We start from the raw sequence: 115343 nt of genomic DNA on the forward strand, positions 1-115343 counted from the left end.
CTTTATATGAATATTGCTTATTGATGTAGAAATCTACAGCTTTTAACTTTGTTTCAAGTGTGTGTTTTGACATGAAAAACTGCACCTCCAATTATTAGTTTTTGTCTAACAATTGGGGTGCAGTTCACTTTCTTCATAAAGATTACATATTAAAAACACCTAAAGATATTTTAGGTGTTTCTGAAAGTTTTATATTCATCTTTTCTCTAAGTAAAAGCTCAATAGTTATATGGCTTTCTTACTCTTTGAAGCCCCTTGTTTTTTTCTCCACATATTTTCCATTTGTTCAAGAGTTCTACCTTTTGTTTCAGGAACAAATTTCCAGACAAATAAAGCAGAAAGTACACTCATTAAACCGTAAAAACCATATGTTAATCCTCCGCTATATTCCATCATCACGGGATATGTAGAGGAAATAAAATAGTTAGCCGCCCACTGAGCAGCTACGGCAATAGCCACAGCACGACCTCTAATTTTATTAGGAAAAATCTCTGAAATGAGCACCCAACAAATTGGTCCCCATGACATCATGAAGGAAGCTGTATAAATAATGATAAATACAAGCGTCCCTATACCAATGATGTTTGAAAAAGCCATGCTTGCTACACCGAACATTCCAATGGCCATTCCGATAGACCCTGTTATTAATAAAGGTTTTCTTCCCAAACGATCAACCGTCAAAATTGCAATTACTGTAAAAATAACGTTTACTAATCCCATAATAATGGTTTGCAGCATAGAAGAACCTTTAGCTGCTCCCATGCTTTCAAAAATACGCGGAGCATAATATAGAGCTACATTGATTCCTACAAACTGTTGGAATACAGAAAGCAGTATACCTACAACGATAACTAATTTTCCATATGCCAATAATTTTTCAGACGAAACATTGGTAGAAATTGTTTGTTTAATATCTTCTAAAATTGATTTCGCTTCTGAAGGTCCATTAATTTTAGTTAGTATGGCTAAAGCTTTTTGATCTTGATTCTGTATAGCTAAGTAGCGAGGCGTTTCAGGAACTAAAAACAAGAGTGCTGCAAAGAGTAAAGCTGGAATAGCTCCTGAAGCAAACATGTATCTCCAACCTACATCATTAATCCATTCTAAGGTTTCCCCATTTGCAATACCCCAATTCACGAAGTAAACGACTAACATTCCAAAAATAATCATAAATTGATTGAACGATACCAACCTGCCGCGAATATCTGCCGGTGCAATTTCTCCTATATAGATGGGACAAATGGCTGATGCTAAGCCAACACCAATCCCACCTATAATGCGGTAGAAGTTAAAAGCTAGTAACAATGAGAGTGTCGGTTCCCCTTTTGTGAAAAATAAAAACTCAGGATAAGAAGCGCCTAACGCTGAGACTATAAAAAGAATAGCTGCTAGTATAAGTGATTGTTTGCGTCCTAGTTTCGTCGCAAAATAACCAGATACCAATCCTCCAATAATACACCCTATTAAAGCACTTGATACAGTAACACCGTGTGCTAAAGATCCTAACCCTAAGCTGTCAATAAGATACACCTTTAATGATTCTTCAGCTCCAGATATTACAGCTGTATCATATCCAAACAGTAACCCTCCGATAGCGGCAACTAAGGTAATAGAAAAAATATATAATGAGTTTCGATTTTGTTTCATGCGTTGTTAAAAGCAGTTAGTTAAGAGTAACAGTAGAAGTTCTATTTCTAACTGAGTTCGCACTTATTTGAATGCGTTTTCAAATCCTTGGAACACAAAAGAAATTTTCGTCGTCTATTCGACTAACTGCTCTTATCCTCCCCTCCAATGTACGTATTTTTCTAGTGAATCAAATCTTACTACAGCATTTTCTATACTTCCTTTTGTGTCAGGTATATCGATATACAACCATAATCAATTGATACAAGCTACTTTCATATGAAGCTCCTTTTTAAAGTAAGGTTGCATATTTTGCAACCTATTATTTCCTTTTAAATTCGCCTAGCTTTTTACTTAAGTCGTTTGTTTGAAGGTAGACTTCTTTATATAATTCATAAAGCTGTTTATAGACTTGTACATGTTCCGCGTTAGGATAATATGTTTTCGAAGAGGTAATAAATACGTTTGCACACTCTTCCAATGAGTTATACCAGCCACAGCCATAAGCTGCTAGCATGGCTGCTCCTAACGCTGGGCCTTGTTCAGTAGACAACTTTACGATTTTTGCATTAAAAACGTCTGCTTGGATTTGAAGCCAATGGTCATTTTTTGCTCCTCCGCCAATTGATACAATAGACGTAATTTCCTTTCCGCTTTCTCGAAAGATTTCAATTGATTCACTTAATGAAAACGTAATACCTTCAATAACTGCTCGCGTAAAGTCTCTCTTTTTATGAGAGGCGTCCATTCCTATAAAACTTCCGCGAATCGTAGCATCTGCATGCGGTGTACGTTCCCCAACTAAGTAAGGGGTAAATAAAAGGCCGTTTGAGCCGATTGGTACATTTTTTAGATCAGCCAACAATTCTTCAAACGTGTCGTTTTCTGCAAAATTTTCCTTAAACCAGCTTAAACTGTGACCCGCAGATAGCGTAACGCCCATCGTATAAAAGGCATTTTCTTTTCCATGATTAAAATAATGGACTTTTCCATTAAAGTCTCTATCGCTTCGTTCCTCATAAGAAAGAACAACACCCGATGTCCCAATGCTACATAGTGTTTCCCCTGGCGATAAAATGCCGGCGCCAATTGCTCCGCAAGCATTATCAGCTCCACCTGCAAATACTTTTGTTGAAGCAGCTAATCCCGTTTTTTGAGAGAACGATTCACTAATATTGCCTATGCATTCACTAGATTCGACTAGTGGCGGACAAAGGTTAATATTAACTCCTACTAATTGACAAAGCTCACCATCCCATTTTTTCTTGCTGATGTTTAATAATAATGTACCGGCAGCATCTGAATATTCACTATGAATAAAGCCAGTCATCTTAAAACGCAAATAGTCTTTGGGAAGCATAAATACAGCTGTTTTTTCAAATATCTCCGGTTCATACTCTTTTACCCACAATAACTTAGGAAGAGTAAATCCTTCTAAAGCCTGGTTTTTTGTTATTTCTAAAAGACGTTTTTCTCCAATCACTTTATAGAGATGATGACATTGTTCTGTTGTTCTTGTGTCATTCCACAAAATGGCGTTACGTAATAGGTTATGGTTTTTATCCAGCAGCACAAGGCCGTGCATCTGTCCAGAATAACTAATTCCTTCTATATCTTCGGGTTTTATATTAGCGTTAGCAATTAATTCATTTAAAGCACTAGCCGTCTGCTGAACCCATTCTTCTGGATTCTGTTCGCTATACCCTGTTTTTTCATGAAGGAGGGGATAATTTTTAGAAACCACAGCGCAAATCTCGCCTTTTGTATCAACTAAAACCGTTTTTACGGCACTTGTTCCTAGATCAATTCCAATTACATATTTCATCTTGATACCTCCGCGTTTATAAACGAGAGTAGAATTGTTTCTACTCTCGTTTGTCCTTTAAACTTCCAAAATATATTGATTTAAAATGGCCTTTAATCGTTCTTGTCTTCCTGATTTATTCACAATCTTCGGATTTTTAAGTGCGTACTGCTCCAGTGTATGGAAGTTAGCTTTTCCTTCCACAATCTCAAGCCCAATTCCCTCTTTAAAACTGCTGTAGCGCTCGTTGATAACATTTTCGAAAACACGATCTTCTACTAATTTATGTGCTACTTTCAATCCTCGAGCAAACGCATCCATTCCTGCTACATGAGCATAAAGTAAATCGTCTTGTTCAAAAGAACCTCTGCGTACTTTGGCATCAAAGTTTAATCCTCCGCTGCCCAGCCCTCCATTTTGCAGGATTTCATACATTGCTAGCGTTGTAGAATATAAATCCGTTGGGAATTCATCTGTATCCCAGCCTAAAAGAGGGTCACCTTGGTTTGCATCCACTGATCCTAATAAGCCTTGTACTCTAGCTACTCGTAATTCGTGTTCAAATGTATGCCCAGCTAACGTTGCATGGTTAGCTTCCAGATTAAGTTTGAAGTATTTATCTAATCCGTATTGTCTTAAAAATGAAATAGTTGTTGCTGCATCGGTATCATACTGATGTGTCGTAGGCTCTTTAGGTTTAGGTTCAATTAAAAACTGTCCCGTATATCCAATTTCGGTTGCGTAATCTACAGCCATATACATAAATCTAGCTAAGTTATCTAACTCTAACTGTAAATTTGTGTTAAGCAATGTTTCATATCCCTCACGGCCGCCCCAGAATACATAATTTTCCGCACCTAGTTCTTTTGCTGTTTCAAGCCCCTTTTTTACTTGAGCCGCCGCATAAGCAAATACATCTGCATTACAAGAAGTAGCTGCACCATGAACGAACCGGGGATTTGTAAACATATTCGCTGTGTTCCATAATAACTTTACGTTACTTGTTTGCATGTATTCTTTAATCATAGTGACGATAACATCAAGATTTTTATTTGTTTCTTGCAACGTACTGCCCTCAGGAGCAATGTCCCGATCATGAAATGCGAAGAATGGAACATTTAATGTTTCAAAAAGTTGAAAAGCTGCCTCAACTCTAGCTTTTGCTAAATCCATTCCATCATATCTATCCCAAGATCTTTGCATAGTAGCTGCACCAAAAGGATCCGTACCATCTGCTGTAAACGTGTGCCAGTAAGCAACAGAAAAACGCAGCTGATCTTTCATCGTTTTACCGCCTACTACTTCTTCAGGATTATAGTATTTAAAAGCTAAAGGATTTTTAGAATCTTTACCTTCGTATAAAACTTTGTTTACGCTTTCAAAATAATTAATTTTATTAGTACTAGTTTGGACCATTTGTCATTTCCCCCTTTGATTTAAGTAAACAAGTTTATCCATTAACTATCTTAATTCAGTTAGTTTGTTTATCCAATAAACTAACTTTATTTCATCATATACAAAATAAATATTTATTTCAATGTTTTTTTTAGAAAATTTAGTTATAATATTAGATATGATACTTTTGAATATCTAATTCAAGCTTCAAAAAAACACCAACTTAGTTCGATAGATAAACAAAGGAGTGGTTATTATTCAAATTGCAGATCAAGCTTTAGTAAAAAAAATGAATCAAAAATTAATATTAGATGAAATTTTAAAGAACTCCCCTATCTCTAGGGCAACTCTCTCTGAGATTACAGGATTAAACAAGTCTACTGTCTCCTCTCAAGTAAATACACTGCTTGAAAAAGATTTTATTTTTGAAATTGGGGCAGGGCAATCTAGAGGCGGCAGAAGACCTGTAATGCTTGTTTTTAATAAGAATGCAGGCTACTCGATCGGTATCGATATAGGAGTCGACTATCTTAACGGAATTCTAACCGACTTAGAAGGAAATATTATTCTTGAGAAGACTTCTGACTTGTCTAGTTCTTCTGCTAGTGAAGTAAAAGAGATTTTATTTGCACTTATTGATGGTTTTGTAACCCATATGCCAGAGTCCCCTTATGGTCTAGTGGGAATAGGAATTTGTGTTCCAGGTCTTGTAGATCGTCATCAGCAAATTATTTTTATGCCTAACTTAAATTGGAATATCAAAGATTTGCAGTTTTTAATTGAGAGTGAGTTTAATGTTCCGGTTTTTGTTGAAAATGAAGCTAATGCAGGAGCATACGGTGAAAAAGTATTTGGTATGACAAAAAACTATGAAAACATCGTTTACATCAGTATTAATGTCGGAATTGGAACCGGACTTGTTATTAACAACGAATTGTATAAAGGTGTTCAGGGTTTTTCTGGGGAAATGGGTCATATGACGATAGATTTTAATGGGCCCAAATGTAGCTGTGGAAATCGAGGCTGTTGGGAATTATATGCTTCTGAAAAAGCGTTACTGGCTTCGCTCTCTAAAGAAGAAAAGAATATTTCTCGAAAAGAGATTGTGGAACGCGCAAATAAAAATGATGTAGAAATGTTAAATGCACTTCAAAACTTTGGCTTTTATATCGGAATTGGATTAACTAATATTCTTAATACATTTGATGTAGAGGCTGTTATCTTGAGAAATCATATAATTGAATCTCATCCCATTGTTTTAAATACGATTAAAAACGAAGTTTCTTCTAGAGTCCATTCTTATTTAGACAATAAATGTGAACTATTGCCTTCTTCGTTAGGAAAAAATGCACCTGCTTTAGGAGCTGTTTCCATTGTTATTGATTCTTTCTTAAGTGTTAGTCCTATAAGTTAATTGAGTCAACGTAAAGGTTAGTAAACTATATCGTGTTTGACTTTAAGAATAAAGCAGCTATTTTCGATTACTAGATTTTCTATCAAGGGGAAAGAATTACCTTATTTTGATAAGAGTATTATTTCTGTCCCCACCCTCACCTCTTTCATCTCAAACAGCCAGTCACCTATCATAACGGCAACTGGCTGTTTATATGTTATTGGTAACCTGCTCTTTTCTGAAATACGGAGAGCCTTGACTTTTGGGTTAGTTTACCTACTTTTTAAATTATGAAGCATGTGTTGTCAAGGTAGTTATGACTTCCTTATATTCCTCTAGCTCTTTGCTCTGTGCAAGAGTGTTGATTTTCTCTAGCGATAAAAGAGAGCTCTGAATAATAAATGTGCGAGGCTCCGTATCATTTTGCAGTAATTCATCAGATATAAACGTCACAAATTCCAGACCCTTCTTTTGTTCCTCTTCATTTATTAGTTTGTTTTCAATCACCCGTTTTAACTTTGCGGTTACGCGCGTAAGCTCAGTCGAAAAATGACTTTCTGTTTTCTCATTAAATACCGCAGAGTAAACGGAAGGATCAAATAACTGTTCTTTTTGTTCTGCTACTTCGATTACGATTTCCTCTATACGCTTCATACAATAACGGACAATTTGTTCAATAGGCAATGGATAGTTTAGTGCTTTATTCATTTTAAATATATTGTTAAGCATTCCTTCTAGCAGCACAGCTCCATCAAATAAATAAGGAGAAGTCTTAGAGGGGAAAATCTCCTGAAAGCGTTCATATATCCAGTTGAATGTTGCTGCTTTTAACTCCTCTATATATTGAAATGTTTTGACCTCATTTAAAACGAGTGTACTTTCAATCATTTCAGGAATTTTGTTTTGCTCTGCAAAGCTCAGCATAAAAATTATCTGCTCTTCAAATAGCTTCTGATTATCTCCTTTATATTTAATGGCTACTTTTTCTCTTTGTAGAATAAGTGATTCTTGCAAAGACGAAAGTAATGAGAGAAACAGTTCGCTTTTAGATGAAAAATATTTATAAAATGTTCCTTTTGAAATACCGCTTCTTTCTAATATATCTTGTACCGAAGTGTCTACGTATCCTTTTTCCATAAAAAGCTGGTGCGTATGCCCTAAAATATCGAGCTGTTTTTGATTCATTGCTGTTGCTCCTCTGTTTAACTTTTTATTTAGTATAACCTATCTCTCTTTTCCTACGTAAATTTTATCCTTTTTCCTTGATAAACAAGTAAAAACAATTATATACTATTAGTACATTTTTATACTAAGTGTATAAAAATGTACTAATAGTATAGGTTAATTACTCGTAAAAAAAGCTATATCCGGCTACAACTATATGTAGAAAGGAATGTTTTTGTGAAAAACCTAGATAAAACCGTAGAAGATAAGGAAGTTTTAGACTTATTTAGTGGTAAGAGCCGCGAAAATCCATTTGTGTTATTTTCGAAAATGCGGAAGATGGGAGCTGTTATTCCTATCCCTTCTCCGATGGAAGAAATAAAAACGCAGGCGTGGGTTGTGACTCGTATGGAAGAGGCTATGCAAGTTCTAAAAGGTCATCATCATTTTACGGTAGACCAAAGTTCTATTAACACACCTCATGATACACGAAAACATAAAGCTGATGAGTCTGATCCCCCTACATTTTTTGGCGGACAATCGATGCTTTCTGTTGATGATCCAGATCACCGGCGCCTACGCAAGCTTGTATCAAAAGCATTTACTCCAAGATATATGGAAAGCTTACGTCCGCGTGTACAAGAAATAGCCGATGAGTTACTCGATGAAGTACAGGACAAAGGAAAAATGGATCTTGTTAAAGACTACGCCTATCCGTTACCCATCAACGTTATTTCTGACATGCTCGGTGTTCCGAAAGAAGATAAAGAAAAAATTCACGGTTGGTCTGCTGCTATTGCAAAAGGACTGAGCCTAGGGAGAAGAGATCCTGGGGTGGATAAACAAATAAAAGCTTTTGGAACGTATACCATGCAGCTAGTAGATGCTAAGCGTAAGCATCCTGCCGACGACTTAACAAGTCAGTTAGTCGCGATTGAAGAAGAAGGAGATCGCTTGAGTGAAGGGGAATTGCTTGCAATGATTACGTTATTAATTTTTGCGGGTCATGAGACTACCTCAAATTTAATTGCGACCGGATCTTTAATGTTATTTGATCATCCTGAACAGCTGGAAAAAATTAAAGCCGATCCTGCTTTAGTAACTTCAGCTGTTGAAGAATTGCTTCGTTTTAACGGGCCAGCCACTATTTCAGGACCTCGTTATGCTACCAAAGATCTTGAATTGGGCGGTCAGCAGATTAAAAAAGGCGACATGGTAATTCCTGTCTTAAAGTCAGCGAATCGTGATGAGCAGCAGTTTATAGATTCAGAGGAACTTGATATTACGCGTACTATCAAGAGGCACTTGGCCTTTGGTCATGGTATTCATATGTGCTTAGGAGCTCCGCTGGCTCGTATAGAAGCAGATATTGCTTTTTCTACCTTACTAAGACGTATGCCTAATCTGCGCCTTTCCATTCCTCGGGAAGAAGTAAACTTACATTTTACACTAAGCTCACAAGGAGTAACTTCCTTACCCGTTATCTTTTAAAATATCTAAAAAGTACAATTCGATAAAATAATTATTGATCTAGCAAGTGACAGCTGCTTAGCTATGTAGCTGGTAGATTTTGAACCTATACCTACCTATTCTAAAGGAGGAATAAGATCATATGAACAAAGAAGTCATTCCCGTTACAGAAATTCCAAAATTCCAATCACGTGCAGAAGAGTTTTTCCCTATCCAATGGTATAAAGAAATGCTGAACAACCACCCTGTTTATTTTCATGAAGAAACAAACACATGGAATGTATTCCAATACGACCATGTTAAACAAGTCTTGAGCAACTACGAATTTTTTTCAAGCGATGGACAAAGAACCACTATTTTTGTTGGAGATAATAGTAAGAAAAAAAGCACATCTCCAATTACCAATCTTACAAACTTAGATCCTCCTGACCACCGGAAAGCACGATCTTTGCTTGCTGTAGCCTTTACTCCTCGCAGTTTAAAGAACTGGGAACCGCGAATCAAGCAAATTGCAGCAGACCTTGTAGAAGCGATACAAAAGAATTCCACTATTAATATTGTTGACGATTTATCTTCTCCTTTTCCTAGTTTAGTTATAGCAGATCTATTCGGCGTACCGGTAAAAGACCGATATCAGTTCAAAAAATGGGTAGATATTCTGTTTCAGCCTTATGACCAAGAAAGATTAGAAGAGATCGAACAAGAAAAGCAACGTGCAGGAGCTGAATATTTTCAATACCTCTACCCGATTGTCATTGAAAAGCGCTCCAACCTTTCTGATGATATTATCTCAGACTTAATTCAAGCCGAAGTTGATGGTGAAACATTCACAGATGAAGAAATTGTACACGCTACCATGCTGCTTTTAGGTGCAGGAGTTGAAACCACAAGTCACGCCATTGCAAATATGTTTTATTCTTTTTTATATGACGACAAGTCGTTATACAGTGAGCTGAGAAACAATAGAGAATTGGCTCCAAAAGCAGTAGAAGAAATGCTTCGATATCGGTTTCACATCTCCAGGCGAGATCGGACGGTTAAACAAGATAACGATTTATTAGGCGTTAAGCTAAAAAAAGGAGATGTTGTTATTGCGTGGATGAGCGCATGTAATATGGATGAGAATATGTTTGAAAACCCTTTTTCTGTAGACATTCACCGCCAAACTAATAAAAAACACTTAACGTTTGGGAACGGCCCTCATTTTTGTTTGGGCGCCCCTCTTGCCCGACTTGAGATGACAATTATCTTAGAAGCATTTTTAGAGGCCTTTTCTCATATCGAACCATTTGAAGATTTTGAATTAGAACCGTATTTAACAGCTTCAGCTACAGGTCAATCTTTAACATACTTGCCCATGACGGTGTACAGATAAAATCTATGTGCATGACAAAGTAGAGAAACATGAAAGAAGTCTATCTTCTCTCATGTTTCTCTTTTCCTTTATTATCTCGTTTAATTATTTATGTACCAAGTTTAGGAGGCCTTTAATATGATTTAAAGCAGACAGTGCCGAAATTTAAGTGACGATGAGCTGGTTAACGAAATATCAGCTATTGCCTTCTCTGCCTTAATACATCTTCTATAAAATAGTGATAGAAATAATTAATAAGAGCAGTGCCAATCGAGATGACAAAAAGTTGAAAACGCGTCATGTTGACCATTTTGTATACCTTTAGTTTTTCTGCCAGACTCGTCAAAGGATAAGCAAATAGATAGTCAAATAGGACGTTAATTAAAAAATATTTTTTGAAATTCCCATAGGTCAGCTTGAATACCCAAAAATTAGCTACAAAAAATGGTCCAAAGATAAAAGATATATCACTTGCAAGTTTAGGAAAAAGAGGTTTCCTCACTTTCCACCAAGTAAAGCTTTTAGATAGCTCACTGATAAAAGCAATAACCAATGAACTAAACGTTAAAACAGGTAGGTATCTTTTAAAGACAAACTTATCAACTTTTACTATAGACAGCCAAGGCAATAAAAGTACTGCCAAAAGCGTTAACTTTCCTTTCATCATGTACCCAACTCCTGCCGTTACGAAAATGTAAGCTAGATCATATCCTCTTTAGTTTGTGTAATAGGCTCTTTTTTATGTGTTTATTACACTGCGTTAGTTCTTTTATTCGCCTTTTATTACAAGATTTTTTACTTTCAGGAAATTATTGATTCTCATATTCTGCATGTGCATGGAGAAAATACGGAGGTGAATGTTTAAAAGGAGGAAATAAAAATGACTACAGTACGTGAAGTTATGACTAAAGATGTGAAAGCTTGTGCACCGCACGACCCAGTAACAGCAGCTGCAAAATTAATGCGTGATATTAATTGTGGTTCTGTGCCGGTGTGTCAAGAAAATCGAGTAATGGGAATGATCACAGACCGTGATATCGTATTAAACTGCGTGGCGGATGGAAAAGATTGCAGCACTGTGCATTGCCATGATTGTATGACTAAAGATGTAATTACTTGTTCTCCGGATACGGATATTCATGAATGTGCGCGTATGATGGCAGATCATCAAATTCGCCGTATTATTGTAGTGGAGAATAATAATATGGTTGGAATCTGTGCAATCGGCGACCTTGCGACAGTGAACGTATATGTTGATGAAGCCGGTGCAGCATTAAGCGAAATTTCTAATCAAGTTCATTAAAACTTTTTAGCATATAAATCCTTAATGCTTGTACAAAATAATCCTGTCTGCAAGGAGGTGCTAATATGCCAAATTTAAACGATAACAAATTTAAAAAGATTCAGTCTGAGAGTCAAAAGCAAGGAAAGTCTCAAGAAGAATATGCGGCTGAGCTTGACGCTAATCGTGCAAAAAGCCAAAAGAAAAAGTAACAATAAAAAAAGGATTACAATCGGCAGAGGCTCGTTTGTAATCCTTTTTGTCATCCCGTTTTGTTACAGGCTGCGATCAGTTATAAATGTATAGTGAGTATATGCTTCATACTTCTCACCTGGCTTTAATACACAAGAAGGAAAATGCTGATGATGAATAGCGTCCGGTAAACCTTGTGTTTCTAGGCAAACACCGAGGTATTTCTCTGAGTGAACTCCTCTAATTTCGAATTCTTCGTCTAGATGATTTCCCGTATAGAGAACAACTGAAGGCTGATCCGTTTTGACTTCTATTTTGCGGCCGCTTGCAGGATCAAATAATGACATCTGATTTTCAGCTTCTGCTTCTAAAAGAAATGGATGATCGTACCCTTTACCCACTAATATGTTTTGCGGATGTGTGGATTCCACACCTTCCTTGAGACTATGTCCTTCTTTAAAATCAAATGGGGTACCTGTGACATTTAGCGTTTCTCCAGTAGGTAAAAGATCATCATTCAACTCTAAGAATTCGTTACTTTTCATCTTCAAAACATGATCCAAGACCGTTTCTTTTAGATTTCCGCTTAAATTGAAATACGTATGATTTGTTAGATTGATAAGAGTGTCTTGATCTGTTGTTCCTTCATAAGAAATATGGAACTCATTTTTATTCGTTAATGTATACGTAACTTTCACTTCAAGGTTGCCGGGATACCCTTCTTCTCCGTCTTTACTTACATATGTAAATTCAACACCTACGTGATCACTTGCATCAATTGTTTTGGCATTCCATATTTTGTGACTAAATCCTTCTGATCCGCCATGCAAATGGTTGTTTCCTTCATTTTTCTCTAGACGATAGGTTTCATTATTAAGCTCAAACGATGCTCCACCTATACGCCCTGCTACGCGTCCGACCACAGCTCCGAAATAAGGAGAATACTTTTGGTATTCTTCTATTGAATCAAATCCCAATACAACACTTTCAATCTTCCCTTCAGAATCCGGCATTTCAATATTTGATATCACACATCCATAGTCAAGGCAGGTGATTTTAAGCCCTTCATCATTTAATAAGGTATAAGCATGTACAGCTTGATTGTTTAGTTCGCCAAATTTCTCTGAGTTCACTTTCACTTTTAATCAGTCCAATCCTCTTTTTATTCGTAAATTGCTTAACGGACCCTACATGTTATAAACATCGGATATGTTCATATAGTTCCCTCTGCAATCCTTCCTGAATCTTCATTATTCTCATTTTATTGTAATCGTGTACATTTCTTAATTCAAGCTTGAATGATAAAGGCTGGCCACTGTGTGTCATTGCTATTTCTTTAGTATTCCTAAGTATTCTTCCCAAGGTCCTACATCTTCTCTATATCGTTCTGCCATTACTCGAACAATTTGCGCAATATGGGTTAAATCATGAGCAACCCAAGTCGAGAGCAGCTCTCTGACTTTCACTTCCCCAAACTCCGGGTGTTCTCCTCTCACTTCCAGATGTTTTTCGTGCTTAACTAGCAGCTTTAGTTGATGTAAATTTTGTATTCTTATCTTTTTGAATTCAAGAATCTTCTCTTCAATAGAACTAGCAGATTCCTTGTTTAAATGGGCATAGCGGTCAAACGGAGGAAAAGCTCCCTCTTTTCCTTTTTGAAGGATAAATTCTAGCCTTGGTATCCAATTGTTTTTTTCTGCTTCTATTAAATGTTCTATGACTTCGGGGGTATTCCAGGTTCCTTCTCCTTCATTGCATTGCAGCCACCCTGGAGATAGACCAGACAAAAGTTTTTCAAGCGTTTGTGGCGTATGCTCAAGTATTTCAAACGCTTCTTTTAAATTAAAATTCATATCAATTCCCCTTTCTCAACGTAATGATGCTGAGCTGTCAGTTATGTAAATTCTTTAGAGATTATAGTCAATTTTACCATAATTCGCTTCTATTAAAGGAGCCAACTATTTTTCTAATTCCTTTTATGATGACTTAAAACAAAATAAGAACACATGTTTGGTTTTTCTCTAGAAATATGATAAAATATATATAGGCTAAAACGCAGTGAGTATCAGTCTGAATAGGCACTGCTCATTCGTAAAATAGATTTGCTAGCAACTTTTTCATCTTGAGCTTTTCGTGTGAATTGGAGTGAGACAACAGTGAGTAAAAATCAAAAGCGATGGACAAAAGAAGAAGATAGATTTCTTATCCAACATTATGGTGCTATGATGCTTCAAGAGATGGGTAAGCATTTACATAGAAGCAAGGAATCGGTTAATAAACGACTTACTCGATTAAATCTTCGTGCTTCGGATACAGCTTTACGTAAAAAATGGACGCTTGAACAAGATGCGTTTTTGCAGGAGAACATTGATATCATGAATAACCGTGAAATGGCACATTCCTTAGGCAGAAGTCCTTCTTCTATTGCTACGCGCATAAAAGTCTTGGGGTTAACTCGAAAAACATCGATGCGAAGATGGACGGTACAAGAAGACGAATATTTGCTAAAGTATTACGGAGTAAAACCACTTTCACATATATCAGCTAAATTACAGCGAAGTGTGCAAGCGCTAGAATCGAGGTTGAACCGTTTAGAAGTGTATGGAGCCAAAGCGCACGTAGGACACATTACAGCGTGTGAACTAGCAGCCTGCCTTGAAGTAGATGTTCATACAATTTACAAGTGGATTCATAAAGAGAATCTACCGTATAAAATGATCATCGCCAAGACCAGAAAATTTATGGGAATTGACATTCAATCTTTTTGGAAGTGGGCTGAACAAAGTAAATCGTGCCTTAACTTTTTTAAGATACCTAAAAATACGCTTATTCCAGAACCAGCGTGGGTGAATGAACAAAGAAAACTAGACTATGTAAAGCGACCTAAATACGAGCATAAAAAGTGGACAGCAGAAGAAGATGCGAGATTGTGGCGTATGTTTTATCAGGAAAAGCGCAATCAGCGAGAAATTGGGCAGCTGCTCGGGCGTTCAAGAAATAGCGTGCAGCGACGCTTAGAGCGTTTGCGTAAAAAGAAACTAGCGAGTTAAACGATAAAAAGCTTGGAATAAGCTATGCTTATTCCAAGCTTTTTTATTGATATGGCCTTTTGTTAAGCTTTAACTGCTTTTTCCCAATCTGCTGCAAATTTTTCCATTCCTTGGTCAGTTAACGGATGTTTTGCTAATTGCTCAATAACAGCGTATGGAATTGTGGCAATATGAGCTCCTGCAAGTGCTACACGCGTTACATGATCCGGATGTCTTACAGATGCCGCAATAATTTGAGAGTCGATGTTTTGAACGCGGAATAACTCAGCAATTTTAGATACCAGCTGTACTCCGTCTTCTGAAATATCATCAAGACGTCCTAAAAATGGAGAAACATATGTTGCTCCAGCACGAGCTGCTAAAAGCGCTTGGTTTACTGTAAAGATCAGGGTTACATTTGTTTTTACGCCTTTTTTTGCAAGGTAGCGCGTCGCTTCCAAGCCAGCCAATGTCATAGGCAGCTTAATCGTAATATTTTTATCTCCGTCGTTAATTTTAATCAGTTCTTCAGCTTGAGCAATCATGTCTTCAGCAGAAAGTGCGTCAGGTGTTACCTCAGCGGAAACGGATTCAACTTCCGGTACCATTTGAAGGATTTCTTCGATGCGGTCTTCAAATCTTACGCCTTCTTTTGCTACTAAAGATGGATTGGTTGTCACACCAGCTAGAACACCTACTTTGTATGCTTTCTTAATATCCTCAAGGTTTGCTGTATCAATAAAAAATTTCATCTCACTATTCCTCCTTATTGTTGTACATCAATCTGCATTTCAGCGTACGCGAACTATAGCCTAGCCAATTTGCTGCAGCACATATAGGTTTTCTATAGAAGCGTTTTCAATCTCTTTTGCAGTTAATACCTTTAGTTTTTCTAAAAATTGTATAGCGTCCACTCGGTCTTCAATGTCTTCTTCTGTACGAATATTCTCCGTTTTAATCTGATGGATACATTCGTTGATGACTTCTTTGTACGCATTCGTTTGGATAAACCATTCTGCTAACAGCGTTTTTGTTGCTTCTCTTTCTTCTTCACTTTTAACTGCAAACAAACTCTCTGTTTCCGTTTCACTCAGCATAAGGCTGCTAAAATCGTGATTCATACAAATCCAAAAATAACCTTTTTGACTATCGTAATACTTTCCTTCTCTTAAAAGAAAATACTTGATTCCAAATTTAATTTTATGAGATTGGTTCTCTGAACTCGGCATATGAATTTCTTTTATTTCTACGCTTTCTGATACATCCAGATATGTTTCTAAACCGTACTTTGTATTCACTACTTTTGCATCCAATATGTCCATCATCATTCTCCTTTTCTCAAATTCTATTTATTTTTATAAAAAACAGAGGTCTGATTTTATGTAATAACGAATCCAATTTTGTGGACGTTTTTCTTAACCAACCGACATGTTTTACTGTTTACGCTTTCATTATATATCAGATTATTCGAAAAATCATCAAAAACAATCAAATTCATTCAAAAAAAGTCATAAAAACTTAAAAAAATAGTCAAAAAAGGTCATTATTCATTAAAAATAGATGAACTTTTATGTTGATTGCGTGCTTCAGTGCTTCTTAAGGTAATTACCTTTTCCAAAAAAACGACTTTTATTACATACCCTCTCTGGAAAAATATACTCATTCGTTTCACCGTTTTTTCACTTTAACATGATATCCTGTAGTATACTTTTGTTTCACGTGCTAATTCCCATGAATTTTTGCTATTTAAGGTTTTTCATTTTTATTAGTGGGAAAGTTACATAAATACAACACGTTATAGGGGGACTTTAACATGGATAAAAGAATTGAAACATTAAAAGAAAAACTGCCTAATAATCATAAGGAAGTTGCTGTTCTGACCTCTCATATTTTTGATGCGCTTGATAAATTAACAACTGAACATCGCAGATATGTTGATATTTCGGCAGCAGCCAAAATAAAGCCGAATCCGGATGAAGAGAAAGCTTTTTTTGATACCATTTATCAAGTGAAAACACTCATTATGTCAGAGCTTGAAAAAACTGTTGAAGATATTGAGCATAAAGGTGATAAAAACTGGCATAAGAACTATAAAGACGGAATCGAGTGATAGGTAAATAAGACGTTTAAAAGCCTGTGCTTTTTGGAGCACAGGCTTTTTCCCATGAAATTCTCTACATTCTACTGGCTCGATTTGGAGAGCTCTTGGAATTCAATCATTGAAGATTTAATACCGTTACTTTTTCACGAGTCATGGATTCAATACTTTTACGAATACCTTGAGCGCCCATACCGGATCCTTTTACGCCGATAAAAGGAAAATGATCAGGGCCGCGTTCTGTACGGCCGTTGATTTGAACGGAGCCGACTTCAATTTTATTTGCAATTGAGAAAGCTTTATTAATATCTTTTGTAAAAACGCTTGCTTGTAAGCCAAATTCTGATTCGTTTGCTATATCAACGGCTTCTTGATCCGAAGCGACGCGGATAATTGGTAACACAGGACCAAATGGTTCTTCCCATGCCACGCGCATAGTATCATTCACCTCATCTAAAAGCGTAGGATAGATAAGGTTTCCTTCACGCTTATTTCCAGTCACAACTGCTGCACCTTTTCCTAGTGCATCTGCAATTAAAATTTGAATAAAGTCCGCTGCCTTACTATCAATTAATGGAACGATTGTACATCCATCTTCAGGAGAACCAACTGATAGTTTATGTACTTCTTCTTTCAAAATATTTACGAGCTTGTTTGCCACTTTTTCATGCACAAGTACACGTTTAATGGCTGTACAGCGCTGGCCGGAATAAGAAAATGCTCCGCTTATAATATGTTTTGCTGCTTCCTGTAAATCTGCATCTTCACATACAATACCCGGGTCTTTTCCTCCAAGTTCTAGTACAAGAGGAATCATACCTGCCTTTTTAGCTAATTGAGTACCCGTATTTGTTCCTCCGGTAAACGAAATCATGTTAATGCCTTTATGTTCAACCAAGTAATCACCAATTACAGATCCGCGGCCCGTTACGACGTTTACAAGTCCTTGTGGAATACCTGCTTGATCAAGAGCTTCAATCATCTTAATACCGCTGATCGCTCCTTGCGTTGCGGGTTTGAAGATAACTGCATTTCCTGAAATAAGCGCAGGCGCCAGTTTAGCAGCTGACAGATTTACCGGATAATTAAATGGAGGAATCGCGAGGACAACTCCTAAAGGTACACGTTCAACAATGGCCACTTTAGACTTAGAGCCTCCAGGAAAACTATCTCCTTTCATACTTTCTCCGTTCATATGAAGGGATTCTTCAACTGTATAACGAATGAAATCTGCTGTGCGCACGACTTCATTCCTTGCATCTTTTAAGCTTTTTCCAACTTCTTTCATAATAATTTCGGCAATTTCACTCTGCATTTTTACCAGCTCATCTGCCCACTTATATAAATATTTGGCACGGTCTTGCAGAGAAGTTTCCGCCCACCCCTTCTGAGCTTTCTGTGCGGCATATACTGCTTCATCGACTTCATCTTTTGTGATAGCCTGCACTTTTCCAATCACATCATGACGATATGGAGAAACAATATCAATTGTCTGCCCTGATTTGCTTTCTTTCCACTCACCGTTAAGATAAAAAGAATAAGTTGATACATTTAATACCGTTGTTGTCATAAAAAGTCCCCCTTGATAAAAGTGAAATTTATTATCTGAATTTTCAGTCTTTTTAACGAATGAAAACTCTGTGAATATCTGAGCAAAAAAGAATTCTAGATGTATCCATTTCTATACCTTTTTATATCGCTTGTAACTTTCTTAAACTTGCTGCCTTTAAAGCAACAGCTTTTCTCTTTTCGACTCAAAACCAAAGCATCATATAATTTAATGAATATTTTGTATTTTTAATATATATAAATTTCTTTCATTCGTACAATACAAATAAGTTATCTCAATGATTAATAATTTTAATAATTTATATCCCCCCATACGAAAAAATTTTATGGATTCCTATTTTTTTAGGGGAAATGGGAGTTTTAAGCTCTCTTGATTATATTTATTTCTAGGAAGATATTTAAGAGATGTACTACTCTTTTTGTTCTATGTGTTGAGAAAATAAAATAAGGGTATAAAATAAATATAGGAAAATGAAGATGAAAGTAGAATATATATTCTAAAGGGAGGGATTTATTGTGATTGTTACTTTAGGTTTTGTGGCATCAATTATTGCGTTGTTTATGCTTTTTACTAACCGGACGTCCAATATCCCGGAAGAAATAATCCATGAAACAACAAATGTCAATAAAGAAGAGCAGTATATGTATTATATATAAAGCGTCTTAACAGACGCTTTTTTGTTGCACTTTTTACAAAGTCTATAGCGATTAGAAACGGCCCTCACCTATCATTTATCTTTATTTGTCAGTGCCTGATAGCCATAAATAGTTAAACAGAAACCAATAAATGAAAAAAAGATATGTTTTGGTTTAAAGTTGACTAACTTAAATAAGTCCAACTTTTGATACAAGTAACTTAGCGGAAAAGCAAATAGTGAATCCATAAGTAAATTAACCAGAAAAAATCGTTTGAAGCGGCCAAACGTAAAATGAAAGATCCACAGTGTCCCGACCAAAAAGGGACCAAAAATAAAACTGCTATCGTTTAAAATTTTCCCTTTCCACCCTCCTTTTACACTCCACCACTTGTAAGGAATAGCTAATGAACACATTCCAATTACTAACGATGAGGCAAAAAGAGAAGCGGGAAAATAGGTCCTAATTGATTTTTTTGGCATAAAAACAAGGGAAATCCATGGAAGAAGCAATTGAAGAATTCTAATGACATTGGGCATATTAGTAAATTCTCCTTTCTTATGTTAACATGCCTAAATGTAGTGGTATTATGCCTATATCCTAAAAATAGGATGAGCTCTATTACTCCTAGAGTTATTTACAACCGGTGGAACAATCATGATCAAGACAGTGCACGGATTCCAGCAAAACGGTTAAGAGTTAATTCTTTTTAAGTAAAAATATCTGAATTCAAAATACGACAGACTTCGACACTATCTATTTGTTACTATATTTTTTAGGTTATATTTTTAGATTTGAAGCGTTTTTACATAAAAAATTCAATAATTTAAGCCTTTAAAATGACGTGGCAAGTGGAGGAAACTTAATGTGTTTCAAATGTAGACTACTGCTGATAAAGATAGAATTTATACGAAAAATGATGATGATGATTGCCCTAGAAGAAGGGTTTACAAGTAGTAATACGATTAAAATCAGTCAGGATCTAGATGTATTGTTAAATCGGTTTGAAGCTACTTGTTGAAAAATGTTCGTTGATAACAGAAAAAGGATCTTTTAATAAGATCCTTTTTTGCTGTTGGTAGATAACTATTTGTTCCCAAAAAAATGAAAGCTGATGTTATTTAGTAGTACATCTTGATCGCTCGTTCATACTCTATCTAATCATTCTGTGCTTCAAAAAAATCCCACATCATTTGTGAGGCATTAGGACCTTTTGAATCAGTATCCGAGCCATTATCATTTCCTCCAGACCATGCATGCCCCATCCCCTCTACCATAATTTTTTTCATCCAGATTTTATTTTCTGCATCGACGTAGTCAGACATTATGTAGCTATAGTGATTTTCGTTGTCCTTTGGAGTATAAGAAACAGCATTTTCATGCAGATCGATATCAAAATATTTGTATGTATAGATCCACTGCTGCATTAATGTAGACGCATTAATTGGATTAACTGTGGTATCTGATTGACCATGAAACGTAATGATGGGAACAGGCCGTGCATAAGGTCCCATTTTCTTATAAGCTTCATCACCGTCAAGTTCAGGATTTAGAGATCCATATAGCATAACTTCTCCAGCTGTGATGAGGTCTACAGCATACGCATTACTGCCTGCTGAATGAATGCCTACCGCTTTGAATATATCAGGATAAGCAATAGCCATCACATTTGCCATAAAGCCTCCAGCTGACATACCAGCAAGGTATATATTAGTAGAATCAATCGCATATTTAGCGGTTATGTGATCCATCATATCTTTTATTATGTCCGGCTCTCCATTACCGCGAAACTGGTTATACTCATAAAACCAATTCCAGCACCCGTTGGAATTAGCAAAGTAATTCATTTGAGGATAGAGAACAATAAAACCTTTTTCTTCCGCTAGTTTATTCATCTCTGTACCCGCCGCAAAATCATCTGCATCTTGTTGACATCCATGAAGCATAACGACTAATGGTACTTTACTTAACCCAGTATATGTACTTGGAACATACACCTTGTAGGTAAAATAATCATCATAATTATACTCTTTCCAAATAGGTTGAAAGAACACGCTCTGTAATTCTATTAAAAACGTAGAAGCAATTAAAACTGGGTTCGTAAAAAAGGAATATAAAGTATTCACGAAGTTTACCCTCTCTCTATTTCTGATGTATATATTCTCTATTTCGTTATATCACAACATAATCCTTTTATTATGTAGGTGATCTTTTTATAATGCCTCTAATTATTTTTTTCTTCATTCTTTAGTCGTACAAATTCATATAGTAAGTTACGCTCTGCGTTGGATAACAACTTTAGTTAATTTTATTAAACTTAGTATAACGACTAGCCAATCAAAAAATTTTAAAAAGGAGTGTTCAAAATGACGAAAGCAAAGCCTAGTTTTAAACATTACTGGAATGAGATTATACGAGGGCTTATTATCACTAAATAGTGTACAAATTCATAATGCAAAACTATAGAAAAAAGAATTCTATAGCAAGAACAGTCACTTAGTACGTTTAATACATGTATACGCGCGGAATACTAGAAAAGGACTGGCTATAAAAGCCCGTCCTTTTTTATGTTATCAAACGATTATTTATTTAACCAAAATTAAAAACTGATATTATTTGGCGGTACATTGTCTCCTTTGTCCTCTTTCTTGAGCTCAGATTCTATGTATGAATCTTTAGAGGACTCTCCCATACGCCAATAAACAAGAAAGCTGATGGCAATACACCCTGCTACATAGAAAAAGAAAATTGATTCATGGCCAATACTTTTTAGCCATAGGGCGATAAATTCTGCTGTCCCTCCAAATACGGCGACTGTAAGTCCGTACGGTAATCCTACACCAAGAGCTCGAATCTCTGTTGGAAAAAGCTCAGCTTTTACAATTGCGTTAATCGATGTATAACCTGTTACAATGATAAGTCCAACTGTCATTAATAAAAAGGCCATGACTGGGTTATGTGCTTGTTTCATAAAAAGAAACAGCGGTACAGTCAGCAATGTTCCCAAAATACCAAAGCTCATTAACAGAGGTCTGCGTCCAATTTTATCTGATAGCATACCTGCTATTGGCTGAATGACAACAAATACAAGCAGCGCACAGAAGTTAATCCAGCTTACTACCCCTTTATCTAGTCCTACACTGTTTACCATAAATTTTTGCAGATACGTTGTATACGTATAAAACGCAACTGTTCCTCCTAATGTTAAGCCAATAACGGTCAACACCGCTTTAGGATGCTTCATCAGTGCTTTAATTGTCCCTGCATTTTCACGGCTTTCAGAGTCCATTTTAGAAAACTGTTCTGACTCATCCATTGTACGGCGCAGCCATAAAACGCTTAGCGCGCCGATTGCTCCAATAACAAAAGGAATACGCCAGCCCCATGAAATCATATCTGCTTCACTAAGAACGTTTTGCAGAATAATTTGAACACCTAATGCCACCAGCTGACCAGCAACAAGCGTCACATACTGAAAGCTTGAATAAAATCCTCTTCGCCCGCTGCTTGCCATTTCAGAAAGGTAAGTTGCAGACGTTCCGTATTCTCCTCCTAAGGAGATTCCTTGCAGCAAACGCGCTAGTACTAGAATAATAGGAGATAATAATCCTATGGTGCCATAGTTAGGAGTACAAGCGATAATAAAAGAACCGCTCGCCATAATGGTAATAGATAAGGTAAGCGCAGCCCGACGACCATATCGATCCGCGTAGCGTCCCATTAATAAACTACCGATTGGACGCATTAAGAAACCGACAGCAAAGATTGCCGCTGTGTTAAGCAGCTGACTTGTTGAATCACCTTCCGGGAAGAATTGCGATGAAAAATAGACGGCAAAAGCAGAGTAAACGTACCAATCGTACCATTCAATTAAATTCCCAACAGATCCTTTAAAAATATTACTTGTAACACGCCTGTTGTTTGCAGCTTCACTGGTATGAGCCATGAGTGATCCCTCTTTTCTTTAAGTAGTATTTTCTTCTGTATGACTTTATAGATAAAGATGTAGCTTACTTTATAATTCCTTTTTCTTCATAATACTTTTTTGCACCGGGGTGCAGTGGTAAAGGAAGTTGTTCTACCGCTTTTGCTAACGTTATTTTTTCAGCAGAGCTATTTGTTTGCTCAAGCTCTTCTATGTTTTCAAACAAAGCTTTTGTCAGTTCATATACTTTTTTTTGCGGCATATCTTTATTAGTAATCAAAAGGTTTTTAACCATGACTGTTTTTGTTTCTGTGTTGACATCCTTATATGTATCAGCCGGAATCATCCCACTCCCTAGTGGCGAGTATGATTTTTTTAATTTTGCTGTCACTTCTTCAGGAACTGAAATCAGTTCAATTTCGTTCGTTGAGGCTAACTCTGTAATTCCTGAGTTAGGATATCCAGAAGAAAGAAAAGCTGCATCTGCGGTTCCATTTTTAATTCCTTCAATCCCTTCAGAAAAAGGTAGAAACCGTGCATGAAAATCCTGAGTGCTGATGTCCATGCTGTTTAGAATCCTCATAGCCAATACCTCTGTACCACTGCCAAGCGCTCCTACTACCACGTTTTTCCCTTTTAAATCTTGAAGCGTATGAATTCTAGCCGACTTCAGAGCTACAATTTGCATATAGTTTGGATATAAAGAAGCTATTGCTCTTACATTGGATAAATCTTTCTTATTAATTACGGCTTTTTCTTTTCCCCCAGAACTTGCCAGCATATCTGCCATCGAAAAGCCGAGCTCGGCTTTTTTTTGCGCAATTTTACTAATATTTTCTACAGAAGCATCCGTTGTCTCTACGCTGGCTTGGATTCCTAGCTTTTCTCCATAAACTCTGGCTAGAGCATTGCCTAACTGAAAGTAAACACCTGTTGGTCCTCCTGTTACAATAGTAAGCGGTTTATCGTCAAACCCTTCACTAGCCTTTGCGTTAGAGTCAGTGCTGTTTTCTTTTTCCTTATGAATAGTTAGTAAATCTCTATTTAAGACGGCTATGATAAATATTAAACAGAAAACGAGCGCCACCCCTATATATCTTTTCATTTATTCACCTCTATTTCCTTTAATGTGGGCGCTTACAATAAGTATGTTGCAATTTTCGTGCCAACAAAAAAACGCTTAAATGGCAGAGGAACTGACAAGAACACGGCAAAAAATGCCGGGTAGAAACGGAAATATGTTCCTACTCGGCATTTTTTGCCTCCTTTTGTTGAATTGTGCGGTAAAGATGAAGTTTGTTACGGATACTTCGTTCACTGATACCGAGTGCCTGAGCTGTTTTTCTGCGGTTGCCTCCACACTCTTCAAGGACTGATTCGATAATTAGCTGCTCGGCTTCTTTCATCGTGTAGTTAATTGGAATATTAATTAATGTTGTTTCTTCGGTGAAATTCTCATTCTCATAGCGTGACAAAGAAGTCTCTTGTTCGTGTTGAACGGTTATAGGTAAATCTTTTTCCGTAATGGTTCCACCTTTGGCCATCGCAACGGCATATTCAAGGATGTTTCCTAGCTGTCTTATATTTCCGGGGTAATCATACGTTAAAAGCTTTTTATACGCATCTGAAGAAAGTACACAAAGCGGTTTCTCCATTTCTTCTGAGTATTTTTGCAAAAAGTATGGAATAAGAAGCGCTATATCTTCCTTTCGTTCACGTAATGGCGGTAATGTGATAGGGATGACATTTAAGCGAAAATATAAGTCTTCGCGAAAGCCGTTTTCTTTTACCATACGATTCAATTCTTTATTAGTGGCACTCACAATACGAACATCTACTTTTCTTGTTTCAGATGAGCCAAGAGGCGTTATTTCTTTTTCTTGTAAAAATCGAAGCATTTTTGCTTGCAACGACGGAGGCATTTCACCAATTTCATCGAGAAAAAGAGTTCCCCCATCAGCTGCGGCTACTTTCCCGCTTTGATTGCGAGTAGCTCCTGTAAAAGCGCCTTTCACAAAACCAAAAAGTTCACTTTCAAGCAAAGCCTCTGGAATAGCCGCACAATTAACGGAAATAAACGGTCCGTTTGTTCGCTTTCCCTGCCGGTGGATCCCTCGCGCTACTAGCTCTTTTCCAGTGCCGCTTTCACCAAATATAAGTACGTTCGAATCAATGTCTTTTACTCTATTAATAATCGAAAAAACTTGTTTCATAGCTGCACTTTCACCAATCATTTGATCGTAGCCTTTTATTTTCTCAATCGTTTCGCTTAATTCACGAACTTTATCATGAAGCTCCTGGTGTTCAAGCGTTTTTTCAATTAATATATGAAGCTCTTCAATATCAAGAGGCTTTGTAATGTAATGGTAAGCTCCTCTTTTAATAGCTTCTATAGACGATTCAATCGTCCCGTAAGCCGTCATCATAATAATGGATGTTTGAGGCTGAATGTCTTTAATTTTACTTAGCACTTCAAGCCCATTATATTCGCCGAGTCGCCAATCCAGCAAAACAACGTGCACAGGCTGACTGCGTAAAAATTGATAAGCTTCCGGTACTTCTGTAAGATTGGTCACTTCGTAGTTTGTTTCTAGAGCAAAACGAAGAGATGAACCAATAGCAGGTTCGTCATCGAGAATGAGAACAGTCGGTTTCATATGAATGGCCTCCTTTTTCTTTCGTAACAGGCAAGACAATCGTAAATGTTGTACCATTTCCTTTTTTTGTTTGCATCGTAATTTCTCCATTATTCTCTTCTATCCACTGATAGCATAGTGATAAACCAAGACCCACTCCCTGCTTTTTTGTTGTATAGAAAGGTTCCATAATATGTGGGACGTCTTTTTCATCTATGCCTTTTCCTGTATCACTAACATCAATAAAACCCAATCCATTTTCTGTTACAGCCCTGATAGAGAGCTCCTTACGAGGACTGCTTTCCATCGCGTCCAGCGCATTTAACATCAGGTTTAGCATAATTTGTTTAATTTGATCGGGATCACTGTAAAGACGCATACCCGGTTCAATATCAAGAGATAAGTGAACCGCTTTCTTTTTTAACGTAGGGCTAATAATAACCGCTACAGAGTTTATAAACGTTTCTACGTCAAAAGCTATTTTCTGCGGGTATTTGGGCCGAGCATAGTCTACTAAACTTTCAACAATACGATTCATTCTTCTTAGTGCTTCTGGAACGTGCTTGGACAATTCTTTTCGAAACTCTGGATTTTCATATTTATTTGGCAGCAAATCAATAAACGTTTTTACGGATGTAAGCGGATTACGAATTTCGTGTGCTACCCCTGCGACCAGCTGACCTAACGCACGCATTTTCTCTTGAGTTGCTAACTTCTTCTCAAGCAGTCTTTCTTCAGAACGATCGGCTAGTGTCAGTAAATAACCGTTCATTTTAGTTGTATCTTCATAAAGCGGAATTACTCGATACAATACAAAATAGACTTCTCCATTTTGTTTGTGCTGAATTTCTTTTGTAAATGGCAATGCCATTTGCGATTGCTTTATCGGTTTATACATTTTAAAAATTTGCTGAATAAGCGGATGTTTATGAATATGACTAGATTGAAATGTTTCATCCTTTATAAGAAGAATTTCCTTTGCCCGTTGATTGATAGTTGTAAGATTTAGCGATTGATCAAATGTAAGAATTCCATAATACATATGGTTAATAACTTGTGTCTGAAATGCATGCGCCTGTGAAATTGCTTTTTGCTGAATCTGCAGCTTTTGATTCGCATCAGCAAGCGCCGATGTACGTTTTTTTACTTCTTTTTTTAATCGCTTGTTCCAAAGATATATGGTAAATAAACTACCTAGTGTTAAGACAACTATAATAAGAAGAAAAATAATCCAATTGCGCAATTCTTTTAGGCGTTCTTCTGAAGAAGAAACAAACCATTTTCTATATAGTTCTTGATATGTTCCATCCGCCTGCATACGTGAAATTGAACGGTTAATGATCGATAAAAATTTTGTGTTTTCAGGTCGGGTTGCAACCGCAAACTCTGAAGGTATTCCTACATTATCGAGTATAGTGTACTGTCCTTTTTTCTTTGATTTCTCAAGATAAAATTCCGCGGTCCACTTGTTTGAAAAAAAAGCATCAGCCCGATTTAAAAACAGGAGATTGAGCGCATCCTCTGGATTTAAAGCCACTTGAAACTCTATGTTTCTTACATTCATCAGCAGTTCAAAGGAGATTTTATCTTCCCGCATGGCAACTGTTTTGCCTCGTAAATCGGTTAAAGATGTAACCGAGGATTTTAATGAGTTTGGAATGACTACGGCATCTGCCATCGTAAAATATGGATCGGAAAACTTAAACACTTGATTTTGATTAGCCGAATACTCCAAGCCCATAATGGCATCAATTTTACCTTCTTGCAGTGCTTTTGTTGCTTGATAAAGATCCATTGGAATATATGTAAATTTCACATTCTCTTCTTTCACTATTTGATTGAGCATATCAATACTAAAACCAGTAAATACTCCTTCATCGTTCACGTAAGAAAAAGGCGCAAGATGTTTTTCTCCAGCAATGCGGTATGTCTTTTTTTCGGCTGCGTAATTTGCTTTTTTATTGGGTACAGTTTCTGCTTTTACAGAAACCGGAAGATAAGCTAGAAATAAGATAATAGATAAAATAAAACAAAACGGGCGGAGTGTAACATACATAAGATATAGCTGTCTCCTTTTAAAAAACCTTTAGTTAAGTAGATGAAAAATGTCTTTTATTATTATGTATTTCTTAAGGTATTGGAATTTCAAGAACTAAAATAAAATGATATTGAAATATTCTGTCAATCTTTTTTATAAAGAAAAGCCTCTTTCTAGAGGCTTTTTGTTATCGCAAACAAAACATATTTGTTCGGTAATTAATATTCTTTTACTCTCGGCCTTTAGCTTCTTTGATGTTAAGTTGTATGTAATGTAATTTTAGCTCTATAAATATAATGAGCTGCTAAATGTATTATATCATATTTTGAGTGCCTTTTATTTGCTTTCGTTATTGGTCATCTTGCAGCTCTCTTTTTCTTGCAATCCAAAATTTATCTCATTGAACTTTAAATTCACACAAAAAGTGTTCCACTCCGAGATATTTTTCGCCTAAACTTGTTATTTGGAAGCCAAAATTAGAATAAAAGTCTACTGCCTCTTTATCTGTCTCAGCAAAAATAGAATGTATATCATAGTTCTTACAAAGAAAGCTAATCATGCTGCTTCCTATTCCTTTCCCTCTCTCTTTTGGTAAAACAGCTATATGCTTTATAACAGCTTCCTTGGCGTTAAGAAATTCAACTCCTATACAGCTAACTGTTTCTCCATTTACTTCAATACTATATAATTTCCGACTTGGCAAACACGTGTATTTTTTATACTCCTCATTAACCTTCTCTTCTAAAGTTGCATAAGATAACAGCTTTTTTATTGTTGGATTCACTGCAGTTGAAGTAATTTCTTTCACCCTAGCACCTCTTTTCACTATTATCTTATGAAGAACTAGTTTATTTTTTTAGGACCTTGCGGCTTGCTCTTACATACCAAAGAATAAACTATACGAAGTAATGAATGAGAAGAAATACGCCAAGCACTGGAGCGGCAGCTAGCATAAGGTTTATAGAGTTTGTAATTCTCCACTTCTTGTCTATTTTTGATTCTGTGGAAAGGTTAGCTCTCATTCGATCACCGCTTACAGCTGCTCCAGATATGATAAGAGCTAGCCCCACTAATATAATGAAAGCGGTGAAAAGTACTGTTTCTGAATTTACGTTAGCTATTGTACATGCTACTAAAAGAATAAAAGATAAAATGAACCCACCAATAATTGATTTAATCATTTCTGTCTTCCTCCTAGTTTTTTTATAAAACCCCACATATTATCTATATAATATCATTTTTCTATATTTTTACTTTTATTTTTGTTATTCCAACAGTAATTAAAGCAGCTAAAAAAGCGAAACGCTTATGTCTAAGTGCGTTTCGCTCAAGGGAACTACATTTCAACTATCTTTTGTGATGTCTGCCGGACGTATACGAATTACTTTTGATAAGTCACTTAGTGGTAACTGTATCTGATGACCTACACGCCCGCCTGAAAAGTAAATCGTTTCACAGTCTTCTGCGGTAGAGTCAATGAAGGTTGTGAACTGCTTTTTCATTCCGATAGGAGAACACCCGCCGTGAACATATCCTGTAAGAGGCAACAGTTCTTTTTGAGGAATCATTTCCAAAGACTTTTCACCAGCTGCTTTTGCCGCTTTCTTTAAATCAAGCTCCTTTTCAACCGGTACCATGAAGACATAATGTTCTTTTGATTTTCCTACGGTCACAAGTGTCTTGAAGACTTTAGCAAGATCCTCTCCGAGCGAAGTAGCTACCTGTACCCCACTCAGCTTTTTAGTGTCATAAGAATAATAGTTGTACTCAATTTTTTTCTGATCTAAAATTCGCATGACATTCGTTTTATCTGCTTTTTTACCCATAATTATCACCGATACCATCATAACACGTTTTGTTTTCATATCACCATATATTAGGATAGGTAGGTTAGTAAGGGTTATTTTGTTTATAAAAATATTTTAGTTGCTTTCTTTTAAATCGGCATATGCATCAGCTACTTCTCCAGTTTGCGGATTTACTGTATAAAAACCATAAAAAGCTTCGTGTTCCGTGGAATCCGCTGTTGCTTCTTGATATTGATAGACACGTATTGAATAATTCCCTTCTGGAGTATCCCCATCATATACATAATGCATATTATCCATTGATAAACTCAGAAATTCTTTTACACGCTGTTCTGCCTCTTCGTGTGTCAACAGATTTTGTGATTTTCCTGATGGAATTTCTTCTGTGCTTGATTCTTCGCTCTTTTCTTGGTCTTGTTTCTCTTCTTGGGCATCTTCTGAAACCGTATTGTCGTTAGTGTTCTCTTCTTGTGGCACTATATCACCTCTTTGATATCTACCTTCGTAGTACACACCTATCCCTCCAGCTCTTGAACAATTAGAAATCTCTTCAACTTGGATATAACTCTTATGGTTAGTCATCTTAATCATACAACCGCTTTCTATATCATCCGTTGTTTGAGTAGCGACATTCCCTTCAATCTTCGCAGTTCCTTCCACGTCCCCTGCGCTTACAAGTCCTGTACTAACATCTTTTGGGTTATCTAAGTGATTCGAATTTAGTTTGAATTTAAACGTATTACCTTTTAGATTAGTAATATCTATTCCAGCAGGATCAGTATCAATATTTCTGCTCCACGTGCTACCCCAGTCAACTCGACTAGGTGCTGATTCAGTTTTTTCTGCTGCTTTCGTAGAATTTTCTTCCTGTTTATTCCCTTGCTTTGAGGAGTCTTTCTCTTTTTCTGCGACTTTATTTGTTTCTTCATCTGACTCTTTCGTAGCATTATCTTGAGGCTCTTTCTTCTTGATTGCTTGGTTACCTTCTCCTGTTAGTTCTGCATTTTTCTTCATTGCGTTCTCCTCAGTTGCTTGACTGCTTGTAGCAGCTTCCTTTTCATCTAAAAAATCACACCCGGTTAAGCTACCTATACATAACAGTAATGAAATCCCCAAAACAAAAGATTCTTTTTCCATCCAAAAACTCCTTTTTATGTATATTTATAGAACTATATTATCATTAAAATATTCGTTTTTTATATAAAAATGAATCTAATATGCTAAATAATGACTTTTCTCAACCCATTGAACCTACTGTTTTTACAAAAAAAGCCACTAGAGACACTAGTGACTTTTTCATTTCTATTTATTCGATTGTGCTGCTGTATCAATACGTAGGTTTTCCCTATCGCTACAGCTTTTCACCTTAACTATAAAGATGACATTTTACTTTATGATGGCTGTCAATCACTGTATCTTCAGGTGTTTCTTTCATGCAGCGGTCAAATGCGAACGGGCATCTTTTATGAAACGCACAGCCTGAAGGTGGATTAAGAGGAGAAGGAATTTCACCTTTAACCTCAATTTTTTCGCGTTTTTCATGTTCGTGAATTGCCGGGACAGATGATAAAAGAAGTTTTGTGTAAGGATGACGAGGGTTTGAAAAAATCTCATCTGTTGGCCCTTCTTCTACTAATCTTCCTAAATACATCACGCCAACGCGATCTGCAATATGTCTTACGACGCTTAAATCGTGGGAGATAAAGAGATATGAAAGCTTCATTTCTCTTTGCAAACTGCGCAGTAAGTTTAAGATTTGTGCTTGAATGGATACGTCCAGCGCTGAAACCGGCTCATCACAAATGATAAGCTTTGGATTTAAAATCAATGAACGCGCAATGCCTATGCGCTGGCGCTGCCCCCCTGAAAATTCGTGCGGATAGCGGTTGTAATCTTCTTCGTTAAATCCAAGCTTTTTTAATAACTCAATGACAAGCTTCTTTCGTTCGCTTTTTACGCCTACATTATGAATTGTTAATGTTTCTTGAATGGAAGCACCAATTTTTTTTCTTGGATTAAGAGAAGTATGCGGATCTTGGAAAATCATTTGTAAATCTTTACGAATCGTTCGTAAGCGTGATGCTTTAGATTCGAAAATACTTTCTCCATTAAACTGTGCTTCTCCGCCCGTTGGTTCTACTAATTTTAAAAGCGTGCGCCCTGCTGTACTTTTCCCGCAGCCAGATTCACCTACTAATCCGTACGTTTCGCCTTCATAAATGTCAAAGGATACATCTTGAACCGCTTTGATTTGTCCCTTCGCTTTTCCTAAAGCAGAACGAACCGGATAGTATTTTTGCAGGTTGCGAACTTCAAGCAAGGGCTTCACGCTTTGCTGTTTTGCTTCACTAGACATACGCAACCTCTCCTTCTTGAATTTTTTCATAGTGCCAGCATCGAACGCGATGCGTCTCATCGGCATGCTCTAAAACAGGCACTTCTTTATGGCATTTTTCCGTTGCAAACGGGCATCTTGGTGCAAAACGACAGCCGTCTGGCACGTTTGAAAGCGGCGGAACCGTTCCTGGAATAGACGAAAGCTCTTGTGTTCTGTCGCCATCTAAGTGAGGAACCGACTTAATTAAGCCCATTGTATAAGGATGAAGCGGCTTTGAAAACAGCGTTTTAACGTCCGTTTCTTCCATCACTTGTCCTAAATACATCACGGCTACTTTTGTACAAATATTAGCGACAACTCCTAAGTCATGGGTGATGAACAGCACGCCCATGTTGAGCTTATCTTTTAAATCCATCATAAGGTCAAGGATTTGCGCTTGAATGGTTACGTCTAAAGCCGTTGTTGGCTCATCAGCAATAAGAAGCTTCGGCTCGCAGGCTAAAGCCATCGCAATCATAATGCGCTGCCTCATTCCTCCCGAGATTTCATGAGGATACTCTTTTGCTCGCTGTTCTGGAGACGGAATGCCAGTTAGTCTCAAAAGCTCTACGACTTTCTTTTGCGCTTCTTTTTTAGAGACTTTTTGATGCAGACGAATCACTTCAGCAATTTGTTTTCCAATTGGCATAACGGGATTTAATGACGACATGGGATCCTGGAAAATCATTGAGATTTCGTTTCCTCTTAGCTTTTGAATTTGCTTTGAAGACATGTCCAATAAGTTTTTTCCTTCAAACAAAATCTTACCATCGTAGCTTGTTAGGTCTTCATCTAATAGCTGAAGAATAGATTCGGACGTTACGCTTTTTCCAGATCCGGATTCACCGACAATGCCTAATACTTCTCCTTTATTTAATTGAAGAGATACATTGTCCACAGCCGTTACTTCTCCGCTATACGTTGTAAAAGTTACTTGTAAGTCTTCTAATTTTAAAAGGGCATTACTCAACGTTTTTTCCTCCTTTTCTTCATCATTACGTTTTTCGGATTTAACCAATCGCGCAGACCGTCACCAAATAAATTAAGACCGAGTACAATTAAAATGATGAATACACCCGGAAACACGGTCATCCACCATGCGTTGTAAATCGCAAGCTTTCCGTCATACAGCATATTTCCTAAGCTTGGCGTTGGCGCAGGAATTCCCGCTCCTAAAAAGCTTAGAGAAGCCTCTGTTAAAATCGTCACGGCAAACACGTATGTTACTTGAACGATTAAAGGTGATAAGACGTTTGGTGCCATATGAAAACAAATGATTCGAAGTGAGCTTGCTCCTTGAGCTTTTAGCGCTTCAATAAACGTTTTTTCTTTTACAACAAGCGCAGCTGAACGAACAATTCTCGCAATCGAAGGAATAAATACAAGGCTCAGTGCGATAATAACGTTGCTTGTTTTAGGTCCTAAAGCAGACATGATGGCAATTGCTAGTAAAATAGATGGAAAAGCAAACAAGCCGTCACAAATTCTCATTAAAATATAATCGAGAATTTTATAATAAGAAGATAAAAGTCCAACGATTAAACCAAGTACAGTAGCAATAATTGTTACTGCTGCTCCAATCATTAACGATATTCTGACGCCGTACATTGTCCGACTAAATACATCTCGTCCAAAGTTATCCGTTCCAAACCAGTGCGTGCTTGACGGCGGTGCTAATCGATTTGCAGGATCGATTTGTAAGCTGCCAAAAGGAGAAATGAGCGGAGCAAAAACAGCAATCAAAATAGATAATAAAATAAGTATCGCTCCTCTTACTAGCAAGCGATTTGAGAAAAAACGCGCTACCGCTAGGTTTCTTTTTTTCTTTGCAGTTACTGAAATGGTCTCTGTATTTTGTTGTGCGTTCACATTCATCACCCTCCTTTAATCATGATAAGAATTGCGTACACGCGGATCGATCACGGCATACAGCAAGTCAACAACTAAATTGATGACCACATAAGCAACCGTAATTAAAAGTACGGCTCCTTGAATAAGCGCGTAATCACGGCGTTCAATTGATGAAACAATCAGCTGACCTAACCCGGGGATGTTAAATAATGATTCTGTTACCGCCGCTCCGGTCACAAGTCCCGCAAATGATTCTCCGATAACTGTTAAAATCGGTAAAAAACTCACGCGCAGCGTGTGCTTAAGCATAATTGTACGTTCATTTAATCCTTTTGCTTTTGCCGTTTTAACAAAGTTTTCAGAAATGGTATCAAGTAAAGAGGAACGCGTCATACGCGTAATTAATGCAGCTTGAATCGCTCCAAGCGTAATCGTTGGTAAAACTAAGTACTTTAAATACTCAAATAATCCAGCATTTAACGGAACGTATCCTGAAACAGGAAAAATTCGAAGCTGTACCGCAAAAAGCAAAATAAGGAATGAACCGAGAAGAAAGCTAGGAATGGAAATACCTAAAAGGCTGGCTCCCATAATGCTTTCATCACGAATCGTTCCTTTATGTTTAGCTGCATATATACCAAATAGTAAAGCAAACGCCACGCCAAAAATTTGCGCGAGTATAGCTAGAGAAACCGTAGGACCTACATTATCCCAAATTGCCCCGAGCACAGGTTTATTTAAAAAGTAGGAATAGCCAAAATCTCCGTGAAAAATATTAGATAGCCAGATAAAGTATTGATTAATAACAGGTTCATCCAATCCCATTTCTTTGCTCAGCGCTGCAATTTGTTCCGGACTTGCGCCTTGTCCTAAAATGATTGCTGCGGGACTCCCAGGCGTTAAGCGCGTAATTAAGAACACAACAATAGATACAATGAATAAAACAGGAATTAGTGCAAAAAGTCTCTTAAGTGTATAAGCTCCCATCGTAAACTCCTTTCTAAAACAGAGAGCATAAGCTCCCTGTTTATTAGAATAATAAGATATTATTTTGTTAAACTCATATTGTAGAAAATTGGACCTAAATTATACTCATAGCCTTTTGCGTTGTTAGAAACAGCATTGATGTTCACTTTATGACCAATAAGCGTGAATGGAAGCTCGTCCCATACGTATTGTTGAATCGCATCAATGTCACCGCGAGCTTCTTTAACAGAAGGAGCAGCTTTAATTTTGTTTAAGTAGTCCATTGATTTTTCAACTGATGTACCTTTTGTAGTCCAGAATCCTTGGAAGATGGTAGAACGAGCATTCCAGTCAACAGGATAGATGTCCCATTGGCTTGTATCACTCATTTTATCGCTGAATGTCGCCCAGTCGTATACTTCTAATTTTACATTCATACCAATGTCTTTTAACTCTTGTTGAACCACAACAGCTGTATTGTATTGATCTTGGTAATCACGAGACGCCATTAAGCGAATTTCTTCTCCGTTATAACCAGATTTCTTCAAATATTCTTTTGCTTTTTTCTTATCATGCTGGTTATATTCTTCTTTTCCAGCTGTACTGTAGTAATTTGGATACTCTTTGTTCACAATGGATGAAGAAAGCTTGTAATAATCTGAGCTTCCGTAAGAACTGTCTAAGATATCTTTTGAGTTAAGAGCTGCGTTAACTGCTTTTCGTGCATTGATGTCTTTAAAGACGCCTTTATCTGCGTTGTAGAAAAGTCCCATAAATCCGCCTGGTGATGTTTCTACTTTTGCATTTTGGCTGCCTTCAACTTGTTTGGCATTATCACTTGATACAGATAGCGCAACGTCAAATTGTCCGGTTGTAATACCAGAAATCCTAGTTGACTCATCGCTTACGAAACTAATCTTAATTTCATCGACGTGAGGAGTTTTCTTAACTTCGCGGCCTTTCGAAGAATAATCTTTAAATTTCTCTAATAAAAGATATTGATTTTTCTTCCATTCTTTTACTTTATATGGACCTGTTCCTATGTAGTCTTTGATCCCTTCATCAGATGCATTATCAACCACTTCTTTTGGTAAAATAGCTGCTGCGGGGATTGGATCAGCTAATAAAGAAAGCGTGTTAACATTTGGCGATGGTAAATGAAGTTCTACCGTATAATCACCGGTTTTGGTCATTTCAGCACCAGAGAAGTTTGTTTTTCCAAGAGACGATAGCTTAATCCAGCGGTTAATAGAAGCGACAACGTCATCTGCAGTCATTTCTTTACCATTATGGAATTTAACCCCTTTTCTTAATTGGAACGTGTATGTTTTTTTATCGTCGCTAATATCTACTTTAGACGCTAAGTCAGGCTTAGGATTTCCTTTGTCGTCTAAAATCATTAGTCCTTCGTAGATACTGCGCGTTGCGTCTTTCACATCTGAGTCCCCAGTAATTTGAGCATCTAGCGTTGCTGGCTCACTTTGAGACGCGACGTTTAGCGTTCCGCCTTCTTTTCCTTCTTTTTCACTTGAAGAATTTTTGCTTGCGTTACCACTGCACCCTGCTACCATGAGGACAATGGTTAAAAGAGAGATGAAAAGTAAATAAGTCCTTTTCACTAAAATCACTCCTATTTCCTTGTATAAAATTTTAATCCGACTATAATAAGAAGAATAGTAGGAATGTGAACAATTGTAGCACTACCTTCTACCTTTGGCAATTAGTATTTTTAACATACAGAGGCTATTATACCATTTTCTATTAAATAAATATGGTATATATGTATAATAGTTGAACAAAAGAACCATTTATTTCTTATAGAGCAAGCAATTGAGAACACTTTATCAACGCAGTAAAAAAGAAAAAACATCTCAAGAAATGGTAATTTAACAAAAAAGGAGAAAACAACAGTGGGATTTTTAATTGGTATATCAGGAAGCATTATTGTCGATCAAGGAGGACGCTTTCCAGGCTATAAGCGAGCGTATGTAAATAACGACTATATCGAATCAACAGCGCTCAGCGGCGGAGTTCCTTTTGTCTTGCCAGTGTTAGAAGACGAAGAAATGATTAAAGCGCAGGCAGAAAGTATAGACGGGTTGATTTTATCAGGTGGACAAGACGTCAATCCCCTTTTATACGGTGAAGAACCGACAACTAAAACAGGTTCACCTTTTTTAGCACGAGATCAGTCTGAACAGCTATTGTTAAAGCATGTGATTGATCATGGAAAGCCGGTATTAGCAATTTGCCGCGGCTTACAAATTTTAAACGTTGCTTACGGCGGCACTCTTTATCAAGATATGTCAGACATTAAAGAGTCATTTATCAAACATGATCAATACAACAATACAAGCGACCCTTCTCATTCCATCATGATTAAAGACGGAACACGCCTGCATGACCTTTACGGTAATCAAGCTCTCATTAATTCATTTCACCACCAAGCGATTAAAGACGTAGCGCCAGGCTTTGAAGTTTCCGCATGGGCAAAAGACGGAGTCATTGAAGCCATTGAAAAACAAGGAAATCAATTTGTAGTCGGCGTCCAGTGGCATCCAGAAATGATGGCAAAAGAACATACTTCAATGCTAAACTTGTTCAAACTGTTTATGGAGCATGTGCAGCAGTCGGCTGTAAAAAAAGTCATCATTTGACGTTTTAATCTACTGCGTCACCAATACAAAAAGGCAGGCCGTTATAATGGCCTGCCTTTTTGTATTACCTGAAGATACGCATAGAAATCTACACAAATTTTCATCTATTAATAAAGAAGAAAAACAGCGCAAGCATCTTTAGTTTTTACAATAGTTCAATATACCCTTCTGTTCCATGTACGCGAATTCGCTGTCCGTCTTTTATCAGCCGAGTAGCATTCTCTACTCCGACAACCGCTGGCAATTGCTTTAATCGATTTAATAGCTCTTGCTCTTTTTTTAAGGCTTCCTGCAGGCCTTTTTCAAATTTTTGTTTGCTAGCGTTAGCCTCAAAGTTTTTAATATTACCAAGAATCACAGGAATAAGTGCAGCCGGCTTTTCGCTCCATCGAGTTTTCGTAATATCGATTTCGCCGGGACATCGCATTCCGTATTTGCTGAGATAATCATAGATAGCGTCTTGAGTTTTCTCTCCGCCTTCAAACTTAACCAGTTTCTCCAAAAAGTTATCATCTTTTCCATGTTTTAAATAATGAATGACTTCTGGATAAGGACGAATCACATCTGCGACATCCAATAGCGCCAGACCCATTTCTGAAGTAATATTGTTTGGTACAGATTGAGAAAGCACGTCTGCTGCGTTTTTTTCACCTAGCCACGTCTCCATTTTTTCATTGATCCATGATGAAGCATCCATAGCGGTCATAAACACAGCTGTACTTTGTGGATCAAATAAAATCTTCTTTAATATCCTGATATCTTCTGAAATAAAATCGACTAACTCCGACCCAGATTTCGTCTGGATGGTTTGCTTTAGCTCTTCTATTGATGCTTGATTCTTCTTGATCAAGTCAGAAACGATCGTCGAGTCGTTTTCGATTTGTGCCTTAGGCTTCGTAGGCGGCACGCTTTTATTGCTTTTACCGGAACTTTGATCATTTGGTAAAGGTTTTATAAAGTCTCCCCGCTCCATTATGCTTGTAAGTGCGTCTTTCATGAGCGGATCATGTTGTCCCATGGCACCTAACATCCTTTTTCTGCTGTCAGGGGAAGCCAGCATAGGCGTGACATCGACAAATAGCCTTCCACCGGCTGTACGCATAGGTGCATTAGTCGTTAACAGAAAAAAAGACAATCCCAGTGGTTTCATGGCATCGGTCATCATTTGTTGGTGTCCAACAGATACATACACGTGATTTTCTTGATCATCTGCTTCAGGAATTGGATATAAAGTAGTGATTGGACGACTTTGGACAATATAAAATGTATCATCAGCCAAGCACCACTCGATATCTTGAGGACAATCAAAATAAGCTTCAAGCTGTCTTCCAACGCGTTCTAGCTGTAAAATTTGAAAGTCAGTGAGCGCTTGCATTTTTTGCAGATCGAAATGAACTTCCTTCGTTTCTGTTCCCCCTTCTTTTAATCCATAAATAGCTACCTTTTTAGCTGCTATTTTTTTATCGACGATTTCTCCTTCTTTTACTTTATAGCAATCGGCAGAGACCAAACCTGACACCAGCGCTTCTCCAAGTTCAAAGCCCGCATCGATTGATAACAGATTTCGGTTAGAAGTAATTGGGTCAGCGGTAAATAAAATACCTGAAGCCTGCGGGAAAACCATTCGTTGAACAATAACCGATACGTGCACTTGACTATGGTCAAATCCATTTTTAATCCGGTAGGTTACCGCGCGATTTGTAAACAGGGAAGCCCAGCATTTGCTAATGTGCTCAAGGATGGCTTCTTTGCCTCTGATATTTAAATAGGTGTCATGCTGACCAGCAAAAGAAGCATGTGGCAGATCTTCAGCTGTCGCACTTGAACGAACTGCATAAGCATGCTCTTCCCCAAACTGAGAGAGAGAATGAATAACTGCTTTTATAACGTCAGAAGGAATTTTTATTTCCAGAATAATTTGGCGAATTTTTTCGCTAATTTCACCAATTTGATCTCGGTCAACAGCTTTTAGCATCGTCAGCTGGTTCAGTAACGCTTGAAACGTTTCATTTTGTTCAAGGGCTTTTTGATACCCGGCCGCTGTCACACAAAATCCTTCCGGTACTTGTATTCCTTGAATTTTTGATAACGCCCCTAAATTCAAGCCTTTTCCTCCAACAAGTGAAAGCTGTGTTTCTTCTATTTCTTGAAAGCTAAGAACTAAAGAGTTCATTCAACATCTCTCCTAACCGGTAATGTTTTATTGATTTTACCAGCAGTAAATGAGAATAAACAGTCTATATCGGCGTTTTTTTATGTGGTATAATTAAAGTAGGAGGAGAAATACACGCCTTTTTGTTTGCGTTTACATATTTGGAAGTTGTATAACTAACTTATCTAATTGATTTGTATCCTTTTTAAAGCAGATAAGCACACGCCTCATAACGCTGCTATTCTTCCCGCCTAGTTTGACCGCAAGAGAATTCTTTTCAATGTTTTTAATCATTTCATCTTCTCATACAGAATAAATTTCTTTTTCCCCCTTCTTTCAGCTAGTCACCTGAAGAGTCTAGCCCATCAAATGACTAACTCTCTTTTTTGCTATTTTGAAATCATAGCGTTACGAATGTATCTCTTAGCTCGTTTTCTAGCAAGTGTATAAATAATCACCTGCAGCACAAGCGCCGCAAGGCTTATCAGTACTACTTGTTCGACAGAATTAAAGGGCGAAAAATATTTCTCCCATTTAGAATCAGGCAGCCTTAATGCATTATAAAAATATGAAGTACTAAAAGAAATTATATTTCCTAAAATAAGTGATAAATCCGCTCTAATAAGCCCACTTACATAAGACAGTGCTAGTGTAACTATGGCCATGATTATATAGCTTACCTTTGAATCATCCTCAAAATCTTTTCGCATAGATAAATAAACATATGGAATGCAGTAAATGGTAAAAATTATAAAAGGAAGTAGTCTTCTCATATAGTAATCTCTCCAATAGTTAGGATTCGACATAGTTTTCTATTATTATAAATTACCGAAGAGAATTTTTTCCAGTTTTTTGTACGCAGAGAGTGTAGAAATACTTATATGTATCATCATCGTTTGTAGAATCATTCCTTAGGGCAAAGTAAAAAAGCACGCTTATGAGTGCTTTTTTACAGCGTATTTATTTAAACAGGACGTGTGTTTTAATCAAACATTTTCCGTTTACTGGTAACAATTACTTCTTTATTTTTCTCCTAAAATGGCTACAGGGCTAAATACCTCGTAATGAATACGTTCGTTTGGTATATCCCATCTATGTAGTGCTTTAAGAATAGCTTCCATAAACGGAATGGATCCGCAGAAATAAAAGACAGCTTCTTTTGAAGGAACAACGGATTGTAACAATTCTAAATCAATATAACCCTCTTTATCAAAATCAGTGCCAAGTCGATCCCCTTCATTAGGCGAGCTATAACAGATGAAGGAGGTAACATTTTCGTTATTTCTATTTAGTTGAGCCACATGTTCTTTAAAAGCATGCGTTTTCCCATTAATACTTGCATGAAGAAAGGTAACCTTACGTGTAGGTTGTTTTTCTACAATGGTATTCAGCATACTAAGCAAAGGTGTAATACCTATACCTCCACTAATTAGCACAACGGGAAGTTCACTGTGATCAAGTACAAAATCTCCAGCGGGAGCTGAGAACTTAAGAGTATCTCCTGTCTGAACTTGTTTATGTAAATAGTTTGACACGATTCCTGCTGAAGCACCGTCATGTGCATCTTCTCGTTTTACACTGATTCGATAATAATCCTTTCCAGGGGCTTCAGAAAGGCTATAGTGACGAATATGCGTGTACTTTTCTCCCCGAACATTTGCTGCTAAAGAGGAAGCTTTTAATTTCATACACAAAATCTTCTTTTCGGTAAGTTTCTTCTACTATACATTGACCTTTTCTAAAGTACTCTCATATTGCTTTACTAATTTATAAAATGTTGTCTTTTTTACATTCGCTTCTTTCATAGCTTGTACAGCTGTAATTTCTTTTTTCTTCCATCGATTATAAGCTTCAATGAACTCTTCGTTGACTTGAGCTTTGGGTCGTCCAAAAGAAATTCCCTTAGTCACCGCAGCATCAATTCCCTCTCGCTGGCGCTTGCGAATACGATCTCGTTCTTCTTGAGCCATCCAAGATAAAATTTGAAGAACTAAATCGGCAATGAAGGTTCCTAAACTATCCTTATACTGAGTCGTATCTAACAACGGCATATCCAAGACGACAATGTCCGCCTCAACCTCTTTTGTGATCGCATTCCACTCTTGTAAGATTTCTTCTTTATTACGACCGAAACGATCTAAAGAATGAATATAAAGAATATCACCTTTACGAATCATTCGTTTTAGTAATTGATACTGTTCTCTATTAAAATTTTTTCCACTTTGTTTGTCGATAAAAATATCACGAGGAGAAATACCCACTTTTTGCATGGAGTGAAGTTGGCGCCCTTCATTTTGATCTCGACTGCTTACACGTATATATCCAAATCTTCTATTTTCCATTTTTATACTCCTTTTACGTTTCTCTTCCTTTTATTTTACCAAAGACGTTCGTAAAAGTTTATGAATTTCGGAAGACGTTCGTAATTTATTTTGAAACTTAAACGAACAATAAAAATGATAGATTTTATATACCAAATATAAGTCCGTAAAGGTATACTTTTACGGACTTTTAATGTGATTCTATTCTAAAATGCTAAAGAAATGAAGTTAAGGATTTTCTTTGAATTATTGAAATTACTTTAACTTAAACTAAAAGGTTAATTAATACTTTTTATGAATTAATTTACTTTTAATCAGTTTTTAACTATATTTTAATACTTCATTATAGTTACTGGATTATAATGGAATCACCAAAGTGATTATCCTTCTCTTAACTTGCTTTTTATCTAAAGCAAGTCTTTTTATTTATCAGATTTAAACTAGTTACACCGTATTAACCTATTTCATTAGTCATAGCACTATATTTTACACGATATTAAATAGTTGGGATAAAAGAAATAACAAGCTTGGTTACATAGTCCTCTTAAAGCCATAATTTGTTCATTAGGTAAAAAATTCACTATTTTTATCAAGAAAAACACCAGCTATATGTTTTGAATATGAAGAAAAACGCCCTGTGAAGGAATTAACTTTGGTTTTACATATATGAATGACTCAATGCAAGTTTCAGTAATCTAGAAGCTTTCGTTTTTTTATTATTATTGATTTTTGAAAACTCGCTTTCCAAAATCAGTTACCTTAATGTGACTTATAGGAACCCAATCCCCTTTTACCAAAGAGTGCTTATAACATGGGATATTTAATAAACTACATTTCTATATACAACCTAAAAGTTAATAACATAAATACTGATAAAGAATGGAAGTAGGAGAGGATATTCTTGACTAATAATCATCCGTATTTAGATGAGAAAGTTATGACTATAAAAATCGTTACTGAAATGACAGGTTTATCAGAAAGACAAGTTCGTTATTATGAAACTCGAGAGCTTATTTTCCCAAAACGAAACTCTTCAGGTACCCGAATGTATTCCTTTTCCGATATTGAAAGATTAATGGACATTGCAGAAAAAATTGAAGATGGTGTTCGAACACGAGAAATGCGTAAAGACTTTTCTTAGAGAAGGTATTATAATATCCAAAATAAACAGCAGCCTCATCCCCAAGGGCATTGGAGTGAGGTTGCTGTTTAAGGTAATTCTATAACTGTATATATCTGTATATATAAGGTACGTTTGATACGCATATTTCCTTTCAAAAAAAGAAATTCTAAATTAAAAAGAAATAAAAGGAAGTTTAAATATGTCAATGAAAAACAAGTGGTTATTTAATGGTGTAATGGTATTATTCTCTTGGATATCAATATCTTTTTTGGACTGGCGAAGTATAAAAAGATTTTTCCCGGCTTTTATCTTTGTGTTTTTAATAAATTGTATTGATGTTCCTATTGGAAAGAAATTTAAATGGTGGTCTTTTTATAATAAACCAAATTCCTTTATTTATAATGAAAATTGGTCCAATGCTTGCAGTTGCTTTATGGTCATTAAAATGGACATACGGAAATTTCAAAAAGTTTATTATTCTAAATGCCCTTTTCCAAATATCTTTTTCATTTTTAGCTAAAACTTTATTTACAAAGATAAAATTATTTAAATTAGTTCGATTTAATGCATTTCAATTCTTCCTTTATTTCTTTTACAAGGCTTTTCTCTTATATGGATTTCAATACATTTATGAAAGTAAAAGAAGATTACCATAATCCATTAAAAGTTAGAAGTAAATGTGGTTATTCCAATCAAAAAGGTACACTCTAACTGAGTGCACCTTTTGTTTTATGAATTATATATTTCTCTGTTTAGATTCACAACATCCTTATGTGAGAATTCAACATCCTTTTCTTGCGTAAAATTTTCTATTACTTTGTCGCGTAGTAATGGTGCTTTTTCTTTATTTGCTTTTTTCAACGCTTTCGTGAGTTCATCTCTCGTTAGCTCTGTGCAGTAAGCAGGAGTTCCTGGCTGTTGTCTCCAAGAGTCACTTAAAGAACCACTGTCTACTAAATCGAAGCCTAGCTCGTTTACTACGTCCATGACTACTTGTTTTTGTGCTGAGTCATTACCAGCAACTGCCATCGCAATTCGTCCACTAGAATCTTCGCATGTTCCTTCATTTTCTAAAGTATAGGCTAATAAGTTGTTGAAAGCTTTAATGACAGGTCTACCTAATTGATTTGAAACCCAAACACTTTCAACCATTCCGTTCTCGATTTCTTCAATTTTATCGTCTCTAAAAGGATAGTAATTTGAAGTATCTACAATGATTACTTCCTCCCCGACTTGATTGATAATGTTCCGAATGCTTGGTATTGCTTTTGTAGGAAGAGATATTATAAGAACTTCAATATCTTTAATTGCATCCTCTACGGGCACAGGAGTTCCAGCAAGTTCTTTTCCTTCTAAATGTTCAATTCCCCTTGCATCTGCAATTTTGATATTATGGCCGTTCTTAACTAATTTTTCAGAAATAATGGATCCAATTGATCCTGCGCCTATAATTCCAAATCTCATTACAATTCCTCCTCAAGAATTTATATATAAAAGAATTATTCTGCTTAAAGTTACACAATCGTATGGTTATCAAACCATAAACATATATTCATTAGAAATTAAAAATGTATTGAGTATCTTTGTTACATATACTAGAATAAAATCATTTCTCACTTTTTTAAAGTAGGCAATAAAAATTGCCGTAGTACATTTTTTTGTACTTAAGGGTAGAAAGCAGGTGAAAAGATGTCAAGAATATGCAAGGATGGATTTGATGAAGAGTGGATAAGGGAAGAAAGAGAAGTATATGGCATAGCTTATACCCAAAATATACTTTCAGGACGCTGGAAGTATATTATCCTTTGGTTCTTAAAAACAAAAGAACGTCGTTATAGTGAAATTAAAGCTTTTTTATGGGATATTTCACAAGGTTCTCTGACCAAACAGTTAAGAGAACTAGAAACAGATGGACTAATTAAACGAGAGGTTTTTCCTGAGGTACCTCCACGTGTAGAATATTCCTTAACAACTAAAGGGCGTGAATTTATCCCGATACTTGATATGATGGAGAACTTCGGGAAAAAATTCGGGGAGAAACCTGAGTAGAGTAATAAGCAGGAGTTAAATAATTTATTTAATAAAAAAGGGTTCATTTCTCTTTTTAGCTATAAGAATGAGCCCTTTTTATTAAAAAACTTTTAAGATTACAAGCACTAAATTCTAAGCAGGAGATAACGTTAACTTACAGCTTGTTTATTTTTAAATGCTATTTCTAGTTCAATTTCTTCTAACGTTCGACCTTTTGTCTCAGGAACATATTTCATAACAAAGAGGAAAGCAAAAACTCCAATAACTGCATATGTTAAGAAAAGGACTCCTACTCCAACAGCCTCTACAAGTACTGGGAATGACATCGAGATGACGATATTTGAAAGCCATAAAGCTGTACTTGCTACCCCCATTGCTATGCCACGCACATTCATAGGGAAGATTTCACCAAGAATGACCCATACGACCATACCCCAACTTGCTGAATAGGCTACAATAAACAAGGAAAGGCAAGTAAGTAACAACCATACCGGCACTTCAACCCAGACCATTCCAACTCCCAGTGTACCCAGCGCAATTGTCATACCGATGTTTCCAATTAACAATAGCTTTTTACGGCCAATTTTATCAATAAGGAGCATTCCAAGAATCGTAAACAATATATTAAAAACTCCAATACCTATTGTTCCTGCAATCGCTGCTGTAGAACCGAATCCAGCTGTACTTAGAATCGTTGGTGTATAGTAGATAATTGTATTGGTTCCGATGATCTGTTGAAATACAGCAATGCCGATTCCAATAAATAAAATAGAACGTAATCCAGGTGCAAAGAGCAGCTTTAAATTTACCTTTTTTTCAGCCTTTACCTGCATAATACTTCTTATTTCTTCTTCTACTTGGTGTGAATACCTTGTTAGAGATAGCACTTTACGTGCTTCATCTTCACCTACATTCTGCCAAAGCCATCTTGGGCTTTCAGGCATAAAGAACATTCCTAGCATCAATAAAACAGAGGGAATAACGGCTAATCCTAGCATCCAATGCCAGTTTTCTGAAGCTGCAAACATGTAGTTTACAAGGTAGGCCATAAAAATGCCAAGAGCATTCATAATCGTGTTTAACGAAGAGACCTTACCGCGAATATTTGCTGGAGCCATTTCAGCTAAGTATAGAGGAACAATACCTGAAGCTCCTCCAACTGCTATTCCCAGTTCAATACGAAACGCAATTAAAGTATGTACATTAGGAGAAATAGCTGTTCCAATTGCGCCAATCGTAAATAGTACACCTAGGATAATGATTGTTTTCTTTCTTCCATATTTATCGGCTACAGGTCCACTAAAAGCTGCGCCTATAAGGGCCCCAATTAAAACGCCACTTACCACTAACCCCTCAAGAAAAGGTGTTAGCCCCATGTCTTTCTTTATAAAAAGAAGAGCACCTGAAATAACCCCTGTATCATAACCAAATAAAAGCCCACCTAAAGCACCAAAACAATAAATTACCCACCTATACATTTTTTGTTTATTCATGGTCCACCCATCCGCCCCTTTAGTTGAATCTTTTTTAGCAAAGAAATACTATTTAGAGTTGTTTTACAGGTATGAAGTTATTTTGTAAGAACGATAAACTTTCTTCGGCGAACGTATAAATCTTATTCATGTTGGCTCCTTTATTCGCTTGAAAAGGATTTGAACCGGGAGCTGTTGCTTCTACTACAACATATCCGTCAAAGTTTATCCTTTTTATCCCTGAGATAAATGGCTTAAAGTCGATGAGTCCACGCCCCATACTTCTTCGATTGCTATCAGCTACATGAAGAATGTGCAGGTTATCCTGTGCATCTAAAAAAGGAAATTCAAGATCTCGCTCTTCAATGTTCATATGGTAGGAATCCAACAACATTTTCACTTTAGGGTGATTAACTTCTCTCACAAATTTTATAGCCTCGGTTCCTGTATTAACAATGCAACTCTCATATCTGTTTAAAGGCTCTATTACAAGAGTAATATTTAATTCCTCTGCTTTTTTCGTTAATTTTTGTACAGAATCAATCGCCCATTTCCAGTCCTCTCCATCCGCGCCCATTGGAGCCGTTTTTCCAACCGCAGAAGGACAAACAACTAAATATTCTGCTCCTACCTCCTTAACAGCTTCGATTTGCCTTTCAAAGTATGAGACTGCTTTTTTTCGGTTATCTTCGCTTCGATTGGCTAAATCTTGTTCTTCGTTTGGCCAACCAGTATCACCTGTCAAACCACTTATTTCTAGATCTAAATTTCTCGCTAATTGTTTAATATCGCGCCAGTTATAGTCATCTACTGCAGCTCTAATTTCTATTGCGTCATACCCAGTTTTTGCAACAAACTCCATTGTCTTTTCTAAAGGAATATCTCCAAAAGTCCAACTACAAATTGAAAATTTCATTTCTATTCTCCTTTTTACACATTTGATTTATTTTAGAAGTGATACATTTCAGGAATCTAAACCTAAAAAGAAGAATCAAATCCATAATGATATCGCTTTCTTTTTAGGTCAGATAAAATAGGAATTTTGTAATTGAGATAGTTTAATTAAATCAACTGTACACTTTCCTTCATTTTCACTGGTGCATTTGTCTTAACAGATTCAATACAAGCAAGTGCAATTGAAAGAGCTCTGCGAGCATCTTTACCTGTTACATAAGGGGTACTCTCATTACGCACACATTCTACAAAAGAAGTGAGTTCTGAGACATAAGCATCATGTAATAATTCAGTGTCTCTTCGGTATGTATCGCTACTTATTCCTTCCGCAGTGTAGCGAATCGTATTTGTTTGTTGAACACCTCCAGCTGTCACCATTCCAGCTGAACCAAATACTTCACCGCGAACATCATATCCATAAACTGCTTGGAAATTTGCTTCAGCTGTTGCAATTGCTCCGTTATCAAAACGGATGTTAACAACCGCAGTATCAAGGAGACCTTTATCTTTAAAATCTGGACGTACAAGTGCATCAGCTACTGCATAAACTTCAATCGGTTCTGCACCTGGATTTAAATAGAGCAGAGCATCAAAATCATGAATGAGCGTTTCTAAGAATATCGTCCATTCTGGAATTGGAGTAGGATCCCCTAATCCCGGATCACGTGTCAATGATCTCAATAACTGTGGAGTTCCAATTTTACCTTCTACAATATCGTTATAAGCAGCTCTAAAATCTGAAGCAAAACGACGATTAAAGCCTACTTGTAAGGGAACGTTTGCTTCCTCTGCTGCCAATATGGCTCTATCTGCTTCTTCTAGGGTAATTGCCATTGGTTTTTCACAGAAAACTGCTTTCCCTGCATTAGCAGCAGCTACAACAAGATCTGCATGTGAACGAGCAGGAGCTGCAATAACTACTGCATCAATATGTGGATCTTGGAACATTTCCTTTGGATCTGTATATGCCTTTGACACTCCGAGTTCTTTTGCAAGTCTTTCAGTAGCTCCTGAAACTGGATCAGCAATCGCGTTAAGCTTTGCCCCATAGATTTTACGAGCCACTGTTCTTCCATGAAAACTTCCCATACGCCCTGCACCAACCAGACCAATTCTAACTTCTTTCATCTTTCTTCCCCCTTAAGACTAAATAAAGTTACTATCTTCTTGCTATTCTTTTTTTGTAGCGCTTTCATATTTTGGTTTAACCTACCATGTTATGATTAGCAAGCTAACAAAAAAGGAAAGCTCTTTCCTTGATAATGAGTTTATCCTCTAGTTTTTTTATTGTCAATAATTTTTTAAAAATTTAAATAATAACATGATTCTATACCTTATGACTGGTTTTCTAGATTAAATGTCTTTCCTAAGCATCTTAACAATAGTAAAATAACTGTATGTTTTTTATAAGTGTTAGTAAAATCCATACAAGTACTTCTGAAAATAAGGAAAGTTCTTTCCTTTCGGAATTTCCTTAAAATCAATAAGTAGTTACCATGATAGATTAATAAAGTTAAGAGGAAAGCTTTAAATGGATTGTCCATAAATAACTATATTTTTTGCGTAGAATGAATTTTATTATATAGAATAATTAGCAATATTTTACCTATATCAAACGAAGATTTTAGAGAAGCGTAAAGACATATAGTGAATAGATTAATACGTTGTTAGTTGAATTAATGAAGCACAAGACCATCTCTAACAAGTTAAATTCGCTATAGATATTTTAGAAGATATATAAATGTTCTTATGATTTAAGATTATTGATTTTCTTCTTTTTAAAAAAGATAGCAAAAAAGGCTACACAGCTTCAAAGCAAGATGTGTAGCCTTTTTTACTTCTAAAAATTGATTATTCAATACATAAATATCTAACTTTAAGCTTTAATAACGGTATTAATTACTACAAGGTTTAATTATCTTATTTACATTCATGTATTCGTTTTATTATGAGAGGTAGATGCACGAACCACTAATTTTGGAGATAAAACGATTCGTTGCTTCGTCTCCTTCGAATCTTCAATCTCCTCTATCAATAGTTCAACAACCTTCTTACTCATTTCATGAATAGGTTGAGCTATAGTAGTTAAAGGAGGATCACAAATTGTCGATAGGACCGTGTCGTCAAACCCAATAATTGATAGATCTTGCGGAACTTTTATCTTAAGTTCACGCGCACCTTGTATTGCTCCAATCGCAAGAAATTCGGTTGAGGCAAAAATAGCTGTCGGGGGAATAGACAAATGTAGAAGTTCACGTGTAGACTGCTTTCCTTCATCAAGTGAAGTATTATTGAGAGACACTAAACTTTCCTCATATGGCAATCCTGCTTTCTCGAGAGCTTGCTTATATCCCTCAAATCTTGCTCCTATCGTTGGAAACTTAATGTCTTCAGTAATCATTGCAATTCTTTTATGTCCTAAACTTATTAAGTATTCTGTAGCCTCATACCCTCCCAGAAAATCATCTACTAATACTGCATCCACAGCAAGCGAAGATACATCCCTCGAAAGTAATGCAACTGGAATGTCAGCCTTAAGGAGCTCCTTAATGGCTTTATCCTCTTTTAATCCGGTAGCAATTATAATACCATCTATATACTTTTGTTTTAATATAGAGATGTATTCGATCTCATTTTTTAAATCATTGTCCGTACTACAAATCATTAAACTAAAACCGAACTTCTTAACATGATTTTCAATACCCCTTGCTATCTCTGCCATGAAAGGATTTGCAATATTAGGTATCAAAAGCCCAATAGTTTGAATACGCTTTTTGACGGACGCTACCACACTAGGTTGATAGTCTAATTGGTGCATGGTATCCCTAACCTTTTTTCTGGTTTTCTCTGCAATACTCCCTGTATTATTTAATACTTTAGAAACGGTTGAAATGGATACACCAGCTTCTTTTGCTACATCATATATTGTTGGTTTCATTCCCTTTCCCTCTTTTCTCTTAACACATCATACATTTATTTTAACTTATTTTAATTATAGGCGAAATGATTACCAAATTAAGTTTATTACTTGTAATAGTCTTTTTTATCTTTAGGTATTAATACTTATTCGTATGTGATACAAACCTAATAAACATAATATTAATTTTAAGCTGAAGAATATCTTTGTATATGTAAGCAGAAATGCTAATTTATATAAAAAATATTAGAACAAAGAGCGTAAACCCTTCTTTATTTATTGGGTTTACGCTCTTTGTTTACCTTTAAATATTGTTTTATGAAAAATAAATATATTACTTTAATGTAAGTCAGTTCTATTCCAGCTATCATTAAAAAGTGATCAATAATCCGTAATCTCGTGTATTTTACGCAAATTGTAAAAGTTTATTTTTTAGCAAACCCTTGTTTGTTTAAATAATTAAGCATAAAAGGCAGTTTACTTCTTTCAAGATGATCCTCAATATGATCTTTCCATCCCTTTACTTTCTTTACTGTGAAAGGAGCTTTAACAGGACGATCCTGGTAATACTCACGCATCTGTTGGTCATAAATTTCTAATTTTTCTTCATCTAATGGTTGATACTGATTGTCAAACATGACCATTGATTGAGGCAAACGTGGTTTTAGTCCAGGTTTCTCTCCTGCCGGATGGCCTATGCATAGCCCTACTAGAGGAACCACATACTTTGGCAAATTTAATACCTCGGTTAATTCTGCAATATTAGCTCTTACTCCACCGATATAGACACCACCGAGTCCCATTGATTCGGCTGCAGTTAAGGCGTTTTGAGCCATGAGCCCAGCATCAAATGAACCTATCAAAAGGTATTCAATATAGTCCAGGTCTACTTTGGGAGCTATTTGATGATTTCGGTTAAAATCTGCACAAAAAATCCAAAACTCTGCTGCCTCTTCAATATACGGTTGATTGACAGAGAGTTGCATCACTTGTTTTCGAAGATCTGGATTTGTAACCCTAATGATAGAAACGGCCTGTAGAAGGCTGAAAGATGAAGTTTGATTAGCTGCCTTAAAGATTGCATCTCGTTGTTCCTCTGTCAAAGGTTGATCTGTAAAAGAACGAATAGAGGTATGATTAGAAAGTAATTCAATTGTATTATTCATAATGATATTCTTCCTTTCTTTCCTAAATATTAAATTTACATCTAATTTTGTTATGATTATCGATTTGAATTGGGACTATTTTCAAAGAAATCACTTGCATAGACAATGATAAAATCATTACTCTTATTTATGAAGAGGGCAATTTTTATTGCCCTAGTACGATTTTTTGTACTTAACAGTAGTAAAAGGAGCTAAAGACGTCTAATTTATGTAGAGATGATTTTTCAAGAGACTTCATAGATGGATGACACGACGTATGGTCATACTCGCTAACTTCAAAAGAGTTTTATTTGTCTCTGTTATTGGAATACCGTAAGGAAATATAGGTTTATAGCGTTAAGAAATTCCTATCAAAACGTCCGTAAAAGTACACTTTTATGAACTCACTATTTTCCATAAGTTCGTGAATCAAAATATGTATTAAGTATAAAAACATAACTATTTAAACCCTAAAACCCTCATTCTATGCTCTTAATCGGCTTTTACAGGAACAATTATTGTTATACGGTAAAAATCCAGTTATTGTTAAACAAAGACTTACAAGTTAGAGGGATAGGTGACTACATAATTGCAAAGATATAGATATAACAGTACTTTAAGGAAGGCTTTACTTGTAGATATAGAGGCAGCAAGAGAACTTATGGTTAAAGTAGGATTAGAAGAAGGATTTACTAGCCATAATACAATTCTAATCAGTCAATTAATTGATGAATTGTTGAATGAATTAAAGAAGATTACTTCAACTGATTAGTTTTTGTTCTTAATATACCAAAAGTAAAAGCAACCTCATTTTTGTCATAGGAGTGAGGTTGCTTTTTAGGATTCACACTCGTTGAAGAATGAATGCCATAACCATCAAATTGTATCATAATTTTCCAATTCATTTATATTTTTCTTGCTGCTGCATATGTATAAAAGGAGCTCTTTTTATACATTCTCGTTTCTTTCAACTACCTAAAGAACGTAGTCATATCAACGATGTATAAAAAGACGCATACTCAAGCAAAAGAATCCTTAGCTGAACCCTACTGCCGCAAGGGTTCTTTTGCTTGCTTGGTTCCGGAAAGAGACTTTATGTTAACTAGCTCTGCATATGATATTCATGTTATTAAATATAATAATATGGTAAAATGTTACATATAAAATGAGATTCTTGTTTAGGAAGAAGGTGTTTTCTTAATGTTGAAAGTATTGTTGGTATGTATCTTAAGTTGCTTGATTATTTATGTAGGGCAGCTTGTATGGAGGAAAGGAAGAACTACTTTTATTGCTGGATATGGAAAGATGTTTACACCTAAGAATGAAAAGCAGCTTGCTAAAGGATTTGGGATTATTATTATGTTATTTGGCTTAGAATCTATTATATTTCCTATTCTCTCTCTATTTTTTGATGGACTTGGAATTTATTATGGATTTCTAGTTGTGTTAAACTTCATTGCTTTATTTGGAGTCATGATAAAGGATCAGGTACAAGGAGAGGCTTAAACGAAATAAAGGGCATGGGAGAGTTTATATTCTCAGGCCCTTTATTTGTGCCGATAAAATGTTTTATGTTAACTATAAGGCAAAAAAGCTATCTTTGATGAAGATAGCTTTTTCTACTGATAAATATTAGATTGTAAGTGGAGTCTTAAAAGACTCCTCAAGTAGTTTGCTCATATTATATACAGCTTATGTATTAAAAAAGCTTACCTGGTTTGTCAGAGGTAGACTTTTCTTAAAAACTGTATCTGTGTATAAATAATATGGCTCAATATTGATCTTTTATTTATGATGAAAAATCAATATTTCCTTTTTAGAGGATTTCCTAATTTTTTATATTATTTCGGAATTTACTTAAATCAGGGGGCGGTAAATGCTTATCTTGATTTAGCGCAAAGATAACTTCCATTTCTTTATCTGTTAATTCAAAATCAAAAATCAACCAATTCTCTATTATTCGTTTTTCATTAAATGACTTTGGAATTGTCACTACATTACCTTGAATATTCCAGCGTAGAATAACTTGAGCAACTGATTTCTTATACTTAAGTGCTATTTCTTTTAAAACTTCATGTTCATTTAACTGGCCCCTCATCAATGGAGACCATGCTTCCATTTGAATTCCATGCTTTATACAATATTCTCTAAGTTCTGGACGAGTCAAGTTAGGATGATATTCTACCTGATTAACCATGGGCTTAACATCTGCTTGATTCATTAACTCCTCTAAATGATTAATCTGAAAATTACTTACGCCGATAGCTCTTACTTTCTTTTCTTTATATAATGTCTCAAGAGCCTTCCAAGTCTCCAAAGATTTTCCTTCAATAGGCCAGTGTATTAAATATAGATCGATATAATCCATCTTTAAAAGCTCTAAACTCTTTTCAAAAGCTTTCAATGTTGATTCATAGCCTTGATCGGTATTAGCTACTTTGGTAGCTATAAAGATATCTTCTCGTTTAATTTCAGATTCTTTGACTGCTCTTCCAACTTGTTCCTCATTTGCATATGCAGATGCAGTATCTATACTTCTATAACCGTTTTTGATAGCGAACTTTATCGCTTCTGTCGCATCTTCTCTCGCTTCAGTCCATACTCCTAATCCAATCCAGGGCATTCTCACTCCGTTATATAGAATTGTCTCATTGGTACCCATACAATCTTCTCCTTTTACTTAGAGTCCAGATTATAGCTATAATATCTTTTGCTATTCTTTATAAATAAATTCACAAATTCCATTTCCTAAGCACACCTAAATTGACCACTAACTAATTGGAATAATTAGTTAGTGGATATGTCTTAATCAGGATTAATCTTTTTATTATGTCCCAATCATAAATTATTACGGTCTATTTTATAAATCACTTTAATATCTTTTCAATGTTATTTAAATCATCCTTGGTTAACAATACATCACTTGCTTTAGCATTTGTTATTATCTGGTCACTTCGCTTTCCTCCTGGAATTACAGCATCAACACCATCTTGAGCTAATAACCATGCTAATGATAGATTTGCAACAGTTGTTTCCTTAGTTGTAGCAATGTTTTTCAATTGTTCCACTTTCTCTAACACTTTATCAAAATTTTCTTTTTCAAATAGTGGATTAGATTGTCTCCAGTCTCCTTCTGTTAACTGAAAATCTTTCGTATATTTCCCTCCAAGTAGCCCAAATGCAAGAGGTCCATAAGGGATAAATGAAATATTATTTTCTCTTGAGTAAGGAAGTAAGTCTTCTTCCGCAGAGCGTTCTAACATATTATAAGCTGATTGCAAGACGGAAATGTCACCGTGTGTATTGGCCTCTTTTAATTGATCCAGTGATACATTAGAAATACCAATTGCTTTAATTTTACCTTCTTGTTTTAGTTTAGATAATTCTCCTATAGCTTCCACTAATGGGGTTTTATTATCTGGAAAGTGAAGATAATATAGATCTACATAATCCATTTTTAAGCGACTTAAACTATTTTCTAAAGCTTGACGTAAATAAGCTGGACTATTATCTACCTCTACCCTGCCATCTTCAAACCAACGTCTTGCTCCTTTTGTAGCTAGGATAAACTTATCTCTATTATAATTTGACAGCACTTCACCTACTAATTCTTCTGAACGACCCATTCCATAAATATCAGCTGTATCAATAAATGTTATGCCAAGGTCAATTGCTGCTGCTACCAATTCCTTGCCAGATTCTTCATTTAAATTATTAAATAGGTTATGTCCGCCTACTGCATTTGTTCCAAGACCGATTTCTGAAACAGTTATATCTGTATTTTTTAATTTTCTAAATTTCATAAAATCATTCCTTTCAAAATGTTTATCCGTTAATTTTTGAGAAATCAAGTATATAATTAATATTTAAAAAGTTAAAAGGTTCATTATTTTTCTTAATTCATTCGCACTAGAGGCACATGAATATCTGATCCATAGCACATATTTAATATTGTTACCTCCCTCCTTATGTTTACATGTATGATTTTACGGGACAATTAAAAAATCAAACAACTGTAGAACAAACAGTTTCAGATATAGAAACAAAACCTCAAACAGTTGAAAAAACCAGTGCATACCGATGCACTGGTTAAGTAATTTTATTCTGTTAAGTTTTCTAATTCATGGGTTAGTTGTTTACTAAATTGAATTACTTTTTTTGCTAAAGAACGAATAGAATTTTTTTTAATCTGTTCTACCTCTCCATGAATAGCTATTGAACCAATGACTTCTTCATTTAAGTATACAGGAGCTGCAATACATCTCTTCCCTATGTTTGTCTCTTCATTATCTACTGCATATCCTTGCATTTTTATTACATTTAGGTGAGAGATAAATAACTCTTTATCTACAAATGAATTCTTAGTAAGATTCTCTAAGGACAGACCATTTAATATCTCACGTTGCCGTTGTGGGGACAAGTGGGCCAATATAGATTTTCCAATTGCACTAGAATGTATCGGTGTCCGTTTATCTATAGCTTCAAATAAGGGTTCATTGAAAGGTGATTTAATAACATTTTTTATAACAAGCTCATATTGATCGAGTATACCTATATATACAGTTTCACCAGTACCACGAGCTAAGTGGTATGGAGTAACAAGTGATATCCATTGAATTCCTTTATAAATATTGATTCGTTTATCATTGAAAATTTTCGGGTTTAAATGAAAATATTTATCATATTTCAGCACATATTCCATTTTCTCTAAGGTATATAGCATTCTATAAGCTGAGGATTTATTAAGTGATAATTCATCCATGACCTCGTTCATTGTTAACGAATGCTTATTTCTTAATAAATCAAGTATTAGTAATCCCTTTTTTAAAGTTGTTAGTTCATACGATTCCATATAAGTAACTTAACTCCTTTAAGTAATGGTCTAGCTAAAATTAGCTAGATATCTTATTATTTTTAAGTTTAGAAAGAGATTGAGTCCATACCTCAGGCTGAGCTCTTACTTTCACTCTCGGAATAACTTTCGGATAACCAAGGTGTAATACACCTACAATCATTTGATTATAAGGCACGCACATCTCCTTCTGAAATTCTTTATCAAAATTATAAGAATTAGTTCGCCAACTAACTCCAATTCCTTCTGTCCATGCAGCTAATTGAAGATTTTGTATAAAAGCGCAAGTAGCCGCCTTCGATTCAAATTGTTTTTTTGCATCTCCATCTAATACGGATGTAATAATAAGGTGTATAGGTGTATCTAAAAAATATGCCTTGTAAGATTCTACAAGCTGCTCATATTTTTCTTTTGTAAACCCATCTAACGTTCCTAACCTTTCAAAGCTAGATAATACTGCCGATAGCATATGCATTTTCTCTTCAGTAGAGGTAATTGTTATTACTCTCCAAGGTTCATCTTTGCTATGAAATGGTGCATAAGATGCTGTTTCTAATAAGCTAGCTAGTTTATCCATAGCAATTGGGTCTTTCTTTAAATTTCTTACTGTTCTTCTCTCTTTTATTATATTATCAATTGACATATGTTCTCACCCTTTTTAAATAACTTAAATAAAATATATCGATATTGATAATCATTTTCAAGTAGATGTTTGTTATTTTGATTGCAAAAAGCAAATTTGCATATTAAGTCGTTATTTTTGCGCAGTTTTCAAAAAAACTGAAGCTTAGAATTGTCCTATAATCATTTTATTCTCAAATAATTTATAAAAAGTAGGAATAAAGAACAGTCTTGATAATAATTAAAACTTATTTGAATAGGAGTGAGATATAAAGCGAATAAATTATATGCAGTATTATGAAAGGCTACATGTAAAATGACACAAGAAGATTATTTATTCTATCTAAGAAAAAAGGATTGTACTATTACATCCCAGAGAAAAATTTTAATAAATTACTTTTATAATAACCGAGAAAAAGCAGTCTCAGCCAAAAAGATAATAAGTGACTTAAAAAAGACAAATAAAAAAATCAGCTTTGATACTATTTATAAGAATTTAAATTTGTTTGTAAATATTCAAATATTAGAATGTGAAAACATTGAAGGTGAAAAACATTTTAATTTAGGCAATCCCACCTTTAAAGGTTGAGAAAATGAGCAATTAATTCTTTTTTATCTACTAAACATGTATATTAAGGGAAAAAAATTTAGTAAACATAAAATTATATGAAACACTGAGGTAAATTAATGAAATCTAATTTCGATCGACTTATTTTAGAGAAAAAATTACGTAATGATTATAAAAAGCAAATTCTATCGAAATTAGAAGAGATATTAAAAAGGAAGATAGAGAAGTATTATCAGAATTGCTAAAAGAGCTAAAAAACATCTAATTGATGTTTTTTAGCTCTTTTTTTGTGCTTACTCTATACAACTTAAGTCTAATTATTAATCAGGGATTTACTCTATGGTATTTTATATCCTTTTTATTCGTTACTATTATTTACATATTGACAGTTAATATTGGCGTTCTACATCCTTCTTTTTTAATAAAAAGGTTGCTCCAAATATTAGGAGTGCTAATATGACTGTTCCAATAAAAATATAATGAGTTCCACTTTCAATTGCTTTTACTTGATTACTTGCTCCAACAGTAGAATAGGAAAAGATAGCTCCAAATATCGATACACCGATAGCTTGGCTCAGAGTGTTAATAAAAGCATTTAATCCCATTGCACTGCCTAACTCATTATTTGATATGTTTGACTGAATGTACACAATAATTAAAGGAACAATTAATCCCATACCTAAACCTAAAAGCCCTGTATAAATATAAATCAACATTTCTGATGTGTTATGAGAAACTGTAGATAATAAAAAAGTTGCTACTAATAAGATAATACTACCTATTCTAATAATTTTATTAGATGTAAGCTTTCCAGCAATAATTCCAACGATAAATGAACCACTAGTCCATAAAACTAGTAAGGGCGTTAACAATAATCCTGATTGAGAAGCGCTATTTCCTAAAATAGTTTGACTCCAAGTAGGTATATACGTTGTAATACCAATTAAAATAGCTCCACTAAATAAAGTGATAACGTTAATCATTAATAATCCAGGATCCTTAAATAAATTTAAAGGAATAAGGGGTTCTTGAGTCTTTCTTTCGACGTATATAAATACAAATAATGAAATGGCTGCGATAATAAATAAAATCATAATTTTTAAGCTAGACCAGCCTAATTTACTGCCTTCTAACAAAGCGAATATTAAAGATATTGTACCAATTGAAAAAATAGTTGCTCCTATATAATCAACTTTATGTTTTACTCCTGGTATCTGCTCTTTAAAATTAACGATAATTAGAATGCTTGCAATTAAACCGATAGGAACAGTAATCAAAAATACGTAATGCCATGATAAATTATCAACTATAATACCGCCAGCTAAAGGTCCTAATACACCAGCAATTCCGTATATAGCACTTTCCCACCCTTGAGCTTTTGATCGTTCTTTTTCATCGATATAGATAAGTCCAAGAATGGTACGACATAAGGGAAAAACCGAACCCCCTCCTAACCCTTGAACTGCCCTAGCAATTATAAGTTGATTCATAGAAGTTGCAAATCCACAAGCTAGAGATCCAATCAAAAAAAGAATCATCCCTATAATAAAAATCTTTTTAATGCCAAATATATCGGCTAATTTCCCAAATATGGGCGCTGATACAGCACTTGCTAATAAATAAATAGAAAATATCCAGCTTATCATATCCAGGTTTGAAAGATCTTTAGCGATACTAGGTGCTGCTGTACTCACAATTGTGCTTTCCATTGCAGCTAGTATCGTTGCTACTAATACCCCTGTTAGTATAATTCTTCTTTTCATTATTTTCGCTTCCCCTTTCTTAGATTTCTGATTTATATTTCCTCATTTTTCTCATTAATCTGTTCAGTTACCACTTTGAAAAGTTCATTCACTTTCTTAATGGATTCAACCATCACTTGATATTTCTCGCTATCTTCAACTTGTAGCATGTCAGCTATACGGCGTTTATAATCTAAAAAATATTTATCTAATACTTTGAATCCTTCATTTGTTAATTGCACCAAAATTACTCTTTTATCGCTTTTCAAAGAGGTTTTCTTTACTAATCCTAATTTTTCAAGTTCCTTGATTAGATTAGTTATATTAGGTAAAGTAATTAGCATTTCTTTAGAAACGTCTGAAATTCGAACCTCTTTTCCTAGATTGTTGATTGCATATAATACATGCAAGTGACTACTTTTAATATTGGCAGGAAATGTAGGGTATATTCTCGTAGCATCTTTAGCCAAATATAATGCATCTAATATTTCTTCTAATAATTGATCTTTATCCATTAACAATCACCTCTAGTGAAAATTTAATTAGCTTAGCATCATCCATTAACAATAAATCATTATACAATATAATTATGTTATATAATTATGCTACATAACTATTTTAGCGAATTATATTTACTTGTCAAATAAATTGATAGTGATACTTTAACTTCCTTAGTGAAATTTAATAACCTAAAGTTTCCATTAATAAAGAAAACCCCTAAAAAATTCGGGCTAATCATTACTTTAAAGACATTTAAGTTTTTGTATTTCGTTCAATAGCCGATCTAATATCATACTCATTCTAATAGCATTTTTACTAGTAATTCCTTCTTTAAAAGCTGTAGAAATCATTACTTCACGTATAAACTCCACTTCATTTAGTATATCCTGTTTTTCTTCACATTTATTATTAGTATTCAAGATTAAACTCCTTAGTTTAAAAATTCACTAAAAACACATAATAATGATGGTTAATAAACTTAATAAAAGCTACAATTTTATTTGTAGCTTTTATTAAATCGTAAGCACGTATATAAGGACATCAAAGTCATCCCAATTCCAAGAATACAGACACCTCTCCAGCCAAATAAGCTCCAAGCTGAAGATCCCAATAACGACCCAATCGCACCACCTCCAAAATTACATACCATATATATTGTATTTAACCTGCTTCCTTCATTGGGATTTAAAGCCTGAATTCTTGTTTGATTTGAAACTTGTGCTCCTTGAACACCTAGGTCTAATAAAATTACACCTAAAACAAGTCCAATAATTGACATTCCTAAAAAATAAAAACACACGTACGAGAAAATCCCAATAATGATACATGTTATCACTAATAGTTTGGGGCTACTTTTATCACTAAGACGACCAATCAATGGTGCACCTAATGCACCTATTATTCCTATGAGACCAAATAAGCCAGCTTGGCCACTATTCATATAATATGGAGATCCTTCTAGTAAAAATGTTAAAGTAGTCCAAAAAACACCAAATGCTCCAAACATCAGTGCAGCTATAATAGACGCTTCTTTCAAAGTAGAGTACTTTTTAGAAATGGTTATAATCGATCTTAAAACTTCTTTATAAGTTAGGTTTACAGTAGGTTTAATATTAGGTAATTTAAAGTATAGTATACAAGCTAATAAACACATTAAAAATGAAGCAAATACAAACATATATCTCCAACCCACTAATTCTCCAACATATCCAGCAACTGTTCTAGCAAGTAAGATCCCAACTAATAGACCACTTACAATAGTTCCTACAACCTTCCCCCGTTCCTCTGGTATAGTTAATTCTGCTGCAAAGGGTATAATGATTTGAGGTACAACAGATGTAAGCCCTACAGCTAAGCTAGCGATATATATCCATACCAAGGACTGAGCTGACGCAAGCCCTAGTAATGAAATAGCCACTAATATTAATAAAGATACAATGAGTTTTTTCTTTTCTTTAATATCGCCTAATGGGACAAAGAAAAATAAGCCTAATGCATAACCTAATTGTGTAAAAGTAGGCAATAAACCTATAGACTGTGACGTTTCATGGAAACTTTTAGATATAGTAGCTAATAACGCTTGATTATAATAAATATTCGCAACTGATACTCCTCCAGAAATAGCTAATAAAAATATAAGTCCTTTAGTTAAAGAAGTATCTTTTAAAAGACGTTCCGTCTCCATTGTTATAATAACCTCCCAAAAATAAACTGATCGTATAGACCAGTTTAATAAAAATCTTTTTTTAGTTTCTACAATTTATTATCTCTTTACATGTATAACTGCGTAACCCTCCTCTTCAATAGTATTAATAATTTTATTCAAAGTAATAACATCCGGGTTATATGTTATCTTAACTTTCTTATGTTTTAAAAAAATATCACTTGAAATAACCCCTTTTAAAGTAAGCATTTTTTCTCTAATAAATGATACGCTGTAATGCTTAGACATACCAAGTATGTCTAGTTGAACTTGTAACATAATTAATTCCGCCTTAACATTTATTTTTGTTAATTCCTATTCTTTTAGATGAGAATTATTTTTATTGACTTATACTTTAATTAATATATTATAAATTTATTAATTCAGTTCATACTTGGAAAATATGCCGAGTTTTTTTGCAAATATACTAAAAGGGAGTTATTGGAGGAAAAGAATGATGCGTTTTAAGAAAGAATCTTATCTAGAAAGTTCACAATTTCCATTTAGTATTAAGCCACACAAGCTTAAACCTAATGAAATTTTCAACTTACACTCTCATGAGTTTATAGAATTAGTTTATGTAAAAGAAGGAAGTGGTACACACACTTATAATCAGAGTTCTTATTCTATATCTCAAGGAGATGTATTCATAATAGAGCCAGAGGTAGAACATAGCTATCATGTGGATATGCACCATCATCTACTTGTTTACAATATAATGTTTCAACCACAGCTTTTAAGTAGAGAATTAGAGGCACTTACAAACGTTACTCCATTCGTAGATTTCTTTTACATGGAACCTTTTTTTCGTAAAACTGTTGATTTTAAATCAAAATTAACACTAGATATTCATCAACAAATGGAATTCAATTTTTTGTTAGACCGTATCCTTGAAGAATATAGAAGGAAACAGTTAGGTTATCGATTCTTAATCCAGACAAAGTTAATAGAAATGTTTATATACTTAAGCCGGTGCTACGATAATATTTATAAAAAACCAGTGACTTATTCCCTTTCTGATGCGGAATTAATTGATCAGGTAGCAAAGTTTATTGAGAAACATCATGCGAGTGCGCTTAGCTTAAAACAAGTTAGTCAATTGTGTGGTATGAGTCAATCCAGCTTTACAGCGAAATTCAAAGAATATACCGGAATAACCTTTATTCAATACCGTAACAATGTCCGTTTACGGATAGCCAAAGAACTTCTTAGTAATACAGACCTTAAAGTTATCAGTATTGCACAAGAAGTTGGATTTGACGATGTTAGTAATTTTAATAAAATGTTCAAACAAATCGTAGGTAAATCTCCAAAACAATTTAGGAGGGAGAGTAGTATTTAATAATATAATTCTCTTCCTTTTACTGTCATTTTAAAATGATTAATAGCTTTTAAAAAATCTTCATTATTAAAATCTGGAAATAATACATCTGTAAAATAAAGCTGAGTATAGGCAGATTGCCATAGCAAGAAATTACTTAACCTTTGCTCTCCACCTGTACGAATAATAAGGTCTGGACGAGGAAGGAGATTTGTATATAAATACGTCTCTAGACATCTTTCATCTACCTTGTCTTTACTTAACTCTCCTTTTTGTATATCTTCAACTATTCTTTTAGTAGCTTGGATAATTTCCTCTCTCCCTCCATAATTAAAAGCAAAGTTAATGATTATCCCAGTATTGTCTTTAGTTTCTCTCATAGCCTGGACTAAGGTTTTTTTTGTTTCCAAAGGTAATTCATCAATATTACCAGAAACTCTAACTCTTATATTTTTGCTCATGAATTCAGATATTTTTTCTCTGAAAAATATAGTTGGTAGTTCCATGAGATATTCTACTTCCTTCTTAGACCTTTTCCAGTTTTGAGAGGAAAAGGTATAAAAAGTTATTACATCAATGCCTAAATTTATACCTGTATTAATTACCATTTCCAATGTTTTTATCCCTTCAAAATGTCCGTGACTACGAGAGAGTCCTTTCTTTTTTCCCCACCTTCCATTCCCATCCATTATCAATCCAATATGTTTTGGAAGCATTTTATACACTCCTATTCATGATGAATAAAATATTTTCGATTTATAAGATCCAGTTTTAATTTGTTATATAGTTTATAAATCTTTTTTAATCCTGGTGAATTTATTCCAATAGTAAAAACAGGTTTATATAAACCTGTTTTTACTGACTACTTTTAATTTTGAAAGTTTTTTTACTAAGCTTATTATCTATTAATAAGAAAAGCTCACTACCTGTTGCAACACCCTTTAATTGGGTAATAATCTGTCTAAGAGATTCCTCATGCTCTAATTGTTCATCAACAAACCATTGAAGAAAGCTCAATGTGGAGTAATCACCCAATTCCACTGCCAAAAGGAGTAATGAATAAATGTTATCTGTAATGCCCTTTTCGTGTTCTAAAGAGTATTGAATGACTTCCAACGAACTTTGAAAGTTACAATATGGTTTTTCTGTTTCACTAATTAATGGATTTCCGCCTTTTGAAACTAAATAATGATAAAACTTCATTGCGTGAAATCTTTCTTTCTCAGCTTGAACTAAATAGAAATTAGCAAAACCATGGAACCCCCTAACAGAAAAATAAGCTCCCATAGCCGTATATGCCTGAGATGATTGAAACTCATAATTTAGTTGATTATTAAGCCCTTTATTTAAGTGTTCTGGTAACATCACTAGACCCTCCATCAAACTTTTTATTTAGATTTTTATTAAGGAGGCCAATAAGTTCCTTACAAAAACAAAACAGTAATAATATAATTGTAAATGAAGACCTTATTCCGAACTGCGCAATTTTGCCAAGTAACTATGTAATTCTTCTCCTTATCTATCTATCAGCTTTTTACCCGAAGTGTTGTATGTAAACGAGACTGTTTCCAAGTACTTAATTATGATACCTGCTGGCTTATGGCTTCTCCGATCAAAGAATAGATGGTGGTTTAACATAATTTCTGTTTTTTTAGGACTTATAATTTCATTAATTGCATTTGAATTCATTTAAAGCATACTATAAAAGCTATCTCACTCTATGAGATAGCTTTTTACTTTTAGCTGCTGATAAAAGGATATATCTAAAGGTGTAGAAGGGAGTAAATAAATGAAAATTTTTTTTAGAATTCCTTTGAAAGTAGCAGTATCCTCTGTAGCTGCTACTGTTATTTTGTACGGAGTAATAATTGGAGGCCCTCTGTCACGAGCTTTCACAGCAAACACGTTTGGTTCATTGATACAAATTACTGTACCTATTTTAATTTTCATTACAATTTTAGGATTTATTTACTCTTTCTTCATCAAAGGAAACCAAAAATTCATCTTTTTATTGTTTCATTTTATTTCTATTTGCATCATTTCACTTGGTATATATGTTTCTATAGCTCTTCGAGATTTTGCCCCTTGAGAATGAATTACAAAAAAGAAACCTTTGCTCATATTAGGCAGAGGTTTTTTAAATTTATCGGAATACGAGGGAATATGCTATTAGTCTGTCCGGATTTGTAGATCCACATACATATATCTTTGAAAACAAATATTGTCATTAACTATATTCATAGAATATAACCTTGTCTCTGTTTCAGTGTTTGTTAAGTAAACACTAAATTATTTTATTTATTATTATGGTTTTACTATTTACACTTAGTGACGACAAATAAGACCTTTTTCTACAAGGTGTGTAATAGATAAAGCATTTATAACAAAAGTATTTTATTGTTTACTTAACATTATAGAGCTTCCATATGTTTTTCTCTTGATAATCTATATACTTACTCCATCATTCTCCTCGGCTAATATAATTCTCAAATATAGCATTTCTGACTATAATATAACCATTACATCCATCTATAGTCTGGTTTGCAATGTACTTTGTGTCAAAAAGGAAATGCGACCAATTCATCACTTGTAAATTCGCAACTGGATATTTCTTTCTTTTTTACTTGTCTACATGATTCAGTTACATAATATGACTTACCCGACTTAACCAAGTTTGTATATTATATACGTCTTCATTTATTGCAATATATAAATTAAAATAAACATTCCAACAAACAAGTTGTAACGGCTAACGCTAAATCTAAAACGAGAGATATAATAAAGTAAAGAGTCTATGTATGTAGGAGGAATATTGATGATACACCAAAACAACAGGCCGAACTTTAAGGTTTCACACGTTCTCCGGCTTATCTTAAATACAGCATTGATTTTACTAGCTGTTACTTTATCCGTTTTGCTTGGTAAGGAAATTTTCCATTTTATTCATTTTTCTATTTTTAATCGAGGAATTGAGACTCACTACAAAATTCTTGAAAGTATCTTAGTTTTCTTTTTGTACTTTGAATTCATTGCAATGATCGTAAAATATTTTCAGGAGAATTATCACTTTCCTCTACGCTACTTTCTTTATATTGGTATTACTGCATTGATACGTCTGGTTATTGTAGAGCATGATAACCCAGTTAATACACTTTTGCACACTTGCGCTATTCTTGTGTTAACTATCAGTTACTCCATTATAAAGTTTTCGTCGAAACAAAAGGAGAAACTATAATTACGCTTTGTTAAAAACAGGATATCTTTTCGTTATGCATTTTTGTCCAGAATACCAGTACGAAGACTTCCAAGGAGACAGCCTCGAAAATTTCAAGGGGGTCTGTCTATACGCTATACATTCATATACATAAATTACTTCCGAAAAATCACATTATGTAAATAAAATGCAGCTTACCTAAAAAAGCTCACCTTTTTAGGTAAGCTTTGAAAGGGGAATATCTATGAAAAAATGCTTTACAGCATGATTAGCAATTAATTTATCATTTAATAGTGAAAAAAAGATGAAAATTAACCACACTAAAAGGACATATCATAAGATATACCCTTCTAAGTTTTTTACTCTGTAAAAATGCATAATCATGGTTTGATTTACACTTGGACCAATAAAACTAGCTTTACCAGCATGTTCTCTTGTTATCATGACCTTTCACTTGAAAACTAAATATTTAGCCCTCTTTTTATCCATACTACTTTTGTTTTTTTCTTTAAAAGAGGGATTTTATTTCTAAATTTTCTTTTAAGTACCTCTACACTTGAACTGTACAATATGTTATCTTTTAAATGATTATTTCTATCTTGATTTTTTAGCGTATATGCTGGATTAAACGATAATGTCATTTTATAAAGCATCTTATCTTGTTTCTCTATAATTGCTTGATAGGTCCCTTGATAATGACCCAAATGATTATAATCTCTAATTTTCCCCATCCATATATTCAATTTAATCACCAATTAACTAATAAGTTAGAAATTCAAGTTTCATTTAGAGTAATGTTACCAAAATTCAGCGAAATTTTCTTATAACCTTAGTTTCCAATTTTTTTAATGATTTTCGCTGGATTCCCTCCCACCACTACATTGTTAGGTATGTCTTTAGTCACTACTGAACCAGATGCAATAATAACATTGTCTCCTATCGTCACTCCCGGATTTATCACTGAATTTCCACCAATCCATGCATTGTCTCCAAAAATAATTGGTTTTGCGTATTCCTTTCCTGAATTCCGTTCATTTGGATCAATTGGATGAGTTGCTGTATAGATATGTACACCCGGACCAAGTAAACAATTATCTCCAAATCTCACTTCACAAATGTCTAGGATGACACAATCAAAGTTTGCAAAAAAGTTTTCGCCAACAAATATGTTATAGCCATAGTCAACTCTAATATTTGGTTCAACATATACGTTTTCCCCAGTAGAACCGAATAAACCTTTTAATAATTTAATACGCTTATTACCTTCACTCTCTAAAGTTTCATTATATATTCTAACCTGCCTTCTAGCATGTTCTCGATCCTTTCTTAATTGTGGGTCTGCAGGATTATACATTTCTCCACCTAACATCTTTTCTTTTTCAGTCCTCATTATTTAAACCCTTTCTTTTAACCCCTACTTATATTGTGAATTCCAAACTAATTCCCAATTATAAATACATATTTTCTTAAACTAATCTGCCTCTTTGAGTAGCAATAAAATTCATTATATGTTGTTTTCCAGGTGCTGCGTGGATCGCTCCTTTTACTGAAGCAGTAAGTGCCCCACTTGCATTAGCAAAGGTAAGCAATTGTTGATGGTGTTCACTCACTTTTTGACATAGATTGTCGCTCGATATATCAATTGAAAGCAATTCAGATAAAAAACCACCTATAAATGCATCACCTGCTCCGGTTGTATCTGAGACAGTTATCTTAAATCCTTTATCCTCAAATTGTTCTCCAGTTTTCAAATAAATAATGGCTCCATCTTTTCCTTTTGTATAAACTACTACTTTTACATTGCCAACAAAAAGGGAGTTAATGGCTTCTCTTTCTTCCCTAATATTAGTTATAAAAAATAGTTCTTCATCCGATACTTTCACGATATCTGCTAAAGGTAAAAAGTCTAGAATTGTTTGGCGACAGCTTTCTTTATCAGGCCATAAGGGAAGACGAACATTGGGATCAAAACTGACAATCCCCCCTATTTTTTGAAAACTATCTATTACTTTTACATGAGTTTGTTTCATTGGACTTTCGACTAAATCTACAGAACAAAAATGAAGAAGGTCTCCCTTATCAAACCACTCTACTTTCACTTCGTTTGGTAAAAGTAATAAGTCAGCTGAATTCTTTCTATAAAAGCTGAAGTCCCTATCTCCCACTTTATCTACAGATACGAATGCCAAACCGGTCTCTCCTTCATTACATCGGATAATGTAGGAAGTGTCTACCCCATTTCCTTCAAGCACATCTACTAAATAATCACCAAAACTATCATTAGCTATTTTGGTTAGCATAACAGAATTTCCGCCGTATTTTGCAATCGCAATTGCAACGTTCATAGGAGCTCCCCCAGCCACACGTTCAAAACTAGTAACTTCTTTTAAAGATTTTTCTTTTTGAACAGGAATAAAATCAATTAATGTTTCACCAATACAAAAAACTCTTTTCAACATCCTCACCCCAGAACAATGAACAAGTGTTTGTACACTTGTTCATTCATAGTTTATTTCCAGATATCTTTTAACTTCCAATGTGTTAATTCTTTAATTCTTACATCCTCAGCATCTGCAAATACTTCAATGCCTAATCTATCTTCAGTTGGGTAAATACGGCTTGTCATAGTTGCTTGTCCCTCATTTGCAAATACTTCAATAGAGGATCGATCAATGAATATACGTAAAGAAAGCTCTTGATTTGCCCTAAGAATAGTTTTTCTTACACCGTCTTCGACTTTACCAGACTTAGAACAATCAAGTTTTAGTGTTTGTTTGTCCAAGTGATACGTTAGTACAGTCTCTTCCTGGTTAATTCCACGAATTCTTATTCCAACCGACTGAGCGTTACAATTAGTTAAGTCAAACACAGCTTTTATTTCAAGTAAATCTTCGTTTGTTTCTATTAAATAACTATTAGAAATCACATTAGTAAGTGTATTATGTTTAACCTCACGTAATAACTTTAATTCTTCCACAGGATTCATTAGAACTTTATTATTCTCTCCTAAGGTAACTTCACGTGGTAATGTAAGTGCCCCACACCATCCATCTTCTTTTGTTGGCATATCTGATTCCCACATATCCATCCAACCAATAGCAATTCGACGTCCTTTTTCATCTAATAACGTTTGAACTGCATAAAAATCATGTCCATTATCTAACTCACTAAATGAGCCGTGTGTAAAGTCGTTTGTTTCGTAATTGTAATCTCCAATTAAATATCCCGTTTGGAATAAGTTGTTGTATAAATCCCCATCTTTTTTAATACCTTGTGGAGAAATCATGAGAACGTGTTTTCCATCTAATTCAAAGAAATCTGGACATTCCCACATGAATCCAAGGTTTTCGTTTCCTTGTGCCAATACACCAATATATGACCACGTACGTAAATCTGGAGAACGGTATGAAATTACTCTGCCCACATTCTCCTTGGTCGAATTTCCTACTACCATATACCAACTATCTTTGTATTTCCATACTTTAGGGTCACGGAAATGATGACTACTATCCGTAGGTGGTTCAGGAATTACTGGATTTTCTGCAATCTTATGAAATGTTAAACCATCGGTACTAACAGCAAGATTTTGATTTTGATAAAATAGGTCTTTTTCTTTGTCCACATAGTGATGACCTGTACAGATCAACGTTAATTCACCATCATTATCTACAGCGCTTCCGGAGAAACACCCGTCAGTATCACAAGCATCACCAGGAGCTAAAGCGATAGGCAAGTGTTCCCAATGCACAAGATCTTTACTCTTTACATGTCCCCAGTGCATTGGACCCCAGTTTTCATCATAAGGATGATGTTGATAAAATACATGATATTCTCCTTTATACTGTACTAAACCATTTGGGTCATTAATCCAGTTAGCAGGTGCCATAATATGATAACCTAACCGATAACGGTTATTTATTCCCTCTTTTGCAATATCCAATGCTTCTTGCGCTTGTTGAAGTTTGTTTATTGTGAACATTCTAACATCTCCTTATATAACTTGTTTTATGTCCGTTATATTTCCTTCTAAATCTTTAATTTTATTAAAACTTAATAAAGTGAACATTGAAATAATCGTAAAACAAAGGACCATTGTGCCTAGAATAAGGTAAGTATGACGGAACCCTATCATGTCGTATAATTTACCTGCAAAAGGTGATAACAAAGATGCACCTATTTGAGAGGCAGCCTGAAATCCGACTAAATATAAAACGGAAGATAGACGTGTATCGAAGTTAGCTGCAAAATATTTAAAAATAGCAATCAACATAATGGGTAATTCTAGTGCATGTATTAATTTCATTGAAGAAATACCGATTGGCCCTACTACAAGCCCCGAACCAATAATACGAAGTGCCATTAGAAGACCGGCTAATAATAGTCCGTTTTTGGCTCCAATTTTATTTACAATAAAAGGTGCAATAAACATCATTCCAGCCTCTAAAAATACTTGAAAAGAACTTAAATATCCAAATACTTGATTCCCTGTAGCCTCAGTAGGAAATAAAGATGTGTAGTAAATTGGAAACTGTTGATCGTACACACTATATACACACGTTACTCCAATCACATACATCATCAAAAACCAAAATTTCTTTAAAAGAAAAAGTTGTCCAACATCCTTTAATTTAACGGACTCAGCTTTTTCTAATTCATAGTTTGTGACTTCTATTTTCACCGATAAAATAATTCCAACTAAGATAATTGCTGAAACAGATGCCACCCAAAAGTTGATATTTGGATTAATATTAAATAGCTGACCTGCAAAGAAGGTTGCTGACGCCCAACCTAACGAACCCCACATTCTAGACTTTCCGTATTCGAAACCGTATTTGCGGCTAACTTTTTCAACATAGGTTTCAATAGTGCCAATACCTGCAGAAATACCAACGCCTAAATAAATTGCTCCTACAGCTGCACCTAAAATCACATTATATTTTAAAAGGGGTCCATATATATAAATATAAAATGGTCCTACAAATATAAGCATTAAACTGATAAAAGATAATATATTTTTCTTTAGGCCTATCTTGTCGGAGATATAACCATATACAGGCTGTATACACAATGCGAAGATAGCGTTTACAGAGAAAATCAAACCTGTGGCTGATCCACTTAAGTTTAATTCTTGCTTTAACCAAATAGGAAATAAAGAGGCGCTAGAAGACCAAGTAAAAAAGAAAAAGAAAAAATAAGCACTTAGCTTCCAATAGAGAACTTTTGAACTTTTCATGTTTGTTGCTCCTTTAACTAGATATATAGAATCTTTGAAACAAAAACTGAAAGCACTTTCAGATTCATTTTATGTCAACCGGTTCCACAAGTCAATATTTTTATGTCAACCGGTTGACATTTATTTTAAAAATCACCCATACATAGTTATTATCTTCGTAACAATAACCTAAATTTTTTTATTTAATACCTGTTCCTGAACCACCAATCCCTTCTAAAATATAACGTTGAGCCACTATATAGATAAGAATTAAGGGAATGGTCGATATTGTTAAAACAGCCATAACTTGATTCGTGTAAACTGGCTCCGTACTATTGATGGCTGTAATTGCTACTTGAATAGGAAATTTTGATTTGTCCGTTAAAACCATCAAAGGCCAAATATAATCATTCCAACTTCCGATAAATGCTAGAGTTCCAACTGTAGCAACAGCCGGTTTAGACATCGGTAGCATAATTCTCAAGAATATTTGCCAGGTATTTGCTCCATCCAATTTGGCTGATTCAATAATCTCTGCTGGAATAGCCATGAAAAAGTTTCGGAATAAATAGATATTGAATGCCCCTGCTAAGGCTGGCAGAATTACAGCAAGACGAGTGTCTACTAATCCCAGTTTGTGAACTATAGTAAATTGTGAGATTAAGATTGTTTCTAGTGGTACGATTAAAAGCGCCAATAAAAGACCAAACAGAACTCTTTTTCCATTAAAATTCAATTTAGCAAACGCATAACCTGCCATCCCGTTGATAATGACAGAACCTGCTGCTACACATAAACCATAAAACAAGCTGTTTATTATATAACCAAGTAAATGAAAACGTGACAGAACTTGCTTATAGGATATAAACCAATCTGACGGATGAAAGGAAGGTAGGAAAGCCTTGATACTGTTCATATTATTATAAACTTCTGCTTCAGGTTTCATTGAGGATGCGATCATCCAAAACAATGGGAATATAAACAATACTGCCAGCAAAACTAAACAAATGTATTCTAGAATTGTTAAAGGTCCGAATTTTCGTCTCATTAGTCATCTTCCTCCTTCACTAATTTCCGTTGCGCTAGCGTAACTAACCCAATAATTGTTCCAAATAGAAGAGCAATTGAACTAGCATATCCGACCATTCGATCCGTAAAGCCAGTTTGATAAATGTAATATACAACTGTCATCGTGGAGTTTACTGGCCCACCTTGTGTCATAACCATTGGTTGGACTAATAGTTTAAACGCACCAATTAATGTCGTAATAAATATAAAAATAGAAGTTGGCTTTAATAATGGTAACGTAATATAAATAAAGCGTTGCCATTTATTCATTCCATCTAGCTGTGCAGCTTCGTAGACGTCTCCAGGTATATTTTGCAAACCTGCTAGGAAAATTAACATTTGAAAGCCAGCCCCCTGCCATGCTGAAACAAAAACGATTGTAAACATAGCCTGTTTAGGGCTCGTTAAGAACGGTTGAGCTGATACACCAAAATAAGTAAGTACATTGTTTATAATTCCTTCATTTGGATTTAACAGATAGAGCCAAAGAACTGAGATAACAACGAGCGACATTACCACAGGACTAAAGTAAGCTACTTTAAAAAATGTGTTAGCTTTCCGTTGTTTGTTTAACAGGAGGGCCAGCCCAAGAGCTGCCCCTATTTGTAAAGGAATTACCCAAACGACAAATTTCAGTGTATTCGCCAAGCTTTTCAAGAAAATAGGATCCTTAAATAAATTGATAAAGTTGTCTAATCCAACAAACTTACGCATATCGGGTGTTAAAAGATAATAATCTGTAAATGCATAGTAGACGGACATAATAGCTGGAATAATAAGAAACAGCAATAAAAGTAATAATGCTGGTCCTAAAAATGTATAAGCTACTACATTGTCTTTCCATTTAATTTTATTTTTGATGTTTTTTTCTGCTCTTGGAAATGTGTAAACAGTCTTATTTCCTTTTAATCCAGTTTTAATCATAATGCCTCCTTCTAGCTGCTTTTATCGATTAGCCTTATCGATAGCTGCTTGCATTTCTGTAGCACGTGTATCTAAGACTTTTTTGATGTTTTTGTTTTGGTCATAGAAACTGATATCATCAATTGTTTGTTGGAAAGCACGTGTTACTTGTGGATACGCTGGTGTTACTGGTCGTGCATGTCCTGATTGCTTTAATTGTTTCATAAATACATTCATTTGATCAGAAAATTCTTTTGTAAGTACTTTTTCAGAAGAGTAACGCACTGGTAGTGCTGCAATTGTACGACTTAATTCTAAATTCGAATCTTTATTTGTCATCCAATCTACTAGTTTAGCAGACCATTCTTTATTTTCAGATTTCTGTGTCATTGCAAACTGCCAACTTCCTGAAGGTGAAACCAGTTTCTTTGTCTTGGGTGATACTGGATAAGGCATCACACCATAATCAACTTTTTGAAAATTTGTTTTCATATCCGTTACTGTCCATACACCACTAAACTTCATTGGGTACTTTTCTGTTTCAAAAGCTTGTTTGACCGGAGTACGCGTTGTATAACCTTCTTTTAACATCGTTTGAATAAAAGTCATGGCTTCAACACTAGGCTTTTTATTAAACACACCTTCTGCTTTAGTACCGTCTTTCGAGAGAATTTCTCCACCTGCAGACCATACAAATGGCGTTAGTGCATACGTCAACATTTCATCTTTTGCTTGTAATTGCATATCAATAGCCGGTTTATTATATTTTTCTTTCAACGTTTTACAAAGGGCCATGAATTGATCCCATGTCCAAGGATTGTCAACTGTCGGTAACGTATTTAAATCAACGCCTGCCTCTTGTAGCATTTTTTTATTGTAGTAAATTCCCACAGATGATTCACTCGCACCAATCGCATACAATTTGTCTTTGTATGTTCCTTGTTGTTTGATACTCGGTAGTAAATCATCTTGATCTTTCACATAATCATCTAGTGGAGCAATGATGCCAGATTTTGCATAAGCAGCTGTATTTGGCCCATCCAACGTAATAACATCGGGTAATGTATCAGTTGTCAACGCTGCGTTTACTTTATCCTCATATCCTCCGCCGTTCCCACTACGTGGAATAAATTCAATTTTAGCTTTAACATTTTTAGATGCATACTTCTTGTTAAAAGCATCTACTCGTTTTTTATATACCTTACCTTCTTCACTATCGTCTGATACGTGTACCCACATTGTAACCATTTGTTTGCCATCACTACTTACGCTTTTATCCTTACTACAACCTGCTACAGCAAGAATTAGTAATAAAGATATACCTACTAAAAACCATTTCTTCATACGTTCCAATCCCCCTTATTTTTCCTTATTCACAACAAATATATAAAAGCGCTTTCAAGAAGTATTTTATGTCAACCGTTTACATATGTCAATCGGTTGACATGTTTTTTTTGAAATATCAAACTTTTCGCTCCTACCCTTAAAATGGAGGTATAATATATTAGAATATATGTATTATCAATATCTCGTTCATAATAAAAGTTAATGTTTGTTCGATATAAGCTAATAGTAATTAACCCCTAATTCTTGCACATGTTAGAGATATTTTCTACAATAAGTCCGTAACAAATAAACTTTAATTAATTAAAGTATTCCTCAAAATAAACTATTTCACAATATGAAATTTTTATTAATCAGGAAATTGTAAAGCTATCAAAGGAGGAATTAATTTTAATTGTTGTAAAGTATTTATTTAATAGTTGATAGGCTATTTTTCTAATCTAAACAAAAAATGTGTTGTGTGACTAAAAAATATAAAATCTTATTTAAATAATAAAGATAAAAAATCCTAATATAATATTCAAAAATGGTATTTAGCAGGATAGGAGGAAATAAAATGAAACCTAATATCCATGATGTAGCAAAAGTCGCAGGAGTTTCATCAACAACAGTTTCACGTGTCTTAAATAATCGAGGTTACATAAGTGAAAAAACAAAGGATAAAGTTTATAAAGCGATGGAGGAAATTAATTATTTTCCAAACGATTTAGCACGTTCCTTATTTCATAAAAAAACAAATTTAATAGGATTAATTATACCTAATTCAAGTAACCCGTTTTTCGGTGAGCTGGCTTTTCATATTGAAAGTATTTGTACTTCACTAGGTTATAAATTGTTGCTTTGTAATAGTTTAAACCGTATGGATAAAGAGGAAAAGTACTTAGAAATGCTTATACGAAACCAGGTAGATGGGGTCATTGTTGTAACATACAACCGAGGAGTCCTAGATTATCATAAACAAAATTTACCTATCGTAGCAATTGATCATTATTTATCTGAAAAGATTCCTGTTGTAGGATCCGATAATTATGATGGAGGGAAAAAAGCTACAGAATTGTTAATAAAGAAACAGTGTGAAAATATCATTCATATTAATGGCCCACTCGATTTGGAAACACCAGCAAACTTAAGAAGAAAAGCGTATGAGGATGTTATGAAAGGACACGGAAAATTACCAATTACATATGAAGTCTCTCCTCAAAAGAGCCGTGAGGATGTAATCGCTGAGCTTTTTGATGAAAATCCGGAAGTAGACGGTATTTTTGCAAGTGATGATCTAATTGCGGCTGCCGTCATAACAGAATCTAGAAAAAGAGGAAAGGATATACCCACTCAACTAAAAGTGGTTGGTTACGATGGAACAGAAACAGTAAAGGCTATACTACCAGAATTAACGACCATACAACAACCTATTGATTCTATTGCTAAGGTAGCAATAGACATTTTATCTAAAGAGATTGAGGGCGAATTCAATAATATAGAACTTGAAACGTATCTGCCTGTTAAGCTTTTAGAACACGGAACTACTTAAATAAATTCATAACACTTTCAAACGAAAAAGGTATCTCTTTAAAGATTTGGAAGCAATTTATTCTTAATTTAGAGTCATTAAAATAACTATCTTTTTTCCAAAGATTTCGGGCTTGGTTGTCTCAGAAAGGTTGAGAAATCAAGGATGTATAAAAATTTCATACACCAGCAAAAGAACCCTTGTTAGACGCCTTCAGTATGAGTTCTTTTGTCTGGTTCCTTTAAATTACATTATGTGAACTGAACAAGTATAGGTTATACAGTCTAAAAACAGAAGGAACTACTGTCCCTTGGACTGAACCCAAAAAGTTAGACAATTTATATTTAAGCAACGTAATTGGCATGAGTAGAGTATTCGACTGGACTCATGCCTTTTAATTTCCCCTTAATTCGAGTGTTATTATAGTAGTGTATATATTCTTTTAGCTCTCTCTCAAAATGATCCATATCTTTAAATTGTTGAAGGTATAAAAGCTCTGACTTCAGTTTGAAAAATAAATTGATAACAAGAAAATAAAGATTTCTATAACGCCAAAATTTGCGTTGAATCAGGAATTATATGAAAAGCAAAAGTTAATTTTGTCAGCGAGCATTTCTCTGCATGTCAAAGTCTTTGATTAACTAGGTTTTTATTTATAAATGATTGTGACGAGAAAGCACCTTTCTATTTGTACGGGAGGTGCTTTTTCGTTTCTTATAAAAACATAAAAATGGAGGAACGAAAAAAGCCCAATTTCTCTAGTTTAACACTTAGGAATTGGGCCTTTTAATATTAACGTTGTAAATCCGCATTTCCTGACGCTACCCCTTTTAGATAGAGGAGAAACTACTCTTTTGCATCCCTTTCATATAAGTATAAAATATAATCAGTCATAACACCGGGATGGCCCAATTGCCGTAGCATAGCTGTAATATTGCCACGATGATATGTTCCATGATTGACAACATGTTGTACTACATCAGATAAACGGGTTTCGAGTCGTCCAGCAAATGAAGTTTCAAGCACAAAGGCGGTTTCTATATCTTCTTGACGATTGAGAAACGCTTTGTACCGGCCAGATAAATCGAAAAACATCGTTTCTACTTCCTCGATTCTTTTCGTTTCAATCTGTTCTCTCAATTGATTAGCCGACGCAGATGCTTCATCAAACTTTTCACCAGAAATACAATCTAACCATATGTTGTCAGAGACATAAATGTGCGCCATCACCTTTGATATAGAAGGAAAAACGCTCTGAATTTCCTTTTCGTAAATGTCCTCAGAAAGTTCTTTTAATCGGTCGAAATTTTTTTGGTTTGCCCATACATGGTAGTCGTACAATTTTAATGAGTGATGTGACATTTGAAACTCCCCCTATTTCCCCATTCATTATCGACATTACACAAGGTATCAGTAGTCAACTTAACTATACTTCTATAAAAATATCCTCCAGACCTTTTGTTTAAAGGAGTTTTTTGTTCACTTAATATGAATTATAAGAAGTAACAAACCTTTAAAATTCCTATTAAAGGTTTGGTATATGTGTAATTCAAATGTTGTAAAAGAAAAGAATAACTCTTGCCTTGTTATATTCTTTAGGATAAAATACAATACTGAGATATTTTCTCACCATTTTTATTCTGATTTGAAAACCTACTGTACTCTTGTTTGCACAGTAGGTTTTCTATTATAGAAAAGCGTACAGTTCAATCACAGTGCAACTGATTGGAAAAGGAATGATTAACTACTAAATAGTGGTAATTATTATCTTTATGTAAAATCTAATAACTCTTTTTATAGCTGTAAATAGATAAAAAACATATTGACATTTAATTTCAAACTAACTAAGATGATATACATTACATATACTTTAATTTAATAAACAAAAGCTAAGATAGGATCTTAAGTAATCCTAATCTCCCTGTTATAGAGAGCTGATAATTGGTGGAAGTCAGTACAAAGATTAGAGATGAAATTCACTCCTAGAGCTTCCTCTTCTAATGGTGTTTTAGAGAGGACGGATAAAACCGTTATGCTAATTAAGAGGTAAGATGTTTTTACAATATAGGGTGGTACCGCGAAATTTTCGTCCCTGCTGAATAATTCAGCAGGGACTTTTTTATGTTAAAAGGAGGGCATCATGAAAGAAAATACCGCATCAAAGAATACGTTAAAAAAACAGTTATTACCGCGACACATTCGAATGATTGCTATTGGAGGAATGATTGGGACAGGAATTTTCAAAGGGAGTGCTGATACAATTGGATTAGCAGGACCTTCGGTTATCTTTTCGTATCTATTTGCTGGACTATTGCTTCTCATTGTAATGGGAGCTTTGGCTGAAATGGCTATTGTATACCCATCCCACAATATGAAAGATCTAATTCAAAAAGCTTTTGGAAGACGTTTTTCTTTTGTAACGGGAGCTACTTATTGCTTTATGTGGCTTACTGTGTGCGTTATTGAAGTCATCGCTGCAGGTAGTTTTCTGCAATATTGGTTTTCTTCTATTCCTTTATGGATTCTCTGTCTCATTTGTTCAATTGTACTTATTTTAATTAATGCTACAAGCGTAAAGTCTTTTGGAGAAATTGAGTTTTGGTTTGCTGGTATTAAAATCTTTGTTATTATTGCTTTTATTTTATTAGGTATAGCGATACTATTTGGAATTATGCCAAGTAATAATTCATCTTCTCATTACCTTCACAATTATAGTGATTTTGTGCCAAATGGCTGGAAAGCCGTTTTCTCTACATTACTTGTAGTCATTTTCTCGTATGGAGGATCAGAACTCATTGGTTTAACTATTACGGAAACAAAAGATGCTGAAAAAGTCTTACCAGGGGTAGTTAAAGGCGTTATGTGGAGAGTAGTTCTGTTTTATACTTTGCCTATTTTTATTATCTGTGGCTTGATACCATGGGATAAAATTGATGCAAATGCTAGCCCTTTTGTCCAAGTATTTGAAACAGCCGGGCTTCAAGGGGCTTCTCATGTTATGAACTTTATTTTATTAACAGCTGTCCTTTCAGCAGCCAATTCAGGTATTTATGGCTGTACAAGGATGCTTCATTCTTTATCTCAGTCGGGAGATGCTCCTAAAAGTTTGTCCTATGTGAATAAACAAGGCGTACCTGTTTACAGTTTAGCTTTCAGTGTCCTATTTTTATTATTGGGAACGTACCTCGTATACTTATATCCTGAAAAAGCTTTTTCTTATTTATTAGCTATTCCTGGATTTACAGTTTCTCTTATATGGATTAGTATTTGCTTAGCTCAGCTAAAGCTACGTCCTCAATATAAAGAAAAACCATATTTTAAACTTTGGGGCTTCCCTTATTTAACGCTTTTTGCCGCATGTACATTAATTATTAGCTTCACAGTCTTTCTCATAGACAGTGCGAATAAGTTAAGCTCTATAGTTTGTGTAGCATTCGTTCTTGTAATGGTAATTCTTTCATTTTTCAAAAAGAACACCAAACCTACTTCTCTTGAAATATCGAATGATACCAATTAGATTTTATATTCTTCAAAAACTTAAATCAAAAAGCTACTTTTTAAAGTAGCTTTTTTGATTTATAGAATCACTTACTTCATATGAGAGCATTTTTAGTGATTTAACTCACGATTTGTTTTTGGGATTTTTTCTCTTCATTCCAAGCCTCTAAGGTTTCAAGGCTTGGTAAGTGTAAGATACTCTTTGCATCTCGTTATAGTTGTTTTCGCTGTGAGTGTAGTTTATTTCTTTAGCGTAATATGCCATACAAGATGCCATACTCGTTTTGAGCAATTCTTTCATTTTCTGCATAGCTTGTAGATTACAATAAGCAACATCGATTTCCATTAAGTGCCCAAAATGGTGATGTACGATTGTGTTTGACATACCTTTGTTATCCACACTGTAAATTCGTTAATCATGTTAATTAACTCACGAATGTACTTGTTTTTGTGATGATCAAACTGTTTGTACGTTTCTTCTACTTTGCTAAAATCAATCCATTTCTTTAGTTTAATCATAGGCGGGTTGGTGCTCAAAAAATACGCGAGTTCTTGCAGCTGATTACTGATCCTCAGCCATGTTTCTGCTTTGATCTCTGTCACTTGGGTAGGTTGATACTGTGGCACATACTTGCAAATCGTGGTGTGGAGATAAGAAAAAGCTTCATCAGCAAAATAGACCGATTCTTTATTCCAATACTTTGCGTTGTACTCACCTGGTTTCACTTCTATATAATAAGCATTTTCGACCTTGTCCACATTGGTTATCATTTCAAAAGGAGATTCCATAGCAACACCTCTTCTTTAGATAACGTTAGTATGTCCTTTTTTATTAGTGATTTACCTAAAAATCACTCCCAAGTTAATATCATGTACTTTTATTTTTTTAACCATTTATAAAACATAGGTATGATTGCCCTTCCTTTGAATAGGTTAGTTGTAAAAAAACATATAGCCGAAAGGAAGTAGCAATTATGCATATAGAAATAAATATCTTATTTACTTTAGGTTCTTTAATGGGTTTATTAGTAGGTGGAGGACTTCTTAAATTAGTTAGTCATCTGTCGCGAGGGAGAATTCAGTTTATGTATGCTATATGTGGAGGAATCTTATTAGGGTTATTATTCTTTGATATCCTTCCCTCCACGTGGCATCTGTATGATTTAAAAGGCGTTCTATTGGGCATTGTAGCAGGCTATATCGTTATGTTATGCATAGATCTCTTTTTACACAAGCAAAATAGTGAAATTTCGCCTTTGCAGTCACTTGTTTTATTAACATTTGCAATCTTTTTTCATAATATTATCACAGGTATTACCTTCGGGATAACAGATCTACATCAGTCAGCTTCCGTATTTGTAGCTACCCTCTTACACCAAATTCCAGAGGGTATGGCTATTATGACCGTTCTCTCCATAGCAAAAGTGCCTAACGTCTTCTTTTTATTCATTGTAATCCTTCTATCACTATCTTTGGGTGGGAGTCTATTACTTGGAGAAAGTGTACAAGCTTCCTCGCTTAAAATACAAGCCTTATCTACCGGAGGAGCAGTTGGCACCCTATCCTTTGTTATTTTTCATGAAATAATAGGAAAGGCCATTAGTCACTTCAGAAACCTACATGTATGGCTTTTAATATCGCTAGGAGTACTAATTATTTATATTTATCAATATTCCCTTTCACTATTTCATAGTCATTAAATTTATATAGAAAATTTTAAAACTTTTAGAGATCTTAATTTATAAGGTCTCTTTTTAAACCATAAAAAATCCTCCTCCAAATATAATGCAACACCCACTTTCAAAGAGTGATTTCTTACACTATATTTGGAGAGGATCATATTAAAGTTTATTTATTTTCTTGCATTACTTGAGCCACTTCAGTAAAGATTACGCCTAAACCATGTGCACCCGCGTCTGGATAACCAAGACTTCTTTCTCCAACTGTACCGGCGCGCCCCATACGTGCAACAATCTGTTCGGTTGATTTTGCTCCTTCAACAGCAGCTTCTGCTGCTTTGACAAGAGCATATTTCAAACTTTCACCTTCAACAGCACTTGATGTTAACGTATCTGCATAAGGTACTAAAGCATCAATTAAAGTCTTATCTCCCACAACAGCTCCACGTCCAAAAGAACGTTCTCCTGTTGCTTGAATTCCTTTTACAGACGCTTGGACCATTTCAGCAAATTCTGTTAAAGTCAATTCGGTTTTAGATTCGGTGTTCTTTCCAGCCGCACGAAATGCTGATCCCCAAATAGGGCCCGATGCTCCACCACAATGCTCCATGATAACGATGGAACAAGCCTCTAAGAAGTTGCCAATATCATTTGATTTATTTTCTAGAATTTCGTGCCATTCAGCTTTCAACTGTTTGAACCCTTTAGCAACACTCATACCAAAGTCTCCGTCACCAGCATGGGAATCTAATTCACAGAATGGTATTTCATTTCTAATAATACATTCACTCATTTGGTCAACCATAAAAATTATATTATTCAACGTCAATCGATTTTCCGTTACTACGGAATATTCTTTGTTGGTTTGCACCTCATAAGACACTTTCGGGGCCTCCGCGGTACCAATAATTTCATCATAAGTAACAGCTGGTACTTCACCTTTGATTTTTAGCGCAGGAGTATCGCATTCTTCAGATAGGAGACTCTTTAAGTTCTCATCTAATTTCATAATTGAAATAGAAGCACCGGCCATATCGATGGCTGTCATGTAGTTTCCGACAAACGTTCTTGCAATCGTTACGTTTCTACGTGACAATTCACGAATGACAGAATGATTTAATAAATATAGTTCTTGAAGAGGTGTGCTTCCAAATCCATTAATTAGGACAGCCACTTCTCCTTTTCCATCTTCTATCCCTACTTCTTTTAATAATGAAGTTACCGTACGCTCTGCAAGTTCGTCTGCTGAAATAATTTTTTCACGACGGATACCAGGTTCTCCATGAATACCAACGCCAAACTCCATCTCATCTTCTGCAATCTCGAAAGTAGGAGTTCCTTTAGCAGGAACTGTGCAAGAAGTTAGTCCAAAGCCGATGCTTTTAATATTCGCAATAGCATTTTCTGCTGCCTCTTTCACTTTTGGTAGATCATAGCCGCGTTCTGCTGCTGCACCTGCTATTTTATGAACAAGAACAGTACCAGCTACTCCGCGTCTTCCAACTGTATATAAACTGTCCTGTACAGCAATATCATCATCTACTTTTACATAATCCACTTGAATGCCATCTTCTTCTGCAAGATAAGCAGCATTCTTGAAATTCATCATGTCACCACTGTAGTTCTTAATCACTAGTAAAGTTCCCTTATCGCTAGCTGTTTCTTTAATGGCTTGATAAATCTGTATTTGAGAAGGTGAAGCAAATACATCACCACAAACTGCTGCATCTAACATGCCCTTTCCGACATACCCAGCGTGAGCAGGTTCATGTCCACTTCCGCCCCCGCTAATTATACTTACTTTACTTTTATTAATTTGGTCTTTTTTAATAACTTTATATTTTTCAATTAAATTCAGTTCAGGATGTGCTAGAACCATCCCTTTACACATCTCAAGTACAACATCTTCCGGTTTATTAATAATTTTTTTCATTTTATATCAACCTCTTCTTATAATCATTTCCAATTTGATCTGCTGCAAGAATAGCTGCAGCTACTGACTCTGGATTAACAGGGAATGGCATAGAATAGATAGATTCCTCTGGAATACAAGCTTTATTAGCTACTTCCATTAACTCTTCTTGTGTAATTTGTTCCACTCCAATATCAGCGAGACACACTGGAAGTCCTACTGCTAAACAGAAATCTAACACTTCTTCTATTTCCTCAGTTGGCGCATTTTCCAATACCAATTGTGCTAATGTACCAAAAGCTACTTTTTCGCCGTGGAAGTAGTGGTGCGCACTTTCTAAAAGAGTAAGCCCATCATGAATCGCATGTGCTCCAGCTAATCCACCACTTTCAAACCCTAATCCTGATAATAAGATATTGGCTTCAATAATGTTTTCTAAGGCTGGAGTAACAACATTATGATCGCTTGCAGCTTTTGCTTTAACCCCGTCCTCTAATAGAGTGTTGTAGCAATGTTCTGCTAAAACTAACGCTGCATTTGTACCTTTTGCTGGTGCACATAAGTCCTCACGCACTCCACAAGGTAATCCAGCATTTACATTAGAGAAAGAACGTGCTGTTGCTCTTGCTTCGAAATAAGTGGATAATGCATCCCCCATACCAGATACTAAGAATCTAGTAGGTGCATTAGCGATGACTGTTGTATCAATTAATACAACACTTGGGCTTTGCTTAAAGTATGCGTAATCATCAAAAGCACCCTCTGGTGTATAGATAACTGCGGAATGACTTGTAGGTGCATCCGTAGCAGCAATTGTTGGGACAATAATTAATCCCTCTCCCTCTGCTACACATTTTGCTGTATCAATTGCCTTACCACCACCTAGACCAATTGTACAATCACAGTTGTTTTCTTTTGCTATTTCCTGCAATCTAGAAATTTCTGGTCTTGAACATTCGCCATTGAATCCGCCTTCAAAAAATGTAATATCATATTTTTCTGCTGTTGCATCTAATTTGTCTTGTACACGTTTAATATCTTCAGGATGTGCTATTAAAAGTGCAGAAGTACCAAATGTTTTCACAAAATAACCTAAATTTAAAATTTCATCTTCACCTTGAATGTATTTTGAAGGACTAATAAATGCTTTTCTCATAAATAAAACCTCCTAATTAACTTTGTAATCCCTTACAATCGGAATTTTACTATCTTTTGTGTAAGATTACATTAGTCTTAAATGACGAGTTTTTACAACTTTTTATCGTATTTTTTTGCTCTCTTCACTTAATATGGTATTATTATGACATTATTTCAGGTAAAAATACTACTAAGTTCACGTTGAAAAGAGGTTACCTTTATCGCTGAACACTCTTTTATTTTACGAACTCAGGAATAAAATAAAGGTATTCTCAAATAGGTAATCCAAACTACGACACGGGAAGTAGAAGCAAGGGAGATAAAACATCATTGAAAACTACTTACATGAATTTAGATAAAATACTAGATTTAAAGAAATGGCGAAACCTTCAAGATTCGCTTGCGCTTGTTACAAAATTAGCGATTGTCACGGTTAACTATAAAGGAATGCCCATTTCTCAACACAGTGGTGTACGTCCATTTTGTGAGACTATGCGTAAAAATCCTAATACGGCAAAACTTTGTGAAAAGTGCGATGCGCGGGGAGGACTAGAGGCAGTTAGAACCAATGCTCCGTATATCTATTTATGCCACTGGAATATTGTCGATATTGCCATTCCCATTATAATTGATGATAAATATGTAGGCGCCATCATGGCGGGAGAAGTGAAAATTGAGGATGGTGACAAACATCCTCCCTTGGAACAAATGCTTACTGTTCCATCGAAGGGATTTGAACAGAAGTTAAATAATAATGAGGAAATACAGCGTCTATATGATTCTATTCCTACTCTATCCTATACAGAAATTAACGAAGCTGCTCAAATGTTATATAGGCTTTGTAACTACATTGTAGAGGAAGCTATGAATAAAAACTTGATTTTAGAAGTATATGAAAAGATGGCTCCAGTAAAAGAGGACCTTTCTACTGAAGATATTTCTTACGGTTATTCTCTAGATAATATTCAAAATATAAAAAAGGAATTAGCCAACACAGTTACTAATGCTTACGTAAAAACGTCTATTAACGATCACTTAGTATGTAAAAACAAAGTATTACAGCCAGCCTTTGACTACATTTATAAACATAAAAGAGAAAAAATATCTCAACAAAAGATGGCTGATTTATGTCACATTAGCACAGGTTATTTCAGCCGTGTATTCACCAAAGAAACGGGTATGAATTTTTCTGTTTTTATTTCTCTCAAAAAAATAGAGTGGTCCAAACAATTATTAGAAAAAACGGATTTGTCTATTGCACAGATTAGTGATGAATTAGGTTTTAATGACCCTGGATATTACATCAAGACATTTAAAAAATATGAAAACATAACTCCTAACGTCTATCGGAAATATTATCAAGAAAAGATGTAAAGTTTTCAGTCCTGACGTAAGAAACATATAACTTTTCCATACTGATACTAGTATTCTGAAAAAGGGTGCTTTTCAGTATGGAAAAGCAATGAGAGACAGTCATGTGCTGGCCTTTACGCTATAAATAATATATAAATCTCTATTCCGCATGCTTATAAACATTGGGTCTCAGGTTTTTAAATATTGGGATGTTTTTTTGTTGTTCTGTAACTTTCTGTATATGAATTTCTGCTGTTATGATTTCTTCTTGGTCTCTCCCCTCTTCTATAATGTTTCCATTTGGATCGATGACCATTGAATGTCCAGCGTATGTGTTGCCGGCATGATTTTTATGATTCACATTCCCCACGCTGTCACACGCAATGACGTATACACCATTTTCTATAGCTCTTGCTTTTAATAGTGTTTTCCAATGGTCTATATTTTTAGTAGTCCATTGTGCAACGTAGAATACAATTTTTGCACCTTGAGACGCTGGATAGCGTGTGATTTCTGGAAAACGTAAGTCGTAACATATAATTTGACTAGCTTTGATACCGTTAATCTCAAATACTTCTGGAACTTCATCTCCGCCGGTTAAATAATAATGTTCATCTAACATCGGCACAAGATGTATCTTATCTTTTTGATAGAGAAGCTCACCCGTTTTTGATACCGCAAAAGCTGTATTATAAATGTTGTCATTTCTCTTATTTGAAACCGAACCTGCAATGATATTCACCTGATGTTTAATTGCTAAACTTTGGATAAAAGGAAAAGCTCTCTTTAAATCAATATCTGCTTTTTCTGCTACATTTTTTAAATCATAACCCGTATTCCACATTTCAGGTATCAAAACAATCTCCGTATCTATATCCAGCTTTTCTGCAAATAAGGATACAATACGGTTTTCGTTTTGCTTAACTTCTCCTTCTATAATCTCCATTTGAAATAATTGTACTTTCATGTTTCTCCCTCTTATTCATATATAAATTTATAGACAGAGTATAAATCATTATTATATTTGACATCTTCACCATGTGAAGATGAAATTATAGACGGTTTAATTTCATCTATAATTCGTCCACTATTAATGTTTTCATCCATACTAACTGTGAACTTTCGAATCGGTGGATGTAAAGATTCAGCATTGGAAAAGAATAAGTCTCCAGTTAGCAGCACATTGTCACTTTTATGATGGTATATCACATGTCCCGGCGTATGGCCAGGTGTTAAATATACATCTAAAGGTAACGTTTTAATGATGTTATCACTTAAACCTTCAACTTGATGTTTCACACCTGTTATTTCCTTTTCTGCCTTGTTTGGGTACGGCTTCTCACCGTTAATAAACGGAATTTCAGCTTCGTGAGCATAAATGGGAATATTCAAATTATTCTTTAAATACTTGGCGCCGTCAATGTGATCTAGATGACCATGTGTCAATAGAATGCTTTTGGGCGCTCCTAAAAATTTTGCCGCATTCAGCTGCGTATCTGCATAGTCTTCCATTCCGGTATCAATGAGATAAACACCCCCACCATCCACTACGTACCATGTATTAATCTTAATCGGAATACCGACGACAGTTTCATAAGTGAGCCTATAAACATGTTCAGATATTTGAACCAATTCCAATTCATACACCTTCTTCTAATTTATTTGATATCATAAGTGTAATCAGAAAAAATAGGAGTAACAAGAAGGCACAAATTTGTTACTACCCATTGAGGTGAGGAAATGTCAGACTTTAAAAGTGATCAATACGGCCCTTGTACGTTAACTGTAAAGCAAGCCTGTCCAATTGAATTAGCGATGCATATTATGGGCGGTAAATGGAAAGGCATTATTTTGTCTTTGTTATCAAAGTCACCTATGTATTATAATGCAATGCGCCGTGAAATACCGGGTATTACTCAGCGCATTCTTACACTCCAGCTTCGCGATATGGAAAAAGCCGGATTAATAGAAAGAGAAGAAACAAACGATAACCCTAAAAGAGTTTTATATTATTTAACAGAGCTTGGAGAAAGCTTTCTTCCAATACTTAAATCTTTAGAGAAATGGGGCAATGCTTATATAAGCAAGCAGGAAGAAGGAATAAAAGAGTCTCAATAATTAAGGAGAGTTGGCATTTTTATTTTTGGTAACAGACTCTTTAGAATTTAGCCTATACATGGCTATAAACTCCCAAATTTAGTTTTCTATACATAACATCTATAGCTGTTTTAATGAAGATTAAGAGATAGTGATAACGATACAAATACTAAAGTTTCTACTAATTTTTTTAGAATGGCATGATTTTTTTCATTTTCCTTTCGAAAAGGCATATGTTAGTTAATAAAAGATACCTTTATTGTTGAAAGGAAAATTGATCTTATGATTGCGTCAAAGGTTAAATTTGCTGCCTCGTTCTATGCAATAATGTCTATTAGTTTTTGGGGAATTTCTTTTGTCTCTACCAAAGCTGTTTTAGATAAACTAGATCCATACACACTCCTTGTTCTTCGTTTTGGAATTGGGGCACTTTTTTTATTGTTATTATTAGTGCTAAAGAGATATCCATTAAACATTTCGCTTAAGTATATTCCTCATTTGATTGTGTTAGGTATCCTTGGAGTATTCATTCATCAAGTTATTCAGGCAACAGCACTTCTCACAATAAATGCTTCGGCAGCAGGGTGGATTATTTCGTTTTCTCCTGTATTTACAGTCATTCTCTCAGTATTTTTTTTGCATGAAAAGATGACTTTAATAAAAGCATCAGGGATTATTGTAGCTATTATTGGCGTTCTACTGGTGACCACTTCTAGCAATCAGCATTCATTTCAGCTTCCGATTAATATTGGTTACCTGTTAATGATTTTAAGTACGTTAAACTGGGCAATCTATTCTGTCCTATTAAAAAAGCTGGATATCCAACTTCCCTCTCTTGTTGTTACGTTTTATATGTGTTTAATAGGATTTACTCTAACGACTCCTTTTCTTGTAAGAAATAAAGGCTGGGAGATCATGCCTTTTTTAACGAGCGTGGAGTGGGCTCATTTATTATTTCTCGGTGTATTCGTTTCAGGTGTTGCCTATTGGTACTGGGCAAAGGCATTAGAGGTTTTAGAGGCGTCCCAGGTATCTGTGTTCCTTTATTTAGAACCAGTAGCGACATTGATAACAGCTGTTTTACTGTTACGAGAAAAGATTATTCCCGTCAGCATATTAGGAGGAGTCATAATTATAGTGGGAGTAATTGTAGCTAATGGAAGACTACTAACTTTTTTAAGGTACTTGCCAGGGAGAAACAAAAAATTGTAGCTATGCAGAAAACCTAAAAATTTGTGCTGCTCATAAGGAGGTAATGCGTGTATGAGCTTAATTGAACAGGTAAAGCATATTTTAGATAACTTGGACTCCCCTACCAAATTGGAACTGAGAGAGGCTCTTTTGGCTTTAGATATAAACTTTAATGATTTAAAACCACTATTGCAGTCAGCAAAAGACAAGCCATACTATAGAAAGCTTCTCTATCAAAATGACGAAGTAGAATTACTTGTTATGAATTGGTCAGCAATAGAGTGTGCTCCTCACGATCACGGTCATTCGCATGGATGGATTCAAGTAGTAAATGGTACAACTATAAATACGGTTTACGAAGTTAAAGAAAACCAAATGCCAGAAGAGCTTTTTTCTCAGCATCAGGGAAAAGGTAAGCTTTTTTTTGCTCCCAAGAAAGGTGTGCACAAGATGAAGAGTGCTGAAGGCGCGGGTCTAGTTACTCTTCATCTCTACTCTCCCCCAATCAAGGAGATGATGGTTTATGATTTCAAAACATGCGCTGCTTGCATTGTATCCGATGATTGTGGAGCGTGGTGGCCAGATCATCTTCGTCAAAAGGTAAGAGAGATTCAATTAAAGAAGACAGAATGATGTTTGTTAACCCTTGGGATATTTCTCATACAGAAACAAAATAATTGCTTAGTCGAGTTAAAAGACGTGCATTACGAGGTTTTCTTGCTTACAGTTAGCTGTCTTAGCAAGAAAACTCCGCTAAACATCATTAATTCTATGCTAAATAAAAAAGACAGAAAGAGTCTATTTCTTCCTGTCTTTTTAGTCAATTAATCATTAACAACATGAGTTGTTTGCAGATGACTTTTCATTCAATCCAACGCTATCCTCAGTCGTATGAATCTTACTATCAGATTTCGTGTAAAAGAATTCCCATTCGTTTCCGTCCGGATCTGTTAACCAAAACTTATCTTGCACAGCATAGCAGCAAGTCGTATCCATCTCTTCACGAGCAAAGAAGCCCTCTTTTTCTAATCGTGATTTATGAGAATGGATTTCTTCAGGCGTCTCTATTTGGAAGCCGAAATGATTTACTTGATTACCCTTTACTTCGTCCCGTACGTTTAAAGTGAAATTTAATCCTGGCTCATCTACTAAGAATTTAGCGTAATCTACTTTCGTTTTTACAGGTTGAACGCCAAATACCTTTTGATAAAATTCAATGGACGCCTCTAGATTTGTTACATTAATTCCTACATGAACATATTTCATTTACACTTCCTCCTTCGCATGATAAACAATATTATTTTGAATGTAGTAAATTACGAGCATGAGCCGCTTTTACTTTTATCTTTTCTAAACAAGCAGCAAAGCTCCTCAGATAACAGGTGGTTTACCTCTTTATCATTTAAATCATAATAGCTCCATGTCCCTTTCGTTTCTTTTGTGATGAGGTTTGCTTCTAATAAAATCTTTAAATGATAGGAAAGTTTAGATTGAGACATTCCAAAGCATTCAGTTAGATCACATACGCATGTCTGTCCTCGCTGGCAGAGCTCATACATAATTTCTAATCTCTTTTGATCAGCAAGGGCTTTAAATTTTTGTTCGTACTGTTTAAATGGGTGCTTCCCTTCCTTAACTGTTTCCATTGTCATTCTCCTTCATCAACTTTTTTTTGATTTAAAGTTCGAAGTTTTCAGCAGCTTTTTTAAAGTTACTATATGTAGTTTCCCCTCTTAGCATAGGATCTTGATGAAAAAAACGCTGAAAGATTAGGTTTTGTGCTTCCTTATGGTCCATCCCTTGGGTATTCATAACTAAATGAAAATAGGCTCGAAAGTACGTAACAGATAAGTTTCCAGAGTTGTTGACTCTCACTGCGTTCACCCTCACTTTTATAAATCAATTTTTTTTGATGTATTCATCATATCTGGAAAATTCAGATAAATCAAGATATTAATCAATTTTTTTTGATTAATTTCAGCGTATATTTTTATTGAATATATAATAAAATACTTATATAATTATATCCGGAAACAAGGAGGTGAGTTAGATTGGGTGTACAAACACAAATAGAAATGGAAAAAGCAGCACAGATACTGAAGCTGCTTGGAGATAAGACAAGATTGTCAATGATGAAGCTGCTCCAAAATAACGAGTGCTGTGTTTGTGAGCTAGTTGAAATTTATAAAGCAAGTCAACCGGCTATTAGTCAACATTTACGTAAATTGAGAGACATCGAACTTGTAAAGGAAAGACGAAAAGGACATTGGATCTTCTATTCATTAAATAAAGAAAACAGCTATTATGAGTTTGTCCTTAATGTACTTGAATCTTTACCAAGCGAAGATGAACGATTAAAAGAATTAGAAAAGCAAGGATTACGTATTAATTGTTGCTAATAGTAGGAGGTTTGTAAAGTGGTATCAGTTATAGTAGCCTCCCTCATTTTCTTAGTGACATTGATTTTTGTCATTTGGCAGCCGAAGAACTTGTCTATTGGCTGGTCAGCATGCGGAGGCGCATTATTAGCTCTTTTAGCGGGTGTGGTTGATTTCCATGACGTGCTAAATGTAACTCAAATTGTATGGAATGCAACATTAACGTTTATTGCAGTTATTATTATTTCCTTAATTTTAGATGAAATTGGATTTTTTGAGTGGGCAGCTTTACATATGGCACGAGCTGCAGGAGGAAATGGCGTTCGCATGTTTGTGTATGTATCCCTACTTGGAGCTGTAGTAGCCGCATTATTCGCAAATGATGGAGCAGCCTTAATTCTAACACCTATTGTACTTGCCATGGTACGAGCACTGAAATTTGAAGATAAAATGGTCTTTCCTTTTATTATCGCCAGTGGATTCATTGCAGATACAACATCGTTACCTCTTGTAGTAAGTAACTTGGTCAACATTGTATCAGCTGATTTCTTTGGTATTCGCTTTTCTGAATTTGCATCACGTATGATTGTGCCAGATCTGTTCTCACTTTTGGCAAGTATTGTTATCTTATATTTGTACTTTCGTAAAAGCATTCCTAAGAAATACAACTTAGATGACTTACAGAAACCGGTTGAGGCTATTAAAGATGAAAAAATGTTCCGTTTATCAGGAATCGTTTTATTCATTTTAGTTCTTGGTTACTTTATTGGTGAGTTTTTCGATGTTCGCGTTTCAATTATTGCAGGAATTATTGCAATTTTATTCTTAGGAATAGCGAGAAAGAGTCCCGCTGTTCACACTAAAAAAGTGTTAGCAGGAGCTCCATGGGCAATTGTTTTTTTTTCCATTGGTATGTATGTGGTTGTCTACGGATTACGTAATGTAGGGCTAACTGAAGTATTAGCAAGCCTTATTCAAACAGCGGCTGACCATGGATTGTTTGCAGCAACCATTGGTATGGGATTCATTGCAGCCATTCTCTCATCAATTATGAACAATATGCCAACCGTGATGATTGATGCTTTGGCCATTGATGCAACTTCTGCAACAGGTACAATTAAAGAAGCCTTGATTTATGCAAATGTCATTGGTTCGGACTTAGGACCAAAAATTACACCTATTGGCTCTCTAGCCACTCTCTTATGGCTCCACGTTCTTTCGACAAAAGGAGTTAAGATTTCTTGGGGAACCTATTTTAAAACAGGTATCATCTTAACCATCCCAACATTGTTTGTTACGCTTGTTGGTTTATATATTTGGTTATCAATTATTTCTTAACATATTATAAAGGAGATTTTACACATGTCTAAAAAAACACTTTATTTCTTATGTACAGGTAACTCTTGCCGTAGCCAAATGGCTGAAGGATGGGCAAAAAAATATCTAAATAACGATGAATGGGATGTACGCAGTGCAGGATTAGAAGCTCATGGATTAAATCCCAATGCTGTAAAAGCAATGAAAGAAGCTGGTGTTGATATTTCAAATCAAACATCTGATGTCATTGATCCTGAAATTTTAAATAATGCGGATTTGGTCGTTACATTATGTGGCCATGCAGCAGATCACTGCCCAGTAACGCCTCCCCATGTGAAGCGTGAACACTGGGGATTTGATGACCCAGCAAAAGCTGAAGGAACAGAAGAAGAAAAATGGGCGTTTTTCCAGCGTGTACGTGATGAAATCGCTGAACGTATTCAGCGTTTTGCTGAAACAGGTAAATAATTAATTAAGAAGCAGTCTATTTGTGTAGACTGCTTTATTTCTTCCTGAAATCTGTTTTATAGTAACTAGGAATATGAGGAATACGTTATTAGTCTAACCAGATTTGTAGATTCATATACATACAAATTTAAAAATACAGATTGTAATCGATTCTACTTATATAAAAGTAAAAGTATAAACTTACTTTTTATAAATATAAGATATTCTTTTAGCTAGTTTGTAGAAAAACTTTCGCCTTTACAATTAGATGCGTTTATTGTATGATTACACAACAGGAACATTTGTTCGATACTAAGGGTTTAGAGATGAATAAAGGAACACCAGAATAAACTAACACAGTTAAACACAAAATTTTCTCGCACGGAGCAAAAACATTTGAGCCAACTCTTATTCTTTATCGAAATACCTTGGCGTTTATTGTAAACGTAATAACAATCGGAGGTTTCAAATTATGAATGATAAAAAAGCAGCACTAGATATGGCTCTAAAACAAATTGAAAAACAATTCGGTACAGGATCAATTATTAAAATGGGAGAAGGCACACATACAAAAGTTGAGGCATCTAGCTCAGGCTCATTAGCTTTAGATATAGCTCTTGGAATTAATGGTTATCCCAAAGGAAGAATTATGGAAGTTTACGGGCCCGAAAGTTCAGGTAAAACAACCGTTTCCTTACACGCAATTGCAGAAGTACAAAAAAATGGAGGTCGAGCTGCCTTTATTGATGCTGAACACGCACTTGATCCAGTTTATGCAAGAAAACTAGGTGTAGATATTGATGAGTTACTGTTATCTCAACCAGATACTGGTGAACAGGCACTTGAAATTGCTGAAGCATTAGTTAGAAGTGGTGCTGTAGATATTATTGTTGTTGACTCAGTAGCAGCATTAGTTCCGCAAAAAGAAATTGAAGGAGAAATGGGAGATTCTCACGTAGGCTTACAAGCTCGTTTGATGTCTCAAGCTCTTCGTAAACTATCTGGAGCAATCAATAAGTCTAAAACCATTGCCATCTTCATCAACCAAATCAGGGAGAAAGTAGGCGTTATGTTTGGAAATCCGGAAACAACGCCAGGTGGAAGAGCACTAAAATTCTATTCTTCCGTTCGTCTTGAGGTTCGCCGCGCTGAACAACTTAAACTCGGAAATGACATAGTTGGTAATAAAACAAGAATTAAAGTAGTCAAAAATAAAATGGCACCTCCTTTCCGCATTGCTGAAGTAGATATTATGTATGGAGAAGGTATCTCAAAAGAAGGAGAAATCTTAGATATCGGCTCTGAAGTAGACATTGTTCAAAAGTCTGGATCTTGGTTTTCATATAATGAGGAGCGTTTAGGACAGGGACGAGAAAACGCTAAGATTTTCTTAAAAGAAAACCCTGAAATTAGAGAAGAAATTAGAAAAAGAATTATTGATTTCAAATATAGTGATAATGTTAATAACGATAACGATAGCGAAAAAGAAAACCAATAAAAGCATAAAATACCTTTCCCACGGCTTGAACTGCCCCCCATTATTAGATAAAAAAACTCTAATGATTGGGGGTGTTTTTATGTTAAGGCTATTGATTTGCACCTAAATAGACACTACTCATATAGAGAAACAGCATGAATCTTCTTGCAATCCATTGATATATTTACAACGAACGCACCTTTCTCTTTGTTTCAATGAAATAAAAAGTATAATCAGCAGATAGTGAAGTGAATAATTTTCCGGCCTCAAACAGAATCCCAGCGAGCAACTAAATAAAGAATATCTTCTAAAAAGAAATTCTTATTAAAAAAGCCTAGGTGATATGATAGTAGAACTTTCTATTTCTTTCCCCTTCCATATCCATCGATTCGCTTTATCTCTACTTTTATTTAGGTACACATTATGATTAAGTTGATTATATTTATTTGAGTAATGAAGATTGGCCAGAAGCAAATTAGATTTTACTGAAACCATAACATTATTGTTGATAGTGTTATGAGTTGCATGATATTGCATCAGTAATTGGCCACCATCCATGTTCATCGTATCATTTCTATATAAAATATTATGTTCAATAAGAGTATTTATCGTCCCTCCACGTTTTTTATCATAGCCTCCAATTGAAATTCCTGTAAAACGATTCTTATAAATCATATTCCGTATGACTTGAACATTGCTAGTTTGTTTACCATAGTGTTCACTTGCGATTTCTACTCCTAGATCGTTATGACTTGAAACGTTATGCTCAATAATAACATCTTTTCCTCCGTCTACGTAGATTCCACCAGCGGAGTATTCATGTTTGTAAGCAGGGTTTGAATAACTGCTGACGTTGTAAATATGGTTTTCACTAATGAGTCCTTCACGGGCTCGGTCATATTTCTCAATAGGAGCTACTTTTTCAAAGCCAATTACGTCAATCCCAATATTATCAACGTTTCGAATTGTATTGGCATTGACGATAAAATCTTTAACATTCCCATTTAGAGTCAGCGCTTCACTAAAACCTAAGGTTAGGTTTTCAAGTAGGTTTTCCGATATCTCAATGTTTTGTAATGAACGCGGCGCTTTAGATCCATAAAAAGCTATTCCATGAGCGTTTCCATTTTTATGTGCAGTCTTAATATCGAAAATATGGTTATTAATGATTCGAAGGTTCTTTCCACTTCCCTCTACTAAAATACCACATGGTGTATTTTGTTCCGTTGAAGTAGAAAAATGACCTATATTCAAACCTTGAATTGTTATGTAGCTCTTATTTTTTATGCTAACTAGCCCTCCATCTGTAGAACGGCTTTTTATTTTTTCTCCACTAATAAGGGGCTTTTCACTTTTATAGTTCCTGAAAATAATAGGCTCTTGTTTAGTACCTGAACGGCTAATAATTAATTGTTCATAATAGATACCGCCTCTGATGTAAACCGTAGTTCCGGGCTGAGCTACTTTACTTGCCTTTCTTAATGTTCTAAAAGGTTTGCTTTTAGTACCCAGGTTTTTGTCATCCCCTGTAGGAGAAACATAAATTTCATAATGTATTATAGGAGCTGCTGAAGGCTGAATAGCTGCCTCAACCCTTTGGTTTATACAGCATAGTAAAATAAGAAGAATACCAACTGCTTTTTTCATAAGATCCTCCTTAAAGTTAATGAATTTCACTTGCAAGATTTTTAAATTATACTATGGCTCTTTAGATAAGCATGTAAAACATCGCACTATGTCTTGTTATTTTTTAAAACTACAGCAATTTTTACATTTAAAACAGAAAATGCTAAAGTAATGCTAGAATGTGGAGGTTTTAGAAATGAATAAGGAACTTAAGTTACGTCCTTTGGAAAGAGAAGATTTAAAATTTGTCCATGAACTCAATAATGATGCAAACATTATGTCTTATTGGTTTGAAGAGCCTTATGAAGCTTTTGTAGAGCTACAGGATTTATATGATAAACATATTCACGATCAAGGTGAGCGTCGTTTCATACTTGAAAAGGACGGGGATATGCTTGGATTAGTGGAATTAGTCGAAATTGATTATATTCATCGTAGAGCAGAGTTTCAAATTATCATTGACCCTACATATCAAGGTCATGGTTACGCCATGGTTGCCACAAACCTAGCAATGAATTATGCCTTTTCGGTATTAAATATGCATAAACTTTACTTAATTGTAGACAAGGAAAATGAAAAAGCTATTCATATCTATAAGAAGGTTGGTTTTTCTATTGAAGGCGAGTTAAAAGATGAATTTTTTGTTGATGGAAGCTATCATAACGCTATAAGAATGTGTATGTTTCAAAAAGAATATTTACAAACAAAAAATAAAAAGTAATAAGTAACAAGAAGCACCTGCCATCAAAATAGTAGGTGCTTTTTAATAGTAGATAAGATATACAATCTTAGTTATCATAATTAGAGCTGTCGGCAGCCTTAAAAAATAAGGACTTTGAATTATAATTTAAAGCCCCTATTTTTAATAAGAAGATACATAATACCAGTTTTTACGTACTTTTTTTATTTGTTTAAAATCCCCGTTAAAATCGCTTTTTGAAGGTTTATGATCGTTTGGGTTATATACAAATCTGGAAAAATTGTCTAGCATCCCACGATATGTAAAGAAAAGAATTAATTTAGCCTTTCCTTTTGTTTCTAGTGCGATGTCGCCCCCGCCTTTAGACAATTGAGTATACTCTTTAGGTAATTGAATAAGTGATGGACTATCAGATACATTAGGTTTAATAACACCATTTTCTATTTTAGTTACAACCTCTTCCCTCTTAATCTTGATGGATTCTAAAGTTGAGATCTACGTTGACTCGATTGAAATGTATTTTCTAATTTATTCGATTGAAAAAGTTGAGATAGCTCATTCAACATGATAACGAACTATTATTTAATGGATTTAGTTGCAATATAACAAGGCATATATTCAGTGATTTTTCCCTTGTGATGATGATCTTCATAAAGGTCTTGTAAGGTGAATCCAGCTTTTAGTTGTCCGCCAATTTGAGTTTCTAATGAATGGCTAAACTGCACACCCCCATTTTTTATAAGTTCTTCATCATTTTCTACGGTGTTTTTAGTTCCATCATAAGGTAATTTATTAACTACTTGTAATGCTTTTTCATCTTCTCCAAATAAATAAAGAGCAGGATTTGCAAAGCCAGATAGCAGAACGCCACCTTTTTTTAGAACTCTAAAACATTCTTGCCAAACGTGTTCAACATCTTGAATATAGCAGTTTGATACAGGGTTAAAAATCATATCGAACGTCTCATCTTCAAAAGGAAATATCTTGCTCATATCCCCTTTAACTAATTCAATAGAATAGCCTTCTCTAGTGGACACCATTTTTTCTAATTCTAATTGCTTATCAGAGTAGTCAAAAACCGTAACTTCCGCATGTTGTGCTGCAAAGACTGGGCATTGCTGTCCTCCTCCGCTAGCAAGCCCCAATATTTTTGCTTTTTTAAATGGAATAAACCAGTTATGCGGAACAGGCTTACAAGGTGTTAAGTAGATATCAAAATTACCTTGAGTTGCATCTACAAAATCTTGATGATTAATAGCTAATGACCATTCTCCTCCAGCTGAAGCCCATTCATCCCACATTTCGGAGTTGATTTTTGTATAATTAGATTTTTGCGCCATAGTTAATTCCCCTTTACCTTTTGAGTGTTTTGTTTAATTTTACCATGTTGCTAGAAGAATAATTTAGATATACTAAATAATTTTTTCTGTTTCAGATAATTAATCTGTACTGGAGAAGTACTTAATAGATATTTTTTAAAATAAAAAACACCCTTTTTAAAAATTAAAAGGGTGTTTGTGCCTTAAATATAAAAGCTTGTATATAAACAGGGTATGAGTTTTATTTTTAATGGCTTGTCTCGAAGCTTTCAGCCATCATAAGGTCATTTTTGTAGGCAGCCATTGCGAGTTCATATCGCACCTTTTGACCCGCTTCTACAAAATCAGCTTCCTTCACAAGGCCTGATAATGAATATTGGTGACCTTTAAAACCTACGTTCAGTTCAGTAATTTGATTGAATTGAAAACTTTCTATAGGAATTCCATTCACATCTTTCAGCAAATATTGGCCATATTTCTCGTTACATGTTTGTGCTACCTGCTCCATTACTTTGAAAGCATCGTCCGGGTTTTGTCTATAGTTGAGAATAAGACTTTCATTTACCCGGCGTCTTCCTCGGGTTCCGTTCTGAAGTTCTGTAATGTTGCTATATGAGACGGTATAGAGGTAGCCGTCATACTGGCGAATCTTTAAGTAGCGCATAGTAATTTCTTCTATTTTCCCTTGACGGTTTCCGTTGAGAATAACATAATCTCCATGGTGGATCTGGCGTTCAAACAAGTAAGTCAGTCCCATTATATAATCACGGATGATATGCTGGAGGATTATTGCCAGGGCACTGGCCAACACTACCGAACTAGTGAGAATCTTTCCGAAGTCAAAGAAATGGCTAAGCACATAAATAAAGAAAAAAGCCAGCCCCAATACTCTTGTGACTTGATTAGAAAAGTGCATGAGCGTCTCTTCTCGTTTTTCATCTAAAAAGCTCGTTTTATCAAAGAAAAGCTTAATGAATTTGCGAATAAAATAAACGATAAGTACAATCAGCAGCCCTACCGTTAAAACCTTTACGGGAAACTGCTGGAAAAATTCAGTAAAAACCAACTTACCCACTCCTTATTTCTAACACTATACCAAAAGAATGTATGGAAAGACAAAAATCTTCTGTTCCTTACAAACCTTAATGATAATAGCACGGTTTTATCAAAAAAAGAAGTGGTATCTAAGCTTCTTGAAAGTCGGTATATTGGTGATAATCTCTCAATTAATTGAAATTAAAGGGTTAAGGTGAACTGTAATAGACTAATTTTCTTCATTTTTTTGTAGACTATTCTTATATATCTTTTGGCTTTTGCAGGCTTCCTAATAAAGACATTCCTATATGTTCATCATTATTTCTCTCTAGTTTATAATTAGCTAAAACGACGGACGCAACTTTCTTTTCCTTATCAATTCCTAAAAATGAGCTGAAGCATCCTGTTCCACCGCCGTGCAACATCACGTTATTGTTTTTCTTTAAAAGCAACCATCCAAGACCCATATCAAACTTCTTTGTTCCATTACCGTGTTTTTTATGACAAAAAGACAGATATGGTTTATCTTCGTCCATATTTATTTTTGCGTATTTAAGTAAATCGTCAGCGGTTGAGGATACTGCACCCGCAGGTGATATAAAGTTTTCTTTGTCCCACTGCCAGTTGCCGCAATCATTATTTTTGCGGTCATAACCCTGTAAATTATTATTTGAGCTGCCTAAACAAGTCTCCTTTAGTCCAAGCTCATTATGAAAAAAGTCATTCATAGTATCCCAATATCCTTTGCCTGAGATAGTTCCTAACACATACCCAATAAGTGAAATACCGAAATTAGAATATTTCCACGAATAATCTACTTCTTTCAATTTAGTTCTTTCAATTAGCATTTTCATTTTGTTAAAATCCATATGCAGCGGATTATTTTTGTTAAAATCACTTCCGCCAAAAATCAAACCTAAAATTATTTTAAAATATTCCCGTTTATTTAAAGGTAAGCTTCCTGAATATCCAGAAGAGTGAGTAGCGAGGCGGAGCAATGTAGGATAATACGTGTCTTCTTTAAGTTCTCTTATGTATTTTTGTATAGAATCGTTTAGTGTCAACTTGTTTTCAGATATGTATTTTGATAGCAGCGATACAGTGAAAGTCTTGGTAATAGAACCAATTTCATAATGATATTTTTTTGATGAGTCAATTTCACCGCTTTCGTTATAGACTTTTATAATAGACTGATTGTCCGTTAAGTAGCCAACGGTTAGTTTCAAGTATTTTTTTCCTTTACAGGTTTTATTAATTAACCGTAATGTTTCATCGCTGATTTCGAACATAATGAGTGCTCTCCCTTATCCTTTATTTAAAAAATTGTTAAAAGGATTGATCGATATGCTTTAAGTTAGATTAGCCTATCGAGTTTTTTTTTTTATTCTTTCTCATATTGTCAATTGCTTGAACCCTTCGACTTTCAAGCTCCCTTATTACTCTCAACTGTAATTCATTGTGATCACCATCCATTTTGATGTTGCCTTCTTCTTCAAATCCGTCATGTTCTTCCCCATCAAAGCTATAAAGTTTCTTTAAAAGCTTCCACATTATTTCCAACTCTTCGGTTGAAAATTTTTTAAAAAGGTCTTCCAAAAAGAAAATTCCTTTTTCTGAAACAACAAGCAGTGCCTCTTTTCCCGCTTTTGTAATTTTTACGTTAACTGCACGCTTGTCTTTACTGCTAGGAATTACGTCAACATAACCTTTCTTTTCCATAATGGTAATTAACTGTTTGACGCTTTGTTTTGTAGTTCCTAATTTTCTAGCAATATTATTTAACGTTGTTTCATCTTCAGGTAAATGAGCAATTGCCACCATCGCCATATGCTGTCTTGAAGTTAAAAGTTCAAGAGATTTATCACCCTTTACTTGGATTTTATTTGCCAGAGAAAATAAAGTAGCGTAAGTTTGCTGCATTAAAAAAAGCTCTCTATAAATATCCATATCCACTCTCCATTTTAGACAATATATTGTCTAAAATGATAGTATATTTTGGTAATTAAGTCAATATACTGTTTATTTTAATTTTGACTATTCTGTTACACTAAAGTAGGCAAAGAAATAGTGGCCGTTCGTAAGCAAAAGTTGTCCTTTCTTTATCTAATTAGATATACTAAAAAAGCACTCTAATTTAATACTACTCTAAAAAAATGTAAGAAAACCGATATGAAGTAAAGGAGAAAAAACATGAACCAGCATACACAACCTTTAAACCCTATCGCCTTCCACCTTGGTCCACTTGAAGTCCATTGGTATGGAATTATCATAGGAATAGGAGCTTTCTTAGGCTTTTTGTTAGCCTCGAAAGAAGGAAAGAAACGAGGTATCTCTTCCGAAACCATCTCTGATTTACTTCTGCTAGCACTACCAATTGCTATCGTTACTGCTCGAATTTACTACGTACTTTTTGAATGGAGTTATTATAAAGACCACCCAGGCGAAATTATAGCAATTTGGCATGGAGGCATAGCTATTCACGGTGGAATTATTGGATCTGTATTAACAGCTATATGGTTTTGCAGAAAAAAGAATCTTTCTTTTTGGAAAATGGCTGATGTTTTAGCTCCTAGCTTATTATTAGGCCAAGCTATTGGCCGGTGGGGAAACTTTATGAATCAAGAAGCACATGGCGGACCTGTTACACGTCATTTTTTAGAAACTTTACATTTACCAGATTTTATTGTTAATCAAATGTATATCAATGGAACTTATTATCATCCTACATTCCTCTATGAATCACTTTGGAACATAATAGGTGTTCTTGTCCTGATCGTACTAAGAAAATCCTTGTTAAAAAGAGGAGAAGTCTTTCTTACTTACCTGCTATGGTATTCGATAGGACGATTTTTTGTAGAGGGATTACGTACGGATAGCTTAATGCTAACTTCTCATATCAGAATAGCTCAGCTAGTTTCTTTCCTTTGCGTGCTAGGCAGTTTGATCCTGCTATGGTATAGACGCAAAAAAGGCTTAGCAACTAGTAAGGCTGTCTCTCTCTCATAAGCACATATATTTTTGTATGGATTATTTTTTAAAGAATTAAAGGATAAAAACGTACAAAAGGAGCAAGTTGATTTTCAGTAACTCTGAAGATCAACTTGCTCTTTTTTTGTTTAGTTTATTAATATTTTTAATCATAATCATGATTTATCTATATTTTACTAATAATAAACTGTCTTTTATAGTTAAAGTACATATTTCTTATGTGACGCTTTACTTGATAAGAATCTATATTGGGGATGAAATGCATGATAAATATAAATAGAGCTCAAAAGCAAAATCTATTCTCACGAACAAATATCTGGACGTCACCTACTGGTTCTGTATCGGCTAGAGGAGTTGCTTTTACTTTTCTTTTTGCTTTACTTGCTTATGGCTTAGCGAAAGTCCCGGGGTTTAATCATATCGGTCCACTAGCCTGTTCAATTATAATGGCAGTCATTTATCGTCAAATTTGGGGGTACCCTGAAAAAATAAGATCTGGAATTGAATTTTCTTCTAAAAAGCTGTTACGCTATGCGATTGTTTTATATGGACTGAAGCTTAATATTGATGTTGTTATTCATCATGGGTTAGGATTGTTGCTTCGCGATGTGGGAACGGCTTTATTTGCGATTGTTTTAACGGTTTTTCTAGCCAAATGGATGAAGGCTGATAGCGGTTTATCCCTTCTTTTAGGGATAGGAACAGGAATATGCGGTGCTGCAGCTATCGCAGCTGTTTCTCCGATTATAAAAGCAAAAGAAGAAGATACAGCTATCGGAGCTGGTGTTATTGCTTTAGTGGGAACCCTATTTGCGATTGGATATACCATTTTAAGACCTTATATACATTTAACGAATATTCAATATGGAATTTGGTCAGGCGTAGGCCTTCATGAAATTGCCCATGTAGCTCTAGCGGCAGCACCGGCTGGACGCGACGCCCTAGCTATTGGCCTGTTGGCTAAGTTAGGCAGAGTGCTCTTACTTGTGCCATTAAGCTTTATCTTAATGTACTGGATGAAGCGAACAGGAAAAATGGAAAAGGATACGAAGATTGAATTCCCTTGGTTTTTAATAGGTTTTATCATCATGAGTATTTTTGGGAGTTATGTCGTTGGTAAGCACCTTATAGTACCTAAAACGATCATGAATAATATTTCAACTCTAACTACCTTTCTTTTAACAATGGCTATGGTCGGGTTAGGTTTAAATGTAAGCATGAAGGCTCTTCGAACAAAAGCATTGAAGCCGTTGATTGCGATGTTTATTACCTCTATACTCTTATCATTTCTTACGTTTTGGACGATGTAAAGACAAGTAAATTAAAATGATTAAATAACAGCTAATATTTCCTATACAACTGTTAATGTGAAAAAAGTCTCTTATTTCTCAGGTTTTAATCTCTTCCCAAATTTATGGATTAATTATAGAGAAATCTAAACCTATAACCTAGATACTAATGGCAGTTCTCTCCTTAATAAACGGTTTCAATTAAAAAACAACCTTTATTGCAGTAAGTAGTGATGTAATAAAGGTTGTGTTTGTATATACTAGGGGTTGTAGTGCTGAACTTGGTGTTGTTTTAAGAGCATCAAGCGGATAAAAAGCCGAAGCATCTCCTACCATGAAATACAGTAAAGCAGAGAAACATTTAGAAAATACATTGACGCCTCTGAAACAGTCATGGTATAAACACAATAGGAGAGTTTAGCACTTAAAAGCATAAAAGCGATAAAGTTTAAAACAATATTTATATAAATAGAATACATAGGAGGAAACAACTACCATGGGACATAATAGCAAAATTATAGACTGTACCATTCGTGACGGAGGTTTAATTAATAATTGGGATTTTAGCGTTGAATTTGTGCAAGACTTATATAACGGCCTAAGCGCAGCCGGCGTTGAATACATGGAGATCGGTTATAAAAATTCACCTAAGCTTCTTCAAGCAACTGAGCCCAATCCATGGAGATTTCTTGACGACAACTTTCTCAAAGAAATTATTCCTGAGAAAAAGTTCACGAAGCTATCTGCCTTAGTAGATATTGGGCGTGTAGATCCAAATGACATTCTGCCGCGTGAACAAAGTATGTTAGATATGATTCGAGTGGCATGCTATATTCGCGAAGTAGATAAAGGTTTAGAGCTTATAAAAATGTTTCACGATTTAGGCTATGAGACTTCACTTAACATTATGGCACTATCTAGCGTACCGGAAAATCAGCTTATTGAAGCATTTGAAATGGTAAAGAAAAGCCCCGTAGATGTTGTATATATTGTTGACTCCTTTGGAAGCCTAGACCCTGCGGATATTGAGCATCAAGTGAAAAAGTTCCAAGCAATGATTCCTAGCAAACAGCTTGGGATCCATACCCATAACAATATGCAGCTAGCTTTTGCTAATACATTAACTGCGATGCGTAATGGAGTTACATTCCTTGATTCATCTGTTTATGGTATGGGCCGTGCAGCTGGTAACTGTAACACAGAGTTGCTTGTTAGCTACATACCAAAACCAAGCTATGAGATGAAGCCGATTCTTGGCGTAATTGAAAAGCATATGCTTGAAATGCGTCAAAAGTGGGAATGGGGCTATATCATTCCTTACATGATTTCTGGTGTGCTGAATGAACATCCACGTGTTGCTATGGCTTACCGTGATAGCGAAGATCGTGACAAATTCGTAGATTTTTATGACAAAGTAACGTCTCCAGAAGTTACTACGTCTCCAGCATCAAAATAAGTTTAAATGCTAAAAGTACCTCTGTTAATCGGGGTACTTTTTTGTTATTACATAAAAAAACCCCATGATTGTATAGCATCTACTTAAACTTTGATACCCTCACTCTCGACAATTAGCTAAATGTAAACAGTCGTGCTCTTCTTAAACTATTATTTATGTATATAAACCGGGGTTCCAATGGGAACTGCAGAGGAAAGTTCTAGAATATCTTCATTGTCCATTCTGACACATCCATGTGACATATCTCTGCCAATAGAAGCTGGATCATTAGTCCCGTGTATTCCATATGTAGGTTTTGACAGTCCCATCCATAAGGGGCCAAATACAGCTGGAGGAGTAGTATCTTTATTAATAATTTTAAATTTTCCAGTTGGAGTTGGAGTAATCATTTTCCCTACAGCAATAGGATATGTCTTTACCAATTTAGCTCCATCATATAGTTTTAATTTATGCTGCTTTATTGAGACATCTATCCTTTTTGCCATGGCAGTACCTCCAACTTCTTATAAGTTACTATACATGAAATTTTCTAGATTAATCCATAATAACTAATACTATTTATACCGTTCTAATAGTAAAAAATTTCTTTAAAAGCCAAGGTCCCGGCGTAAACCCAAGCGTTAATTGCCAAGCTCCTATTGCTTGCAAGCCGAATTGACGAACTAACACCATTTTTTCACTCATACTTCTGACATCTTCAAACCATACTTCATGCATCTGCCCCGCTTGATCTCTATACTGAAAAAAGGGGGATTTATACTCCTTAGAATATTGTATGGGCGACTGATATCTCATCGCTGTTTTAATCGCATTTTGATTGGATATAGCAGATGCTACTGTGCCAGGCTTGTAAGGAATTGACCAGTTATATCCATATAACGGGACTCCGATGATAAGTTTTCTTCGCGGAACACTTTTTATCGCAAATTCTATTGTTCTTTGTACTTCAGTGATAGGTGCAACAGGCCCTGGTTCGCTGCCTGCATGATGCCAATCATATGCCATAATGAACATATAGTTAACAACGGCACCTATTCCCCCGTAATCATATCCTTTTAACCAAGGGATATCTTCGCTTGTCTTGGCTGGAACCGCTATGGTCAGCACGTATCCTGCAGGTTTTAAACGTTCACCCAGCTGAAGTAAAAATCCTGTAAAAAGATCTCTATCCTCGGCCTTTACACGTTCAAAATCAATATTCACCCCGCCGTATCCTTTTCTAGATACTAAATAAAAAATATTATCGACAAGATTGTTTCTTGCCTGAGGATTATTTAAAACTTGATGGGCAAGATCAGAACTAAATCCTTCAGAAGTTAGATTAGTAATCGTAACTAACGGTGTAACTCGGTTTTTCCAAGTCGTTTCAATCGCTACTAAATCGTTTAAATCATTCATAATATCTCCATTGCTGCCAAAATGATATTCAAAGATAGAAATGGACGAGGAATAAGTTGCAAAATCAGTAATTAAATCGCGATCTAATTCTGGATTTCGAATGGCATAATACTCCAGTGTACCTGCAATATAGTCTGATATATTAGGGATTTTTATTTTCATTCCCACCTGCAAATAATTATAATGGACTGAAGGATTAGCTCTTTTTAATTGTTCTAAGGATACATAAGCTTTTTTAGCAATACTCCTCATCGTATCCCCAGGTTGAACTGTGTATACATAAGAAGCTATAAGTAAGGCTTGACCTGGAACAATATTTGTTTCTTCTAACCCATTTACCCTCCTAAGCTGCGCAATGGGATAATCATATCTCCTGCTTATTGAAGACAGGGTATCCCCAGGTTGAACTATATGAACAAACATGTTTTCTCCTCCTATGTACTCTTTATCGAATTATGTTTTATTTCGTGACAAGTTTAAAGAAGCCATTCAATAAATGTATATGAGTATTGTTTGTTTATATAACTGAGTTAAGTGAAGGGGAACCTCTTTACACACTCCCCCCCTCTATTGCTCCTCTAATACGGGTAGAAATGTTCCAGAGATTATACCAAAATCTATGTATCATAAATGTATGTTTTTGGTGTACTTGAAAAAGGCTGTTTTTTTGTCAGATAGGATTATATTAAGAAATAAAAAGAGCAAGCTCTCTAGCGTGAGAGTTTGCTCCTTCCATTTAATGATTAAACGGAAGGAGCTCCTAATTTTCTACACCTTTTTCTCATGTTTCTAAGCCTCTTGTGATTACTGCGGAGAAAAATTTTTGTCCTACTGCTAAGAGTTAATAAAGGAGAAGCACATGCTGAAGGTATCAACTCAAGCATGTGAAATATCTTAACCGTATCCTAGAGCAGGATCATCAGGGGATGATATTTTTAGAAGCTATCTCCTATTCAATAAAGGAGTCTTTTGTAAAGAGGAAGTCAGTTCTTTCTTAACCTTTTTAAAATTTTTTGACCCTAATAGGGCTTAATAAAAAATCTATTTTTCAGTCTAACTACTGATGAATCTATACAAATCTTTACCTACTGTTGTAGATAAACGTTTACATTTTAACTTGTGCTCCTTTTACTTATTTCTTTTTTTCCATTTTATAACCTCGATGTTAACACCATGGTTTTCTTGAGATGATATGGTGAATTCGTCCATTAATTTTTTTACACCTGATAAACCAACACCTAACCCTCCTGATGTTGTGTAGCCACTCTCCATCGCTTTTTGGACATTTTTAATGCCTGGTCCTTTATCTATGGCTATTATTTTGAGACCTATTTCAAGTTGATTCTCTATTATTTCCATTATAATTTTTCCCGTAGTGGCATATTTATATATATTTCTGGACAATTCTGAAATAGTCGTAATAATTCGGGCTTGATCAAGTGTGCTGAAGCCTAAGCAGTTAGAGAACATCCGCCCTTTCTGACGCGCTTCTACTATATCCACTTCAGTGTGTATCTCAACAGTTAAAGGTTCCTTTCCTTCATCCGATTGAAATAGCATAATTATCACCACTTTCTTTATTTTAATAGTAGTAAAAAAACAATAGGCCAAAAAGAAAGGTTATATGACCTTTCTTTTTGGCCTACATCTAGTTCAGTGCCTAGCTTATCAGTGCCGTTATGAAGTTGGGTTTAAAATCAGAAGAATCGTACTTTTATCTTTATGAAAGTCCCACGCGACTAGTACATCTGTTACCTTCGAATCTAAAATCACTTCTAATGATTGACTATGTTCATGAAGCAGCCTTTTTTCAAGATTTCTTTTAGCCAATGTAAGGTTTTCTTCAAACCCTAATTGCACTAATTCTTTCTCTACATTTACCATAATACCTTCCCTGATTATGAGGAGTGTTCTCTCATCTAATAAATAAGAAGAAACATCTTGAGGGAATTTTTCTGCTTTTCGAGTCACTTCCTCGACTTCTTTATGCAGCAATTTCTGATTTTTATAGGAATGATTGATTATATTTTCTTTATCAGAATGGAGCATGATAAACATGCCAGACTGCAGATCTAAATTCCAATCATAATAAAATTCCTCAATATCTACATGTATATTCAATTTTATATATCCTTTTATCTCTTCAATTAAAGTCTCCATTAACAAATCACGTGTTTTTTGAACATAGATAACTTGTCCCTTGTCTAACAAAGCCTTTTCTAAAGGTAATAAAAAGGCTTTAAAATAAACGGTTATAAAAGGAGGAGAAATGACGGTGAATACACCTCCAGGACCTCTTCCAAAGTTTTCACGAAGTAACCTTCCCATATAACTACTTAATTCTTTTTCCAGTTTCGTTTTATCCATAGATGGTGCACCTAGTTTCTAGTTTCATAAGGTATACTATTCGTGATGTTTTATGAAAACTCCTTCTTCATCATAAGATCATTTTCGGTAATAAGAATTCACTTTTTACAAAGTGTAAACGAGGCATACTAGTATATCTTTAATAGATTGGTTTCTGTTTACCTTTGTATTTTCTGTGTTTAAAGATTCTTCTTTTATTTGAAATTCCAATTTTACTTCCATAGATAATGGTACTTAAAAGTATTATATCCTTGCTAATTTCTTCTTTGTATAATTCATTGTCATACTTTTGGTAATCCTGCAACAATCGACGAAGCTCTTTTATAAACAATACAATCTCATGATTATCAGCCATACCGATCAAATCCTTTCTGTTGGCACATCCTATTTTCAGATGCTATTTTAGGGAATTATTCCGTTACAAAAGGACTTCCTCTTTTTAGACAACAAAAATAAGCCGAAAAAGAAAAGGTATGAGCTTTTCTTCCTCGGCTTATGTTTGGCACAATGTGTCCAATTCATTACTGCCTCATTAATTTTTTGGTTTTAGGATAAGCGTAATAATACTATTATCCTTTTCAAAATCCCAATCCACAAAAATATCAAGAATGTCTGCATTTAATATCTCATCATAGTCATCGTTTTGTCGTAAGATTCCTTTTTCCAAAGGGCGTTTAGAGATGCGTAAGGTGTCATCAAAACCCAACGAAATTAGCTGCTTTTCAATAGCCACCAGTATTCCTTCTCTTACGATGACCAATGTACGATCGCTTAATTTATATGAAGAGATTTTCTCAGGCCCTTTTTGTGCAATTTCACTCATCTTTATAATTCGATCATGAATTGCTTGTTTTCCTGGGTAAGGGTCACCCTCAGTCAAATCGGCTTTCAAATCGTCCAGACAAACTCCCACAAAAATTCCGGAGTGATGATCTAAATTCCAATCATAATATAAGTGCTGGATGTCAAGGTCTGTAATCCCTTTGATTTGCCCAGTGATTTGAGGTTCAAGAGTCTTTACCAAAAGCTCTCTTGTAGTCATCACTTGAAGTTCTTCATTCTGGTTTAACAGTACTTGTTCCATCGGCGATACAAAGCCACTGACATAAATAACAACATAAGGTTCATAAATCGTAACATGAACAGCCTCGGGGCCTTTTCCAAAGTTATCTCGTAACAATTTGCCCAAGTTATTCGCCAATTTTGTTTGCTGAGCCTTAATATCCATATTTCTTCATCCTTTATTAAGAAAGAAGCATCATATCCTCTTTCCATCATTTTATTGTACCATTACGAACGAATAATTTAAATATGCAGAATAAACAAAAAATAATTGTTACAATATGTTTAACCTAATTATAAACGTTCAAAACCTCTTCTTTCTATTGCTTGGGACGTATTTTGAATGTCACATGTAGTCAAATTATTGTTGGGGAAATATAGCTTTATCTTTTAATTGATGCATCGCAGGGACATACTAAAAAACGAGGTGATAATATGGAAATAAATCGAGCCAAACAAATTCTTTCTTCACCCAAGGAAATTAATGTTCATTACCACGGAGTTCCTATTTGGATTAAAAGTGTAGATGAAACATCAAGTATGGCTACCGTTCATGCGAGAGGAACACATGATGAAGACCGTATGGTTCCAGTCCTTGATTTAGAAGAAAAATAAAAAGTTGGAAAGGAAGAATGTAGTTTTTTTACATTCTTTTCTTCCATCTCCAAATAGAATCCAATAACTGATACTATATTTCTCTAAACTTTATTTATAAGAAAAAAGAGGGAAGAAAATAACTGATCTTTATTTCTTTTCTTTAGTTATACATTTTTATTAAGTTGTCAATAGAAGGGGTTGCAGATAATATATTTCAATCTCGGCTTATTCTTGCTTCTGCAACGATATTACCTAACACATAACGAATATAAAGAGCCACTTGTTTTACGCAAGTGGCTCTTTGCTACGTTGATTGAATACACTTGGATCCCTAATAAATAATGAAAAAAAGCAATCTATAAGTGATGTAGATTATTCTTTAACTAATTTAACAAGCATATGAGCAAGATGATGTTGTTCTTCCTCGTTTCCAACTTTCCATAACTCATGTAACAAGTATTGCTCTTCATTTTGTGGCTCCTCATGTGTTGCGAGATAATCAGCTATTTTTTTAGCTGCTAGAGCTAATTGATTATCATTTAACCCTAGTTTCTCACCTTTTGTGACTTTATCTCCTAAATAACTTTTAAATTCGTTAAAACTAGAAAGGATGTTGTCTTTCTTCTCTTGACTCATTTCATTTAGTTTATCCTCTACTTTATTTTCAACGGTTTCAGTATTATTGTTCATTTTTCATTCTCCTTCCAATTAAGTATTAATGTTCTTATATGGTAAATCCCCCATTTACAAGTATATAAACATTTCGTAGCCTACTCATATATTAAGTAGAATAATAGTAAACCTTGAATAAAACTCGATTATTTGTAATAAAGTTTAGTAAAAAACCTTTTTGATAACAGGATGTATTTCTTAGGATGTTAACAGCCTAGGTTAGTTCCACAAAACTTAATGGGTTATTTAGATGAGGAACGGAGTGAATACGAATGAGTTTAGCTACTTATATAGGCTCGAACGTAGAATTACCTATTAATAAGGAATTAGATGATTTAGTTACTATTGGGAGTTGCTTCTCAGATGAAAGAAATCGATTGAACATAAAGAAACACCCATTTACTACCCTTTATGTTTATGAAGTTGCAAGTGACTGGGGAATTGAAATTACGGAATATATGAATAAGAGCAGGCGCAAAGAATCAAAAGAAAAACTAATTGCACTATGCAAATTGATGGACCGCTATCTTAAGTCAGGAGACTTTTTTGAATTGTATAGTTGTTGGGTAGGAGAAGAAGCTGAAGAGCAAAAGAGGAAATTAACGTTAAACATCCATTACTTTGACATTGACGATATTGACATGCCAGAAAAAACATTAGTTAGAATTGAAAAGTGAGTTCGCCCTATTATTATGATAAAATTACCCTTATATAGTGTACATAAAAACAGAAAAACTCCCTTAATGCCTTAATGGAGTTTTTCTGTTTAAATATTAAGGGTGTAATTGCTTGTTACTTACATATCATTTAATAGTTTTGTAGATATTTATTATAACCTATCAAATGATTTTGGGAAAGAAAAAAATGAAAGCGATTACTTTGGGTTTAAAATAATAAATGAAATATAACTTTATGAAATGTATTTTGATTCTGAAAAAATACAGAGCTTAAGCTTAAATGTTCTAAGTTTCCCCTTATATATTAATAAAGAAACTTTTATTCTTTATCGTTTCCTGGCACAGCATTAGAAATTATAGAAACGTCTCCAGTATAATACTTATGCGGATAAGGATCAGAAGGCTTGGCAGGCTTTGTTACAAACTCTTTCTCAAGATCAGCTAATTCCTCTGATACCTGTTCTAAATCATTTGATTGATTATCACTCATATAAAATTCCTCCTTTTAATTAAACAAAGCTCATTGCGCATTAAGGATACGTTTTTTAATAATGTGGATATAAATGCTGTTTTTATTCTATACTTTTCTGTGCCTTTTCTTCACTTAGTATATATTTCAAATTAATATTTATTACTTTTTTGAACTTGTGAATGATTTATTTGTACCTTTAAAATCCATTATGTTAACTAAGAAAGTATGCTATATTCACTTCAAAAAGCAGAGACCGATGGGCCCTGCTTATTATTTGACTATCACTTTCCCTACCATTCCACTATTAAAATGGTACCTACATATCAGTTCATATGTACCGGGATTTTGTGGTTTCACGGCAATGGTTTTTTCTTTTCCAGGCTGGACTTCAGCGTCAATTCCGAGTTTTTCTACTGTGAAGGTATGCTCTTTCTGACCTTTATTTTTCAATATCAATGTAATCATTTTTCCACTTGGGATAGTGATGGTTTCTGGATTAAAGTAATCATCGTTCAACTGAACCTCCATGGCTTTCTGTCTTACCACGTCCGATTCGGCCAAAACGCCGAGTGCCCCTGAAGTTATCACACCGATAACCATCGCAAACAAAATGACCCATCCCGTTAACCACTTTTTCATAGACATTTGCAATCACTCCTTTCCTAAGCCATATTCTTTTCCAATTCATAAAATAATATCAATATTTTTTGTGAATTAAGTATTATTTTTCCTTAGTCACAATTTCCGGAAACTACAAATAGTTAGGAAAGTTGGGAGAATCGTTAGTGCTAAGAGAAGAAAATTGCAAACTTAATCAGGAATAAATAAGTTTTATGAAAGAAGCTTCTCGATTAGGTCTCTCAATTAAATTGCCGCACTTTATAAAATAGTATTGATACTAATAGAACAGTTTCAATCATATTCTTATAAGAGAAAACATTAAAAAGGAGTGTCAAGTTAGTTGATAAAAGCTAAGGTTAGTTTACGGCCTATTATTAGTAAGATAAATTTACCTACCGTTTTGAAAACAGCTATACTTCCGGGTGACTCATTTGAAAGCTTATTTATTGCAACCCAAGTAGGAGAGATCTTTTATATAAGAGACGGCGCTATACGGACTTTTTTAGATATTCGCTCACAAATCATAAAATTGGGTACGTCTGAACCAGGTGTTTCTCGTGGGGGATATGATGAACGAGGATTGCTGGGGCTAGCGTTTCATCCAGAATTTTATTATAACGGTCTGTTTTATCTTCATTACTCAGTAGCTGGAACACAAGGACCAGGTGCACTTTCTGAACATTTTAAGCCTAACCCGTGTGATCCTAAAACTTCAAACCTAAAGTGGATAAATAGAGAAACTAAATATGATCATATTGATACAGTGGAAGAATGGATTTTCCAGCCAAATGGGCAACCTCAAAAAAGACGGACGTTACTTAACTTAAGAAGACCATTTTTTAATCATAATGGTGTTAACAGCTTAAACTTTTCACCTGAAACTGGAAAACTTATCTTAACAATCGGAGATGGCGGATCAGGATATGACCCCTTTAATTTAAGTCAGGATGATATGGAGATTTACGGAAAAATAATTGAAATTGATGTAAGTAAGAATACATTCATCCATAATCCACCCGCAGTCACACGCTTTAACGAACTCCCCTCACCTATTCAGGAAACCCTTACGCTCATTGCCAAAGGAGTTCGCAACATAACGGGCATTTCATTTCAAAGATTTTATAATCAGTATATCAAATATGTGGGAAATGTTGGACAAGATGTGGTAGAGTCGATTTTTTCATTCGTTCATTATAAACCAATACCTGTTCCTCAACTTATTCAGGCTTCTTTAATGAGAGCTAAACTCAGCCAAGAAGGGTTTATTAACCTTGGCTGGCGGGGATGGGAAGGAACTTTCCCTACTTCGTTTATAAGGAGGTGTTCTGAAAATCCGGCCTTGGATGAGAAAATAATTGCTTATTACGATGAAGCAGTAAAAACTTCAGCGAGACGTCTTCAGCCTTTAACTAGTTATTTTCATAAAGATTCCCGTCTCGGTAAATTTTGGGGAACCTCCCTTACTGGAGTTCAGCCATATATGGGAAATAAAATCCCTAGCTTAACAGGAAGCGTTATGTTTACCGACATTGCCCAGGTTAAAGAATCTCAGTCTCCAGTTAGAGGAGTTTTAGCTTATACCAAGGCAAGTACAGATTGTAAGCTAAATGATTTTAGTATTGTGGAAATTGATTATAATTTTGGTTCTCAATCAGCTTACTACGTTAGTTTGGGAACGAACCTGGATCAAACCAGGCTTTATTTAGGAGTTTATGGCTCTATGAAAGTGTCTGACTTTAATCAAGGTACTGTTTTTGAAATTGTTCCATGATTTACATTTATAAAATTCGACTGGACATTGATTTTCTCCCAAAAATTATAGCTTAATTTTTTCAGCAGCTATTTTATAGTAATGAGCAAATGAACTTTCTAGAAAATAAGAAAGCCTTTAATCAATAAAGCCCATAAAAGATTCATTTTATGGGCTAAAATACCATACCTTTAGAAAGTACGACCTATGTCTGTAAAAGTAAATGCGACTTATTAGTGCTCCCTCTTAATTTCTTTATATATTACATGTAAGAGTTGATATATGGGGCAGTGGTCTAAATCGACCTTTACCCCCTTATAATGTAAAAACAGTTAACCGAGGTGAAATTCATGTACTTTTTAAAGTCTCTTTCAAATGAAGTAAAATCTACGCAGCTTCTTTTTAATAGACTATCTAAAACTAAGCAGCTTGTATCAGGCGCTCTTTTCGCCAGCTTAGCAGCCTTTTTTCAATCAGCAGGAGGTTTCTTACCAGGAATAGGAGTTTTCATTAGTCCATTATCTACTGCACCCATTCTTTTTTGTTTTATACTTTCGCTCCCTCTAGGGTTTCTTACCTATATACTAACAAATCTGCTTCTTCTGATTATCCAGCCAAGTGAACTTATTATTTTTCCTTTTACAACAGGAATATTGGGAGTGGGCATAGGAGCAGCTTTTTACTTTTTTAAAAAGAGATTGTACATTATTATAAGTGGGGCCACCTCATTAACTGTTGGGATTATTACTTTATTGTACGGTTTCAAATTCCCAGTACTAGGTCCTGTGATTTCCAATAATTTTTCTCTTTCTACTACTGGTTTAATTTTTGTATTTACTTTCCTTTATAGTTGGATTTGGGTTGAGCTCAGCTTAGCTTATTTAA

Annotated in this window: 111 protein-coding genes, 3 pseudogenes and 1 other annotated feature (1 of these 115 running past the window's edge); of the genes and pseudogenes, 37 read left to right on the forward strand and 77 right to left on the reverse strand. The window is 34.9% G+C overall.

Going from position 1 to position 115343, the window contains the following annotated elements; genetic code table 11:
* Positions 1–225: 225 nt before the first annotated feature.
* The 3 genes from xylE to xylA form a co-directional block, all read right to left on the reverse strand.
* The gene (xylE, locus tag MMB68_RS21180) at positions 226–1647 is read right to left on the reverse strand and encodes a D-xylose transporter XylE (RefSeq protein ID WP_221782627.1); all 1422 of its coding nucleotides are present in this window, start codon (positions 1645–1647) and stop codon (positions 226–228) included.
* A 301-nt stretch (positions 1648–1948) separates the two neighbouring features.
* Entirely contained in the window at positions 1949–3451 is a 1503-nt protein-coding gene (gene xylB / locus MMB68_RS21185; protein WP_221782625.1) for a xylulokinase, read from the reverse strand.
* Between the two features lie 57 nt (positions 3452–3508).
* Positions 3509–4846, reverse strand: a complete 1338-nt coding sequence (gene xylA / locus MMB68_RS21190; protein ID WP_221782623.1) for a xylose isomerase — start codon at positions 4844–4846, stop codon at positions 3509–3511.
* A 235-nt stretch (positions 4847–5081) separates the two neighbouring features.
* On the opposite strand from xylA, the gene xylR reads away from it, so the two are divergent.
* Positions 5082–6239, forward strand: a complete 1158-nt coding sequence (gene xylR, locus MMB68_RS21195) for a transcriptional repressor XylR (protein WP_264409239.1) — start codon at positions 5082–5084, stop codon at positions 6237–6239.
* 267 nt (positions 6240–6506) lie between these two features.
* Here the strand turns inward: xylR and MMB68_RS21200 are convergent, their stop codons facing one another.
* Positions 6507–7403 carry a TetR/AcrR family transcriptional regulator gene (locus MMB68_RS21200; protein WP_221782619.1) on the reverse strand — a complete coding sequence of 299 codons (897 nt, stop codon included), beginning with the start codon at positions 7401–7403 and terminating at the stop codon, positions 6507–6509.
* A gap of 216 nt (positions 7404–7619) precedes the next feature.
* On the opposite strand from MMB68_RS21200, the gene MMB68_RS21205 reads away from it, so the two are divergent.
* Positions 7620–8873: a cytochrome P450 family protein gene (locus MMB68_RS21205; RefSeq protein ID WP_115653642.1), complete on the forward strand. Its 1254-nt coding sequence runs from the start codon at positions 7620–7622 to the stop codon at positions 8871–8873.
* A gap of 121 nt (positions 8874–8994) precedes the next feature.
* A complete protein-coding gene (locus tag MMB68_RS21210) occupies positions 8995–10227 on the forward strand; it encodes a cytochrome P450 (protein ID WP_269870932.1) in 1233 nt (410 codons plus the stop codon).
* A gap of 178 nt (positions 10228–10405) precedes the next feature.
* Here MMB68_RS21210 and MMB68_RS21215 read toward each other — a convergent pair whose 3' ends face one another.
* A complete protein-coding gene (locus MMB68_RS21215) occupies positions 10406–10873 on the reverse strand; it encodes a hypothetical protein (RefSeq protein WP_277447953.1) in 468 nt (155 codons plus the stop codon).
* 213 nt (positions 10874–11086) lie between these two features.
* On the opposite strand from MMB68_RS21215, the gene MMB68_RS21220 reads away from it, so the two are divergent.
* Both MMB68_RS21220 and MMB68_RS21225 read left to right on the forward strand, forming a co-directional pair.
* Positions 11087–11509, forward strand: coding sequence for a CBS domain-containing protein (locus MMB68_RS21220; protein WP_098249947.1), 423 nt, complete (start codon positions 11087–11089; stop codon positions 11507–11509).
* A 65-nt stretch (positions 11510–11574) separates the two neighbouring features.
* Positions 11575–11700, forward strand: a complete 126-nt coding sequence (locus MMB68_RS21225) for a hypothetical protein (protein ID WP_013056562.1) — start codon at positions 11575–11577, stop codon at positions 11698–11700.
* 63 nt (positions 11701–11763) lie between these two features.
* Here the strand turns inward: MMB68_RS21225 and MMB68_RS21230 are convergent, their stop codons facing one another.
* Together MMB68_RS21230 and MMB68_RS21235 are read right to left on the reverse strand one after the other, a co-directional pair.
* Complete coding sequence (locus MMB68_RS21230) at positions 11764–12819, reverse strand: aldose epimerase family protein (RefSeq protein ID WP_269870934.1); 1056 nt, start codon at positions 12817–12819, stop codon at positions 11764–11766.
* 189 nt (positions 12820–13008) lie between these two features.
* Entirely contained in the window at positions 13009–13533 is a 525-nt protein-coding gene (locus MMB68_RS21235; RefSeq protein WP_269870935.1) for a DinB family protein, read from the reverse strand.
* Between the two features lie 303 nt (positions 13534–13836).
* Here MMB68_RS21235 and MMB68_RS21240 point away from each other — a divergent pair, with 303 nt between their 5' ends.
* Positions 13837–14730, forward strand: coding sequence for a sigma-70 RNA polymerase sigma factor region 4 domain-containing protein (locus tag MMB68_RS21240; protein ID WP_277549313.1), 894 nt, complete (start codon positions 13837–13839; stop codon positions 14728–14730).
* Between the two features lie 62 nt (positions 14731–14792).
* Here MMB68_RS21240 and fsa read toward each other — a convergent pair whose 3' ends face one another.
* Positions 14793–15461, reverse strand: a complete 669-nt coding sequence (gene fsa / locus MMB68_RS21245) for a fructose-6-phosphate aldolase (protein ID WP_013082751.1) — start codon at positions 15459–15461, stop codon at positions 14793–14795.
* Positions 15462–15521: 60 nt separating this feature from the next.
* Positions 15522–16031: a hypothetical protein gene (locus MMB68_RS21250; RefSeq protein WP_269870937.1), complete on the reverse strand. Its 510-nt coding sequence runs from the start codon at positions 16029–16031 to the stop codon at positions 15522–15524.
* A gap of 491 nt (positions 16032–16522) precedes the next feature.
* Here MMB68_RS21250 and MMB68_RS21255 point away from each other — a divergent pair, with 491 nt between their 5' ends.
* Positions 16523–16819: a hypothetical protein gene (locus MMB68_RS21255; protein WP_269870938.1), complete on the forward strand. Its 297-nt coding sequence runs from the start codon at positions 16523–16525 to the stop codon at positions 16817–16819.
* 106 nt (positions 16820–16925) lie between these two features.
* On the opposite strand, the gene MMB68_RS21260 is transcribed toward MMB68_RS21255, so the two are convergent.
* On the reverse strand, positions 16926–18377 hold the full coding sequence (locus MMB68_RS21260; protein WP_277447956.1) for an NADP-dependent glyceraldehyde-3-phosphate dehydrogenase: 1452 nt from the start codon (positions 18375–18377) through the stop codon (positions 16926–16928).
* Between the two features lie 515 nt (positions 18378–18892).
* On the opposite strand from MMB68_RS21260, the gene MMB68_RS21265 reads away from it, so the two are divergent.
* Positions 18893–19033: a hypothetical protein gene (locus MMB68_RS21265; protein ID WP_162871464.1), complete on the forward strand. Its 141-nt coding sequence runs from the start codon at positions 18893–18895 to the stop codon at positions 19031–19033.
* Between the two features lie 71 nt (positions 19034–19104).
* On the opposite strand, the gene MMB68_RS21270 is transcribed toward MMB68_RS21265, so the two are convergent.
* Complete coding sequence (locus MMB68_RS21270; RefSeq protein WP_014460569.1) at positions 19105–19551, reverse strand: hypothetical protein; 447 nt, start codon at positions 19549–19551, stop codon at positions 19105–19107.
* Positions 19552–19877: 326 nt separating this feature from the next.
* On the opposite strand from MMB68_RS21270, the gene MMB68_RS21275 reads away from it, so the two are divergent.
* Positions 19878–20033, forward strand: a complete 156-nt coding sequence (locus tag MMB68_RS21275) for an aspartyl-phosphate phosphatase Spo0E family protein (RefSeq protein WP_016763750.1) — start codon at positions 19878–19880, stop codon at positions 20031–20033.
* Positions 20034–20169: 136 nt separating this feature from the next.
* Here the strand turns inward: MMB68_RS21275 and MMB68_RS21280 are convergent, their stop codons facing one another.
* The 14 genes from MMB68_RS21280 to MMB68_RS21345 all read right to left on the reverse strand — a co-directional run bounded on the left by MMB68_RS21280 (position 20170) and on the right by MMB68_RS21345 (position 36232).
* Positions 20170–21138 carry an extracellular catalytic domain type 1 short-chain-length polyhydroxyalkanoate depolymerase gene (locus MMB68_RS21280; RefSeq protein WP_269870940.1) on the reverse strand — a complete coding sequence of 323 codons (969 nt, stop codon included), beginning with the start codon at positions 21136–21138 and terminating at the stop codon, positions 20170–20172.
* 473 nt (positions 21139–21611) lie between these two features.
* Positions 21612–22958, reverse strand: coding sequence for an MFS transporter (locus MMB68_RS21285; RefSeq protein ID WP_269870941.1), 1347 nt, complete (start codon positions 22956–22958; stop codon positions 21612–21614).
* Between the two features lie 64 nt (positions 22959–23022).
* Positions 23023–24042 (reverse strand): TAXI family TRAP transporter solute-binding subunit, encoded by a 1020-nt coding sequence (locus MMB68_RS21290; RefSeq protein WP_221782601.1) that lies wholly within the window; start codon positions 24040–24042, stop codon positions 23023–23025.
* Positions 24043–24181: 139 nt separating this feature from the next.
* A complete protein-coding gene (locus tag MMB68_RS21295) occupies positions 24182–25594 on the reverse strand; it encodes a sigma-54-dependent transcriptional regulator (RefSeq protein WP_277447958.1) in 1413 nt (470 codons plus the stop codon).
* Complete coding sequence (locus MMB68_RS21300; RefSeq protein ID WP_269870943.1) at positions 25566–27629, reverse strand: transporter substrate-binding domain-containing protein; 2064 nt, start codon at positions 27627–27629, stop codon at positions 25566–25568. The genes MMB68_RS21295 and MMB68_RS21300 overlap by 29 nt, the downstream gene beginning before the upstream one ends.
* 379 nt (positions 27630–28008) lie before the next feature.
* Positions 28009–28419, reverse strand: coding sequence for a GNAT family N-acetyltransferase (locus tag MMB68_RS21305; RefSeq protein WP_277447959.1), 411 nt, complete (start codon positions 28417–28419; stop codon positions 28009–28011).
* 88 nt (positions 28420–28507) lie between these two features.
* Complete coding sequence (locus MMB68_RS21310; RefSeq protein WP_221782593.1) at positions 28508–28792, reverse strand: DUF5316 family protein; 285 nt, start codon at positions 28790–28792, stop codon at positions 28508–28510.
* A 162-nt stretch (positions 28793–28954) separates the two neighbouring features.
* Complete coding sequence (ybaK, locus tag MMB68_RS21315) at positions 28955–29437, reverse strand: Cys-tRNA(Pro) deacylase (RefSeq protein ID WP_269871068.1); 483 nt, start codon at positions 29435–29437, stop codon at positions 28955–28957.
* A 96-nt stretch (positions 29438–29533) separates the two neighbouring features.
* Positions 29534–30556 (reverse strand): hypothetical protein, encoded by a 1023-nt coding sequence (locus tag MMB68_RS21320; RefSeq protein WP_269870945.1) that lies wholly within the window; start codon positions 30554–30556, stop codon positions 29534–29536.
* Positions 30557–30785: 229 nt separating this feature from the next.
* The gene (locus tag MMB68_RS21325; RefSeq protein ID WP_269870946.1) at positions 30786–31775 is read right to left on the reverse strand and encodes an ABC transporter ATP-binding protein; all 990 of its coding nucleotides are present in this window, start codon (positions 31773–31775) and stop codon (positions 30786–30788) included.
* Entirely contained in the window at positions 31768–32766 is a 999-nt protein-coding gene (locus MMB68_RS21330; protein ID WP_014460576.1) for an ABC transporter ATP-binding protein, read from the reverse strand. The genes MMB68_RS21325 and MMB68_RS21330 overlap by 8 nt, the downstream gene beginning before the upstream one ends.
* Positions 32763–33671: an ABC transporter permease gene (locus MMB68_RS21335; RefSeq protein WP_277447963.1), complete on the reverse strand. Its 909-nt coding sequence runs from the start codon at positions 33669–33671 to the stop codon at positions 32763–32765. The genes MMB68_RS21330 and MMB68_RS21335 overlap by 4 nt, the downstream gene beginning before the upstream one ends.
* 9 nt (positions 33672–33680) lie before the next feature.
* Positions 33681–34634 (reverse strand): ABC transporter permease, encoded by a 954-nt coding sequence (locus MMB68_RS21340; protein ID WP_050691645.1) that lies wholly within the window; start codon positions 34632–34634, stop codon positions 33681–33683.
* A 59-nt stretch (positions 34635–34693) separates the two neighbouring features.
* On the reverse strand, positions 34694–36232 hold the full coding sequence (locus MMB68_RS21345) for an ABC transporter substrate-binding protein (protein ID WP_098331561.1): 1539 nt from the start codon (positions 36230–36232) through the stop codon (positions 34694–34696).
* 291 nt (positions 36233–36523) lie between these two features.
* On the opposite strand from MMB68_RS21345, the gene MMB68_RS21350 reads away from it, so the two are divergent.
* Positions 36524–37270 carry a gamma-glutamyl-gamma-aminobutyrate hydrolase family protein gene (locus tag MMB68_RS21350; protein ID WP_277549314.1) on the forward strand — a complete coding sequence of 249 codons (747 nt, stop codon included), beginning with the start codon at positions 36524–36526 and terminating at the stop codon, positions 37268–37270.
* Between the two features lie 238 nt (positions 37271–37508).
* Here the strand turns inward: MMB68_RS21350 and ppsA are convergent.
* The 4 genes and pseudogenes from ppsA to MMB68_RS21370 all read right to left on the reverse strand — a co-directional run.
* Positions 37509–39443 (reverse strand): annotated as a pseudogene (gene ppsA / locus MMB68_RS21355) (phosphoenolpyruvate synthase); the annotation flags it as partial.
* Between the two features lie 368 nt (positions 39444–39811).
* Positions 39812–40195 (reverse strand): hypothetical protein, encoded by a 384-nt coding sequence (locus tag MMB68_RS21360; RefSeq protein WP_277447966.1) that lies wholly within the window; start codon positions 40193–40195, stop codon positions 39812–39814.
* Between the two features lie 249 nt (positions 40196–40444).
* Entirely contained in the window at positions 40445–41110 is a 666-nt protein-coding gene (locus MMB68_RS21365) for an FAD-binding oxidoreductase (RefSeq protein WP_221782577.1), read from the reverse strand.
* A gap of 33 nt (positions 41111–41143) precedes the next feature.
* Entirely contained in the window at positions 41144–41764 is a 621-nt protein-coding gene (locus MMB68_RS21370) for a recombinase family protein (RefSeq protein ID WP_221782575.1), read from the reverse strand.
* A 916-nt stretch (positions 41765–42680) separates the two neighbouring features.
* Between MMB68_RS21370 and MMB68_RS21375 the strand changes: the two are divergent.
* Positions 42681–42875 (forward strand): annotated as a pseudogene (locus MMB68_RS21375) (MerR family transcriptional regulator); the annotation flags it as partial.
* 720 nt (positions 42876–43595) lie between these two features.
* On the opposite strand, the gene MMB68_RS21380 reads toward MMB68_RS21375, so the two are convergent.
* Positions 43596–44330 (reverse strand): NADPH-dependent F420 reductase, encoded by a 735-nt coding sequence (locus tag MMB68_RS21380; protein WP_221782573.1) that lies wholly within the window; start codon positions 44328–44330, stop codon positions 43596–43598.
* A 225-nt stretch (positions 44331–44555) separates the two neighbouring features.
* Here MMB68_RS21380 and MMB68_RS21385 point away from each other — a divergent pair, with 225 nt between their 5' ends.
* Entirely contained in the window at positions 44556–44915 is a 360-nt protein-coding gene (locus MMB68_RS21385) for a winged helix-turn-helix transcriptional regulator (protein WP_098383275.1), read from the forward strand.
* Positions 44916–45046: 131 nt separating this feature from the next.
* Here MMB68_RS21385 and MMB68_RS21390 read toward each other — a convergent pair whose 3' ends face one another.
* The 5 genes from MMB68_RS21390 to nfsA all read right to left on the reverse strand — a co-directional run bounded on the left by MMB68_RS21390 (position 45047) and on the right by nfsA (position 51406).
* Positions 45047–46390, reverse strand: coding sequence for a sugar porter family MFS transporter (locus MMB68_RS21390; RefSeq protein WP_098383276.1), 1344 nt, complete (start codon positions 46388–46390; stop codon positions 45047–45049).
* 52 nt (positions 46391–46442) lie between these two features.
* The gene (locus MMB68_RS21395; protein WP_221782571.1) at positions 46443–47285 is read right to left on the reverse strand and encodes a sugar phosphate isomerase/epimerase family protein; all 843 of its coding nucleotides are present in this window, start codon (positions 47283–47285) and stop codon (positions 46443–46445) included.
* Between the two features lie 146 nt (positions 47286–47431).
* Entirely contained in the window at positions 47432–48451 is a 1020-nt protein-coding gene (locus tag MMB68_RS21400; RefSeq protein ID WP_221782569.1) for a Gfo/Idh/MocA family oxidoreductase, read from the reverse strand.
* An 802-nt stretch (positions 48452–49253) separates the two neighbouring features.
* The gene (locus tag MMB68_RS21405) at positions 49254–50261 is read right to left on the reverse strand and encodes a LacI family DNA-binding transcriptional regulator (RefSeq protein ID WP_098383279.1); all 1008 of its coding nucleotides are present in this window, start codon (positions 50259–50261) and stop codon (positions 49254–49256) included.
* Positions 50262–50665: 404 nt separating this feature from the next.
* The gene (gene nfsA / locus MMB68_RS21410; RefSeq protein ID WP_098383280.1) at positions 50666–51406 is read right to left on the reverse strand and encodes an oxygen-insensitive NADPH nitroreductase; all 741 of its coding nucleotides are present in this window, start codon (positions 51404–51406) and stop codon (positions 50666–50668) included.
* Positions 51407–51974: 568 nt separating this feature from the next.
* Between nfsA and MMB68_RS21415 the strand changes: the two genes are divergently transcribed.
* The gene (locus tag MMB68_RS21415; protein WP_221782565.1) at positions 51975–52157 is read left to right on the forward strand and encodes an aspartyl-phosphate phosphatase Spo0E family protein; all 183 of its coding nucleotides are present in this window, start codon (positions 51975–51977) and stop codon (positions 52155–52157) included.
* Positions 52158–52585: 428 nt separating this feature from the next.
* Complete coding sequence (locus MMB68_RS21420) at positions 52586–52891, forward strand: hypothetical protein (protein WP_221782563.1); 306 nt, start codon at positions 52586–52588, stop codon at positions 52889–52891.
* A 322-nt stretch (positions 52892–53213) separates the two neighbouring features.
* On the opposite strand, the gene MMB68_RS21425 is transcribed toward MMB68_RS21420, so the two are convergent.
* The 4 genes from MMB68_RS21425 to MMB68_RS21440 form a co-directional block, all read right to left on the reverse strand.
* Positions 53214–54047, reverse strand: a complete 834-nt coding sequence (locus MMB68_RS21425) for an aldo/keto reductase (protein ID WP_221782561.1) — start codon at positions 54045–54047, stop codon at positions 53214–53216.
* Between the two features lie 205 nt (positions 54048–54252).
* A complete protein-coding gene (locus MMB68_RS21430) occupies positions 54253–55188 on the reverse strand; it encodes an aldo/keto reductase (RefSeq protein WP_221782559.1) in 936 nt (311 codons plus the stop codon).
* 296 nt (positions 55189–55484) lie between these two features.
* Positions 55485–56237, reverse strand: a complete 753-nt coding sequence (locus tag MMB68_RS21435; protein ID WP_221782557.1) for an IclR family transcriptional regulator — start codon at positions 56235–56237, stop codon at positions 55485–55487.
* 40 nt (positions 56238–56277) lie between these two features.
* Positions 56278–56880 carry a nitroreductase family protein gene (locus MMB68_RS21440; protein ID WP_221782555.1) on the reverse strand — a complete coding sequence of 201 codons (603 nt, stop codon included), beginning with the start codon at positions 56878–56880 and terminating at the stop codon, positions 56278–56280.
* Between the two features lie 294 nt (positions 56881–57174).
* On the opposite strand from MMB68_RS21440, the gene MMB68_RS21445 reads away from it, so the two are divergent.
* Positions 57175–57447, forward strand: coding sequence for a transcriptional repressor (locus MMB68_RS21445; protein WP_221782553.1), 273 nt, complete (start codon positions 57175–57177; stop codon positions 57445–57447).
* 368 nt (positions 57448–57815) lie between these two features.
* Here MMB68_RS21445 and MMB68_RS21450 read toward each other — a convergent pair whose 3' ends face one another.
* From MMB68_RS21450 to MMB68_RS21470, 5 genes are all read right to left on the reverse strand, one after another.
* Entirely contained in the window at positions 57816–59189 is a 1374-nt protein-coding gene (locus tag MMB68_RS21450; RefSeq protein ID WP_221782551.1) for an MFS transporter, read from the reverse strand.
* Between the two features lie 32 nt (positions 59190–59221).
* Positions 59222–59683, reverse strand: coding sequence for a MarR family winged helix-turn-helix transcriptional regulator (locus MMB68_RS21455; protein ID WP_171779296.1), 462 nt, complete (start codon positions 59681–59683; stop codon positions 59222–59224).
* 228 nt (positions 59684–59911) lie between these two features.
* Positions 59912–60088: an aspartyl-phosphate phosphatase Spo0E family protein gene (locus MMB68_RS21460; RefSeq protein ID WP_243495836.1), complete on the reverse strand. Its 177-nt coding sequence runs from the start codon at positions 60086–60088 to the stop codon at positions 59912–59914.
* A 77-nt stretch (positions 60089–60165) separates the two neighbouring features.
* Entirely contained in the window at positions 60166–61353 is a 1188-nt protein-coding gene (locus MMB68_RS21465) for an MFS transporter (RefSeq protein ID WP_171779377.1), read from the reverse strand.
* Positions 61354–61431: 78 nt separating this feature from the next.
* The gene (locus tag MMB68_RS21470; RefSeq protein ID WP_221782549.1) at positions 61432–61650 is read right to left on the reverse strand and encodes a heavy-metal-associated domain-containing protein; all 219 of its coding nucleotides are present in this window, start codon (positions 61648–61650) and stop codon (positions 61432–61434) included.
* A 175-nt stretch (positions 61651–61825) separates the two neighbouring features.
* Between MMB68_RS21470 and MMB68_RS21475 the strand changes: the two genes are divergently transcribed.
* On the forward strand, positions 61826–62713 hold the full coding sequence (locus MMB68_RS21475) for an AraC family transcriptional regulator (protein WP_171779294.1): 888 nt from the start codon (positions 61826–61828) through the stop codon (positions 62711–62713).
* On the opposite strand, the gene uppS is transcribed toward MMB68_RS21475, so the two are convergent.
* Together uppS and MMB68_RS21485 are read right to left on the reverse strand one after the other, a co-directional pair.
* A complete protein-coding gene (uppS, locus tag MMB68_RS21480; RefSeq protein WP_221782547.1) occupies positions 62710–63408 on the reverse strand; it encodes a polyprenyl diphosphate synthase in 699 nt (232 codons plus the stop codon). The genes MMB68_RS21475 and uppS overlap by 4 nt on opposite strands.
* A 139-nt stretch (positions 63409–63547) precedes the next feature.
* Positions 63548–64057 carry a ferritin gene (locus tag MMB68_RS21485; protein ID WP_221782545.1) on the reverse strand — a complete coding sequence of 170 codons (510 nt, stop codon included), beginning with the start codon at positions 64055–64057 and terminating at the stop codon, positions 63548–63550.
* A gap of 424 nt (positions 64058–64481) precedes the next feature.
* Between MMB68_RS21485 and MMB68_RS21490 the strand changes: the two genes are divergently transcribed.
* Together MMB68_RS21490 and psiE are read left to right on the forward strand one after the other, a co-directional pair.
* The gene (locus MMB68_RS21490) at positions 64482–64781 is read left to right on the forward strand and encodes a hypothetical protein (protein ID WP_277549315.1); all 300 of its coding nucleotides are present in this window, start codon (positions 64482–64484) and stop codon (positions 64779–64781) included.
* A 726-nt stretch (positions 64782–65507) separates the two neighbouring features.
* Entirely contained in the window at positions 65508–65927 is a 420-nt protein-coding gene (psiE, locus tag MMB68_RS21495) for a phosphate-starvation-inducible protein PsiE (protein ID WP_221782541.1), read from the forward strand.
* A gap of 440 nt (positions 65928–66367) precedes the next feature.
* Here psiE and MMB68_RS21500 read toward each other — a convergent pair whose 3' ends face one another.
* The 8 genes from MMB68_RS21500 to MMB68_RS21535 all read right to left on the reverse strand — a co-directional run bounded on the left by MMB68_RS21500 (position 66368) and on the right by MMB68_RS21535 (position 74433).
* Positions 66368–66649: a hypothetical protein gene (locus tag MMB68_RS21500; RefSeq protein ID WP_146274342.1), complete on the reverse strand. Its 282-nt coding sequence runs from the start codon at positions 66647–66649 to the stop codon at positions 66368–66370.
* A gap of 86 nt (positions 66650–66735) precedes the next feature.
* A complete protein-coding gene (locus MMB68_RS21505) occupies positions 66736–67296 on the reverse strand; it encodes a maltose acetyltransferase domain-containing protein (protein WP_221782539.1) in 561 nt (186 codons plus the stop codon).
* 76 nt (positions 67297–67372) lie between these two features.
* Positions 67373–68362: a carbohydrate kinase family protein gene (locus MMB68_RS21510; RefSeq protein ID WP_221783410.1), complete on the reverse strand. Its 990-nt coding sequence runs from the start codon at positions 68360–68362 to the stop codon at positions 67373–67375.
* A gap of 53 nt (positions 68363–68415) precedes the next feature.
* Positions 68416–69876 carry a glycoside hydrolase family 32 protein gene (locus MMB68_RS21515; protein ID WP_277549332.1) on the reverse strand — a complete coding sequence of 487 codons (1461 nt, stop codon included), beginning with the start codon at positions 69874–69876 and terminating at the stop codon, positions 68416–68418.
* 21 nt (positions 69877–69897) lie between these two features.
* Complete coding sequence (locus MMB68_RS21520) at positions 69898–71139, reverse strand: MFS transporter (protein ID WP_277549316.1); 1242 nt, start codon at positions 71137–71139, stop codon at positions 69898–69900.
* A 178-nt stretch (positions 71140–71317) separates the two neighbouring features.
* Positions 71318–72166 carry a carbohydrate ABC transporter permease gene (locus MMB68_RS21525; RefSeq protein WP_221782535.1) on the reverse strand — a complete coding sequence of 283 codons (849 nt, stop codon included), beginning with the start codon at positions 72164–72166 and terminating at the stop codon, positions 71318–71320.
* Positions 72166–73110, reverse strand: a complete 945-nt coding sequence (locus MMB68_RS21530; protein WP_236019661.1) for a carbohydrate ABC transporter permease — start codon at positions 73108–73110, stop codon at positions 72166–72168. Before MMB68_RS21530 ends, MMB68_RS21525 begins: the two co-directional genes overlap by 1 nt.
* A 21-nt stretch (positions 73111–73131) precedes the next feature.
* Complete coding sequence (locus MMB68_RS21535; protein ID WP_221782533.1) at positions 73132–74433, reverse strand: ABC transporter substrate-binding protein; 1302 nt, start codon at positions 74431–74433, stop codon at positions 73132–73134.
* A gap of 556 nt (positions 74434–74989) precedes the next feature.
* On the opposite strand from MMB68_RS21535, the gene MMB68_RS21540 reads away from it, so the two are divergent.
* Positions 74990–75964 carry a LacI family DNA-binding transcriptional regulator gene (locus MMB68_RS21540; RefSeq protein WP_221782531.1) on the forward strand — a complete coding sequence of 325 codons (975 nt, stop codon included), beginning with the start codon at positions 74990–74992 and terminating at the stop codon, positions 75962–75964.
* Positions 75965–76287: 323 nt separating this feature from the next.
* Here the strand turns inward: MMB68_RS21540 and MMB68_RS21545 are convergent.
* A pseudogene (locus MMB68_RS21545) lies at positions 76288–76464 on the reverse strand (IS3 family transposase); the annotation flags it as partial.
* 325 nt (positions 76465–76789) lie between these two features.
* Positions 76790–77305, reverse strand: a complete 516-nt coding sequence (locus MMB68_RS21550; RefSeq protein ID WP_221812916.1) for a DinB family protein — start codon at positions 77303–77305, stop codon at positions 76790–76792.
* Positions 77306–77825: 520 nt separating this feature from the next.
* Positions 77826–78040, forward strand: a binding site (T-box leader).
* Between the two features lie 43 nt (positions 78041–78083).
* Between MMB68_RS21550 and MMB68_RS21555 the strand changes: the two genes are divergently transcribed.
* Complete coding sequence (locus MMB68_RS21555; RefSeq protein ID WP_269870966.1) at positions 78084–79460, forward strand: amino acid permease; 1377 nt, start codon at positions 78084–78086, stop codon at positions 79458–79460.
* A gap of 326 nt (positions 79461–79786) precedes the next feature.
* Here MMB68_RS21555 and MMB68_RS21560 read toward each other — a convergent pair whose 3' ends face one another.
* Positions 79787–80230, reverse strand: a complete 444-nt coding sequence (locus tag MMB68_RS21560) for a hypothetical protein (protein WP_277447970.1) — start codon at positions 80228–80230, stop codon at positions 79787–79789.
* A 185-nt stretch (positions 80231–80415) separates the two neighbouring features.
* Here MMB68_RS21560 and MMB68_RS21565 point away from each other — a divergent pair, with 185 nt between their 5' ends.
* Entirely contained in the window at positions 80416–81141 is a 726-nt protein-coding gene (locus MMB68_RS21565) for a ZIP family metal transporter (protein ID WP_277447971.1), read from the forward strand.
* 148 nt (positions 81142–81289) lie between these two features.
* Here MMB68_RS21565 and dhaK read toward each other — a convergent pair whose 3' ends face one another.
* Both dhaK and MMB68_RS21575 read right to left on the reverse strand, forming a co-directional pair.
* Positions 81290–83053 carry a dihydroxyacetone kinase subunit DhaK gene (gene dhaK, locus MMB68_RS21570; RefSeq protein ID WP_277447972.1) on the reverse strand — a complete coding sequence of 588 codons (1764 nt, stop codon included), beginning with the start codon at positions 83051–83053 and terminating at the stop codon, positions 81290–81292.
* 1 nt (position 83054) lies between these two features.
* Positions 83055–84188, reverse strand: a complete 1134-nt coding sequence (locus MMB68_RS21575) for a glycerol dehydrogenase (protein ID WP_221782519.1) — start codon at positions 84186–84188, stop codon at positions 83055–83057.
* A 311-nt stretch (positions 84189–84499) separates the two neighbouring features.
* Between MMB68_RS21575 and MMB68_RS21580 the strand changes: the two genes are divergently transcribed.
* Positions 84500–85543: a PocR ligand-binding domain-containing protein gene (locus MMB68_RS21580; RefSeq protein ID WP_221782517.1), complete on the forward strand. Its 1044-nt coding sequence runs from the start codon at positions 84500–84502 to the stop codon at positions 85541–85543.
* 139 nt (positions 85544–85682) lie between these two features.
* On the opposite strand, the gene MMB68_RS21585 is transcribed toward MMB68_RS21580, so the two are convergent.
* Together MMB68_RS21585 and MMB68_RS21590 are read right to left on the reverse strand one after the other, a co-directional pair.
* Positions 85683–86489 carry a carbon-nitrogen family hydrolase gene (locus MMB68_RS21585; RefSeq protein ID WP_277549317.1) on the reverse strand — a complete coding sequence of 269 codons (807 nt, stop codon included), beginning with the start codon at positions 86487–86489 and terminating at the stop codon, positions 85683–85685.
* An 11-nt stretch (positions 86490–86500) separates the two neighbouring features.
* Positions 86501–87160 (reverse strand): MBL fold metallo-hydrolase, encoded by a 660-nt coding sequence (locus MMB68_RS21590; protein ID WP_277447974.1) that lies wholly within the window; start codon positions 87158–87160, stop codon positions 86501–86503.
* Positions 87161–87262: 102 nt separating this feature from the next.
* Between MMB68_RS21590 and MMB68_RS21595 the strand changes: the two genes are divergently transcribed.
* From MMB68_RS21595 to MMB68_RS21605, 3 genes are all read left to right on the forward strand, one after another.
* Complete coding sequence (locus MMB68_RS21595) at positions 87263–87640, forward strand: winged helix-turn-helix transcriptional regulator (protein WP_221782511.1); 378 nt, start codon at positions 87263–87265, stop codon at positions 87638–87640.
* A gap of 261 nt (positions 87641–87901) precedes the next feature.
* Entirely contained in the window at positions 87902–88831 is a 930-nt protein-coding gene (locus MMB68_RS21600) for a DMT family transporter (protein WP_277549318.1), read from the forward strand.
* Between the two features lie 51 nt (positions 88832–88882).
* A complete protein-coding gene (locus MMB68_RS21605; RefSeq protein WP_221782507.1) occupies positions 88883–89443 on the forward strand; it encodes a cysteine dioxygenase in 561 nt (186 codons plus the stop codon).
* A gap of 198 nt (positions 89444–89641) precedes the next feature.
* On the opposite strand, the gene MMB68_RS21610 is transcribed toward MMB68_RS21605, so the two are convergent.
* Together MMB68_RS21610 and MMB68_RS21615 are read right to left on the reverse strand one after the other, a co-directional pair.
* The gene (locus MMB68_RS21610) at positions 89642–90076 is read right to left on the reverse strand and encodes an ArsI/CadI family heavy metal resistance metalloenzyme (RefSeq protein WP_277549319.1); all 435 of its coding nucleotides are present in this window, start codon (positions 90074–90076) and stop codon (positions 89642–89644) included.
* A gap of 50 nt (positions 90077–90126) precedes the next feature.
* Positions 90127–90456 (reverse strand): ArsR/SmtB family transcription factor, encoded by a 330-nt coding sequence (locus MMB68_RS21615; protein ID WP_221782504.1) that lies wholly within the window; start codon positions 90454–90456, stop codon positions 90127–90129.
* A 429-nt stretch (positions 90457–90885) separates the two neighbouring features.
* On the opposite strand from MMB68_RS21615, the gene MMB68_RS21620 reads away from it, so the two are divergent.
* From MMB68_RS21620 to recA, 4 genes are all read left to right on the forward strand, one after another.
* On the forward strand, positions 90886–91209 hold the full coding sequence (locus tag MMB68_RS21620) for an ArsR/SmtB family transcription factor (RefSeq protein WP_481861944.1): 324 nt from the start codon (positions 90886–90888) through the stop codon (positions 91207–91209).
* Positions 91210–91227: 18 nt separating this feature from the next.
* Positions 91228–92526: an arsenic transporter gene (locus MMB68_RS21625; RefSeq protein WP_277549321.1), complete on the forward strand. Its 1299-nt coding sequence runs from the start codon at positions 91228–91230 to the stop codon at positions 92524–92526.
* 24 nt (positions 92527–92550) lie between these two features.
* Positions 92551–92973: an arsenate reductase (thioredoxin) gene (gene arsC / locus MMB68_RS21630; protein ID WP_013056447.1), complete on the forward strand. Its 423-nt coding sequence runs from the start codon at positions 92551–92553 to the stop codon at positions 92971–92973.
* A 451-nt stretch (positions 92974–93424) separates the two neighbouring features.
* Entirely contained in the window at positions 93425–94450 is a 1026-nt protein-coding gene (gene recA, locus MMB68_RS21635; protein ID WP_013056446.1) for a recombinase RecA, read from the forward strand.
* A gap of 303 nt (positions 94451–94753) precedes the next feature.
* Here recA and MMB68_RS21640 read toward each other — a convergent pair whose 3' ends face one another.
* Complete coding sequence (locus MMB68_RS21640; RefSeq protein WP_277549322.1) at positions 94754–96076, reverse strand: DUF1565 domain-containing protein; 1323 nt, start codon at positions 96074–96076, stop codon at positions 94754–94756.
* 175 nt (positions 96077–96251) lie between these two features.
* Here MMB68_RS21640 and speG point away from each other — a divergent pair, with 175 nt between their 5' ends.
* Entirely contained in the window at positions 96252–96776 is a 525-nt protein-coding gene (gene speG / locus MMB68_RS21645) for a spermidine N1-acetyltransferase (RefSeq protein WP_221782498.1), read from the forward strand.
* 557 nt (positions 96777–97333) lie between these two features.
* Here speG and MMB68_RS21650 read toward each other — a convergent pair.
* The 4 genes from MMB68_RS21650 to MMB68_RS21665 all read right to left on the reverse strand — a co-directional run bounded on the left by MMB68_RS21650 (position 97334) and on the right by MMB68_RS21665 (position 101056).
* Complete coding sequence (locus MMB68_RS21650) at positions 97334–98095, reverse strand: class I SAM-dependent methyltransferase (RefSeq protein ID WP_269870978.1); 762 nt, start codon at positions 98093–98095, stop codon at positions 97334–97336.
* A 226-nt stretch (positions 98096–98321) separates the two neighbouring features.
* On the reverse strand, positions 98322–99140 hold the full coding sequence (locus tag MMB68_RS21655; protein ID WP_221782495.1) for a mechanosensitive ion channel family protein: 819 nt from the start codon (positions 99138–99140) through the stop codon (positions 98322–98324).
* A gap of 229 nt (positions 99141–99369) precedes the next feature.
* Positions 99370–100398 carry a serine hydrolase domain-containing protein gene (locus MMB68_RS21660; protein ID WP_277549323.1) on the reverse strand — a complete coding sequence of 343 codons (1029 nt, stop codon included), beginning with the start codon at positions 100396–100398 and terminating at the stop codon, positions 99370–99372.
* A 70-nt stretch (positions 100399–100468) separates the two neighbouring features.
* Positions 100469–101056, reverse strand: a complete 588-nt coding sequence (locus MMB68_RS21665; protein WP_277549324.1) for a MarR family winged helix-turn-helix transcriptional regulator — start codon at positions 101054–101056, stop codon at positions 100469–100471.
* Between the two features lie 243 nt (positions 101057–101299).
* Between MMB68_RS21665 and lgt the strand changes: the two genes are divergently transcribed.
* From lgt to MMB68_RS21680, 3 genes are all read left to right on the forward strand, one after another.
* On the forward strand, positions 101300–102115 hold the full coding sequence (lgt, locus tag MMB68_RS21670) for a prolipoprotein diacylglyceryl transferase (protein WP_277447981.1): 816 nt from the start codon (positions 101300–101302) through the stop codon (positions 102113–102115).
* Positions 102116–102360: 245 nt separating this feature from the next.
* Entirely contained in the window at positions 102361–103407 is a 1047-nt protein-coding gene (locus MMB68_RS21675; RefSeq protein WP_277549325.1) for a YeiH family protein, read from the forward strand.
* 475 nt (positions 103408–103882) lie between these two features.
* Positions 103883–104842: an aldolase catalytic domain-containing protein gene (locus tag MMB68_RS21680; RefSeq protein ID WP_033578621.1), complete on the forward strand. Its 960-nt coding sequence runs from the start codon at positions 103883–103885 to the stop codon at positions 104840–104842.
* 149 nt (positions 104843–104991) lie between these two features.
* Here the strand turns inward: MMB68_RS21680 and MMB68_RS21685 are convergent, their stop codons facing one another.
* From MMB68_RS21685 to MMB68_RS21710, 6 genes are all read right to left on the reverse strand, one after another.
* Positions 104992–105327, reverse strand: a complete 336-nt coding sequence (locus MMB68_RS21685) for a L,D-transpeptidase (protein WP_116740989.1) — start codon at positions 105325–105327, stop codon at positions 104992–104994.
* 73 nt (positions 105328–105400) lie between these two features.
* On the reverse strand, positions 105401–106663 hold the full coding sequence (locus MMB68_RS21690) for a glycoside hydrolase family 18 protein (RefSeq protein ID WP_277549326.1): 1263 nt from the start codon (positions 106661–106663) through the stop codon (positions 105401–105403).
* Positions 106664–107368: 705 nt separating this feature from the next.
* Positions 107369–107800: an ATP-binding protein gene (locus tag MMB68_RS21695; RefSeq protein WP_221782483.1), complete on the reverse strand. Its 432-nt coding sequence runs from the start codon at positions 107798–107800 to the stop codon at positions 107369–107371.
* A gap of 117 nt (positions 107801–107917) precedes the next feature.
* The gene (locus MMB68_RS21700; protein ID WP_221782481.1) at positions 107918–108607 is read right to left on the reverse strand and encodes a Na-translocating system protein MpsC family protein; all 690 of its coding nucleotides are present in this window, start codon (positions 108605–108607) and stop codon (positions 107918–107920) included.
* A gap of 139 nt (positions 108608–108746) precedes the next feature.
* A complete protein-coding gene (locus MMB68_RS21705; RefSeq protein ID WP_182421102.1) occupies positions 108747–108962 on the reverse strand; it encodes a hypothetical protein in 216 nt (71 codons plus the stop codon).
* 177 nt (positions 108963–109139) lie between these two features.
* Positions 109140–109835, reverse strand: coding sequence for a Na-translocating system protein MpsC family protein (locus tag MMB68_RS21710; protein ID WP_014460656.1), 696 nt, complete (start codon positions 109833–109835; stop codon positions 109140–109142).
* Between the two features lie 269 nt (positions 109836–110104).
* Here MMB68_RS21710 and MMB68_RS21715 point away from each other — a divergent pair, with 269 nt between their 5' ends.
* Positions 110105–110284 carry an H-type small acid-soluble spore protein gene (locus MMB68_RS21715; protein ID WP_221782479.1) on the forward strand — a complete coding sequence of 60 codons (180 nt, stop codon included), beginning with the start codon at positions 110105–110107 and terminating at the stop codon, positions 110282–110284.
* A 354-nt stretch (positions 110285–110638) separates the two neighbouring features.
* On the opposite strand, the gene MMB68_RS21720 is transcribed toward MMB68_RS21715, so the two are convergent.
* Positions 110639–110956 carry a DUF3243 domain-containing protein gene (locus tag MMB68_RS21720; protein WP_014460657.1) on the reverse strand — a complete coding sequence of 106 codons (318 nt, stop codon included), beginning with the start codon at positions 110954–110956 and terminating at the stop codon, positions 110639–110641.
* Between the two features lie 254 nt (positions 110957–111210).
* Here MMB68_RS21720 and MMB68_RS21725 point away from each other — a divergent pair, with 254 nt between their 5' ends.
* Positions 111211–111615, forward strand: coding sequence for a hypothetical protein (locus MMB68_RS21725; protein WP_221782477.1), 405 nt, complete (start codon positions 111211–111213; stop codon positions 111613–111615).
* Positions 111616–111934: 319 nt separating this feature from the next.
* On the opposite strand, the gene MMB68_RS21730 is transcribed toward MMB68_RS21725, so the two are convergent.
* Positions 111935–112105 (reverse strand): hypothetical protein, encoded by a 171-nt coding sequence (locus MMB68_RS21730; protein WP_221782475.1) that lies wholly within the window; start codon positions 112103–112105, stop codon positions 111935–111937.
* A gap of 252 nt (positions 112106–112357) precedes the next feature.
* Positions 112358–112732, reverse strand: coding sequence for a cupredoxin domain-containing protein (locus MMB68_RS21735; protein WP_221782473.1), 375 nt, complete (start codon positions 112730–112732; stop codon positions 112358–112360).
* Positions 112733–113048: 316 nt separating this feature from the next.
* Between MMB68_RS21735 and MMB68_RS21740 the strand changes: the two genes are divergently transcribed.
* Positions 113049–114479 (forward strand): PQQ-dependent sugar dehydrogenase, encoded by a 1431-nt coding sequence (locus tag MMB68_RS21740; RefSeq protein ID WP_221782471.1) that lies wholly within the window; start codon positions 113049–113051, stop codon positions 114477–114479.
* Between the two features lie 329 nt (positions 114480–114808).
* Positions 114809–115343 carry the 5' portion of a hypothetical protein gene (locus MMB68_RS21745; protein ID WP_221782469.1) on the forward strand. Its footprint extends 29 nt past the window's final position, so 535 of the gene's 564 nt are visible here — the first part of the coding sequence; its start codon is at positions 114809–114811; the stop codon falls past the right edge of the window.

The organism is Priestia sp. Y58 (assembly GCF_029522095.1).
Taxonomy (GTDB): domain Bacteria; phylum Bacillota; class Bacilli; order Bacillales; family Bacillaceae_H; genus Priestia; species Priestia megaterium_E.

What these genes read in the sequence shown, in the direction of transcription:
- MMB68_RS21425 (WP_221782561.1), bottom strand. Translation starts at nt 54,047, where the DNA reads ATGGGTACCAATGAGACAATTCTATATAACGGAGTGAGAATGCCCTGG.
- MMB68_RS21705 (WP_182421102.1), bottom strand. Translation starts at nt 108,962, where the DNA reads ATGGCTGATAATCATGAGATTGTATTGTTTATAAAAGAGCTTCGTCGA.
- MMB68_RS21455 (WP_171779296.1), bottom strand. Translation starts at nt 59,683, where the DNA reads ATGGATAAAGATCAATTATTAGAAGAAATATTAGATGCATTATATTTG.
- MMB68_RS21700 (WP_221782481.1), bottom strand. Translation starts at nt 108,607, where the DNA reads ATGGATAAAACGAAACTGGAAAAAGAATTAAGTAGTTATATGGGAAGG.
- MMB68_RS21720 (WP_014460657.1), bottom strand. Translation starts at nt 110,956, where the DNA reads ATGAACAATAATACTGAAACCGTTGAAAATAAAGTAGAGGATAAACTA.
- xylB (WP_221782625.1), bottom strand. Translation starts at nt 3,451, where the DNA reads ATGAAATATGTAATTGGAATTGATCTAGGAACAAGTGCCGTAAAAACG.
- MMB68_RS21235 (WP_269870935.1), bottom strand. Translation starts at nt 13,533, where the DNA reads ATGAATTTTAATTTAAAAGAAGCGTTTGAAATACTTGAGCATACGCCA.
- MMB68_RS21435 (WP_221782557.1), bottom strand. Translation starts at nt 56,237, where the DNA reads ATGGAATCGTATGAACTAACAACTTTAAAAAAGGGATTACTAATACTT.
- MMB68_RS21505 (WP_221782539.1), bottom strand. Translation starts at nt 67,296, where the DNA reads ATGAGGACTGAAAAAGAAAAGATGTTAGGTGGAGAAATGTATAATCCT.
- MMB68_RS21250 (WP_269870937.1), bottom strand. Translation starts at nt 16,031, where the DNA reads ATGGACATATTGGATGCAAAAGTAGTGAATACAAAGTACGGTTTAGAA.
- MMB68_RS21300 (WP_269870943.1), bottom strand. Translation starts at nt 27,629, where the DNA reads ATGTATGTTACACTCCGCCCGTTTTGTTTTATTTTATCTATTATCTTA.
- MMB68_RS21365 (WP_221782577.1), bottom strand. Translation starts at nt 41,110, where the DNA reads ATGAAATTAAAAGCTTCCTCTTTAGCAGCAAATGTTCGGGGAGAAAAG.
- psiE (WP_221782541.1), top strand. Translation starts at nt 65,508, where the DNA reads ATGATACACCAAAACAACAGGCCGAACTTTAAGGTTTCACACGTTCTC.
- xylA (WP_221782623.1), bottom strand. Translation starts at nt 4,846, where the DNA reads ATGGTCCAAACTAGTACTAATAAAATTAATTATTTTGAAAGCGTAAAC.
- nfsA (WP_098383280.1), bottom strand. Translation starts at nt 51,406, where the DNA reads ATGAATAATACAATTGAATTACTTTCTAATCATACCTCTATTCGTTCT.
- MMB68_RS21430 (WP_221782559.1), bottom strand. Translation starts at nt 55,188, where the DNA reads ATGAAATTTAGAAAATTAAAAAATACAGATATAACTGTTTCAGAAATC.
- xylE (WP_221782627.1), bottom strand. Translation starts at nt 1,647, where the DNA reads ATGAAACAAAATCGAAACTCATTATATATTTTTTCTATTACCTTAGTT.
- MMB68_RS21295 (WP_277447958.1), bottom strand. Translation starts at nt 25,594, where the DNA reads ATGAAACCGACTGTTCTCATTCTCGATGACGAACCTGCTATTGGTTCA.
- MMB68_RS21555 (WP_269870966.1), top strand. Translation starts at nt 78,084, where the DNA reads ATGAAAGAAAATACCGCATCAAAGAATACGTTAAAAAAACAGTTATTA.
- MMB68_RS21725 (WP_221782477.1), top strand. Translation starts at nt 111,211, where the DNA reads ATGAGTTTAGCTACTTATATAGGCTCGAACGTAGAATTACCTATTAAT.
- MMB68_RS21470 (WP_221782549.1), bottom strand. Translation starts at nt 61,650, where the DNA reads ATGTTACAAGTTCAACTAGACATACTTGGTATGTCTAAGCATTACAGC.
- MMB68_RS21420 (WP_221782563.1), top strand. Translation starts at nt 52,586, where the DNA reads ATGTTGAAAGTATTGTTGGTATGTATCTTAAGTTGCTTGATTATTTAT.
- MMB68_RS21390 (WP_098383276.1), bottom strand. Translation starts at nt 46,390, where the DNA reads ATGAATAAACAAAAAATGTATAGGTGGGTAATTTATTGTTTTGGTGCT.
- MMB68_RS21560 (WP_277447970.1), bottom strand. Translation starts at nt 80,230, where the DNA reads ATGGAATCTCCTTTTGAAATGATAACCAATGTGGACAAGGTCGAAAAT.
- MMB68_RS21325 (WP_269870946.1), bottom strand. Translation starts at nt 31,775, where the DNA reads ATGTCTAGTGAAGCAAAACAGCAAAGCGTGAAGCCCTTGCTTGAAGTT.
- MMB68_RS21600 (WP_277549318.1), top strand. Translation starts at nt 87,902, where the DNA reads ATGATTGCGTCAAAGGTTAAATTTGCTGCCTCGTTCTATGCAATAATG.
- MMB68_RS21675 (WP_277549325.1), top strand. Translation starts at nt 102,361, where the DNA reads ATGATAAATATAAATAGAGCTCAAAAGCAAAATCTATTCTCACGAACA.
- MMB68_RS21285 (WP_269870941.1), bottom strand. Translation starts at nt 22,958, where the DNA reads ATGGCTCATACCAGTGAAGCTGCAAACAACAGGCGTGTTACAAGTAAT.
- MMB68_RS21640 (WP_277549322.1), bottom strand. Translation starts at nt 96,076, where the DNA reads ATGAAAAAAGCAGTTGGTATTCTTCTTATTTTACTATGCTGTATAAAC.
- MMB68_RS21585 (WP_277549317.1), bottom strand. Translation starts at nt 86,489, where the DNA reads ATGAAAGTACAATTATTTCAAATGGAGATTATAGAAGGAGAAGTTAAG.
- MMB68_RS21715 (WP_221782479.1), top strand. Translation starts at nt 110,105, where the DNA reads ATGGAAATAAATCGAGCCAAACAAATTCTTTCTTCACCCAAGGAAATT.
- MMB68_RS21565 (WP_277447971.1), top strand. Translation starts at nt 80,416, where the DNA reads ATGCATATAGAAATAAATATCTTATTTACTTTAGGTTCTTTAATGGGT.
- MMB68_RS21660 (WP_277549323.1), bottom strand. Translation starts at nt 100,398, where the DNA reads ATGTTCGAAATCAGCGATGAAACATTACGGTTAATTAATAAAACCTGT.
- uppS (WP_221782547.1), bottom strand. Translation starts at nt 63,408, where the DNA reads ATGCTTCCAAAACATATTGGATTGATAATGGATGGGAATGGAAGGTGG.
- MMB68_RS21525 (WP_221782535.1), bottom strand. Translation starts at nt 72,166, where the DNA reads ATGAGACGAAAATTCGGACCTTTAACAATTCTAGAATACATTTGTTTA.
- MMB68_RS21730 (WP_221782475.1), bottom strand. Translation starts at nt 112,105, where the DNA reads ATGAGTGATAATCAATCAAATGATTTAGAACAGGTATCAGAGGAATTA.
- MMB68_RS21690 (WP_277549326.1), bottom strand. Translation starts at nt 106,663, where the DNA reads ATGTTTGTTCATATAGTTCAACCTGGGGATACCCTGTCTTCAATAAGC.
- MMB68_RS21615 (WP_221782504.1), bottom strand. Translation starts at nt 90,456, where the DNA reads ATGGAAACAGTTAAGGAAGGGAAGCACCCATTTAAACAGTACGAACAA.
- MMB68_RS21440 (WP_221782555.1), bottom strand. Translation starts at nt 56,880, where the DNA reads ATGTCAATTGATAATATAATAAAAGAGAGAAGAACAGTAAGAAATTTA.
- MMB68_RS21595 (WP_221782511.1), top strand. Translation starts at nt 87,263, where the DNA reads ATGTCAGACTTTAAAAGTGATCAATACGGCCCTTGTACGTTAACTGTA.
- MMB68_RS21490 (WP_277549315.1), top strand. Translation starts at nt 64,482, where the DNA reads ATGAAAATTTTTTTTAGAATTCCTTTGAAAGTAGCAGTATCCTCTGTA.
- MMB68_RS21270 (WP_014460569.1), bottom strand. Translation starts at nt 19,551, where the DNA reads ATGCCCAATGTCATTAGAATTCTTCAATTGCTTCTTCCATGGATTTCC.
- MMB68_RS21385 (WP_098383275.1), top strand. Translation starts at nt 44,556, where the DNA reads ATGTCAAGAATATGCAAGGATGGATTTGATGAAGAGTGGATAAGGGAA.
- MMB68_RS21540 (WP_221782531.1), top strand. Translation starts at nt 74,990, where the DNA reads ATGAAACCTAATATCCATGATGTAGCAAAAGTCGCAGGAGTTTCATCA.
- MMB68_RS21485 (WP_221782545.1), bottom strand. Translation starts at nt 64,057, where the DNA reads ATGTTACCAGAACACTTAAATAAAGGGCTTAATAATCAACTAAATTAT.
- MMB68_RS21360 (WP_277447966.1), bottom strand. Translation starts at nt 40,195, where the DNA reads ATGAGAAGACTACTTCCTTTTATAATTTTTACCATTTACTGCATTCCA.
- MMB68_RS21370 (WP_221782575.1), bottom strand. Translation starts at nt 41,764, where the DNA reads ATGGAAAATAGAAGATTTGGATATATACGTGTAAGCAGTCGAGATCAA.
- MMB68_RS21710 (WP_014460656.1), bottom strand. Translation starts at nt 109,835, where the DNA reads ATGGATATTAAGGCTCAGCAAACAAAATTGGCGAATAACTTGGGCAAA.
- speG (WP_221782498.1), top strand. Translation starts at nt 96,252, where the DNA reads ATGAATAAGGAACTTAAGTTACGTCCTTTGGAAAGAGAAGATTTAAAA.
- MMB68_RS21535 (WP_221782533.1), bottom strand. Translation starts at nt 74,433, where the DNA reads ATGAAGAAATGGTTTTTAGTAGGTATATCTTTATTACTAATTCTTGCT.
- MMB68_RS21610 (WP_277549319.1), bottom strand. Translation starts at nt 90,076, where the DNA reads ATGAAATATGTTCATGTAGGAATTAATGTAACAAATCTAGAGGCGTCC.
- MMB68_RS21380 (WP_221782573.1), bottom strand. Translation starts at nt 44,330, where the DNA reads ATGAGATTTGGAATTATAGGCGCAGGATCAATTGGATCCATTATTTCT.
- MMB68_RS21255 (WP_269870938.1), top strand. Translation starts at nt 16,523, where the DNA reads ATGGATAAAAGAATTGAAACATTAAAAGAAAAACTGCCTAATAATCAT.
- MMB68_RS21650 (WP_269870978.1), bottom strand. Translation starts at nt 98,095, where the DNA reads ATGGCGCAAAAATCTAATTATACAAAAATCAACTCCGAAATGTGGGAT.
- MMB68_RS21475 (WP_171779294.1), top strand. Translation starts at nt 61,826, where the DNA reads ATGATGCGTTTTAAGAAAGAATCTTATCTAGAAAGTTCACAATTTCCA.
- MMB68_RS21215 (WP_277447953.1), bottom strand. Translation starts at nt 10,873, where the DNA reads ATGATGAAAGGAAAGTTAACGCTTTTGGCAGTACTTTTATTGCCTTGG.
- MMB68_RS21200 (WP_221782619.1), bottom strand. Translation starts at nt 7,403, where the DNA reads ATGAATCAAAAACAGCTCGATATTTTAGGGCATACGCACCAGCTTTTT.
- MMB68_RS21735 (WP_221782473.1), bottom strand. Translation starts at nt 112,732, where the DNA reads ATGTCTATGAAAAAGTGGTTAACGGGATGGGTCATTTTGTTTGCGATG.
- fsa (WP_013082751.1), bottom strand. Translation starts at nt 15,461, where the DNA reads ATGAAATTTTTTATTGATACAGCAAACCTTGAGGATATTAAGAAAGCA.
- recA (WP_013056446.1), top strand. Translation starts at nt 93,425, where the DNA reads ATGAATGATAAAAAAGCAGCACTAGATATGGCTCTAAAACAAATTGAA.
- MMB68_RS21445 (WP_221782553.1), top strand. Translation starts at nt 57,175, where the DNA reads ATGACACAAGAAGATTATTTATTCTATCTAAGAAAAAAGGATTGTACT.
- MMB68_RS21260 (WP_277447956.1), bottom strand. Translation starts at nt 18,377, where the DNA reads ATGACAACAACGGTATTAAATGTATCAACTTATTCTTTTTATCTTAAC.
- MMB68_RS21275 (WP_016763750.1), top strand. Translation starts at nt 19,878, where the DNA reads ATGTGTTTCAAATGTAGACTACTGCTGATAAAGATAGAATTTATACGA.
- ybaK (WP_269871068.1), bottom strand. Translation starts at nt 29,437, where the DNA reads ATGGGTAAAAAAGCAGATAAAACGAATGTCATGCGAATTTTAGATCAG.
- MMB68_RS21665 (WP_277549324.1), bottom strand. Translation starts at nt 101,056, where the DNA reads ATGGATATTTATAGAGAGCTTTTTTTAATGCAGCAAACTTACGCTACT.
- MMB68_RS21605 (WP_221782507.1), top strand. Translation starts at nt 88,883, where the DNA reads ATGAGCTTAATTGAACAGGTAAAGCATATTTTAGATAACTTGGACTCC.
- MMB68_RS21680 (WP_033578621.1), top strand. Translation starts at nt 103,883, where the DNA reads ATGGGACATAATAGCAAAATTATAGACTGTACCATTCGTGACGGAGGT.
- MMB68_RS21685 (WP_116740989.1), bottom strand. Translation starts at nt 105,327, where the DNA reads ATGGCAAAAAGGATAGATGTCTCAATAAAGCAGCATAAATTAAAACTA.
- MMB68_RS21620 (WP_481861944.1), top strand. Translation starts at nt 90,886, where the DNA reads ATGGAAAAAGCAGCACAGATACTGAAGCTGCTTGGAGATAAGACAAGA.
- MMB68_RS21550 (WP_221812916.1), bottom strand. Translation starts at nt 77,305, where the DNA reads ATGTCACATCACTCATTAAAATTGTACGACTACCATGTATGGGCAAAC.
- MMB68_RS21320 (WP_269870945.1), bottom strand. Translation starts at nt 30,556, where the DNA reads ATGGAAAAAGAATCTTTTGTTTTGGGGATTTCATTACTGTTATGTATA.
- MMB68_RS21450 (WP_221782551.1), bottom strand. Translation starts at nt 59,189, where the DNA reads ATGAAAAGAAGAATTATACTAACAGGGGTATTAGTAGCAACGATACTA.
- MMB68_RS21400 (WP_221782569.1), bottom strand. Translation starts at nt 48,451, where the DNA reads ATGAAAGAAGTTAGAATTGGTCTGGTTGGTGCAGGGCGTATGGGAAGT.
- MMB68_RS21310 (WP_221782593.1), bottom strand. Translation starts at nt 28,792, where the DNA reads ATGATTAAATCAATTATTGGTGGGTTCATTTTATCTTTTATTCTTTTA.
- arsC (WP_013056447.1), top strand. Translation starts at nt 92,551, where the DNA reads ATGTCTAAAAAAACACTTTATTTCTTATGTACAGGTAACTCTTGCCGT.
- MMB68_RS21210 (WP_269870932.1), top strand. Translation starts at nt 8,995, where the DNA reads ATGAACAAAGAAGTCATTCCCGTTACAGAAATTCCAAAATTCCAATCA.
- lgt (WP_277447981.1), top strand. Translation starts at nt 101,300, where the DNA reads ATGAACCAGCATACACAACCTTTAAACCCTATCGCCTTCCACCTTGGT.
- MMB68_RS21520 (WP_277549316.1), bottom strand. Translation starts at nt 71,139, where the DNA reads ATGAAAAGTTCAAAAGTTCTCTATTGGAAGCTAAGTGCTTATTTTTTC.
- dhaK (WP_277447972.1), bottom strand. Translation starts at nt 83,053, where the DNA reads ATGAAAAAAATTATTAATAAACCGGAAGATGTTGTACTTGAGATGTGT.
- MMB68_RS21575 (WP_221782519.1), bottom strand. Translation starts at nt 84,188, where the DNA reads ATGAGAAAAGCATTTATTAGTCCTTCAAAATACATTCAAGGTGAAGAT.
- MMB68_RS21225 (WP_013056562.1), top strand. Translation starts at nt 11,575, where the DNA reads ATGCCAAATTTAAACGATAACAAATTTAAAAAGATTCAGTCTGAGAGT.
- MMB68_RS21395 (WP_221782571.1), bottom strand. Translation starts at nt 47,285, where the DNA reads ATGAAATTTTCAATTTGTAGTTGGACTTTTGGAGATATTCCTTTAGAA.
- MMB68_RS21530 (WP_236019661.1), bottom strand. Translation starts at nt 73,110, where the DNA reads ATGATTAAAACTGGATTAAAAGGAAATAAGACTGTTTACACATTTCCA.
- MMB68_RS21695 (WP_221782483.1), bottom strand. Translation starts at nt 107,800, where the DNA reads ATGCTATTTCAATCGGATGAAGGAAAGGAACCTTTAACTGTTGAGATA.
- MMB68_RS21290 (WP_221782601.1), bottom strand. Translation starts at nt 24,042, where the DNA reads ATGAAAAGATATATAGGGGTGGCGCTCGTTTTCTGTTTAATATTTATC.
- MMB68_RS21340 (WP_050691645.1), bottom strand. Translation starts at nt 34,634, where the DNA reads ATGGGAGCTTATACACTTAAGAGACTTTTTGCACTAATTCCTGTTTTA.
- MMB68_RS21220 (WP_098249947.1), top strand. Translation starts at nt 11,087, where the DNA reads ATGACTACAGTACGTGAAGTTATGACTAAAGATGTGAAAGCTTGTGCA.
- MMB68_RS21405 (WP_098383279.1), bottom strand. Translation starts at nt 50,261, where the DNA reads ATGAAACCAACAATATATGATGTAGCAAAAGAAGCTGGTGTATCCATT.
- MMB68_RS21465 (WP_171779377.1), bottom strand. Translation starts at nt 61,353, where the DNA reads ATGGAGACGGAACGTCTTTTAAAAGATACTTCTTTAACTAAAGGACTT.
- MMB68_RS21335 (WP_277447963.1), bottom strand. Translation starts at nt 33,671, where the DNA reads ATGAATGTGAACGCACAACAAAATACAGAGACCATTTCAGTAACTGCA.